Genomic DNA, 115,343 nt, shown 5'->3' on the forward strand with positions numbered 1-115,343 from the left:
AGAATTGAAAGGAAGCGGAGATATTTTTAGTAAGCCTAGTTTCAGTGAAGGACGATTTACGTCGTTTACCAGATAAAGGATTTGGGTATGGCGTATTAAAGTACTTTGGAGGCGGTTTTTCTTCTCGTGTTTTCCCCATCGATTACTTTTAATTATTTAGGTGATTTTGGGTCTTCGGTATCGAGTATGAGTCGTTCAAAGGATAGTGTTGTTTTTGAATATGGATCAGGATATACAGGGAATGATAATTCGGAATTAAATTCAAATTCATCGACCCCTTTAGGTGTTTCTGGTATGATTGTAAAGAACGTATTACAGTTGAGTATTTCATATGATAGGTCTCAATATAAAGAGGGTACTATTAATGCTTTATCAGAGAGTTATCAAAATCATTTAGAATTGTTGATAGAAGGCTTGTCTAAAGAAGATCAGCATTATTTAACCTCTAGTGATTTAACTTTTAAAGGGCTTTCTTCTTTAGAGTTATCGGTTTTGAATAAAGAGGATGATCTTGAGGATGTTTACCGATTGTCACCTTTACAGGAAGGTATTTATTATCACTGGTTATCTGGGGGTATTAATTCATCTGTTTATTTTGAACAGATGTCATATCGATTGGAGGGAGAGCATTTAGATATAGAATCACTTCGATTGAGTTATGATCTTTTAGTTTCTCGTCATGCGATACTTCGCACGAGTTTTAGTAATGATTATGCGGGAGAGAGTTTGCAGATAGTACGGAAGTCTGTATCGAGTAATTTTGTGTATGAAAAGGCAGATGCGTTTAAGAGTAGAGAAGATCAGGAGTCTTATTTACAAGAGTACCGCAAGTTAGATCGAGATCGCGGGTTTGATTTGGGAGCAGGTTCTCAGATGCGTTTAACTATAGTTCAGTTAAGCCCGAGCTCTTATGAATTTATATGGAGTCATCATCATATTTTGATTGATGGTTGGTGTATGAGTATTTTGATCAATGATTTTTATAAGTTATTGTATGGAGTTCAGAACAAACGACCAGTTACTTTATCACCAGTATCATTATATTCAAGTTATATTAGTTGGTTGGAAGGATTAGATAAGGATTCTAGTTTGTCTTATTGGTCAAATTATTTATCAGGCTATGATAGTAAATCAAGTTTACCATTTGTAAATAATAGATTGGAAGGTGATTATTCACAGAAGAAGGAGCATTTATTGCTAGAAGGAGATTTATTGAGATCGATGCAGTTATTATGTCGAGAATTATCGATAACCGAGAATAGTTTTATCCAAGGAGTTTGGGGTATTTATTATCGCGATATAACAATACACGCGATGTAGTTTTTGGAGCTGTAGTCTCTGGACGACCTGATGCTATACCAGGTATAGAGGATATGGTAGGATTATTTATCAATACGATCCCTGTTCGAATACAATACACAGAAGTAAGTACAGCTAAAGATTTACTAGAAGAGATACAACAAGGCTCGATCGCTAGTTTACCACATCATTATTTAAATTTATCGGAGGTTCAGTCTCAGAGTCCATTAGGAATGGACTTATTGGATCATATTATGGTTTTTGAGAATTATGCGGTCAAGGAGTTGGATGTTCTTCCTAGTGAGGAAGAAGACCATTCGTCTTTTGAGGATTCATCTGTTGTTTCAAGAGAGGTTTATGAGCAAACGAATTATAATTTTACAATTCTGGTAGTTCCTTTTAAAGATCAGCAGTTGCGAGTTGAGTTTGTATATGACCAAGGATGTTTTGAACAAGAGGAAATATTGCGAATGAAGGCTCATTTTATGAACGTATTGAGAAGCTTTGTGAGTGCTCCTGACAGTATATTAGATAGTATTGACTATTTAGATGATAAGGAGCGTGAAGAGTTGTTAGATGTATTTAATGCTACAGAAGTGGCTTATCCAAAGGGTAAGACGGTTGTAGATTTATTTGAGTCTCAGGTCTTAAAGAGACCAGAGGCCATAGCAGTAGTTTATGAAGATGAGCGTCTTAGTTATGGGGAGCTCAATAGACGTAGTAATCAATTGGGGCATTACTTAAAAGAGCGTTATAAGGTAAAAAGTGGAGACTATATAGGAGTTATGTTGAATCGATCTATTAATAGCGTTGTAGCAATGTTATCTGTAATGAAACTCAATTGTTGTTATGTACCATTAGATACGGATTATCCATCAAGTCGTCTCACGTATATTTTAAAAGACTCTAATACTCATCTTCTTATAACAGAAACGAATTTAGTAGAGTCAGGATTAGATTTAGTTAACACTATTTCAGTGAATATATCTTCTATAGATTTATCAGAATATTCGTCAATAGATTTAGATTTAAAAGAGGAAAGGATAGATGACGCGTTTGTTATTTATACCAGTGGTTCTACAGGTTTACCTAAGGGAGTTATTCAGACACATTTAATGTTAAGTAATTTAATTCAGTGGGATCTTAATAATTCAGGAATAGAGAGAGGCTTATGTCATTTACAGTATTCCTCATTTAGTTTTGATTCTTCGCTGCATGATATTTATTTTGCTTTGAGTGGAGGAGGAAAGGTTTGTATAGTTCATAAAGAAGCTTTATTAGATTATGACTTACTTAGTTCTTATATTTTAACCCATGAGATAGAGGTTTTGTCTTTTCCATTTGCAGGGTTGAATAATTTTTACAATGAACTAAATGTTAATAGTTTATTAGGACATCATATCAAACATATAGTATCGACAGGAGAACAATTATATGTTTCAGGGGCTTTGCAATCGTTTTTAAGCTCTAACCCTGAAGTAGAATTACATAATCATTATGGTCCATCGGAGACCCATGTAGCTACTAGTCATACTATGAGTTTTCAATCTGAAGATTTAGAGCATCGTTCTTCTATCGGCGTTCCAATTTCCAACACAGAGATTTACATATTAAATAGGGAGGGCTTATTACAGCCAGTAGGTGTAACGGGAGAGCTTTATATAGCAGGATCTGGCTTGGCTCGCGGTTATTTAAACAATGAGTTACTTACTAAAGAGCGATTTGTCTCAAATCCCTTTAAAGAAGGTACTCGTATGTACAAGACGGGAGATTTGGGCAGATGGAATAGTGATGGCACGATTACGTTTTTAGGGAGAGAGGATGCTCAGGTTAAGATCCGAGGGTATCGCATAGAGTTAGGCGAGATCGAGAGTGTATTATTGGGGCATGCAGATATAGATGAGGCTGTAGTTTTGGCCAATGATAATGATGGAGTTAAGGAGTTGGTTGCATATTTTGTAAGCAGCTTGGATCATGACAGCGCATCACTGCGCAGTTATTTAAAGGGCTTTTTACCCGATTATATGCTACCAAGTTACTATGTAGCGATGGATGTCTTCCCCTTAACACCCAATGGCAAGATAGATAGGCGCTCGTTACCCTCACCAGAGGGGTTAGAGATTAGTCATGGAGTAGAATATGTAGCCCCAGAGACAGATACAGAGAAGCAGTTAGTAGTTATATGGGAAGATATTTTAGGCAAAGAGAATATAGGTGTGAAGGATGATTTCTTTGAGTTAGGAGGTCATAGTTTAAAGGCTACACGTCTTTTATCAAAGCTTCATAAAACCTTTGAGGTAAAGTTAGCTTTGAAAGACTTGTTTGTTCACACAGTATTGGAGACACAGGTTTCTTTATTAGAGGAAGCTACAAAGTCTGCGTATGTATCCATCGAAAAGCTAGAAGCATCGTCAGATTATGCTATATCAGATTCACAGCGACGTTTATGGGTTTTGAGTCAATTTGAGGGCGACTCTTCGGTTTATAATTTACCATCTCGTTTAGTTTTAAATGGCAGTTATGATATAGAGTTATTTAAACGTGCCATTTATTCGGTAGTAGACCGTCATGAGATCTTACGTACTGTTTTTAAGGAGAACTCCCAAGGAGAGATTCGTCAGTGGATATTAGAACGAGATGCTTTAGGTTTTGAGATCGGTGAATTGGATCTACAAGGCGAAGCAGATATCGAGTCCTCGGTATTGAATTATCTGGATAACGACCGTATGGTGGAGTTTGATTTAGCCAAAGGTCCACTATTACGCGCTATATTACTACAGGTATCAGAAGACCGTTATGTTTTTTATTACAATATGCATCATATTATTAGTGATGGATGGAGTATGGATGTATTGTCAAGAGATGTATTTAAGTATTATGAGTTTTATAAGAGTGGAGGCGAATTAGACTTACCAGCGTTACGGATTCAATATAAGGATTATGCGAGTTGGCAATTGTCTCAATTGAGTACATCTATTTATCAGGGCCATCGAGATTATTGGACGGGCTTACTGGGAGGAGATCTTCCCGTTTTAGACTTACCAAGTTCAAAGGTACGTCCCGTGATACAGAGTCATCAAGGTCAATTACTTCGCACTTACATATCAAAGGAATCTACTCAGGGGTTAAAGCGATTTAGCCATCAAGAGGGAGGTACCTTGTTTATGGGCTTACTGTCTAGTTTGAAAGCATTGTTGTACCGTTATACGGGTCAAGAGGATTTGGTAGTAGGGACACCCGTTGCAGGGCGAGAGCATTCAGATTTAGAGGACCAGATAGGATTTTATATCAATACGTTAGCATTACGTAATGAAGTTCGTTCAGAGGATAGTTTTGAAGATTTATTTAGACGGGTTCGTCAAAGGACTTTAGATGCTTATGAGCATCAGGGATATCCTTTTGATCGTCTTGTTGAGGATTTAGAACTTCGTAGGGATACGAGTCGAAGTGCTGTATTTGATATGATGTTGGTATTACAAAACACAGGAGATGCTCATCAGGGAATAGGTATAAGTGATTCAGATGTAGAATTGATAACCGATCAGGGGTTTAATTTAAGCAAGTTTGATTTGAGTTTCACTTTTGAGGAACGTGGTGATTATTTGGCATTGCTACTAGAATACAACACAGATGTTTATGAGCAGGAGATGCTAGAAGGCTTTATAGTTCATTATAAAGAGTTTCTAGAGAAGTTACTTAGTAATCCAGAGGCCTTAATAGGGAGTATAGATTATTTGGCAGAAGAAGAGCGAGTGGAGTTACTAGATGTTTTTAATGCGACCGCGTTTGATTACCCGAGAGATAAGACCGTTGTAGAATTGTTTGAGGAGCAGGTAAGTAAAACCCCAGAGGCCATAGCCGTTGTTTATGAAGAGGAGCGTCTTAGTTATGAGGAGCTTAATAGGCGCAGTAATCAATTAGCACATTATCTACAAGCACATTATACCATCGAGCCAGATGATTTGGTAGGGATTATGCTACCGCGAAGTTCTTGGATGATTGTGGGGATCCTGGGGATCTTAAAGAGTGGAGGGGCTTATGTACCAATCGATCCTGATTACCCAGAGGATCGAATAGCTTATATGTTAGAGGATAGTAAGTGTAAAGTGCTTTTGGACGAAGAATTTCTAGATAAATTTAATAATAATAATAAGTCAGACTATTCGACAGATAATTTATCGATAAGTTTATTGCCTTCTAATTTGTTATATGTTATTTACACGAGTGGCTCTACAGGGAAACCTAAAGGGGTTATGATTGAGCATAGCGGAGTTATTAATCGAATAGATTGGATGTGGAAAACATTTAATTTTAAAGAAGGCGAAGTAGTTTTACAGAAGACCACATTTACATTCGATGTATCCGTTTGGGAGATTTTCTTGCCTTTATGTTGGGGAAATAGAATGATTATTTGTACAAAAGAAGAGACGTATTCTCCTATAGCCCTTATGTCTTTGATAGAAAAGCATGGTGTGAATTCTTTACATTTTGTACCTAGTATGTTTAATTCCTTTTTGTTGGAAGTTTTAGCTATAGAAGGCGCCAAAAAATCCTTACAAAGTGTCAAACGATTGATAGCAAGTGGAGAATCGTTATCAATAGAAAGTGTACGAAGTTGGTATGGGCATTTAAAGGCACCTATTTATAATCTTTATGGCCCAACAGAAGCATCTATAGATGTTACTTACCATAAAACGAGTATTACAGATGAAAAAATTTCAATCGGTGTTCCAATTTCCAACACAGAGATTTACATATTAAATAGGGAGGGCTTATTACAGCCAATAGGCGTTACAGGAGAGATTTCTATAGCAGGATCTGGCTTGGCCCGCGGTTATTTAAACAATGAATCACTTACTAAAGAGCGATTTGTATCAAATCCTTTTATAGAAGGCACTCGTATGTACAAGACGGGAGATTTGGGAATATGGAATAGTGATGGTACGATTACGTTTTTAGGGAGAGAGGATGCTCAGGTAAAGATCCGAGGGTATCGTATCGAATTAGGCGAGATCGAGAGTGTATTATTGGGGCATGCAGATATAGATGAGGCTGTAGTTTTGGCCAATGATAATGATGGAGTTAAGGAGTTGGTTGCATATTTTGTAAGCAGCTTGGATCATGACAGCGCATCACTGCGCAGTTATTTAAAGGGCTTTTTACCCGATTATATGCTACCAAGTTACTATGTATCGATGGAAGGTTTACCCTTAACACCTAATGGCAAGATAGATAGGCGCTCGTTACCCTCACCAGAGGGGTTAGAGATTAGTCATGGAGTAGAATATGTAGCCCCAGAGACAGATACAGAGAAGCAGTTAGTAGTTATATGGGAAGATATTTTAGGCAAAGAGAATATAGGTGTGAAGGATGATTTCTTTGAACTAGGAGGCCATAGTTTAAAGGCTACACGTCTTTTATCGAAACTTCATAAGACCTTTGATGTAAAGTTAGCATTAAAGGATTTGTTTGTTCACACAGTATTGGAGACTCAGGTATCTTTAATAGAGGAAGCTACAAAGTCTGCGTATGTATCCATCGAAAAGTTAGAAGCATCGTCAGATTATGCTATATCAGATTCACAGCGACGTTTATGGGTTTTGAGTCAATTTGAGGGCGGCTCTTCGGCCTATAATATGCCTTCACGTTTAGTTTTAAATGGCAGTTATGATGTAGATTTATTTAAACGTGCCATTTATTCGGTAGTAGACCGTCATGAGATCTTACGTACTGTTTTTAAGGAGAACTCCCAAGGAGAGATTCGTCAGTGGATATTAGAACGAGATGCTTTAGGTTTTGAGATCGGTGAATTGGATCTACAAGGCGAAGCAGATATCGAGTCCTCGGTATTGCGTTATCTGGATAACGACCGTATGGTGGAGTTTGATTTAGCCAAAGGTCCACTATTACGCGCTATATTACTACAGGTATCAGAAGACCGTTATGTTTTTTATTACAATATGCATCATATTATTAGTGATGGATGGAGTATGGATGTATTGTCAAGAGATGTATTTAAGTATTATGAGTTTTATAAGAGTGGAGGCGAATTAGACTTACCAGCGTTACGGATTCAATATAAGGATTATGCGAGTTGGCAATTGTCTCAATTGAGTACATCTATTTATCAGGGCCATCGAGATTATTGGACGGGCTTACTGGGAGGAGATCTTCCCGTTTTAGACTTACCAAGTTCAAAGGTACGTCCCGTGATACAGAGTCATCAAGGTCAATTACTTCGCACTTACATATCAAAGGAATCTACTCAGGGGTTAAAGCGATTTAGCCATCAAGAGGGAGGTACCTTGTTTATGGGCTTACTGTCTAGTTTGAAAGCATTGTTGTACCGTTATACGGGTCAAGAGGATTTGGTAGTAGGGACACCCGTTGCAGGGCGAGAGCATTCAGATTTAGAGGACCAGATAGGATTTTATATCAATACGTTAGCATTACGTAATGAAGTTCGTTCAGAGGATAGTTTTGAAGATTTATTTAGACGGGTTCGTCAAAGGACTTTAGATGCTTATGAGCATCAGGGATATCCTTTTGATCGTCTTGTTGAGGATTTAGAACTTCGTAGGGATACGAGTCGAAGTGCTGTATTTGATATGATGTTGGTATTACAAAACACAGGAGATGCTCATCAGGGAATAGGTATAAGTGATTCAGATGTAGAATTGATAACCGATCAGGGGTTTAATTTAAGCAAGTTTGATTTGAGTTTCACTTTTGAGGAACGTGGTGATTATTTGGCATTGCTACTAGAATACAACACAGATGTTTATGAGCAGGAGATGCTAGAAGGCTTTATAGTTCATTATAAAGAGTTTCTAGAGAAGTTACTTAGTAATCCAGAGGCCTTAATAGGGAGTATAGATTATTTGGCAGAAGAAGAGCGAGTGGAGTTACTAGATGTTTTTAATGCGACCGCGTTTGATTACCCGAGAGATAAGACCGTTGTAGAATTGTTTGAGGAGCAGGTAAGTAAAACCCCAGAGGCCATAGCCGTTGTTTATGAAGAGGAGCGTCTTAGTTATGAGGAGCTTAATAGGCGCAGTAATCAATTAGCACATTATCTACAAGCACATTATACCATCGAGCCAGATGATTTGGTAGGGATTATGCTACCGCGAAGTTCTTGGATGATTGTGGGGATCCTGGGGATCTTAAAGAGTGGAGGGGCTTATGTACCAATCGATCCTGATTACCCAGAGGATCGAATAGCTTATATGTTAGAGGATAGTAAGTGTAAAGTGCTTTTGGACGAAGAATTTCTAGATAAATTTAATAATAATAATAAGTCAGACTATTCGACAGATAATTTATCGATAAGTTTATTGCCTTCTAATTTGTTATATGTTATTTACACGAGTGGCTCTACAGGGAAACCTAAAGGGGTTATGATTGAACACAGCAATTTAAATTCATTTCTTCAATGGAGTATAAAGGAATTTAAAAATTCTTCATTTGATTCAATGCTTTTTACAACTTCAATATGTTTTGATCTATCTATTTTTGAAATATTTTATACTCTAATAAGCGGCAAGGTTTTGGAGGTGTTAGAGAATGGCCTTTCAATTTCAAAGCATTTGAGTTTATCAAATAAACTAATGGTAAATACAGTACCTAGTGTGGTTGGTAATTTATTATTAGAAGATTTTGATTTTTCATCTATATCAATATTGAATATGGCAGGAGAGCCTATTCCAGAAGGTTATTTATCTAAATTAGAAAGACAAATAAGCGAAATAAGAAACCTTTATGGTCCTTCAGAATCAACTACATACAGTACTGTTTATAGAATTGTTGATGGACAAAAAATTTCAATCGGTGTTCCAATTTCCAACACAGAGATTTACATATTAAATAGGGAGGGCTTATTACAGCCAGTAGGCGTTACAGGAGAGATTTATATAGCAGGATCTGGCTTGGCTCGCGGTTATTTAAACAATGAGTTACTTACTAAAGAGCGATTTGTCTCAAATCCCTTTAAAGAAGGTACTCGTATGTACAAGACGGGAGATTTGGGCAGATGGAATAGTGATGGCACGATTACGTTTTTAGGGAGAGAGGATGCTCAGGTTAAGATCCGAGGGTATCGCATAGAGTTAGGCGAGATCGAGAGTGTATTATTGGGGCATGCAGATATAGATGAGGCTGTAGTTTTGGCCAATGATAATGATGGAGTTAAGGAGTTGGTTGCATATTTTGTAAGCAGCTTGGATCATGACAGCGCATCACTGCGCAGTTATTTAAAGGGCTTTTTACCCGATTATATGCTACCAAGTTACTATGTATCGATGGAAGGTTTACCCTTAACACCTAATGGCAAGATAGATAGGCGCTCGTTACCCTCACCAGAGGGGTTAGAGATTAGTCATGGAGTAGAATATGTAGCCCCAGAGACAGATACAGAGAAGCAGTTAGTAGTTATATGGGAAGATATTTTAGGCAAAGAGAATATAGGTGTGAAGGATGATTTCTTTGAGTTAGGAGGTCATAGTTTAAAAATAATCAAGGTTGCTTTTAGAGTTCAACAAGACTTTGGAATAAAATTGGATCTTAATAAATTGTTTGTAGAACCAAATATAAAATCTCTGGCTAAATTTTTAGAAACTATAAAATGGATGGAGGATAGAAGTCAAGACAATAATTTAGAAGATAATAAATTAATTCTTTAATAAAAGATTAAGATGGATGAGATTATAGAAATATTAACAAAATATAAAGATAAAAATATAGCAATATCCTTAGATAAAGAAGGAGTAAACCTAAAAATCACAGGAAATATTAATGAATTAACTGAAGCAGATAAGAATGATTTAATTCATTCAAAACCATTTTTAATCAAGTTTTTCAAAGAGCAAGAACAAGCAAAATTGCAAATAAAAGCTTTAGCAGAACAAGCAAATTATAGTTTATCTTCTTCACAGCAACGTTTATGGGTTTTGAGTCAATTTGAGGGCGGCTCTTCGGCATACAATATGCCTTCACGTATATTTTTAGATGGCAGTTATGATGTAGATTTATTTAAACGTGCTATTTATTCGGTAGTAGACCGTCATGAGATCTTACGTACTGTTTTTAAGGAGAACTCCCAAGGAGAGATTCGTCAGTGGATATTAGAACGAGATGCTTTAGGTTTTGAGATCGGTGAATTGGATCTACAAGGCGAAGCAGATATCGAGTCCTCGGTATTGAATTATCTGGATAACGACCGTATGGTGGAGTTTGATTTAGCCAAAGGTCCACTATTACGCGCTATATTACTACAGGTATCAGAAGACCGTTATGTTTTTTATTACAATATGCATCATATTATTAGTGATGGATGGAGTATGGATGTATTGTCAAGAGATGTATTTAAGTATTATGAGTTTTATAAGAGTGGAGGCGAATTAGACTTACCAGCGTTACGGATTCAATATAAGGATTATGCGAGTTGGCAATTGTCTCAATTGAGTACATCTATTTATCAGGGCCATCGAGATTATTGGACGGGCTTACTGGGAGGAGATCTTCCCGTTTTAGACTTACCAAGTTCAAAGGTACGTCCCGTGATACAGAGTCATCAAGGTCAATTACTTCGCACTTACATATCAAAGGAATCTACTCAGGGGTTAAAGCGATTTAGCCATCAAGAGGGAGGTACCTTGTTTATGGGCTTACTGTCTAGTTTGAAAGCATTGTTGTACCGTTATACGGGTCAAGAGGATTTGGTAGTAGGGACACCCGTTGCAGGGCGAGAGCATTCAGATTTAGAGGACCAGATAGGATTTTATATCAATACGTTAGCATTACGTAATGAAGTTCGTTCAGAGGATAGTTTTGAAGATTTATTTAGACGGGTTCGTCAAAGGACTTTAGATGCTTATGAGCATCAGGGATATCCTTTTGATCGTCTTGTTGAGGATTTAGAACTTCGTAGGGATACGAGTCGTAATGTGATTTATGATATTTCAGTTGTGCTTCAAAACTTCGAGGAAGAATCTACTGTTTTAGAACCTACAGAAGAAATGGTGAATACCGTCTATGATGATGGAATAAGTGTGAGTAAGAATGATGTAGAGTTTACCTTTGGGGAACAAGGGGATTATCTATATTTAAATGTTGGATACAACACAGATGTTTATGAGCAGGAGATGCTAGAAGGCTTTATAGTTCATTATAAAGAGTTTCTAGAGAAGTTACTTAGTAATCCAGAGGCCTTAATAGGGAGTATAGATTATTTGGCAGAAGAAGAGCGAGTGGAGTTACTAGATGTTTTTAATGCGACCGCGTTTGATTACCCGAGAGATAAGACCGTTGTAGAATTGTTTGAGGAGCAGGTAAGTAAAACCCCAGAGGCTATAGCCGTTGTTTATGAAGAGGAGCGTCTTAGTTATGAGGAGCTTAATAGGCGCAGTAATCAATTAGCACATTATCTACAAGCACATTATACCATCGAGCCAGATGATTTGGTAGGGATTATGCTACCGCGAAGTTCTTGGATGATTGTGGGGATCCTGGGGATCTTAAAGAGTGGAGGGGCTTATGTACCAATCGATCCTGATTACCCAGAGGATCGTAAGTCATATATAATATCAGAGACAAATTTAAAGGTGCTGATTATTAATTCAGAAAGTATGTTTGATGTTTTAGACTTAGAAACAAGCATACTAGCGATAGATATAGAACTTGAGAACTACAAAGGAGATTCTGAGAGTGGTATAAACCCACCGCATATTGCAAACTCAAAGGATTTGGCCTATGTTATTTACACGAGTGGCTCTACAGGGAAACCTAAAGGGGTTATGGTAGAGCATAAATCAATTGTTCGTTTAGTAAAGGGCACTAATTATTTTGAAATAAGAGAAGGAGATAAGGTTTTAAGTTTTTCAAACTATGCTTTTGATGGTTCTATATTTGATATTTTTATGCCTCTTCTAAATGGAGGTATTTTAGTATTGTCTTCAAAGCATATTTTTTTAAATATTGAAAAGCTAAATGAGTTAATAAAGCAGGCTAGTATAGATAGTTTTTTTATAACTACAGTGTTATTTAATTCGTTGGTAGACTCAGAATTAGATTCGTTAAAGGGGCTTAAATATGTTTTATTTGGAGGCGAAAGAGTCTCTGTTAAACACGTTAGGAGATTTAGAGAGTTATATCCTAAAGTGAATCTTCATCATGTATATGGACCTACAGAGAACACAACATTTTCTTCGTGGTATAAGGTAGAAAAAATCCCAAAATTAGCGCAAACGATCCCAATAGGCTCAGGAATATCTAATAGTACATGTTATATTTTGGATGAACAGCATCATTTAGTACCCAAAGGAGTTATAGGGGAGATTTATCTGGGAGGAGAAGGTTTGGCTCGAGGTTATTTAAAAGAGTCAGATTTTAGATCAAGAAAATTTATAAGGTCCCCATTTAAAGAAGGGCAACGCCTTTATAAGACGGGTGATTTAGGTAGGTGGACGTTTGATGGAGCTATAGAATTTATCGAGCGAAAGGATAATCAGGTAAAGATACGAGGATATCGTATAGAGTTAGGGGATGTAGAGAGTGAGTTATTGAAGAATGAAGAGATAGATGAAGTTATGGTTCTATTACTTGAGGTAGATAATGGCGACAAGAGGTTGGTGGCATATTTTGTTTCCAAAGAAGAACAAACGATTAATGGGTTGCGAAAAAAGTTACGAACAACACTTCCGGAATATATGATTCCTCATCACTTTGTTCAAATAGATCGTTTTGTTTTAAATTCTAATGGTAAGGTAGATCAGCAAAGGTTACCAGATCCTCGAGAAATAGTTGCATCAACAGGCATGGAATTTATTGCTCCACGAAATGGGACGGAGAAACAAATAGCAGAAATATGGGAAAACCTTTTGAAACATAAAGGGATAAGTATTCAAGACAATTTTTTTAGTCTAGGAGGTGATTCTATTGTTATAATTCAGGTTGTAAATAAGTTAAAACAGATATTTAATAGAGAGATAGATATTCAACGTTTTTATCAGTCTCCAACGATAGAGGAGTTAGCATTGTATCTTAATGAGGAGGGTAATGATAATGAGATTTTAGGTGATTTAAGGAGTGAGGTTAATCAAGAGTTGGAGGAGCTTAAATTGGAGGTGTTAGAAGAGTTAGAGGATACTCAAAATATAGAAGATCTTTTCCCCATGAGCGATATTCAAAAAGGGATGATATTTTCTTCATTACAGGATCCGAGTTTAAGCATTTATCATATGCAAATGACTTTTCATATACCTCATATAGATTCTAATATTTTTGAAAAGGGCTTCTCACTTTTAATCGATAAGCATAGTATATTACGTACGAGTTTTAATTTAAATGATTATCGAGAACCTGTTCAATTAGTCCATAAAGAGATTTCATTTAATATAGATACTATTGATTTACAGGGAATGCCTCGTGCAAAACAGATTGAATATATTGAGCAATATTTAGAAGATGAGCGTAAAAAACCATTTGAAGAATCGATAGCACCATTATGGAGATGGAGTGTTTTTAAAATAAGCAATGATTCTAGTTTTTATGTATTTCAATTTCACCATGCATTATTAGATGGATGGAGTGATGCTTCATTATTGACAGAGCTTTATAATGTTTGTTTAAGTTTACGTATTACACCAGGTTTTAAGCCAGCTCTTCTAAAATCTAATTATAAAGCAAGTGTTGTAGAGAGTTTGGTTCATAAAAGGAATAAGGGTCTTACCGAGTATTGGAAGGATCAAATGACAGATTACAAGCGATTAGATATTTTCACTAATGAAAATAAATTAGAATCTTATAGAAAGAGATATGATAGTACCTATTTAAATAAGTTAAAATCATTTGCAGAAAAGAACAATATCACATTAAGAAATTTATTTCTTGGGTCTTATCTTTTCTCTTTGTATTCCTATACATATGATAATGATTTAACTATAGGTGTAGTCTCAAATTTAAGGCCTTTGGAGGAAGATGGGGATTTAATTTTAGGGTGTTTTTTAAATACACTTCCTTATAGATTTAAACACTCAGAAGACTCTAGAATAAGTTGGTTGTCTTATTTTAAAAGTATAGAGACTAAATATTGGGAAGTTAGAGGGCATGATAAGTTGACTCTTTTTAATATATCAAATATTGTAGAGGAAAGGATATTAAATGGGAATCCATTTTTTGATGTTTTGTTTAATTATGTTGATTTTCATGTATATGAAGGGTTGAAACAGGAACAGGTTGAAAGTGAAGAAGAGAGAATGGCAATTGGAGGTCATGGTCCAACAAATACATATCTGAATTTTTCAGTAGATAATACAGGCAATAATCTGGAAGTTAGTTATGCATTACGTAAAAAGTTAAAGGCAGGTATTTCTTTAAATGATATAGCTTTTACAGCAGAAGCAGTCTTAAATCAATTAATAACGGCTCCAGAATCATTAATTTCAAAGACAGGTATTCTTCCAAAAGAGATGGAAGATACATTATTGCATGTTTTTAATGCGACCGCGTTTGATTACCCGAGAGATAAGACCGTTGTAGAATTGTTTGAGGAGCAGGTAAGTAAAACCCCAGAGGCCATAGCCGTTGTTTATGAAGAGGAGCGTCTTAGTTATGAGGAGCTTAATAGGCGCAGTAATCAATTAGCACATTATCTACAAGCACATTATACCATCGAGCCAGATGATTTGGTAGGGATTATGCTACCGCGAAGTTCTTGGATGATTGTGGGGATCCTGGGGATCTTAAAGAGTGGAGGGGCTTATGTACCAATCGATCCTGATTACCCAGAGGATCGAATAGCTTATATGTTAGAGGATAGTAAGTGTAAAGTGCTTTTGGACGAAGAATTTCTAGATAAATTTAATAATAATAATAAGTCAGACTATTCGACAGATAATTTATCGATAAGTTTATTGCCTTCTAACCTGGCCTATGTTATCTACACGAGTGGCTCTACAGGGAAACCTAAGGGAGTTATGGTAGAGCATAATTCTTTAATTAATTTATGTTATTGGCATATTAAGAACTATGATTTAACAGAGTCAAGTAGAGCCACTTTATTTTCAGGAGTTGGCTTTGATGCTTTAGTTTGGGAGATTTTCCCTTATCTTTTATCAGGAGGGAGCCTTTATCCGATAGAAAATAGTATTCGATCTAATATAGAAGTCTTGATAGATTTCTTGAATACTAATTCAATAACTCACTCATATATTGCAACTTCGCTATATAACATTTTTTCGGAGTATTCATCTTCTTTAGATCATTCAATAAAGGTATATGTTGGAGGCGAAGCTTTATTGGTAACCAGCGAGAGTGAGAATATAGAGTTATATAATAATTATGGTCCAACAGAGAACACGGTAGTTACTAGCTTTTATAAAGTGATAGAATATGGTAATTATCTGGCTCCCATTGGCGTTCCAATTTCCAACACAGAGATTTACATATTAAATAGGGAGGGCTTATTACAGCCAATAGGCGTTACAGGAGAGCTTTATATAGGAGGAGCTGGCTTGGCTCGCGGTTATTTAAACAATGAGTTACTTACTAAAGAGCGATTTGTCTCAAATCCCTTTAAAGAAGGTACTCGTATGTACAAGACGGGAGATTTGGGCAGATGGAATAGTGATGGCACGATTACGTTTTTAGGGAGAGAGGATGCTCAGGTTAAGATCCGAGGGTATCGCATAGAGTTAGGCGAGATCGAGAGTGTATTATTGGGGCATGCAGATATAGATGAGGCTGTAGTTTTGGCCAATGATAATGATGGAGTTAAGGAGTTGGTTGCATATTTTGTAAGCAGCTTGGATCATGACAGCGCATCACTGCGCAGTTATTTAAAGGGCTTTTTACCCGATTATATGCTACCAAGTTACTATGTAGCGATGGAAGGTTTACCCTTAACACCTAATGGGAAGATAGATAGGCGCTCGTTGCCCTCACCAGAGGGACTAGAGATTAGTCATGGGGTAGTGTATGTAGCCCCAGAGACAGAGACTCAAAAGAAGTTAGTAGCCATTTGGGAAGCGGTCTTAGGTAAGGATAAGATTGGTATCAAGGATGATTTCTTTGAGTTAGGAGGGCATAGTTTAAATATATTTAGGGTTATATCAAAAATCGAAAAAGAATTTCAGATTAAAACCCCATTTAAACTAATTTTTGATAATCCTAATATTGATAATTTATCTAAAGCCATTTCTACTTATTATTTAGATCATAAATATGAAACTCAATCTATAAACTCTAAGATTAATAATAAGGTGAATTTATTTTTAGTACCACCAATTATGGGTATATCTTCAATTTTCTTTGATCTAACTAAAGAATTAGAATCAAATTTTAATTGTTATGGGTTAGATTATAATGATTTAGAACAGAATTTAAATTCTTCCATTGAAGTTCTTTCAAAAACCTTTATTGATAATATTTTTAATGTTCAAAAAGAAGGAGAATTTTTCATTTTAGGATATTCAATGGGAGGCTATATCGCATTTGAAATAGTCAAGCAAATGCAATTTTTAGGGTATAATGCTAATTTAATCATAATCGATAGTTATACTGATGTTGATAGAACTTTTTATTTTAAGCAAACAGAAGTTGACTATAAAGAAATATTGATAAAGATTCTGGGAAAAAACATAGTTGATAAAATGGATAATTCAGAACTTAAAAATATGAAAGATCTATATACAGTAAATTTCAAAATTTTAGCCAATTATGTTATAGAAGGAAATATTAGAGGAGATATGTTAGTTTTTGAAGCATTAAATAATAATGTTGCATACGAAATGAATAATTGGAGCAAATTTATTGATGGAAAGTTGAATATAGTAGACTTAAAAGGAAATCATTATACAATTTTAAATGAAACAAATTACCAAAAAATTAAGAAAGAATTAATGCTTTTAATAGATTAGAAATGAAAATTAATAAAGATCAAATCAAACAGTATTTTAAAGAGGGGTATTTAGTAATCAATAAACTATTTTCAAAAGAAGAAATTCTTAATTATAAAGAAGAAATTTCATTTTATGATAATAAAATTCATTGGGATAATATTATTTCTGAAGATAATGAAATCAGATCAATTTTTGCTCCTCATAAAAGCTCCGATTTATTTTCTAAATTATATAAGGATAAAAGACTAATTGATACTTCTGCTGCATTGATAAAGGATAGTATTTACTTATATCAATTTAAATTAAATCTAAAAGCTCCATTTGTTGGTAATTATTGGGAGTGGCATCAAGATTACCCATATTGGCATTTAGACGATAATACGCAGAATCCAGATATGATTTCTGCATTAGTTTATTTAGATGATACTAAATCCTATCAAGGTCCTCTTATGATACTTCCGGGTTCTCATAAAAATGGAATCGCTAAGTTTAGAGATAAAAAAAAATTAGAAACAGATAATTTATTAAGTTCATTGGGATCTAATTTAAAATATACGATTGACTTTGAAACAGTAAAAAAGTATGCAGATAAAAAAGAAATTTTAATCATGGAATATAATGCAGGAACAGTCGTTTTTTTTCATCCTAATTTATTTCATGCGTCTGTAGGAAATTTATCTCCATATAAAAGAGATTCCGCAATAATTACTTATAATAGTATAAATAATATACCAAAGGGAGAAAATAAAAGACCTACTTTTATATGTTCTAGAGATTATGAAGCTTTAAACTAGATGATATTGAATGTAAACAATTTAAAATATAGTTTTGTATTCAAATACCATAAAAGAAATGATAAATATCTGGTTTTTTGATTTAAGAAAATTTGAAAGTAAAGATTTTTATAAATCACTAGAATTATTCCCTTTAATTCTTCAAAATGATATTAAAAAATATCAATTTGAAAAAGACAGGAACTCTAGTTTGATTGCTCGCTTATTACTGAGAAAAGCAATCATAGATACAGGACATTCAATTAGCTTACTCGATAATTGGAAAAGAGGACCTTTTAACAAACCTTTTATTGAAGGTTGGGATTATTTTAACATAAGCCATTCAGGTGATTTTGTTGTGTTATGTTTCTGTACAACATTAGATATTGGTATTGATATTGAAAGGATAGACACTAAGATTGATGTAGTTTCTTTGTTAACTTATTTTAATGAAAATGAAAAAGATTTTATTTTGAATTCGAATGATAAAACTGTTGATTTTTTTCATTTATGGACAAGAAAAGAAGCTGTTTTAAAAGGTATTTCACATGGGTTTTATAATGGGTTAAAAGAAAATGATTGTAGTCAAAACGTTGTAAGAAATGGAAATGAATACTGGTTTTTAAAGGAAGTTAAAATTGTAGAGAATTATATTTGTTATTTAGCTTATACTACCGTGCGTGAAATTGGTGTGAAAGTCAGGGAAATTAAATTTTAATTTTACTACTTCAACTTTAAATTGTATGTTTGATAGTCGAAAATTAAATACTCATGTAATTTTTAAATACTCATGTAATTTTTAAAAATGATAAAATTTAATAATTTTTATTTTACTTACCCTAATGATATATCAATATATAAAGATTTAAATTTAGAACTAAACTCAGGAAAAATTTATGGATTATTTGGAAAGAATGGAGCTGGGAAATCTACACTTTTAAAAAATATCCTAGGACTTAATCGACCAACACAAGGTGAAGTGCTTGTTTATAATAATATTCCAATAAAAAGAACTCCTGCATTTTTAAGTGACATTTTTTTTATTCCTGAAGAAGTATATCTCCCTCCTATAAAGCAAGTCAGTTTCATAAAAATTTATGGCTCATTTTATCCGAATTTCTCATTTGATCAATTGTGTGATAATTTAAATCGGTTAAAAGTACCAGCGACTAGAAAATTGAATAAACTTTCATTTGGACAACGTAAAAATTTTATAATAGGATTTGCATTAGCTTGTAATACTAAAATTGTTATAATGGATGAACCAACTAATAGTCTTGACATACCATCAAAAAGTCTTTTTAGGGAGTTAATTCGTTCGAAAATTAACAAAGACAAGCTTTTTATAATATCTACACATCAAGTAAAAGATTTAGAAAATATTTTAGATCATATACTTATAATTAATGAGGGAGAATTAACATTAAATGCAAATATTAATGAAATATCAGAAAAAATTGCATTTAAATTTTATAATTCTAGATCAAATTCTAAAAATATAATTCTAGAAGAAGAAGTTACAGGAGGATATGCCGTAATGGAAACTAATACAAAGAATGAAAAGACAAATATAAATTTAGAGCAGCTTTTTACTGCTAGTATTTTAAAACATGAACAGATAGCTTCAATTTTTAGTAAAACTTAAGGTTTATAAAAAATGAAAGAACAGGTTAATATGCGTAGATTGATATATGCAATTTGGCGTTTAATTTCAGAAAGAGGAATTAAAATTATAGGTAGCATACTTGTAATCACCGCTATATGTGGATTTTTTATGGTTATTTCTGGTTTAAATCAATCTGGTTATGTGGAGGTTCGATCAGTTTTTGTTATATTTGGATTAGTTTTTGGACCTATTATATACATATGGATCTTAGCTAATGAATTTACGAATAATTCTCAAGGGATTTCATACCTTTTACTACCCAGTTCTATTTTTGAAAAATGGATAATTAACAATTTATTGGGGATAGGTTTTTATTTTTTGAGTTTTGCTAGTATCTTTAGATTTCTTGATATAAAGATAGTTGCAAAAATTAACAGTAGATTATCAAATATCGATGCATATTCTGAAAACTTATCTAGGATAAATATTTTGAGATTTGATCAAGAATTATTTTACATTCCTATGACATTAGGAATAATTGTTAGTTTAGGAATTCTTATAGGAGCACTTCATTTTAAAAAAAATGCATTATTCTACTCTTTGGGTATAATTTTAATTATATCAGTTATGCTACTAGTGATTAACTATGTAATTGCTAAAATTGTTTTTGGCAAAATTTTAATTTTTGATTTTAAATCAATAATTCCCTTTAATACAATTTTGGTTAAACCCGAGGGTAGTATAAAAAATTTTTTGTTGTATTCTCCTTTTGATGGAAAACTTTTATTTTTTATGATTGCTATTCCAATAATTGGAATTTGTTCTTGGATTTATTATTATAAAATAAGAGAAAAAGATCTATAATTTTCATATCGAAATTGTATTTAATAAAAAGAAAGAATTAAAGCATGTTTTAATGTAAATAAAATGAAGAAAAGTACCTTTTTATTATTAAGTTTAATTGTTCTTTTGTGTGCGGGATTTCTTTTATTTAGTTTAATTTTAAAGAAACAATATGGCGTGATAGATAAGACAGATGAGTTTTGGGAATTTAAATTAAAGAAAGATTTAAATTTTTCAAATATAAACGTCGATGGTGGAAATAGTATTTATTTTTCTATTGTTAATAAGCCAGAAAATGAAGGTATAATGTATAAGGAAGAATTTAATGACTATATAGACTATAATATTAAAAATGATACATTGTTTATAAAGATCAATAAAAAATCAAAAAAAATCAAATTAAAAAGTATTAGAAAAAAAGATGCAAGTTTGATAATATTTTATGACACATTAAAATCGTTGATTATTAAAAATTCTTTTTCAGATATTAGTTTGAAAAATCAAAAAAAGATTAATATAATACTAAATGGAAAATCTGATATAGAGGTTAAAAGTATTGGAGAAAACATTGATAGTTTATCTATTAATACTTACGATAGTTCTATTTTAATGTTTAACTCTAAGTGTCGATCTTTTAACATTGACCATCTTAGTTTAATAGTTTCTGATAGTAGTTATGTTAGTTTAATTAATATTGTACCAGATAAAACTTTTCTAAAGTTAAATGATAATGCTAGAGCTATTTTGAACTCTAACATAGTTAACTCTTTATCTATAGAAAGTAAGTAGAGATCAACAAAGTATTATGGGTTTTTCTATAGATTAAATACTTTTACCTTTTCAAAAACTGATACGCCTGAAAAAAATCTTACAAAAGAGGGGGTACTGTTTCATTATAATTAATTAGGTACATTCATTAGTTGTTTAAATAGATTGTATATTTAAAGAAACAAAACCTCGACTATGAGTCTTTAAATGCCTAATTATAATTTAATTTAGCATTCTAATTACTTGTAAATTAACTATATACTGAGGTTGTATAGACCTTTGAGATACTTCTTAAATCCTCGAATGAGTATTATAAAGCTCATAGTATTTACCTTTCTCATTGATCAGTGAATAATGATTCCCCACTTCGACGATTTTTCCATTATCCATAACTATTATTTGATTGGCTCGCTTTATAGTACTTAGTCTGTGAGCAATAACAAAAGTCGTCCTGCCTTGCATTATTTTATCTAAACTTTGTTGAATCAATAACTCACTCTTAACATCTAGATTAGATGTAGCTTCATCTAAAACCATAATTTTTGGATTGCCAATTATAGCTCTTGCGATAGCTATTCTTTGACGTTGTCCTCCAGATAATTTTACACCACGCTCCCCAATCAAAGTATCTAAACCATTCACAAATCTATCAGTGAATTCATTAACATTAGCTAATTGAATAGCCTTTTGTAGTTGCTCTTTAGTGCAATTATTTAGGGATACACAGATATTATCTTTTATTGTTCCGTCAAAGAGAAAATCATCTTGTAAAACTACTCCTAAATGATTTCTATAACTTTTAAGAACAACTTTTGACAAATCTACGTCATCGATGGTAATTGAACCCGAAGTTGCATTATAGAAAGAGGAAATAAGACCTGCTATAGTAGATTTTCCCGAACCAGATATTCCTACAAAAGCTGTAACGGAATTTGGCCCAGCATTAAAGGTTACATCATCTAAAATATTATTATCGCCATCATAAGAAAAACATACATTTTGAAACCTTAAGTTTCCAACTATTTCTTTTAAATGTATACTTTTTTTAGTTATATTTTCTTCAGCTTCTAATTCCGTAATTTCTTTAATTCGATCTAAACTGGCCAAAGATTCTGTAAACCTACTTCCAATTGAACTTATTTGCGAAATAGGCGAAACCATATATCCAAGATAAAGTGAAAAAGCCAAAAAATCTCCGAAACTTAGAGTGTCATTTATAATATAATACCCTCCTATACTTAATACTCCTAGAGATGATAGACCAATAAGAATAGTTGCGATGCTTACTAATAAAATATAAAACAAAACGCCCTTTTTAGTGTTTTGAAAAAGAGTATTAACTCCCTTTATAAAGATCTCATTCTCGTTATTTTCTAAATTATAACTTTTAACTACCCGTATTCCATTAATAGTTTCTGTAAGTCTCCCTGTGATTTTGGCTTTAATTCTTTTTTGCTCTTTGTATATAGGTCTTAAATGACTAAAGAATTTAATTGCAAGAAAAGAAAGTATCCCGACTGGAATGAGTACGATTAATGTCATAAATAAATTAATCCTCATTAATAATATTAAAGATGTAATTATTGTAATAATACCTCCGATAAATTGAATAATTTCAGGGCCAAAGAGATTCTTGACACTTTCTACATCATACATGATTCTTGAAATGAGAACTCCCGTCTTGTTCTTGTCAAAAAAATTGATAGGTAATGTTAATACCTTTTTTTGAATATCCACTTTGAGTTTGATCATCAATTGTTCTGATTCTATTATTAATAATCGACTTAAGAAATACATTGATAATGATTGGATAACAATTGCTACAAAGACAATTAGAATAATCTTTTTTAAGCCTTGAAAATCTTTCTCGACAATTATATCATCTATTAAATATCTACTAGCTTCAGGAAGAACTAAACCAGATAGTTTGCTTATTAATACCAAAATTAAACTTAAAAAAATTATTTTTCTTCTTGGCCAAAGGAATCTTTTGAAAATATATTTATGGGAAATATCAACTTTCATGTTACTTTTCTATATAAGTTTAGATTTTTTATGTTTAGTTTAAACTAACGAAGGGCAATATATTTTATTTATTTAAGCAAAAGGTAAAATTTTTAGAAATAAACTTTGTATTTATTGAAAACGGGGGTAATTTTGCGCTTAATACTATTCTCCGTATATCTGATATTCATAATATTTCTTTTGAAGAACTTTTTAAAGATGTAGATTGAGTTATTTGTAAAATCTCGTCCTAACAATTATGGAGTGATCCTAAAAATTGATTCTATTATCTTTTCAAGAGAGAAGAGTTATTTATATAATATTTGCACTAGGATAAACTCGTAAAACACTTCCATCAAAAGACTACGGCATAAAGCGAACGCCCTTTCTTTTGCTTATATCTTCCGTTTCCTTTTGAGCCAATATTTTATGTTCAATTTGGTTTTTCTCAAATATTGTTTAATCTAAAAATTTCTCATTATGAATATTTTTAAAGTAATTCAGCTCGATTTTGGTTTTGAAGCCAAACCAGAATTGAAAAAAGAAAAAAGTAGTGAAACCAACTAAAAACGATAAGAGAGATTTCGTATTCGATTTTATGAATTGTCTTACGATTCCAATCATTGTTTTTAAATCGGCATGGCAAGATACCATACCAAAAGATATTCTTGATATAATAAAACTGTCACGAATAATTTGCTCAATGACAATAGATAAAATGGCGTAGCTTACAAAGACTTGAGCTTATATGATGCCAAGAATTTATGAAGCACCCATGCTAACAGAATAGGCAAATATTTACACATTGCTAGGGCTTCAATATGCAATAAAGACCAAAAGTAAAAACCAATTAGATGCTATGATTGAAATAGCACCAAAAGAATTTTAGGAGTATGAAAAAGGAAACTTGAAAAATCTGAGATTATGGATTTATGATAAGAGAAGAAATGGTCCGACTTTAAGTAATAAAGAGCACTGTCTCATAAAGTGTGTAAATAGAAAAATAGCAGGGGTCGCGACCCCTGTTATTTTTTTGTCTAATTTTAAATTTTACACCTTATGAAAAAAGAAGATTTATTTAACGATGAATTTTTGAAGCAGTTCAAAAGTGGCGATGAGCTCAATGACTTTTTAAAACAACTTCAGAAACGTGGCATTGAGAAAATGCTCGAAGGAGAACTCGATGGCCATTTAGGCTATGAAAAAAGCCAGAAATCTGAGAACCCAAATACCCGTAATGGTTTTGGTCAGAAAAAGGTACATACTTCTTTTGGAGAATCCCAGATCCAGGTTCCCAGAGACCGTAATGCTTCCTTTAATCCAATGATTGTTCCTAACTGTCTTTAAATTTTGTCCATTAACTATTAAAGTACAACAAAAAACAAGAAACAAGAAAAATTAAAATTTTTGATTTCATACTCAATTAATCTAAGTTATTAGAAATTATTCTACTCCCTCTAAAATCTTTTCCATTTCTTTTAACAACTCCATACATATCTAAAGTAACGTCATTATAAGATGTAGCAGTTACTTCAAATTTTGTTTTTACACCAGAGTTATATGTTATTCCGTTTTCCCCCATAGAGTAACTTCCACCAGTTAAATTAAGTTTAAACCCTATTAAAATATTAAAATCAAGTATTTTTGTTCCGTTTTTTACAACAAAAAAAGAGGGGAGTGGGATAGGACTAAGTTTATCGAAACAGATTATGACACTGCATGAAGGAAAGATTCAGATTTCTGAGAATGAGACAGGAGGGACTACGATTAATTTAATTTTTTAGGGTAGGTTTCGAAAAATGGATGTTTCTGCATCACAACAATCCGCTTTTTTTTAGCTTCTTTTAGACTGTGAGTTTTATCTATCTTAATAGCCTCGGAAACCAGTAATTCTATGATGGCTTCACTCTTTGTCTCTTCCGGCAATCCTTCTAGGATACCGTAAATCTTTCCTACTCTTTGTGAATAATCGTAAAGCAATTCTTCCACCTCTTCGGAAGAATATCGAAAATGATGTCAATCTGCCGGTTGCCAATTATATTTCATGAGCCGATTACATATCTTATTCGGCTCAAATACACATAATAAATGATTTGATTATGAAAATTATTCGGCTTAAAAGTTTTAGCACTTAGTTTAATTTTATTGTTTTTGGAATTGATAAAGAGAATATTTTCTTAATAAAAAGAAGGATAAAAAGTGGAAACTATGAATAACTACTCTCAAATTTGTTTAAAAAAAGGGATTTCAGTAAAATTTCTCCGGGGCAAGCCCACGGAGAATTTTAGTGGAACACGTTTTCAAACTTTACAACATTTACTATCGAGGCAAGCCTCGGGTTATTTACCTTATAGAGAATAAAAAACCCACCATTTTGGCGGGTTTCTTTGTTAATTATAATTTCTAAATTAATCTTTAACCTCTTCTGTTTTAAGATTAATTGGTTTTTTAATTTCATTTCCTTGCTTATCTAGCACTTTAACTTCATCGAAGCCCATTTCTTTAAATTGCTCTAATTGGGTCTCAGCATCTCCTACTACAAGATATGCCATTTTTGATTCGTCTAAATATTCTTGTGCCAATTCTTTATGTTGCTCCAGAGTCATAGCTCCAATTATCTTTTCTTCCTTTTCAATATATTTAGGATCAAAATCGTAAGCACTCATTTCTTGTAGCATTCCTAGTAAGGATCCCTGAGTTTCAAAACGTAGCGCATTAGATTTTATTAATGCATTTTTGGTGAATTCCAAATCTTCAGGAGTTATCCCTTCTTTATACTTATCAATTTCCATCTTTAAAAATCCCTACAGATTCTCCTGTAGTATTTGTACGAACGCTTGAGGAAGCAGTAAAAGTTCCTGGAATCTTGGATCCACTAAAACCAGATCGTGCGCCATAGGTATATCCTTTCTCTTCACGTAATTAAGGTTCATATTTCCTGAGAAGGATCCGCCAAGCTTATAATTCATCACTTCAGCAGGGAAAAAATCTTCGCTTGTTCTAGGTAAAGCGATGTAACCTATATTTATAACAGATTGCTTCGCATCAGGAACATCTACAAAATATAAAGATGCCTTTTCACGATCATTTTTAACGTCGAATTCCGGTATCGTTACCTTTTTTGGCTCCCACTTTGCCGCCAAACTTTTTGCAGCTTTTAATGCTTCAGTTTTAGAGATATCACCAACAATATGCATACGACTTACCGTTGGAGAAAAGTTTTTATTATAAAACTCTTTAAGATCCTCAATTTTAATAAACTCCACAGATTCTACTGTTCCTGAAGTTGGATAGGCAAATGGATGATCTTCGCCATATAAAATCTTGTTGTAAACCTGGTTTGCAATCACGTTAGGATTAGCTTCATTCCTTTTTATTCCATTAATAGTACTGGTTTTTATACGTGCAAATTCCTTCTCGTCCCAACGAGGCTCAAGTAAGATTTCCTTAACTAAAGCTATTGTTTTGTCAAAATTACGTGCAAGGCTATTTCCACGAATTACAATAGATTCGTTAGTGGTGTACATATTTATGCTGGCCCCAAGCATGTCTATTTCTTCCTCTAATTCGGCTGGAGTTTTATTGGCAGTACCTTCCATCATGATATCTGTCATTAAATTTGCTACACCATTTTTACTTAGATCGTCTAATAAGTGTCCGCCTTCAATCACAATACTGAAATTCACCAATGGTAATTCAGTTTGTTCTATTCCATAAACTTCAAGTTTGTTGTCTAGTGTTTCTTTCCAGGAATCAGGAACGTTTAATTTAGGTGTACTACCTATTTCAGGTTGAACGGAGCGATCAAAATTAGAAGGTGTTTTTTCAATTTCCTGCTTTACTTCAGCTACTTCAGACTCCACATTTTCTGTTATTTTCACTTCAACTATTTCCGCTTTTTCTGAATTTTCAGCAATTAAATCTAAATTTCCCTTAGGGACAAAGCTTGTAAGTATGAAAGGTTTGTTCTTGATATATTTGTTGTAAACACGATGAACATCTTCTTTTGTAACCGCTCGAATATTTTGGACATCCTTTTCTATGTACCCTGGATCTCCTGTAAATACATCGTAATTTACTAATTGGAAAGATTTACCAAGAACACTGCTTATTCCATTATAAAAGTCAGTTTCTTGACCTGCTTTAATTCGTTCAATATCTCTTTCAGTAATACCTTCTTTTTCAAATAAAGCAAAAGCTTCCTGAATACCTGCTTCTAAACTATCAAGATCTACACCTGCATTTGCAGTTACAGAAATCTGAAATTTCCCAGCAATTTGGCTAGGATTGTTGTAGGCGTAAGGTTGGGAAGTAAGTTCTTTTTGCTCTACAAGCACTTTATATAAAGGTGCATCTTTTCCGTCTGAAAGTGTTTCTCCAAGAAAATCTAAGGCGTAGGCATCTTTGCTAAATTGTTCTACTACCGGCCAAACCATATTAAGTTGAGGTGCAGTTGCAAAATTATCCTCATGATAAAGACGCTTGGTTTTTGGAAGTGTAACCGTCTGTATTTTTAATGGTTCAACTTCTTCTCTTTTTTTAATTTCACCAAAATATTTTTCTATCAATTTTTTAGTTTCTGCCTTGTCAAAATCTCCGGCAACAACCAAAGTTGCATTGTTTGGACCATAAAATTTATCGTAGAATTCTTTTACATCGGCTACTGTAGCATTTTGAAGATCTTCAAGTTCTCCAATTACCTGCTAGCTATAAGGATGTCCATCTGGATATAGATTTTTGTCTATCACCCAGCCAGTGTGTCCATAAGGGTTATTATCTACTCGCTGACGCTTTTCGTTTTGTACTACTTCTTGCTGGTTTGCAAAGGCAGCCTCAGTTACCGTGTTTATAAGAAAACCCATTCTATCAGACTCTAACCACATCACTGTTTCAAGAGCATTCTTTGGCACCACTTAATAATACACAGTTCCATCTTGCCATGTTCCACCATTTAAAGTACCTCCAGCATCTTGTATCTTTTTGAAAAATTGATCTTGAGGAACATTTTCAGATTCTTGGAAGAGCATGTGTTCAAAAAGGTGAGCAAATCCAGTGCGGCCTTTTTTCTCACGGTTAGAGCCAACACCATATTGTATGGCTAGTGAAACTATTGGATCGGACTTGTCCTGATGAAGAATAATGTTTAGCCCATTATCCAATTCATATTTTTCAAATTCGATTGATAATTCAGAATTTTGATTGGCTTTTTCTTGTCCTAGGGACTCATCACAATAAATTAGTGATACGACGCTTAGTGAAAGCATAACTACCAACATTTTAAACTTTGGTTTTGTCATTTTTTAGAAGGTTTTGATTTTATGAGGTTTAAATATAAAGAATTGGGTTTGAGTAAATTGAATATTTATAACAGAAAAAGTAAATAAATTGATTTTTCTCTATCTATTGAATAAAATTGGAGTAAAATATTCCCTTATCATGAAGTTTAATTATAAAATTTAGCAATGAAAATTATAATGTTAAGGTTGTAATTGTAGAAATGGTTTTAGCGAAGAAAGGTTTGAAAGCATTAAATATTTATAACTAGTTAGTATCTAAAAAATAATTTTCATCTGAAATAAAGCGAAAATTTTATTTGTATAGAAGAAATAAGAAATTGTATATTTGCCAGCCCTCTTTGAAACTTAGGTTGACATTGGGTTTGTTCTTTGTAAAATAGAATCCGAAAAGCATCATTTGCATTTAATTGTTACTATTTGAGTATTCACTCATCTAGATATTGTTAAACTATGTTAAAAGGTGTCTAATTCGGTGCCATCGAAATATAGGGCTCTGAAGAAGCCTATAAATAAAGAGATTATGCGGTTGGTTCGAGTCTCGTCCAGACCGCAAGTTTGCAACAAAAAAAGCTTCAAGAAATTGAAGCTTTTTTTATGCGCTATAATGGAATCTGATTGGTGTGAGAAAAAGATAAAAACAGGCACTCTTATTTTATAAGGATGCCTGTTATAAAAAAGATGGTTAATTTCTATCTGCTGCTTGAATTTCTCCAGAAAGTCCGCTTAGCTTGGGTTGAAATATCCATAGTTCTGTACTGCCGCCTTCGGTTATTTCTCCCCACTCTTTTAGGAAATTTTTAAAGCTTCCATCACCGTAAAGTTTGTTATAAGAATCTACAAATTTTGGATCTTCGCTCATAAAAGAATATTTGTCAAAGAAATATACAGCTACCATATCTTTGCCATCTTTGGTAGAAGGCATTTCATTCATATAAATTCCATAGGCCATATCTTTATAAGCATCGCCCATTACTTTTTTTACTTTTTCCATGGCGCTATTTACTTTATCTCCTTGAAAACGCTTTATATCATAGAAGTCTAAAAGTAGTTTGTCTAGTGTAAAATCTACAGGAAAGCTAGATAGTCCATTTTCAAATTTCCAATAGGTGGTTGCCGTTTTATTACTAATGTAAGGCTGCACATTACTATTCCAATCATTGGTGTGTGCTTCAGATTCATCTCGAGAATCCATGGCGCTCCAAGGTAATGGTCCCATGACCCACATATAACTTCCCGCATTTTCTCCACTAGCTATGTAATAAACCCTGGCACCAAAAGGTCCTTCAGCATGAAACTGTTTATTATGAGAGGCTATATTGGTTTCAAATTTTTTAACATCGGCAGAATTTGGAGTGAGCAAGGTATTCTCCATTATTGCATATTCTGCATTATTTTGAGACATTGCTAAAAACGGGATCAATAAGATCAAAAAAAATACTTTCTTCATGATTATATATTTAGGTGGTTAATATTAAATCTGAAGTTCTGAGTAGAAGGTATAGGGCTTAATTAAATGGGAGGAGAATTATCGATTACAATTTAACACATTTAATTCATTAAATCTCTATAAAGGCGGTAATTAATATTATTTAAATGATTAAATATCAGTAGATTATATGCTTATTTTATCTTTTTAAAGAAGGAAGTTGCTGCCAATTTCGTTTGTGTTATTTCAATTCTTAATTTTAGAACATTAAAAAAATAATTCTGTGGGTATGATCTTAAGGCGAAGTAAGGAGTGGCTAACATTATTGAGGTCTCTTTTATATATTTTTATGTTTCTAGCCTTGGGAGAAATTATAGTTTATTTCCTGTTTCCATATATTCCCGGAAATATTGTTGGAATGTTCCTCATCTTCTTTGCATTAAAATTCAGAATTATAAATTTACAAGATGTAAAACCTGCTTCAGATAAGTTGATGAAATATCTGGTGCTTTTCTTTATTCCGTATGGGGTTGGTTTAATGTCTTATTTTCATCTTATAGAAGATTATTGGATATCTATCACCTTTGCTGCTGTTTTAAGCAGTTTACTTACGTTATATATAACTGCACTCGTGCTTCAAAAAATGGAAAAATGACAATTAGGATCATTCTACTTTCATTTTTTGGAGTATTAATTACTATAGGGATTTATAATATCTTTTTATGGGTACGGAAGAAATGGAATTTCGCTTTATTGAATCCCGTTTTGCTTACTATTGTTGCTATAATGCTGATATTAAGTATTGCCGAAATCGATTTTCAGGATTACAATAGGGGAGGAAGTTTACTTAGTTTTTTTCTAGGGCCTTCCATAGTTGCATTAGGAATTTACTTTTTTGAAAAATACGAAGAGATCAAACAAAACCTATTACCTTTCTTTACTGCAATTTTAGTTGGAGGAGTAACCGGAATCTTAAGTGTGATTTTTATCTTATTACTATTTAATGTACCACCGGTAATTATAAATTCTTTGGTCGCAAAATCTGTTACCACCCCAATTGCTATAGAAATAACAAAAACATTGGGCGGTGTACCAGAAATTACAGCCGGGGTAGTAATAGCTGTAGGGGTTTTTGGTAATGCTATAGGACCTGTGGTTTTGAGATTTTTGGGCATAACAAGCACTAGAGCTTTAGGTACCGCTTTAGGAACTGCGGCACATGGTATTGGTACAGCTAAAGCTATGGAAATTGATAAGTTGGCTGGAATATATAGCGGATTGGCCATGTGTGTTAATGGCGTTTTTACGGCTATCTTGGCACCTATCTTTTTGGAAATATTAAAGACATGGTAATTATGATAAGTTTGTGGTGTTCATTCATAATTTGTTAATAAACAGTTAGATATATGATGAGGTAAGGTTAAAAATTATATTTTATCGTGCTATTTGCCTTTAATCATTTACTTTTGTACCGCCCTATTTTTCACTTAAAGCTTAATTAGAACTTATGCCTCAATTACCAGAAGAAGTAGCCCTAGAGTTCAACAGAGTTAAGAGTTTAAATCAATTCAAGCTTGAATATGACAAGCTGCAAGATGAGTTTGAAAACTTAACCAAATTAGCGGCAACAATAGCAGAAACAGATATGGCTATGATCAATCTGGTAGATAACTTTACGCTATGGACAATTTCTTGTTACGGTATTTATAATTCTCAAATGCCTAGAGAAGAATCTATATGTCAATACACTCTTAAAGAAGATGAGTATCTAGAAATATCGGCTATTAAAAAAGATTCTAGAACTAATACGAAAGCTGTTGGTGATAATAACTATTATATAGGTTTTCCATTGATAACTCCTACCGGGGAAAAAATAGGAGCTCTTTGTATAGTTGGTAAATCTGAAAAAAAACTACCAGCTACAAAGATCGAGCAATTAAAATTAGTCGCTCATGAAATAGTTGAAAAACTAGCTTTAAAACGTGATCTAGAAAGTGCTAGAAATTTGGTTACGGATGCTCTTCATACACAGAAAAAATTAGCTCACGATTTCAGAGGACCTGTAAATGGGATATTAGGTATAACCAATCTCGCATCTTACGAAGAAGAACTTACGGTAGATGAGGCCAAGACTTATTTAAATATGATTGGCCAAAGTAGTACAGCACTTTTAGGACTTGCTTCAGAGATCTTAAAATCTGGTAATAGAAATAATGATGATGAAATTTCATTAATCAGTTTTGAAGAGCTGGGAGATAGGTTAAAAGATCTTTACTTACCACAAGCAGTAATCAAGGATATAAGTTTAGACGTAAATTTTAGCCTTGAAGATTCAACTACAATGGTGGTAAGAGACAATTTATTACAAATAGCTGGAAATTTAATTTCTAATGCAATTAAATTCTCACCTAGGAGTGAGCGTGTAATTCTAGAACTAAAATTTAATGAAGATTCTAATATCTTAACTTTAAAGGTAATTGATTCTGGTAACGGTTTTTCTATAGAAAAGATTCAAAATATAATAGATGGTAAAGCTATACCATCTGCAGGTTCCAATGGTGAGATTGGGTATGGATTAGGATTAAAAGTGGTGCGGCATCTGGTAGATGAGCGTCATGGAAATTTAAAGATTTACTCCGTTCCAGGTAGGGGAAGTGAATTTGTGGTAGAATTACCCCAGATCTTGTAAAATTTTATAAGAATTAAATGTTGTTAAAAGATTACTTCCTTGAATTCCCATACCTTATAAATGTACAGGATTAGAAAAGCAAGGCTAACTAGAAACTCCATAACACTAGATGCGACTAATCCAAGAAAAGATCCATACGCAGCTCTTAATGCAGATTTTGAATTACTCTTATTCACAATCTCTCCTACGAATGCCCCGATAAAAGGTCCAATAAGTATTCCAAATGGAATTGGAGCTATAAGTCCAACGACCAAACCAATTGTGGCGCCGATCATTCCAGATCTGCTGCCTCCATATTTCTTAGTTCCCATGGCTGGAACAGCCAAATTGAGTATAAATATTACAATGGCAATAATTAATGTGATTCCTAAAAACCAATAGTTCATCTCAATAGAAGGAGCTAAAAAGAAAACTATTAACCCAAGCCAACTCACAGGAACTCCCGGTAATACTGGTAAAAAACTACCTAAAATTCCCACTATCAATAAAACTCCGGCTAGTAATACTAAAAATATATCCATATAAATTTTTCTTTTTTTCAGCTAAAATATCAATTTAAAAACAATCTTTTAACTAAATAGTTAGTTCTAACTAATTATTTAGTTTATATTAGCTTCTTAGTTTAGATATAAAATCCCAATTTATAAAGTACTTATGAAGCAGTTAACGAAAGCCGAAGAAGAGATTATGCAAATTCTCTGGCAGCTAGAGGAGGCAAATGTTGCCTCTATAATAGATAGTATGCCCGAGCCAAAACCTGCCTATAATACTGTTTCTACCATAGTACGCATCTTGGAAAGCAAGAAATTTGTAGATCATAAAAAAGTAGGGAAGGGCTATAATTATTTTGCGCTGGTAGATAGAGAGACTTATTCCAATCAAAGTATGAATAAGTTGATGGATAATTATTTTAATGGTTCTTTTAAAAGTATGGTGTCATTTTTTATGAAAAAGAATGATCTGGATACTAAAGAGCTGGAAGCTATTTTAAAGGAGATCAATAAAAAAGATTCGTAAGATGTTAGCTATTATTTTAAAAATCATATTCTTTCAATTACTGTTCTTACTAGTGTATGAGCTCTTATTGAAAAAAGAAACCTTCTTTAATTACAATAGATGGTATCTTCTACTTACTCCAATTATAGCTTTAACGCTACCATTTTTGAATATAACTGCGTTGAATGAATTGATGCCGCAAGAATCTGCAGCAGTAATAAATAGTTTTTGGCTACCAGAGATAATTATAGGTGGAAATTTACAAGCAATAGAAACATTGCCTGAAGTAAATCTGTCATCACAATCTACGTCTATAAATTGGTGGATGTTGGCTTATGTCTTTGGAGCTATGCTTAGTTTAGGAATTGTTTTTAAAAAATTTTTGAATCTTAGAAAGTTGTTCAATTTCAACTTGATCTTTAAAGCTGATACTTATAAAATTATTGAAGTTCCATCATCCAACTTGGCATGTACTTTCTACAAAACTATATTTTTAGGCGATCAATTATCTGAAGCTGAAAGAACCCAAATCTTAGCTCATGAGATAGTACACGTGCAGGGCAAGCACAGTTTAGATCTTGTTTTCTTTGAAATCTTTAAGATCGTATTCTGGTTTAATCCACTTATCTATATCTATCAGAATAGAATTGCCACTTTGCATGAATTTATAGCAGATGCAAATGTGGTAAAGACAACTAATAAAGGCAATTATTACGAACAGTTATTGAATAGCGCTTTTAACACTCAAAATATTTCATTCATCAATCAATTTTTCAATCATTCATTAATCAAAAAACGAATAGTTATGTTACAAAAATCAAAATCTAAAGCCATCGCAAAATTTAAGTATTTAATGGTTGTGCCATTAATGTTTGTTATGCTTACCTATGTTTCGTGTTCTACAAAAGACGAAAATTCTTCAGAAATTAAGGATGTTTCAATTTCAACACAATTGGAGAACTTAACCCAGTCGGTTAAAGCAAAAGGAGAACTTTCAGAAGAAGAAATGGTAAGATTTAAAGAATTATTAGCGATTACCTTGGAAGGAAATATATTGAATAAATCAGCATCGGATGGCCCAGATGTTCCTTTTGCTCTTATAGATCAGGTTCCTTTATTTCCTGGTTGTGAAGACTTATCCTCCAATGAAGAACAAAAGAAATGTATGTCCCAAAAAATTCAAGATCATGTGATGAAAAACTTTAATGCGGAAGTTGGTAAAGGTCTAACCGGAGTAAACAGAGTTATTGTTCAGTTCAAGATAAATAACGAAGGAAAAATTGCAGATGTAAAAGCAAGAGCTGCATCTCCAGAATTAGAAAAGGAAGGTATTCGCGTAGTAGAAAGTTTACCTCAGATGACTCCGGGTAAACAAAATGGAAGAGATGTAAATGTTATGTATTCACTTCCAATAGTATTTGAAACTAAATGAGAATAATTTTTATCATTTTAATAGTGTTAGTTGGTAAAGCCGAAGCTCAAACTTCGGCTTTAGCTATTAGCGATAGTTTATATGCTCTTGGAAATTACGAGGAGGCCATCTTAGAATTAAAATCCTTCGAACCAAAAACAGAGGCTGTATTCGTGAGATTAGCTAAAGCAAACGAAGCATCTGGAGATTGGGATACTGCGCTGGAATATTATCATAAAATACTTGTTCAAAATCCTAACCGAGTACTTACTGCTATAAATTATGGCGAACTTTTGCAAAAGGTTGGAGATATAAAGGCTGCAGACTCATTATTTACAAATTTATCTATTGCATATCCAAAAAATGCAAGTTTTCAATATAGACTAGGAGAGATCAAAGAGTCTAAAGGTGATTCCATTTCCATAGAATTTTTCAGAAAAGCTATTACTTTGGATACTACACATCAGCAAGCCTTATTTAAAGTTGCTAAACATGAGCTGGCACATTCCAATTATCCACTTGCAAAGAAATTTGCAAAAATGGGTCTAGAAAAAAATCCAAAGAACGTTTCTTTATTATCTATCCTAGCACAAACCTATTACAATCAACAATACTACAGAGCTGCGATGGAACAATTTGAAAAGATCGTTGCACTAGGTAAGGGAAATGAATTTGTCTATAACAAACTTGGGATGTGTTATTATAGATCTTTTCAATACGAAGAGGCGATAGAAAATTTTAAGGAATGTTTGAAATTTGAAGATCGAAACTCTGAAACTCATTACAATCTTGGAAAACTATATGCAATTATTGGCGATTTTCAGAAATCTGAAATAGAACTTCTAATGGCTATTCTCATTAAAAAACAACCTGTAGATGCAGAGTTTTTAAGCTTAGCATTGGCCTATAAAGGTATGGAAGATTATAAGAATATGTTGAAATATACCGAAGCTGCTTTAGAGGAAAATCCCGACAATGAGCGTGCTCTATATGAAAAAGCAATAGCCGCAGATAATTATTTTAAGGATATCACATCAAAGATCCAATATTATAAAAACTACGTTAATAGCTATAGCCAAAATGGTAATCCTAGTTTAATAGAACTGGCTCAAAGTAGAATTTCAGATCTAAAGAAAGAACAACATCTGCAAGTAGAAAACCAATAACAATAATTAGATAATCTATTTAAATAGATATAATTCAGGCTTTAAAAGCCATAACGCAAATAGCTTATAGATTGTTGGGATTTCCTTATTTTTGAATATTCTAAGAAAGAAAATCTACCGAATGAAAAAAACATTACTCCTAATCTTTTTAGTAGTACTGGCTAGCTGTAATAATTTTGAGACTAAAAAGATCTCATCTAAACAAGTGCTCGATCAGGAAACCAAAAGTTTGAACTGGAAAGAGGTAGATGAGTATCCGGCTTTTGAGAATTGTAAGGAAATTACAGAATTAGCCGCTGCAAAGAGATGTTTTGAAACTACCGTAGCCAATTCCATTTATGCATATTTAGAGAAGCAACAACCTATAGTTACAGAAGCCATAGATGATACGCTAGTTCTTTATTTAGAAATATCTAAAAATGGGAAACCTACCATAGACTCTGTCTCTGTAGATACTACCGTAACCAATCAGCTTCCAAATATTAAACTATGGTTAACTCAAAGTGTAGATTCACTTCCTAAGATCTATCCAGCAAGTAAGCGAGGTATACCTGTTTCTAGCATCTTTAAAATGCCTATCTTAATAAAAGCAGAGTAGTTCTGAAATTCAGCATAGATTATTATTAATTATGTTTTTGGATCGTATTCAATTTAGCTCGTTTTAGTTCCCAGGCTTAAAACCATGCAAAATTTATTTTATAAATTTCCTTCCTTTCCATTCATAACCTGAAAATAAAGATAAGATGGCAATATAACTGGTAAAAAATGGATATAGGAGACTGCACCACAGGTAGTGCTTTAGAATATTTAATTTTCCAAAATTGAAGTTCCATTTAATCAATAGAATTAGGTCTATATAAAACTTCATCAGAAAACTTATAATTACTAGCTTATAAGAGATGTTGCTTAGAAAGCATAATACTACTGTAATGCATAGAAATAAATTCATTAAAAGGACTATAAGCCCTGTTAATTTGGAAAAATTGCTTGTGTAGGCAGAAGATTTAGCGGCCCATCGAATTCTCTGTGATATTAAAGATGAAAAATTTTGCTGGTAATTGGTGAGAATTTCAGCTTCAGGAGATCTAAGATACGCTACCGCAAAATTTCGCTCCTGTAATTTTTGCAGTAAAAAAACATCATCTCCGCTAGAAATATGGTCATTCCCAGTAAAACCTTCTACCTCTATAAATGCTGTTTTCTCGTAACAAAGATTTGCAGCGTTGCACATAAATGCCTTTTTATTACCAAATGCAGCAGCTCCGGCAGCTTGCAAACTCATAAAATCGATCTCCTCAAAAATTGCTACTATAGATGTTGGGATTGTTCCCGGAAATCCTACCGGTCCTGCAATCAAACTCGCCTTGGTGGTAATTAATTTTTCATTAAAAGCCTGTAGCCAGTTTATTGGCACTTCACAATCTGCATCTGTGGTAATAATATGATCATAACTAGAGAGGTTGATGGCTGTGAGTATCGCATCTTTTTTAGGAGAATTGGATCTTCTTTTATTGGTTAATATATCTATTTGAAGTTCCGGATTTTTACGTTGAAATTCCAAGCAAATGTCTTTTGAGCGATCTTCTGAAGCATCATCTATAAGCAATATTTCAAATAATGAGTTAGGATAATTCAATTTTGAAAGAGAATATAAGAGCTCATTTATATTTTTCTCTTCATTCCTGAACGGGATGATCACAGAAAACTGAATTTGTGGAGGAAGGTATTGTAATTTGAAAATTGGAAGCCTGTTCCAACCGTAAATAAAGTACCCAATCAATATCAGATAAACTATTGATATGAGCATTAGGATCGTCGTCATTTAGGGATGTTTAAAGCCGCAATTAGGACTCTGTTACCTGAACTGAATTATGTAGCTTTGTAAGGCACCGCGAATTTAATGAAAAATACGTTTTTGGGGTATAAAATCTTATAATTAAGGCTATTGAAATCTGAAAGAATTATTTTGGGGATAGATCCAGGAACCACTATCATGGGCTTTGGACTGATAAAAGTGGAAAATAAAAAGATGACATTCTTGCAGTTGAATGAATTGTTACTTCAAAAATACAACGATCCCTATGTGAAGTTAAAGTTGATATTTGAGCGTACCATAGAACTTATAGATACGTATCATCCAGACGAGATCGCTATTGAAGCGCCCTTCTTTGGTAAGAACGTACAATCTATGTTGAAATTAGGAAGAGCACAAGGGGTTGCCATGGCTGCTGGACTTTCTAGAGAAATTCCTATCACCGAATATCTTCCAAAAAAGATTAAAATGGCTATTACCGGAAATGGGAATGCAAGTAAAGAACAAGTGGCTAGAATGCTTCAAAGTCTATTAGGATTGAAAGAACTGCCTAAAAATCTAGATTCTACAGATGGATTGGCTGCTGCAGTCTGTCATTTCTATAATTCAGATAGGGTAGAAATAGGAAAAAGCTACACAGGTTGGGATGCGTATGTAAAGCAAAATCCTAAAAAAGTTAAATAGCCATTGTCAATAATAATCTAGATCTATGTTAGATATCAAAAGCTTTAATGAAACCTTGATAACCAATCCAGCTGGAGATAAGGTTAAAGAATTTGGTATATATATTCACATTCCTTTTTGTAAACAGGCATGTCATTATTGCGATTTTCATTTTTCTACTTCAGTAAAAAAGAAGGAAGAACTAATACAAATGATCTGTAAAGAGATCTTGCTGAGAAAAGATGAGATTACGCAAGAATTAGTTCAAACTATCTATTTTGGTGGGGGTACACCTTCATTACTATCAGAACTAGAATTAAAACAATTATTAACTACCATAGAAGATAATTTTGAGGTTTCTAGCACTGTAGAGATTACCCTAGAAGCCAATCCTGATGATCTTACAGCAGATAAGATTAAGGAATTGAAATTAGCGGGTGTAAATAGATTGAGTATAGGAGTACAATCTTTTTTTGAGGAAGATCTTCAACTTATGAATCGTGCGCACAATGCTAACGAAGCCTTGACATCTATTAAGCTTGCAAAGCAATATTTTGATAATATTTCTATAGATCTAATATATGGAATGCCAGAGATGAGTGTAGAAAGATGGGAGGAAAATATAGATATTGCCTTATCGTTAGATCTGCCTCATTTTTCTTGTTACGCGTTAACGGTGGAACCAAATACTGCTTTAAAGAAATTTATTGATAAGGGGAAAATAGAACCTGTAGATGATGAGGTTGCAAGTATTCATTTTGATCTTCTTACCAATAAATTAAAATCAGCAGGCTTTGTGCAGTATGAATTTTCCAACTATGGTAAGCCAGGTTACTTCTCTCAAAACAATACTGCGTATTGGATGGGTAAAACTTATATGGGAGTTGGACCTTCTGCCCATTCCTTTAATGGAAATCAGCGCAAATGGAATATAAATAATAATTCATTATATATTAATGCCATAGAAAATGATAAGATCCCAGCGCAGAAAGAAGAGCTTTCTCTTACAGATAGGTATAATGAATATGTAATGACTCGCTTAAGAACTATGTGGGGTATTTCTTTGGAGGAGGTGAAAAAAGATTTTGGAACCAATTACAAGAAGTATCTCTTAGAGCAATCTGTTAATCTAATAAAAGAGGGCTTGTTGATCTTAAAAAATGAATCTTTAAAAGTTTCTGATAAGGGAAAGTTTTTAAGTGATGGCATATCTAGTGAATTGTTTTATTTAGATGAGAATTAATTAACCAATCCTTCATCTTGAACTGGTTTAAAGTTCTAATTATATATCATAATAACCGTAGGTAAAAGTAATGAAAACAAGCATACAGCATAAGAACAAAAGTTTTCTGGTAGATCTGTCTCAGCCTTTAGATATCTCTCTAAGTGTTCGTGGAGATGATAAGAATCCTATAGCGTGGTACTTGGAACATCCAAGAATAAAACCAGTAGTAGATGGAGATTTTGTTGGGAAGGTTACAGAAGGGGCTTCCACAAATTTTAATAACATCTATTTCAATCCGCACGGGCATGGTACCCATACAGAGTGCGTTGGCCATATCACCAAAGAGTTTTATAGTATTAATGATAGCCTGAAGACTTTTTTCTTTACAGCAAAATTAGTTTCTATAGAACCTCTTAAAATAGAGGGAGATCAGGTAATTATTCTAGAGCAGATAGAAAAGTATTTAGAGAGGGGAGATGCAGAAGCCTTAATCATTAGAACACTGCCCAATTATATAGAAAAGCGAACCAGGAAATACTCTCATACTAATTGGCCATATCTCTCAGAGAATGCTGCAAAGTATATTAGAGACTGCGGAGTGAAGCATTTGCTCATAGACCTCCCTTCTGTAGATAAGGAAAGGGATGAGGGTAAATTATTAGCGCATAAAGCTTTTTGGGACTATCCCAAAAACACGCGATTTGATGCAAGTATTACGGAGTTGATATATGTTTCTAATAAAATTGAAGACGGTAATTATTTATTGAATTTACAAATTGCTTCTTTTGAAAATGATGCAGCTCCCAGTAAGCCTATTTTGTATAGGTTGGAGTAAACTAAAGCTGAAAAGTGTTATGCTATTGCTCTTTTTAGGTTACGCTAAATATGTTGAAATGCTTAATTAAGCTCGGCCAGACGTGGGTAAGAATTGAAATTGGCTTTAAATATACTAGGTAGCCGAATTATAAAAATAAAAAAGCCGTTTCAATTAAGAAACGGCTTTTCACTATGATTAAAGATCACTTTAGAAGCGAAAATTATCCTAAAGCAACTCTTTCAAAAGCAACAATAGTAAGATCGCTATCTACAGACTTTACGTATGCAGAAACGCTTAACTTGTTGTCTTTAATGTAGTCTTGATTTACAAGAGTGTTGTCCTTAAAGAAACGTTTAATTTTACCTTTTGCGATATTATCTAACATCTCTTCAGGTTTTCCTTCTTCTCTAAGTTGATCTTTTGCAATTTCAATTTCTTTATCAATTACAGTTTGATCTACACCATCTTCATTTAAAGCAACAGGGTTCATAGCAGCAGCTTGCATAGAAACGTTCTTTGCAGCTTCTTCAGCCCCATCTACATTTTTAGAAAGTCCTGTAAGAACAGCAATTTTATTACCAGCATGGATGTAAGAACCAACAAAAGGAGCTTCCATAGTACGGTAATCTCCAATTTCAATTTTCTCTCCAATTACACCAGTTTGCTCAGTTAATTTATCCTGAACTGAGATACCTTTGTAATCTGCAGCTAATAACTCTTCTTTAGAGGAAGTGTTGATAGCAATTTCAGCAAGATCTGTAGCTAATTGAACGAAAGAATCATTCTTAGCAACGAAATCTGTTTCACAGTTAAGAGAAACAATAACTCCTCTTGTAGAATCTTCATTAACTTTTGCAATTACAGCTCCTTCAGAAGAATCTCTGTCGGCTCTATTTGCAGCAACTTTTTGACCTTTCTTACGAAGGATCTCAACAGCTGAGTCAAAATTTCCATCAGCTTCTACTAATGCTTTTTTACAATCCATCATACCGGCACCGGTAGATTGTCTTAATTTATTTACTTCTGCGGCGGTTATCTTTGCCATGATGTTTAGAATTTTTGGTTTTTAATGAACAAGTCGTTTAGCTATTTTCAAAAGAAAGAACTAAACGACTCATAAAACTTATTAAAAAATTATGTTATTCTTCTTCGTCGTTAGACTTAGCTTTTTCTAAAGTCTCATGTTTAGACTCTAGTTTAACATCTTTTTTAGCCTCTTTCATTGCTTTTTTGTCTTCAGCATCTTTAGAAGGAACTTCTACATCTGCATCTGATTTTTTAGCTTTTGGGGCCTTAGGAGCTTTAGATTCTTTGCTATCGTCCTTATCATCTTTAGTAGACTTTCTTTCAGAAAGACCTTCTACTATAGCGTCAGACATATAAGAGATCACTTTGTCTATAGATTTAGATGCATCATCGTTAGATGGGATCACGTATTCTACTTCACGAGGATCAGAGTTAGTATCAACCATTGCAAAAATTGGAATGTTTAATTTCTGAGCTTCTTTAATAGCAATGTGTTCACGAGTTGTATCTACTACAAATAATGCAGCCGGAAGACGGCTCATATCTGAAATAGAACCTAAGTTCTTTTCTAACTTAGCTCTTAAACGGTCTACTTGTAAACGTTCTTTCTTAGAAAGAGTGTTGAAAGTACCGTCTTTTTTCATTCTATCAATAGAAGCCATTTTTTTAACGGCTTTACGAATGGTGATAAAGTTAGTTAGCATTCCACCAGGCCATCTTTCTGTAATATATGGCATGTTGGCTCTTAACGCTTGTTCTGAAACGATCTCTTTAGCTTGTTTCTTGGTAGCTACAAAAAGTATTTTTCTACCACTAGCTGCAATCTTTTTAAGAGCCTCTGCGGCTTCTTGCATTTTTGCAGCACTTTTATATAGGTTGATGATGTGAATCCCGTTGCGCTCCATATAAATATATGGGGCCATGTTTGGGTTCCATCTTCTTGTTAGGTGACCAAAGTGGACACCTGCATCAAGTAATTCTTTTACTTCTACTTTGTTTGCCATTTTTGTAATAGTTTACGTTCTGTTGAGATAGCAACAATCGAGTGGCGATATTTTTAATCTGGCCTCGACCGTTTAGATGCTAAACTAACCTCCGAAGGCGTATCGGAGTAACAACAAAAATCTTATTAAATATTAAATGAACTTTCTGGGCAATGCCCAATATATTAACGTTTCGAGAACTGAAATTTCTTACGGGCTTTCTTCTGACCGAATTTCTTACGTTCTACCATTCTTGGATCTCTGGTCATTAAACCTTCTGGCTTTAATACCGCACGGTTCTCTGCATCCAATTCTACCATAGCTCTAGAAAGTGCAAGACGAATTGCTTCCGCTTGTCCTGTAATTCCACCACCGTAAACGTTCACTTTTACATCAAAGTTCTCTTCGTTTCCAGTCATGTTTAGAGGTTGCATTACTTTAAAAAGTAATGGTCCGGTAGTAAAGTAATCTTTAAGATCCTTTTTGTTAACAGTAATGTTACCGCTTCCTTGCCCAACATATACTCTTGCAACAGCCGTTTTTCTACGACCAATTTTGTGAATAACCTCCATTACTTAATTTCGTTTAAGTTAATAGTTTTAGGTTTTTGAGCTGATTGATCATGTTCTGACCCAACGTAAACCTTTAAATTACGGAAGATAGCTGCACCTAATTTGTTCTTAGGTAACATTCCTTTTACCGCATTTTCAATAAGTCTTTCCGGAGCTTTATTGAATAATTCTGTTGCAGTTAAACTGCGTTGTCCCCCAGGGTAGCCTGTGTGGCGAATGTATTCCTTAGAATCCCATTTCTTTCCTGTTAAGTTGATCTTCTCGGCATTTGTAATAATTACATTGTCACCGCAATCAACGTGTGGGGTAAAGTTAGGTTTGTATTTTCCTCTAAGTAGTTTTGCAACTATTGAAGAAAGACGACCTAAAGTCTGACCATCAGCATCTACGTGTACCCAATCTTTGGTCACGGTAGCCTTGTTGGCCGATACTGTTTTGTAGCTTAATGTGTCCACACTAATTAATTTTACTTGTTATTAAACATTCCATTCCCCGTTCCCGATATTTCTATCGTGAAAACAGGGGTGCAAATGTACAATTATAAATTCATATTGCAAATAGGAGGTTCATTAATTTATTTGCTGTGAATAGTTTAAAGTTCAATCAGTTCTCAGGAGCGACTATGAGCTTCAATTTTTAACATTACTACTTCATAAGCTACCATAAGACACTAATTCTTAATTTTATAAGTAAATTTCTTACGTTAGATAGGGCTTAAAAAGCTGAAGTGTGTTAAAAAACCGTTTAACGGCACTTTTTGTGTTAATAAAGTCATAAATTAAACTTTAATGTGCTTATGTTTGTAGTGTTATAATGTTATAAAATTTTAGCTATGAACAAATTTTTTACTAGATCCCTATTATTAGTAGTTATAGTTTCATTGTTTTCCTGCGCTGCAGAAGATAGAGATGATGTACAATCTGCTGCTTTTAATGGAACAGACCTTTCAACTACCTTAGCACCATCAGATCTTGTTGGAACTTGGAATTTATCTGTTATGCAGGCAGATACTCCAGTAGATCTTAACAGTGACGGTACAAGTAATAATAACATTTTAAATGAGACCAATTGTTTTGATCAAATGGGCGTGGTGTTTAGAGAAGATATGACCTTTACTGCTACCAATGCAAAACTAGGTTTTAGTGGAGGTATAGATAATGATGAAATTACTTGTGAAAGTGGAAGAGCAGATTCCGGAACTTGGGATGTAGATGGAGATGTTCTTATTCTTGACATTAATGTAGGTGGAATTATATATACTGAAAGAAAACAGCTTACTATTACCCCAACAACTTTTGCATTCGCAGTTACTAAGTTTGAATCAGACAAGTATGTGAGTGACCCTGGAGACAGTTCTGCTTCCCCAATCAGAATCCTGTCTTTAGAATATGCTAAGAACTAGCAAATTATTTACAGCAAGTGTTAATTTGAAAGAGGCTATTATTTAATATAATAGCCTCTTTTGCCTTTTAGTGTGCTTGCAGCCAGTTCTCTCCGACTCCAATTTCTACATCTAGAGGAACACTTATTTTAAAGGCTTGTTCCATTTCATCTTTAATCAATATTTTCATTTCTTCAAGCTCTTCATTAAATACATCAAAGACCAATTCATCATGTACCTGAAGTAACATTTTAGTCTTGTATTTACCTGCTTTTAGTTTTTTGTGAATATTGATCATTGCAATTTTTATAATATCTGCAGCACTTCCTTGAATTGGAGCATTAACGGCATTTCTCTCTGCCGCTCCTCTTACAACAGCGTTCTGAGAATTGATATCTTTTAAGTAACGTCTTCTGCCAAGTACGGTTTGCACGTACCCATGTTCTCTAGCAAATTCCACTTGAGATTGTATATAATCTCTAAGTTTAGGATACGTTGCATAATAGGTGTCTATTAATTCTTTAGATTCTGCTCTGGAAAGATCTGTTTGATTGCTCAACCCAAAGGCAGAAACTCCATACACAATTCCAAAATTCACCGTTTTAGCATTGCTACGTTGTTCTCTAGTAACCTCTTCCAAAGGCACATTGAAAACTTTTGCTGCGGTGGAGGAATGAATATCTTCACCATTTTTAAAAGCTTCCATCATATTTTCCTCTTCGCTTAAGGCTGCAATTATTCTCAATTCAATCTGAGAATAATCGGCAGCAAGCAGGGTGTAATTTTCATCTCTAGCAATAAATGCTTTTCTAACTTGTCTTCCACGTTCTGTTCTAATTGGAATATTTTGAAGGTTTGGATTGTTAGAACTCAATCTTCCCGTGGCAGCCACAGTTTGCATATAATCTGTATGCACTCTCCCTGTAGTTTTTTCTATCTGATTTGGAAGTGCATCTATATAGGTGTTCTTTAACTTTACCAAACCTCTATAATCCAACACACTTTGAATTATTTTATGTTCACTTGCCAGATAAGATAAAACATCCTCACTTGTAGAGTATTGTCCAGTTTTGGTCTTCTTCGGTTTTTTAACTAGTTCTAATTTTTCAAATAATATAATACCCAACTGTTTGGGAGATGCGATATTAAACTCTTCTCCAGCTTCAGTATAAATATGAGCTTCTAATTTTGAAATATCATTTTCAAGTTCTTCAGATAAAGATTTTAAAAAATCTTCATCCAGTTTAATCCCCTCCAATTCCATATCTGCCAATACGCGCACTAACGGAATTTCAATATCATTAAAAAGTTTATCTGTCTTTGCTTCTTTTAGTTCAGGATCAAATTGTTGTTTTAGCTGAAGGGTAATATCTGCATCTTCTACAGCATATTCGGTTTGTTTCTCTAGCGAAACATCTCTCATATTTCCCTGATTCTTGCCTTTTTTACCAATAAGATCTGTTATTGGTTGGGGAGTATAATTAAGATAGGTCTCAGCTAAGACATCCATATTATGCCTCATATCTGGGTTAATCAAATAATGAGCTATCATAGTGTCGAAAAGTGCACCTTTTATATCGATGTTATATTTAGCAAGAACTTTGATGTCATATTTTAAATTCTGACCGATCTTTTCAATAGCTTCATCTTCAAAGAACGGACGTAAAATCTCAATTAATTCTTGAGCTTCGGAATCATCTTCCGGGAAAGGCAGATAAAAACCTTTTCCAGCTTCCCAAGAAAAAGCGATTCCTACCAATTTAGCTTCCAACGGATTCAAACTGGTAGTTTCGGTATCAAAACAAACGCTCTTCTGCTTGCTAAGATTCTTTAGGAATAAATTTATAGCCATTTCTGAAGAAAGACTTTGATACACATGAGATGTATCTTTTAGATTTTGCCTGCTAGAGGTCGCTTCAATTTTTTCGGTATCTCCACCAAATAAAGAGAACTGCCCTGCACCAGCGGTTTGGTTTGGAGCTGTATTAGATTTTGATCCTGAAATAGGAGTAGGGTTTGATTGATCTTCTCCTGAAAATAATTTTATGAACTGATCTTTTAATCTTCTAAATTCTAATTCTTCAAATAACTGCTGAACTTTATCTGAATCTGGATGAGAAAGTTCGTAATCTTTTGCATCAAATTTCACATCGATATCGGTCATGATCGTTGCTAGTCTCTTGGAAAGAATTCCAAGTTCAGCATTTTCCTCGATCTTCTCCTTCATCTTTCCTTTCAGCTTATGGGTATTTGCTAAAAGCTCTTCCATGCTTCCAAATTCTTTCAGGAATTTTTTGGCAGTTTTTTCTCCAACTCCCGGAAGTCCCGGAATATTGTCGGATGCATCTCCCATCATCCCCAAGAAGTCTATAACCTGCTCCGGTCTCTCAACTCCAAATTTTTCCTGAACTTCCGGAATACCAAGAATCTCGATTCCATTACCCATTCTTGCAGGGCGGTACATAAAGATATTTTCTGAAACTAATTGAGCAAAATCCTTATCTGGAGTTACCATAAAAGTTTGGTAACCTTCTTTTTCAGCTTGTTTTGCCAAAGTACCAATAACATCATCTGCTTCGCATCCCGGTAAAACTACCACGGGAATATGCATGGCGCGTAAAATATCTTGAATATAAGGTATTGCAATTTTTATAGGTTCTGGGGTGGCATCTCTATTCGCCTTATAGTCGGCATATAATTCTGTTCTCTCTGCGCTTCCATCTTTATCAAAACAAACCGCTAAATGATCTGGTTTTTCTCTTCTAATCACATCGAATAAAGAGTTTGTAAAACCCATTATTGCGGAAGTATCTAGACCTTTGGAATTGATTCTGGGATTTTTGATAAAGGCATAATATCCTCTAAATATTAATGCATAAGCATCTAAAAGAAATAAACGTTTTTGTTGTGACATATAGGAAAATTATAAGTCTATAAAACTACAAAAGTTATAGCTACATGTAAAACACATGTTGTAATTTTAAATAAATGAATTCGGAAGCTTAAAATAACCCGAGTGATTTGAAAATAACTAAACAACTACTATTGATGCAGAAAATAGCCATAGCCATACATGGTGGTGCAGGAACCTTGATAAAAGGAAAAATGACTCCTGAAAAGGAGAAGGAATATAAAAAAGTATTGCGAGAGGCTATGGAAACCGGCTATCAAATTCTAGAAGAAGGTAAAGATGCAGTGGAGGCGGTAGAGAAAACTATTATGGTTTTAGAGAATTCTCATTTATTTAATGCGGGGAAAGGGAGCGTTTTTACTGCAAGTGAAACTCATGAAATGGATGCTGCAATTATGAATGGGAAAACTTTAAATGCAGGCGCCGTAACTTTAATTACGGGTATTAAAAACCCGATTTCACTGGCTAGAGATGTAATGGATACTAGCGAACATGTTTTTATGGCCGGGGAAGGAGCAATGGAATTCGCGAAATCTTTGAATTATACATTGGAAGAGCCTTCCTATTTCTACGATGAATTTAGACATGAGCAATGGTTGGAGATCAAAGATTCAGATTCTTTTCAATTAGATCATTCTACTAAAAAAGATTCCAAATTTGGAACTGTTGGAGCAGTTGCTTGCGATAAAAACGGAAACATAGCTGCAGGAACTTCAACTGGAGGAATGACGAATAAAAAGTTTGGGCGCATAGGAGATAGTCCTATAATAGGAGCAGGAAATTATGCCAATAATAGCACTTGTGCGGTTTCATGTACCGGAAGCGGTGAGTTTTTTATAAAAGGAGTTGTGGCTTACGATGTTTCTTGCTTAATGGAATACAAAGGCTTGTCTCTTAAAGATGCTGCAGATGAAGTTATTTTAAACCGCATCTTAAAAATTGGAGGCGATGGCGGATTGATTGCCGTTGATGCCAAAGGCAATATCGCCATGCCTTTTAATACAGAAGGAATGTATAGAGGTTGTAAAAATTCTGAAGGTTTGGATGAAATTCTGATATATGATGTTTAAACCCAAAGAATCCTATAACATATGATCTGGATTGGTTAAAACCTTAATGGTTCTTTTATCTATGTCAAACCTATCACCCGCAGAAAGAACGTGGGTAATTAAATGCGTCATAGTTAAAGGAGTGCCTTTCTTTAAAATGTCATAATTATTATGAGTAAGTTTTCCGGGATCAAAAATAATAACCATTCCTGAACCAATAATTTCACAATCATTTCCGTTTTTTATTACGAGTCCGGTGTCTTCTGCTAATCCGAAGCCAATTCGGTCATAATATCTTGCAACAGCTTCAGATAAACGTCCAAAACGACCTCGTTGAATAAAATGGGTATCTATAATAAGCTCAGGAATCAAGGACATTCCTTCTTGAAATTTGGTGGCTGCTTTTATAAAAGATTCTTTACTGCTTCCGCCTGTGATCATTTCCATAGACATACACATGGCACCAGCACTGGTTCCGGCAACAACTATATTTTCATTTTTATAACGCTCCATCAAGATCTTATGGAACTGGGTATTTTTAATTCTCGAAGTAATTTTAGATTGATTTCCGCCAGAAAACAAGATGCAATCTGCATTTTTCAATAGGTCTAAATTTTCAGGAAGATCTGCTTCTTCTTTAGATGCTATAAATAAAGTAACTACATGTTTACATTCTAATAGACTAAATGCATCAATATAGTTTTTTCCAACTACCTCTGGAATTCCTGAAGCCGTTGTAATTACTAATATTCTTGAATTTTTACCTCCGCTTTCTTCAACAACTCTGAACAAAATTCCTTGGCTTATGTAATCTAATCGAAATCTGTCTGCTTTATGAAACCCTTTATCTTCATTTCCGCCAATAGGAATTAAAGTTCCTTTTATCATAATTAAAAATTAAATTATGGGGTAAAAATAGTTTAATATTTCACCAAGACATAAATTAACATCATAATTCCAGCTTTTCTTATACAAGGAAAAATTTATAAATAGAAAATTATGAAAATCAGAGAAATACATGCCCTTAGAGGCCCTAATTATTGGTCTATAAAAAGGCATAAATTAATAGTCATGGTTTTGGATTTGGAAGAGATGGAAAAGCGACCATCTGACAAAATTGATGGTTTTTCTGAAAGAATAGAAAACATGTTTCCGGGCATGTATGAACATAGATGTTCTGAAGGTGTAGCTGGCGGATTTTTCTCAAGGGTGAAAGCAGGAACTTGGATGGGGCATATTATCGAACATATTGCTTTAGAAATTCAAACTTTGGCCGGAATGGATGTTGGGTTTGGTAGAACCAGAGGTTACGGGGAAGATGGAGTATATAATGTGGTGTTCGATTATATGGAAGAAGAGGTGGGTATATATGCAGCTAATGCTTCTGTAAAGATTTGTATGGCTTTGGTAAACAGCGAAACTTACGATCTTGCTGTTGATATCCAAGAAATGAAGGAAATTAGGGAGAGTGTAAGACTAGGCCCAAGCACTGGGGCTATTGTTGCAGAAGCAGAGAGTAGAGGGATTCCTTGGATTCGATTAAATAAGCACTCCTTAGTCCAACTTGGATACGGCTCGAATCAAAAAAGAATACAAGCTACAGTAACTTGCCATACCAGTAATATAGGTGTGGAGATTGCTTGTGATAAAGTTGAAACCAAATATTTATTAGAACAAGCAGAGATTCCTGTTTCAAAAGGTAAAATTTTGAGAGACGAAATTAACCTGCAAGAAGTGGTGAGTGAACTTGAATTTCCTTTGGTTACGAAGCCAGTAAATGGGAACCACGGTCGCGGGGTGACCATAAACATCAATACTTTTAAAGAGGCGTTGTTAGGATTTAATATTGCCAAAAAAATATCATCTTCGGTTTTAATAGAAAAGCAGATCATAGGTGATGATTATCGTCTATTGGTTATTAATCATAAATTGGTAGCAGCTTCCAGGCGTACTCCTGCTCATGTGGTTGGAAATGGAAAAAGTACGATTAGGGAGTTAATCAAAGAAGTAAATAAAGACCCAAGGCGGGGTTATGGTCATGAAAAAATGTTGACCTTGATCACTATAGATAATGTAACCAAAGGAATTATTGCTACAGAGGGTTACACACTGAAATCTGTTTTGAAAAAAGGTGAAAAATTAATTCTGAAAGATACTGCCAATTTGAGTACCGGTGGTACTGCAGAAGATGTTACCGATGTGGTACATCCGGCCAATCTCTTTATGGCAGAACGCATTTCAAAAATAATCGATCTTGATATTTGCGGAATTGATGTTATTACTACAGATATTAGTAAGCCACTATCTGAAACCGGAGGAGCTGTAATTGAAGTAAATGCTGCTCCTGGTTTTCGAATGCACTTGGCGCCTACCAAAGGTTTGCCTCGCAACGTTGCAGCTCCAGTGATAGATGAACTTTTCCCTCATGGAGCCACTGGTAAAGTGCCTATAATTGCCATTACTGGTACCAATGGTAAAACAACCACTACAAGGTTGATAGCACATTTGGCTAAACAAAATGGGTATAAAGTTGGATATACTACAAGTGATGGAGTTTATATTCAGAATAGATTATTAATGAAGGGTGATTGTACAGGGCCTAACAGTGCAGAATTTGTATTGAAAGATCCTACCATCGATTTTGCTGTTTTGGAATGTGCTAGAGGAGGAATTTTACGTTCCGGGTTAGGATTTCATAATTGCGATATTGGTATAGTTACTAATGTTTCTGAAGATCATTTAGGCCTTAAAGGAATTCACACTATTCAGCAATTAGCAGAAGTAAAAGGAATTATTCCTGAAAGTGTTGTTCCAAATGGATATGCAATTCTTAATGCAGATGATGATTTAGTATATAAAATGCGTAAAAAAGCGATCTCTAACATTGCTCTCTTTTCTATGGATGAGAATAGCACTAGGATAAAAGCTATGCAAAAGAAAAATGGCCTTTCTGCCATTTATGAAAATGGATACATTACCATTTGTAAAGGAGAATGGAAATTGCGAATTATGAAAGCGGTTAATATTCCATTAACTTTTGGTGGCAAGGCAGAATTTATGATCCAGAATATACTTCCTGCAGTTTTAGCGGCCTACTTAAGAGGCGTTACTATAGAAGATATTAAAATTGGACTTCAAACCTTCAATCCTTCACCTGCACAGACACCGGGTAGGCTGAACTTATTTCAATTTAAAAATTTCCAAGTTTTGTTAGATTATGCACACAATCCGGCAGGAATGAAAGCTTTACAGAATTTTATAGGAAAAATTGATTGTACGGTTAAAGTTGGAATTATAGCGGGAGTGGGAGATAGAAAAGAAGAAGATACCAAACTATTGGGAAGTATTGCTGCAGAAATGTTTGATGAAATTATTATTCGTCAGGATAAAAATCTAAGAGGAAGAAGTGAGAAGGAATTAATTGATATGCTTACTGCAGGGATCAATCAAACAAACCCAGATAAAAAAACTACCGTCATTCCTAATGAAAAGGAAGCAGTTACTTATGCTATTAAACATGCCAGAAAAGGTTCGCTCATTATAATTTGTAGCGATGTGATAACAGAAGTTTTAGCACTTATTCAGACAATGCAAGAACAAGAGGCAAATGGAACGTTAGATTTATAACCTATCCTATTCTTTTAATATCTTAAAAATTATAGCTGCTAAGAATGTTCTCATTCTTATCAGCTTGATATTTTACGTAACTAAAGCCTTTCTGAATGCAGTGAGAGCCAATTTCACCTTTTTTATTGATGGCTATAAAAGCTGCCTGAAATTCTTTATAAGTATTCGGGTTTGCTTTTATGATCCTATTAATTGCTTCCTCACAGGCTTCTTGAGGCGATTTTCCTTGTCGCATCAATTCCACTATCAAAAAGCTTCCAACACTTTTCATAATAGCTTCACCCATCCCGGTAGCTACTGCTCCACCAATTTCATTATCTAAAAATAATCCGGAACCAATAATAGGTGAATCTCCAACGCGTCCATTTATTTTATAAGAAAGTCCGCTACTGGTGCAGGCTCCTGCTAGATCCCCATTTTTATCGATGCATAACATTCCAATGGTATCGTGATTTTCAATATTGATTATCGGTTTGTATTCTTTCTTTTTTAACCATTCCTGATAATCGGCTTTAGAACCCTCTGTAAATAATTCTTCTTTTTCAAAACCTTGCTGTATGGCAAAAAGATCTGCACCTTCTCCTGCTAGCATTACATGCGGAGTTTCCTCCATTACTTTTCGTGCTACAGAGGCAGCTTTAGAGGTATGTTTTAAATAAACAACAGCACCGGCATTTCCCGAAGGAGACATAATGCATGCATCTAAAGTTACATTTCCATCTCTGTCTGGCGCTCCCCCTTTCCCCACGGTGGTGTTTCTAATATCTGCTTCTTCAACCATGACTCCTTGCTCCACAGCATCTAGCGCATTTGCGCCTTGACTCAACAATTCACCGGCTCTTTTACTGGCGTTAGGGAAATTCCATGTAGCAATGGTTATAGGAAATTTGTTCATTTGTATTTGGTTATAATTTGGCAATGGAGAAGCATTAATAACGGTTGATGAAAATACAATTCCTATTCCGGTAAGTGTAGATCTTTCAATAAACTTTCTTCTTTTCATCTTGGATAAGATATGAAATTTAATTAAATCATATTTAAGTCTTAGTTGTAGTTATTCAATCTATATTTAGATCTTTTAAGCTTTTAGATGAAATTGTTTTTAAGTCGCACTCTATAATTAAACAATTAATTCAACTAAAATAAGTATAAGTTTTAACTTCACTTTTCAAACTCAATTAATATATGTTCGCAAGTGAAACCTGGTCTTTATATGTAACACTTTTACTCGTATTTTATTCATTAGTTATCATATTTTTTGTAGTTCGCGGAATGCGAAAGACTAAGAATATAGATGATTTTGCCATTGGTAGTAACGGTTTCCCAGCTTGGGCAGTAGGACTATCTTTAGCCGCTTCTATGACGAGTGCGGCGACGTTTATAATCAATCCGGGGTTTATAGCACTTTATGGTTTTGCAGGAATTATCTCTTTTGGAGTAGTTATGCCAATTGCCATTTTTGCATCGCTTATATTTTTTACCAAGGCATTCCAAAAACATGGGTCTACAGTAAAAGCGCTTACTATGGCGCAATGGATCGGGAAGCGATATGATAGTAAAGGACTCACCATTTTCTTTGCATTTCTTTCTCTTTTGCTGATCACTTTTATAGTGCTAATTTGTGTGGGACTTACGCAGATTATTTCAAAATCTTTGAATTTGGAACCCTTCTATGTCTTGCTGGGATTGGTGATTTTCGTGTTTGGATATATGATGTTTGGTGGCGCAAATTCTATGGTATATACCAATACTATTCAGGCCGTATTAATGTTTATTGTGGCGCTTATTTTGATTTTATCTGGAGTAGAATATTTTAATCATGGAATTGAAGGCTTTATAAATACTTTAAAAGATATTGATCCACAATTGGTAAAAACCACCAACGAAAAGAGTTTTCTTTTTAGAGATTACTTTGAAATTATAGCTTGCCAGATAGTAATTGGAATTGCAATTGTTTGTCAGCCTCATATTATTACAAAATCACTGTTTTTAAAAGATGCAAAGTCTGTAAATAAATACCTCTTTGTGGCAATTAGCTGTATGACGGTTTTCTTTCTGGTAGTATTTGTTGGGCTTTATGCTCGTATCACTTTTCCAGATCTCGCAATAGAAGGAGTTCCGCTTAAGATGGATGAGTTGGTTTCGGCCTATGTGGTCAAGACTTTTTCTGCCGGGGTGGGTGTTTTAATTGTTGCCGGGTTGATTTCTGCAGGACTTTCTACTTTGGAAGGTTTAATTCAGTCGCTTTCTACTACTATAAGTACCGATTTGATTACACCGTTATTTCCTTCTGTGAAAAAGATAAGTTCTGTTGCGCTTAATAAAATCGTGATCATCTTATTAGCAATTGTGAGTTTTTGGTTGAGTTATGATCAGATCATAAACCCAAACGTAAGTGTGGCTATTTTTGCCCAAAATGGGGTTTATGCCTATTTCGCTGCTGCCTTTGTGCCTGTGTTATTCGGAATTTATTTTAAAAAGGTAAGCAAGAATGCTGTGTTTATTGCAAGTTTTTCTGCCGTAGCGCTTCACTTTATAATTTACTACGGAAGGATCACTTCATATATGCAGGAACCTGTTAATAATCCTGGAGTTTCTGCAGCTATAGCTATAGTTGCATCTTTTATTATTGGTAATTTGCTATATTTATTCAGTAAAAAGAAAGTATGAACTATCTGGATTGGATATCAAAATGGTCATCTTACACTCCCGATAAAAAGGCGGTAAGATCTTTAGATACCGGTCGCATTTATACTTATAAGCAGTTAGACGATACTTCCAGAAAAATTGGAAACTTCTTGCTGAATAGGTTTCAGCTAAAAAAAGGAGATAGAATAGCTGTTGTTGCTAAACATTCTCCTGAATATTTGATGCTATTTATAGCCGCTCAAAGGTTGGGAATTATCTTAGTGCCTTTAAATTTTAGAGCTACAAGTTACGAGTTAAAACATTGTATTACTGATGTGATCCCAACTTTGGTATTGGCAGAAGGTTCCAGTTTTGAATTATTAGAAGAAGAATTAAAAAGCTATAGCAGTGCAAGCTTAACGTTATTTTTATCATTTTTTACTGAAGCAGAAAAATTAGACTTGCCAGAAGTTCTTAATAAGTTTACTATTGAAGTAGATCAGCCAATATTTATTTTTTATACTTCGGGAACCACTGGAAAACCTAAAGGAGTAATTTATACCAATAGAATGATGTTCTGGAATAGTTTGAACACTTCGGTACAATTGGAGATTACTTCTGCAGATCACACCTTAAATGTATTGCCGCCTTTTCATACTTCGGGATGGAATGTGCTTTTATTACCCATGTTACATCGCGGTGCTCGAGTAGATTTCTTAAAAAGATTCAAGCCTAAAAGAGTACTCAATTATATTGAAGAAGAACCTATTTCTCTATTTTTAGCGGTACCAACCATGTTGCGTATGATGGTTAAGAATAAAGCGTTTTCCACCTTTAAGGCAGATGTTTTAAAATATATAGTAGTAGGTGGAGAGCCACTTTCTATTAAACTGATTGATGCTTGGGCAGAAAAGGGAATTTTTTTAAGTCAGGGTTATGGATTAACAGAAGCTGGCCCGTGCATTACTTCTTTGCATCATCACGATGCCTTATGGAAAAAGGGTTCTATTGGAAAACCTAATTTTTATGTAGATATGAAAATCGTTAATACTAGCGGGGAAGAAGTCGCAAACTATGAATATGGCGAGATCTGTTTAAAAGGAAATATAGTTACTCCCGGGTATTGGAACAACTCCTCTTATTCCTTTAATAAGATCAAAGAAGAATGGTTATACACTGGTGATATTGCAAAGATTGATGAAGACGGATTTATCTACATCGTTGGGAGAAAAAATCAGTTATTCATTTCCGGAGGAGAAAATATTCATCCTTCAGAAATTGAACAAGTGCTTTATAAAAACAATCTGGTAAAAGAAGCTGCTGTAATAGGAATTGAAGATGAGAATTGGGGAGAAATTGGCGTTGCTTTTATTGTTTTAAACGACGATGATGATCTAAAAGCAGACGATATTTTGAACCACCTAAAAAAGTATTTGGCGAGTTATAAAATCCCGAAAGACATTATTTGCTTAGATTCTCTGCCGAAATCCGGAATCGGTAAAATTGATAGAGTAAAATTAAAAGACTTATATAAAATTATAAATCATGAGAAAAGGAACGTTGTTTAGCTTAATGCTTCTATTTTTTATAAATGCAGTTGCCCAAAACACAATTAGTGAGACCCTAACCTATACCAACCCAGTGGATTCAGTTTTAATAAATAACGAGAAGATCGCTTTTCAGGACACGGGTTCTGGAGCTACAACTTTACTTTTTATTCATGGACTTTCCAGTTATATGGAGGCTTGGAATAAGAATATTTCTTCTTTAAAAGAAGATTATAGATGTATTGCTATAGATCTTCCAGGCTATGGAAAATCTTCAAAGAACAGGTTGGATTATACGCTTGCTGAATATGCAGATTTTATCAATCAATTTATAAAGGAAAAAGAATTGAAGAATGTGGTCTTGGTAGGTCATTCTATGGGTGGCCAAATTGCTATGACGAGTGTTTTAAAAGCTCCTGAAAATTTTCAGAAATTAATTTTAATAGCTCCGGCGGGGATAGAAACTTTTGCTGAAGAAGAAGGCAAGATCATGAAGATGTCTTATACAGCATCAATGGTAGAGAATGCTTCAGAAGAGCAAATAAGAAACAATTTCAAACTTAATTTTTACGAATTTCCGGAAGATGCAGAATTTATGGTAGAAGACAGAATTGCAATGAAAAACGCTTCAGATTTTCCAGATTATTCGAAGATGATCGTAAATAATATTCATGCCATGTTAGAGGAGCCGGTGATTGATAAATTGCCTGAAATTAAAATTCCGGTGCTTATGATCTACGGAGCCAACGATGCTTTAATTCCTAATAAATATTTTCATCCAACTCAAGATTTAGAATTTTTGGCTACTAAAGCCAAGGAAAAAATGCCTCAGTTACAAGTTAAGATCATAGATAAAGCAGGTCATTTTGTAAATTTTGAAAAATCGAATTTGGTGAATAATGAAATAGAATCATTTTTAAAACATTAATGAAATCTAAACTTAAAATATTCAATGATTTTTCTGAAGGAATTCTTCCTCATGAAGCTTCATTTTTATTGAAAGAAAATAAAATTAGAGACCTAGAAAAGGAGTCGATCTTAAAGAAGGTTTGCATTAATGCCGAGAAATTTTATACTTCGGAAGAATTTGATGAAGCTATAGACAAAAGAAAATACGCCTATATAAAAAAATGGATCTGTAATAAGCTGGAACAAGCAGATGTAGATGCGCATTTGGAATACCTTTCTCAAACAGAAAAGCAGATCTTTACAGATACCATTTCTCCTCAGCAAGAGCAGGAATTATTGAGTTTGATCTCCAATTATAATAATACCTCTTTTTACTTTCAGAAGTTTTATGAGCTAGTAAAAGAATTTCAGGATTATCTGCTTATTAGATTTAGATATCAGGATTGCGAGCAAACAGATCTATTTTTGAAAGAGAATAAAGAATACTATTTAAATGCGGTGGCTGTAAAGGAGCAACTTTTCTACGCAACCAAAGATCTTACTCATGAATATACCAGCGGAACCTTAATTACCAAACATTGGGAAGAGAAGCTACTAAGTTATTTATATAGCGATGTTCTAGATGGTAAGAATAAGTATAATGCTTTTATAAGGTTGGTGTTTCTGTATTTTAACTATAAAGAATATGAAAAGGCAACCAAGGTCTTCGATTATATGGACAGTTGCTTTGCAGAAGGGAAAATGTACGCCAAACGAGTGCTCTTTAATTATTATGCCAACCGAGTGATCCTTCACTCTAATTTAGACGATCTGGACAAAGCAGAATATTATGCACACCTTTCTTTAAAACAAGAAAATTCTGACAAGCTATTCTATTTAAATAATCTTATTGCTATCCTTCTTAAAAAGGAAAAGAATAAACAGGCATTAGATGTAATGACTTCCAATTACGAGCTGTTTAAAAGATCTAACAATCATCATCAAAAATTAGGTTTTGCTACTCATTATGTGCGAACTTTAATTAGAAACAAACGAGTAAAGATCGCTCAATCTTTTGCTGAAAATTTTCTTTTCAATAATAAACAATTTGTGTTTGAACATAGGTGGAGACATTTCTTTTCTAATTATTTAATGCTGCTTACCACTTTAGAAAAACATGAAGAGGTGCTTAAAACGGTAAAGAAATACAATCTGTTGGAACGCGAAGAGGAAGCGATGATGAGGGAAGATTTTATACCTAAGATTCACTGGTATTTCCATCTAGCTATGTATATGAATGGTTTTATTTCTGAAGATAAACTGAAATTAGAATTACTAAATTCTGCGGGTAGTTCAAATGGTTTCAATAAAAAGGGAATGGCAGATCTAAATTTATTTATTGAAAGACTTTCATTTACACTTCCAGAATTGTTTCTGCAGGTTAAGTCACAACTTAATGCTACTGTAGGTAAAGCACGCTAATAGTGATTTTAGGTAATTATTTGAATCTTATTTGCTTTAGGTCACACTTTTATAATATCTCAACTTCCTGTTAAAGGCATATCAACTTGTTAAATTGGTCTTAAATAACTAAACAATCAATTTATGAAGATCAAAATCTTGATGCTTGTAAGCATCTTTTTCAGCATTGCTTCATTCGCCCAAAAGGGGAGTATAAGCGGAACTGTGGTGGACGCTACATCACAAGAACCACTAATGGGAACCAATATCGTTGTTAGAGGAACTAACACCGGAGTTTCTGCAGATGAGAACGGAAATTTTAAATTAGATAACCTAGACCCAAAAACATACACTATAGATGTATTTTTTATGGGCTATGAAAGTATAACCAAAGAAGTAAGCGTTACCGCAGGGCAAGATGTAAAGCTAGATATAAGTTTGAATCTATCTTCTTCTGTAATGGATGAGGTAGTACTTTCTGCTTCTCGTAGACCTCAAAAAGTAACGAGAGCTCCTGCTACCATTGCAATTATTGGTTCTAAAGAAATTGCAAGCTATGCCGGTAATCCAGGGGAATTGGCTGCAAGACAAAAAGGAGTAGACTTTGTAAGAAGTGGAGTTCAGGGAACCGGGATCAATATTCGTGGTTTTAACTCTGCTTTTAACTCTAAGAATTTACAAGTTGAAGATGGAAGAATTTCAACTCTGGTAGCAACAGGGTTACCATTAGGTACTTTTACTACGATCACCAAAGATGATATTGAAAGAGTTGAAATTATATTAGGACCAAATGCTGCCTTATATGGGCCTAATGCTCATAATGGGTTGGTTGCTACAATTACGAAAGATCCTCGAACTTCAGAAGGTACAGATATTGCCGTAGCTGCAGGAAATCAAGAGGTTTTTAGTGCAAGATTGCGTCATGCCATGAAATTGTCTGATAAATTTGCTTTTAAAGTTTGGGGAGAACACACTCAGGGTAAAGAGTTTGACTATGTAGATTCTGTATATGTAGGAACTACAGCTTATCCAGAATTAGAATTAGATAGAAAATTCTCTACCACAAAATATGGAGGAGCTGCATATTATTCTCTTTCGCCTAAAACAGATATCATAGCATCTTACGGGCATAGTAACAACAGTAACTTAGGTGTAACTAATGCAGGAAGAAATCAGATCACAGACTGGGCTATAGATTATGCTCAGGCAAAACTTATCTCTCCACATTTCTACGCTAACATTTATCATACATGGAGTAAGACCGAAGATACATATGCTATCAACCAGCGCACTCAAAACTATGTGTCTTTTATAAATAATGGTTTTACAGAGCAAGAAGCTTTAGCTCGCTCTTACACAGAACAATGGTTTCCGATAGAAGGTCTTCCAGATGGTGGAATTAGTTTGCCTAGAGGAAGTGTTTTTAAAGATAACTCTAGAAGATTTAATGCGGAAGCTCAATATAACAATGAAATTGGTGACTTTAAATATGTATTAGGAGCACAATTTCAAGAAGATCGTGCAGATTCTAAGAATACTTATCTATTAGATTCAGATGGACCAATAGTTATAGACCAGACCGGAGTTTATGGGCAGGTTGAATATACCTTTGAAGAAGCAGCTGTAGATTTATTATTTGTAGGAAGATATGACGATCATGAGTTATACGGAGGAAACTTTATTCCGAAAGCCGCAATTGTAAAGAATTTTGATTTTGGTAGTTTTAGATTGACTTATGGAAAAGGGATCGCTGCCCCTTCAATTCTTAACTTAAGCGGTAATCTTTTTGGTGGATTGGTACTTGGAAATGGAGAAGGATTTACGCTTCAAGATGGAACTATAATAGATCCATTAAAGGTAGAGACCATCAAATCTTATGAAATTGGGTATAAAGGGAAAATAGCTGGAGATAAGTTGTTCTTAGATGTAAATGCTTATTATAATATGTCTGAAGATTTCTTGAGTCCATTAATAAATATTACAGCAACATCACCAGTAACGCAAAGAGGGAATACGCCAATAGGAGAAGTAATTCCTGGTTCTACAGGAGCTGTAGTTCTTACCTATATAAATTTTGGATCTGTTGATACTTACGGGGCAGACTTTGGATTGAACTATTACCTAAATGATAAGAATAGATTTTCTTTCAATTATTCATTCTTCGATTTTAGTTTAGATACAGATGATCTTGCCAATGATGCTAATAAAGATGGAGTAGTAACTACCACAGATCTACCAATAAATACACCTAAGAATAAATTTGGTCTAGGATACTATTATACTTCTCCAAAGTTCTATGGTTCTATATATGCTAGATATGTACAGGAATATGACTTTTTCTCTGGAATAAACATCGCCGCTAAAACACAAGATCTTAATGGAGATGGAACTAATGATGTAATTGAAAATGCTAGAAATGGTAGAACCTGGAACTATGGTCCTTTAGGTGGATTTGTAAATTTTGACCTAAATGTTGGATATAACATTACAGAAAACTTAGCTATAGGAGCAAGTATTACCAACGTACTTAATTCTGAAGTTAGAGAATTTGTAGCATCTCCAGAAATAGGTAGATTATTTCAGGTAGAATTAAAGTATCATTTACCTATTGAAGCTTTAAGAAAATAAAGCAAAAGGATAGTAGATGATCCATCAAAGAAAATTAAACAATAATGTTAATATAGAATATCTAGATCAGGGAGAAGGAGAAGTTGTGCTTCTTCTCCATGGCTTAGGTTCTACCAAAGCAGACTGGGATCTTCAGATCGAGACGCTTACTAATAACTTTAGAGTTATAGCGCCAGATTTTAGAGGTCATGGTAATTCATCAAAACCCTTATTAAAAGCGGAGTATGGAGTGAAGCTTTGTGCAGAAGATATGATGTTATTGTTAGATGAGATAAATGTTACTCGTTGCTCTGTAATTGGATTTTCCATGGGAGGCGCCGTAGCATTTGAAATGGCTGTTAGATATCCATCACTATTTAAGAAGATGGTAATTGTAAACACGGCACCAGATTTTAATAATCTTGGAGCGTTTGGAGATCAAATGATTCAGGAAAGAACTCAACTTTTAAGAACCAAAGGCATGGAAGCTATGGCTAAAAAGGTTTCTGTAGGAATGTTTCCCGATAAGGGGCAAGAACAACTTCAGCAGGCATTTTTTGATAGAGCCAGTAAGAATCAATTAGAACCCTATTTTAATTCTTTTACAAGTTTAATGAATTGGGGATTGGGAGCTAAAATAGAACAAATAGCAATACCTAGTTTGGTAATTGCATCAGAATTTGATTATACCCCAATTGCCTCCAAAGAAAATTACGTGGCTAAAATGCAGAATTCTAAGTTGCATGTAATAAAAGCATCCAGACATGGAGTTACCATGGATCAACCAGATGAATTTAATAGAGTGATATTAAAATTTCTTAAAAGTGAATAGAACAGCATTAATTACAGGAAGTACCAGTGGTATAGGCCATGCAATAGCTCTAGGATTTGCAGAGGCGGGCTATAATATTATGTTTCATGGTTTAGAAAAAGATGGAGCTAAAATAGCTGCTGAGGTAGGAGAGAAGTTTGGTGTTAATACAGCCTTTTCTAATGCCAATTTCACCAAGCCTGAAGAAATTGAAGCACTCGTAAATAAAGCGGAGGAGCTTTTTAAAAGTATAGATGTTTTAATTAACAATGCAGGGATTCAATATGTGGCACCTGTAGAACAATTTCCATTAGATAAATGGAATGCTATTATAGCTATAAATCTTACTTCAGCTTTTATTGCCTCTAAGGCGGTTTGGAAGATCATGAAAAAGCAAGATTTTGGAAGAATTATAAATATCTCATCGGTTCATGGTTTAAGGGCTTCAGAATATAAAGCTGCTTATGTTTCAGCAAAACATGGGGTTATAGGACTTACCAAAGTATTAGGTTTAGAAGGGGCAGGACATAATATTACCTGTAATGCTATCTGCCCAGGCTATGTGAAAACACCTTTGGTAGAAGGACAGATTAAAGATCAGGCTAAAGCCCATAAACTTTCTGAAGATGAGGTAGTATCCCAGATCATGTTAAAGAAGCAGGCAGTTAAAGAATTTATACCAATAGAAAAGATTTCTGAATTAGCCCTTTATCTAGCTATGGATAATTCTTCAGCAATAACAGGATCTGCCTTTACACTAGATGGAGGATGGTCTGCACAATAATTATTTGTTAAGTGTTTATTAGAAAGAAGCAGGCTTTTGTAAGCCTGCTTTTTATTTGGAGACAACTATATAGAATAATGGCTAATTAGAACATTAGTTAAAGAAACTAAAAATTAAAGATTTAAGTTTTGATTACCAGTATATTCGTGAAAAATTTGAGAATTCATGCGTTGGATTATATTTATTATTTTTTACATTCTTGTAGATCTTTATGCTTATCAGGCAATAAGAGCCATTACTAAAAATAACATAGTTAGTCTGGCTTATATTATAATTTCTCTGTTGGTTCTAGGGAATTTTATCTATCAGTTTGTACAGCCAAATCCTAGTGGTGGTTTTACCGGGGGTAGGGGTTACGCCTTGGGGGTAGTTCTTGCGTTTATGGCAGGAAAACTTATTCTTACCATCTTTATGTTTGGGGAAGATCTAGTGAGGATCTTTATGGCATCATACAGTAAACTTTCAGGATCATCTTCTTCCTCTTTTGAATTGCCGGAAAGACGCAAGTTCTTAGGTCAGATAGCCCTTGGTATAGCTGCAATACCTTTCTTGTCTTTGCTCTACGGAATGTACTGGGGTAAGTACAATTATAAAGTACTTAAATATGTGCTTTACTTTGATGATCTGCCTAGTGCTTTTGATGGTTATCGAATAACACAAATTAGCGATGTTCACAGTGGTAGTTTTGATAATCATGAGAAGATCAAATATGGAGTAGATCTTATAAATGAGCAAGAAAGTGATATCGTTCTTTTTACAGGAGACCTAGTGAATAATAAGGCAGAGGAAATGGATACGTGGAAATCTACTTTTGCTCAGATCTCTGCTAAAGATGGCGTATTCTCTGTTTTAGGGAACCATGATTATGGAGATTATGTTCAATGGGAGTCTGATGCTGCCAGAATAGCTAATATTGAGGATCTTAAGGCGGTCCATGCAGACATGGGATGGGACCTTTTACTTAACGAGCATAGATTTTTAGAGAGAAATGGAGAGCGAATAGCTTTAGTAGGTGTAGAAAATTGGGGCGCAGGAGGATTTAAGAAAAAAGGAGATCTCGATCTTGCTGGTAAAGATGTGGCAAAAGAAGATTTTAAAGTATTAATGAGCCATGATCCATCTTATTGGCAAGAGAAAATAAAATCAGACCCTAATCATTATCATCTAACTCTTAGTGGCCATACTCATGGGATGCAATTTGGTATAGAAATACCGGGATGGTTTAAATGGAGTCCTGTATCTTACAGATATGAGAATTGGGCCGGTATTTACGAGGAGTTTGGTAGATATATTAACGTGAACAGAGGGTTTGGTTACCTGGCTTATCCAGGGCGTGTAGGAATTTGGCCGGAAGTAAGTGTTATTGAACTTCGCAAAGGCTCAAAACCCGCATAATTCAAAGAAATTAGTATATTTGATATTATTTTGAATAGTGATATCAAAAATCAACAAACTCAGTTTTTAGTGTATGTCAAAATTTGGTGAATTAATAGATTTAAACATTCCGGTGCTTTTAGATTTTTATACCGAATGGAATGAAGCTTCCAATCTTATGCACCCTGTGCTTAGAGATGTAGCTGCGGCTTTGGGTGATAAAGCCAAGATCATTAAAATTGATGTAGATAAAAATAGTCAATTAGCAGAAGCACTTCGCGTTCAAGGTTTACCAACACTCATGATCTATAAGAATGGTGAGATGAAATGGCGCCAAAGTGGAGAGCAAGATGCCAATACGCTTATAAGTATTTTAAAAGAACACCTTTAGATCTTTTTAAAAGTATAGCCTTTATAATTATAATATTCTAACACCTTTGGTAACGTATGCTTTAGGTGTTTTTTTGCTTTTTCACTATCGTGAAATACCACAATGCTCCCGGACGTGCAATTCTCAACAACATTTTTAAAGCATTGTTTTGACGAGATAGACTGGTCAAAATCTCCACTTATAGTCTCCCACATTACGATCTTATAATTAAGCCTTTTAAGCTTTTTAAGCTGAGATATGCTGGCTTTGCCATAAGGAGGTCTAAATAGTTTTTTGTCTGCCTGGAGTGCTGTTTGTTTAGTAACAGCCTCATTTGCTAAGGCTACATCTGCTAGATAGGATGCTGTTGAGGTTTTCCAGCCATTTAGATGATGGTAAGTGTGGTTACCAATACTATGGCCTTCAGAAATGATCTGCTTAAAGATCTCTGGGAATTTATAGATGTTATCTCCAACGCAAAAGAAGGTTGCTTTAGCTTTATATTGAGCTAGAAGTTCCAAAACCCAGGGAGTGATGGTGGGATGTGGGCCATCATCAAAGGTGAGATAGAGATCTTTTTCTTTTCTAGAAAAATTCCACATTAGAGAAGGATAAATCAACTTCCCTAATGTGGATATTTTTTTTAAATAAGCCATATTCTTAGACTATTGCGGTACGCTATCTAAAGAGTCTAACTGTTGGGTTCTTTTGAATTCATTTATAAGATCTTGCTCTGTAGGAGAATCTTGTGTTTGTTCTGGCTCCGGAGAATTATCATAAAATTGTGGAAATAATTTTAAGTAATTATTGAACTCCTCTGCTTTCTCTCGTGCAAATTCTCTTTCTCCGCTTAGCACTATCACATCTACCAAAGATCTATATCTTTCCATAGAAGTGATAATGTCATCTGCATAGCGATATTGTCTCTCGTGATCCCATCCGCTATAATACTTTAAGTCTTCTTGATATTTACTCGATACTTTTTCAAAAAGTTGCTTTGCTTTCTCGGTCTCTCCAACTTCAAAATAACCTCTTATATAAGGTTCTAATAAAGTATAATATCCATAGTAATCTACCGGCATATTTTCCATGGCCAGGTCTAAAATATTCTTGGCACGTTCTTTATCTCCTTCTCTTAATAGCGCTTCTACCAATCTTGCAAGGTTACTTCTATAAGTAATAGAGTTCTTTCTAGTTTCAGGATCTTGATAAATGTTTGGATCTCCCATATTACCCCAATCCCAATTCTTAACAAGATCGTACATCTTATCTGTATTAATTCTACCCATATTATATGGATTTCTTGGATCTAATGGGGTTTGAATTGGTACTAGTTTATAAGCTACACCGTCTAATTGTAGAAAATCTTTCATCCATAGATAATCATCATCTCCAAAGCTACCACCGGTAAAATAAATAGGGCGCTCCCAGTTGTTATTGGCTATGATATCTAACATTAGTAAGCGATTCTTATAAACCACATTTCCATCTAACTTTATAAAGATATTGTCTACAATCTCATCTGCGCTCTTAGCCTCTACGATCTTATTTTTTAGAACAGAGGATTTGTCTACTCCAATTCGAATAGATTTAGTAGGGAATGTATTTACAGTTTGCCCACTTTGTAACTCTCCTTTGGTTCCTGGGTTATCGCTAGCAATCCAGTTCATCCAGTTCTTTATGTCCATAGTATCTTGAGTTACCGGCTGGAAGATCACAAAATCATTTGTTCCGGCACGGTACTGACTATGTTCTAGCTGAGATGGAATAGGTTCACTCTCCCAAGCCTTTCTCTTCATTTGGTCTATGTACCAGTCTGTAGCAAATAGACTGGTATTTACAATACGAACATCTGTTCTGTACCCTTCAATTTGTTGTACATACCAAAGTGCAAACGTATCATTATCTCCAATGGTAAATAGAATGGCATTCTCGTCTAACGAGTCTAGATACATTTTGGCCATTGCTAAAGCGGTATACCTGTCTGACCTGTCATGATCATTCCAGTTTTGAGAAGCCATAATAGTAGGAACGGCTAATAATGTTGCCGCTATAACTATGGGAGCAGCAAGCTTCGGCTTTAAATAATCTTTAAGGAGATCGAACAGCGCGTAAACTCCAATTCCTATCCACATAGCGAAAACGTAAAATGAACCTACCAGAGCGTAATCTCTTTCACGAGGTTCAAAAGGTCTTTCATTTAAGTAGATCTTTAAGGCTATTCCTGTAAATAAAAAGAACACCATTAAAACCCAAAATCCTTTTTTATCCTTTTTGAAGTGAAAGAATAAACCTATTAATCCTAATATTAGTGGTAAAAAGTAGTACGTATTTCTAGCTTTATTATTCTTCACATCTGAAGGAAGATTGTCTTGTGAGCCTAAATGCCACTCATCTATAAAATCGATTCCGCTTAACCAATTTCCATTTAGATCTGTATACTGGCCTTGAATATCATTTTGTCTGCCAACAAAATTCCACATAAAGTATCTCCAGTACATATACCCCATCTGAAATTCAAAGAGGTAACTCATATTAGATCCAAAAGATGGTTTTTCTACATTTAGATATTGTCCGAATTGCGATAAAAAACTATTATAATCATCGTTATCTAGTTTTCCAATAGCATAACTCTGCTTGAACTCTGCAACAGCCGTTTGTAGTTGTTGCTGATCTTGATATTCAGGCTTAATAGTAAAATCTATAGGTCCTGTAAACTGCATATAATTAACAGCATGTTCAGAGCTCCACATTCTAGGTAATACGGTCTTATGGTTATCGTCTAGATTTTGCTTAGCATTCTTATAATCATTTACTATTATGTATTTTCCAGCCTTTTCATCGCGTTCGTAATTTGGCTTTTCATCTGAATATGGATTTTCTGGATCCAGCCCGCTATACATTTCTGTAAATTGAGGTCCGTAGAAAAGATGAGTTTCTCCGTATTGTTCTCTGTTATAATAAGCAAGTAATTCACGAGCATTATTTGGGCTGTTCTCGTTAATGACAGTATTAGAATTAGATCTAATAGGTAACATGGTCCAACTTGAAAAACCTATTAATATGAAAAGAATGCAAAGGAAAAGGGTGTTTAACTGAAAATATTGTTTTTTTCGAGTATAATTAATTCCGAAATAGAATGCTGCAACAATTATCAGAAAAGCGATCACTGTACCAGTATTAAATGGTAAACCTATACTATTGGTAAAAAAGATTTCTGAAGAAGCAAAGAACGTTAGCGTATAAGGTAAAAGCAGTTTAAAGATGAACATCAAAACAGCAACAACTGCGATGTTTGCGATAATAAAATTTTTGATAGTTACCTTAGAATAATTTTTAAAGAAATATAAAAATCCAATTGCCGGAATTGTAAGTAGTCCTAAGAAGTGAACTCCAAATGAAAGTCCAACAACAAAGGAGATTAATATTAGCCATCTATTTCCACGGGGTTTAAACATATCTCGTTCCCAAAGAAGCCCTAGATAGAATAGCAAAGCCATAATTCCTGCTGCCATGGCATAAACTTCTGCTTCTACCGCATTAAACCAAAAACTATCGGTAAAGGTGAAGGCTAATGAACCTACAAGCGCACTTCCTAGAATGGCTATTTTACTGCCTGAAGTCTGAATTTTAAGAGGTCCAGCAACTTTGAAAAGGATTAGTACTATAGACCAGAACATGAACATGATGGCAAAAGCACTGGCCAGACCAGACATACAGTTAACCATTAAGGCTACATTTTTACTATCTGAAGCGAAAACGGAAGCTACAGCACCCATCATTTGATATAGAGGTGCTCCCGGTGGGTGGCCAACTTCTAAATGTGCGGATGTTGCAATGTACTCTCCTGCATCCCAAAAACTTGCGGTAGGTTCTACCGTAGACCAGTAGGTAATAAGTGCAATTACAAATACTAACCATCCTAGTATCTTGTTCCACTTACTAAAGTTGAATTCTGTCATTTGTTATTCTAATTGTATCTTAAGTGGCGAATTTAAGAATAATTACACGAATGATTTTATAACGAAGTTGAAATCAATAAATTTTTTAGAGCCTGATAATTAGGGGTTAAAAAAATAGTCGAAAAAAAAATTCAAAAAAGTTTAAAAAATGTTTGTGTAAAATAAGATTTGTTCTAAATTTGCATCGGCAATAAAACGCTGGCCCATGGTGTAACTGGCAACACGTCTGTTTTTGGTACAGAAGAGTCTAGGTTCGAGCCCTAGTGGGCCAACAAAATGTCAAGACCCAAACAGAAATGTTTGGGTCTTTTTTTATGCTTTATTTTCACTTTAAAATTGATGGTAATCTACACGTTGTTAGGCGTTAATCATCCTTTAAATTTCAAAGTTGATGTGAAGACAATGCTACACAGGATGGGAATTATCTAAGTTTACCCTACCTTTAGATTTCATTTATAATAGGATTGTTGATCTAGTTTATGGAATTGATATCAAAAAAGATATATAAATGCATTAATTTCTATCTTCGGTAATATCGTCTAAGCCAATTCAATAGTTACTTAATTTAAACAGAAGATTTGTGATAAAGAGTCAATTCTTTCAAAATAAGAATGTTTTTAATATTCTGTTTGAGGCTGCTTCCGAAGGAATTATAGTGGTAGATTCTTCTCAAACCATTACGGCAGCGAATACTGCGGCAGGTGTAATGTTTGGTTATGAAGCTCAGGAGTTAATAGGTGAATCTCTAAATATCTTAATTCCCACTAATTATCATTCTAAGCATTCACACCATTTTAGCAATTTTTTAGAGCATAGTGAGAAAAGGCAGATGGGTCATGGAAGAGATTTATACGGTCAAAGAAAAGATGGGTCAACATTTCCTGTAGAAGCAGGTTTAAACCCGTTTAAAATAGATGGAAAAGATTTTGTGATGTCTTTAATTATAGATATTACGGTTAGAAAAGAGACGCAAAGACAAATAACAGATCTTAATGCTCATCTAGAAGATAAAATTGCTCTTAGAACAACAGAATTGCAAGAGACCATCCTTCAATTAGAAAAGTCTAACCTTAATTTAGAATCCGAGATCAGTAAGAGGAAAAGAGCAGAGAAGAAAATAAAATCTGCTTTGCAGAAACAGAAAGAACTCAATGATCTTAAAACCAAATTTCTTTCTTTGGTGTCTCATGAATTTAAAACACCACTTAGCGGAATTCTAACTTCTGCAACTTTGGCGGAGAAATACAAAGAAGCTACGCAGCAAGATAAGAGAGAAAAGCATCTTGGTACTATTAAAAGCAAAGTACATTACTTAAATAATATTCTAAATGATTTTTTATCTATAGAACGTTTAGAATCTGGCGCAGGTCAATATAAATATACCTCTTTCAGCTTAAAGAGATTGATCAACGAAGTTGTTTACAATGCAAATATCACTTTGAAGAACGGTCAGGAAATCATTTATCCACAGGAGATTAGTGATGTTTTACTTTATCAAGATGAAAAGATACTAGAGCTTATTCTTACCAATTTATTAAGTAACTCTATTAAATATTCTCCGGAAGATACCAATATAACCTTAGAAGTAAAAACATCAAAAGATACCGTTTATTTTAAGGTTAGAGATGAAGGTATTGGAATTCCAGAGCAAGATAAAAAACATATTTTTGAACGATATTTTAGAGCAGAAAATGCTGTTTTAAATCAAGGTACCGGTATTGGTTTAAATATAGCTAAAACCCATTTGGAGAATTTGGGAGGGCATATTTACTTTACTAGTAAGGAGAATGCAGGAACTGAATTTTTTGTTGAAATACCAATTTTAAATCCATGAAGAAAATATTATTAATAGAAGACGATGTCACTGTTAGAGAAAACACGGCAGAGCTTTTAGAGCTTTCGCACTATCAAGTAATTACTGCAAGTAATGGATTACAAGGTGTAGAAAAAGCTAAAGAGCACATGCCAGATATTATTGTTTGTGATATTATGATGCCTGAGTTGGATGGATATGGGGTTTTAAGTTCTCTTTCTGAAAATAACAGAACTTCACATATTCCATTTATTTTTCTTTCAGCAAAAACAGAACATAAGGATATTAGAAAAGGGATGGATCTTGGGGCAGATGATTACCTTACAAAGCCCTTTGAGGAAGAAGATCTGCTAAGTGCTATAGAAAGCAGAATGGCAAAAGTAGCTATCTTAAACTCTTTTAAAAATGAAAATGATACTATTCTAGAGCAGAAGAGTATTAATAATCTTGAGGAGTTGAGAGCCTATATGAGTTCACAAGATGTGTTACAATTTAGTAGTGGGGCTTCTATTTATGAGCCAGGAACTAAATCTCATTTCTTTTATTATGTAAAAAAAGGAGTGGTTAAAGCTCATGGAATGGATAGCCATGGTAAAGAGCTAATAACTGAACTTTATAAGGAAGATGATTTTTTTGGTAATGCGAGCGTCAACCAATCTCTGTATGAAGAATATGCCACTGCTATGGAAGATACCACCTTGGCAATAATTACCAAAGATGAGCTTCATAAGATCTTAGCAAATAATGGGAAAATGACATTAGAGCTGGTAGAGATATTAAGTAATAATCTTATTGGAATTAAGCAACAACTTATGGAAATGGCTTATGGTTCTGTAAGAAAGAAAACGGCCAATACCATTCTACTGTTTGCTGAAAAGATCAAGAAACATCCTTTAAAAAGTATTCGCATCTCTAGAGCAGATCTCGCGGGTGTTGCGGGAATGGCTCCGGAAAGTCTAATTAGAACTCTTTCAGATTTTAAAAAAGAGAATTTGATAGAAATTGAAGGCAGAAATATTAAAATTATAGATGCAACCGGCTTAAAGAATATCTCATAAAAGTAAAATCTTTGTTTACTGATTTTAGTCATTTTTAGAATTTTATTGTGGCTGTAACTTCGTTGCTCATACAACTAGTTGCAGTTAATGAATACTCTTATTTTAACCGATTTTTCTGATACCGCTACGCATGCGGGGAAGTATGCTATTGATCTATTTCAGGATGCTACTGTAAATTTTTATTTGCTAAATATTCAAAATTTAAATAGTACCGAAGCCTTAGTGCCAAGTCCAATATTGGGGCTAAATCAGAATCCCAAAGACCAAATACAAAAACAATACGGTGAGTTAAAACAGTATGCTAAGCAACCAGGGCATAGTTTCTATACTATTCTTTCTAATGAAAATTTAGTAAATGCTACTAGGAAATATATGCTTGAAAAGAAAATAGATCTAATTGTTATGGGAACTTCTAGTGCCGATTTTTCTAATACATCTATCTTAGGGAATCGTACTAGAGAGATCATCCAGAAGATAAAGTGTAGTGTTTTGATGGTTTCAGAAAGAAGTAAATTCAAAATGCCTAAGAAATTCGTGCTTCCTGTTGATACTACCATAAATACAGAAAACAGTATTCCAGATTTTTTGAGAAGTAAGATTTTTAATGCTCAAACAAATATTACTATTGTAGAAATAGGAATGCCATTAGACAGGATTAGGAAAAGTTTGAGCATAAAAAAGAAATTTGGTTTTTCTGAGAGCTCATCCCAATGTAATTTTTTAGAATTTAAACAAACTATAAATCTTAGTGATGGTCTGCTTAAGGAGATTCAAGAAAACTATAATATGGTAATAATTCTAGGGAAGAATTTGAGTATATGTAAAAAGCTAGTGGAGTCTTACGATGGAAAATGGAGTGCGAAAAATAATAATTTACCGGTATTAGTATTACACTAAAATTTTAAGAATTGGAAACTCTATTTTTAAAGATTCCCATATAAAAATGAGTAGACATTTTTCTGGCATTATGTTTAGCTCGTTCTGCTAAGTCACCTTCAAAAAGCTTATCTATAGTTTGAAACCAATGCATAAGCCAGATCCCAAAATGTTTATTTTCTATGCAATAATTGTGTGCAGTATCTAGATCTATATGGGCTCTTTTTGGGTTCCCATGATAGACAGATTTAAAAAATAAGTTACTCTCCCAAAAATCTGTGATCTTATTAATGTGCTCATCCCAGTTAGTTATGCTTTTGTTGAAAAAGTAACCTATTTCATCATCTGCCTTAACGTGATTATAGAATTCGGTAACTAGGAGGTGAATATCTTCTCTAGAGCTAAGGTCTGATTTCATAACTTTTAAATAAGATTGATAATAATAAAGAGTAAACTGGTAAGTATGCTTACTATTAGTGAGTTAAAAACGAATTTATGAGATAATTGAGCAAGCACAGTTGCGTTAAAGCCCATACAAACTGTAACAACTAGAAAGAGTTGAAACATGTTTATAAAAGTGTGCCCTTGCATTAGAATAAGCATAGCAGCTACAGAACCTATACAGCTGGAAGCAATTATTCCTAAAGAGGCATATCCTAAGAATAATTCATCGAAATCTGCTAATAATTTTTGGTAGACCTTCATGATAATTTTGTTTTGAATTACTCTGTAAAATTATCTCTTGAAGCCATTTTATAATATGACAAAGATCAGCTAAATCATAATTTGTATTATTGTCTAGCTGATCTTTAAATTATGTATGTAAATCTATTTAGCTGTGCGATTTAATGATCTTTATAATTTCATCTTTTTGCAAAACTCCAGATTGTCGCCAAAGTTGTTTCCCATTTTTAAATAAGATCATCGTTGGTACACCTCTTACCTGGTACTTGCTGGCAAGTTCTTGATTCTTATCTACATCAATCTTAACAATCTTTACATTATCTCCTAGAGTTGCTTTCGCATCTTTTAAAATTGGGCCTAACATTTTGCAGGGCCCGCACCAGTCTGCATAAAAGTCTATTAGTACCGGTTTATCATCCTGAATTATATCGTGGAAATTACTTTTCATATCAATGGTTTTAATTCAAACTTATCTAAATTATAAGAATGATCTATTATGCTTAATAGGTCGATTAATCTCTCTTAAAATTACTGAATATAATTTATATGTTTTCTCTTTATATTGTTCATCGAAGTCCAAAAATTTACGAGAAAGATTGAATAAAAAATCGGCATTAGGCTAACGGTTAAGGAACATAATTGCGGCTAAGATTTTATAGTTTCATTAGGTTTAAATGATTTGTTTCAGTTTAACTTGTAAAAAAAAGAGAACCCTTAAAGAACAATAAGTAAATCAACTTAACAAAAGTAGATACAAAAAAAGAGGACCATGATAATTCAAGGTCCTCTTCATTTTATATATATAATATATTAAGCTGCTACTACAGTATCATATTCGGTCATTAGTGTTTCATAATAAACTAAACTATCACTGTCACATTTAATACATGATTGTAAAAATCCAATTAGATCTAGGCATTCAAACGTAAGGTTAGTATACTTTTCATTAGACATAAATAGCTGTAAATCTATTGTCTGATCTAAATAATTAATTTGTACATTTTTTGCTACAAAATATTTTTCCACTATCTCTTGATGAAAATGTTTAAATTTTGATTCAGAAGCATCCATATTATTAACACTAAAATTGATCAAATTTTTTACATCTTCGATAAGAGAATTCTGGTTTAAGGTATTGGTTTTCATAGGTGTTGTACTTATTAAGACTGCTAAGATACTATAGATGTTGTTAATAAAATGCTAACAAACAGGAGATTAATATTTTATTAACGTAGTAACATGCAATTTAAGACAAGGTTATGAATTTAGCTGATGAACTACTAAAGGGGCATTTATCTGGCGATATTTACCATCTACAGAAGAAGCATTAATAAACACAGAATGCTTTGTTCTTACTATACCATAATCATCGTGTACGTGACCAAAGATGTGATGTGGGATTTTCAATTCGTTTATCCTTCTAAAGAGTCTTTCACATCCAATATGTCTTTTGTTGTCTAACTCATCTAACACGGTATACGGCGGACTATGAGTGATCAAAAAATCTATATTCTTCGGAATTTTGTTCCAGTGTTTTAAAATGTCACTACCTCGATTTCTATTAAAGGCCCAGTTCCCATTGCCAGGAGTGTAAGGCGATCCCCAAAAATTCACATTATTTATACTAATTCCAGAGTCATGAAGATATGTAATATTATCTGGAATAATATTATCTAATTTATCCCGATGTTTTTCAAAGTAGAAATCGTGATTTCCGGCAACTAATATTTTGTGCTCGTGTTCTAAACTAGAATACCATTTTAAAAAATCCAGAGTTTCTTTTTTGGATCCAGAATCTGTAAAGTCTCCAGCGTGAATTATAACATCTCCGGCAGGGATATCCATTTCATGATGTAAATTATGAGTGTCGGAAATGCAAATAATTTTCATAATATATATTTAAAAGAAATCCGATGAAAATTTCATCGGATTTCTCAATAGTAGTCCATCATCAGCATTAGTCAAACTTCATAGCAGACTATCTTTCTATTCTATTTATTTAATGGAAATGTCTTCGTAATCTATTTCCTCAGATACATAATCTTTATCTGCGGGTAAAAGCACATTAGTGATCTTTGTGACCGCAAATGCAACTATTATCGCAGAAAATGTAAAAAACAAGAATTTAACCATTAGGCTATCTGTCAAGATAAAACTATAAAATGCCAACGCAATTTCTATAGCTATAATTCCAATTTTTAATCCAAGTTTAAATATCATTTTTTCTCTACGTGTAATTTTCAGTAAATATAATATGATAGGACGTTTCTTTTTTAATTTAATTACAATTTGACTTAAATTTAACTTAGCTAGTTTCAAAGACTTAAAGTTTTTAAGTTAAAAAAATCTAAAGCTTTATATAGGTGATAGCCATAATTGTAAATTCGTTTAAATTCTTGGTAAATTGAATAAAACATTAAAAATATTATTGTGGATTTTTGGAAGTATTGCAGTGTTGTTTACGCTCTTAATTATTCTAAATAATTATCTTGAAAAAAAGATAAAATCTACCATTCAAAAAGAGCTAGATAGCTCCTATATTCAATATTCTGAAATTGATGTAGATATTATCAATAGAAATGCTTCAGTTTCAGATCTAAAATTTAAAAGAGGGAAATTCAACGTTACGGCAAAAGAAATAGAATTAGCTGCCTTTAATTATTCCGATTATTTTTTAAATAATAAAATTACCATCGGCGAAATTGTTTTGAATGTTCCAACTATTATTTTAGAACCTTCAGATTCTCTACCCAAAAACAGAAAGAAAGCAGATCAAAAATTTAAAGAGAATATTACCATAAAGAAGTTTCGTGTTTCTAACGGAATTATGAAAATAAAAGATAGTAGTAGCGTGCAGGGTAGTCTCTATATAGATATTAAGAATTTAGATCTTAATGGAATAATGGTAAACTCTAAAACTCTGGAAGGCGTGTTACCATTTAAATATGATAGTTATTCCTTAAAGAGCGATTCTATTTTTTATGGTTTAGATGCAGATCATGATCTTAGCGTAGGTAAGCTTGGAATTGCCAATAGCGATGTTATTATGAGCGACATTAAGATCTTTCCTAAATTCTCTAAATCTGATTTTGATAAAAGACAAAAGGTTGAAAAAGATAGAATGAACTTGGAGATCAAGAAAGTGAATATTCAAAATTTTGGATGGAATTTTGAAAAAGATACTTTAGAACTAGCAAGTCCTAAGATAAACATAGATGCTGCTATTTGGGAGATTTATAGGAATAAGCTTATACCAGATCCTACAACAATAAAACCATTATATAGTAAGTTACTAAGGGAAATGGGAGTAAAACTTAAATTTGATAGTGTAGTTATCTATAATTCTCATATAACCTATGAAGAGCGAGTTAAAGAGGATAGGGCTAGTGCAATATTTAAATTTGGACAAATAAACGCAACTATTTCAAATTTGACTAATGTGGGAATGGATAGAAAAGATTTTCCCGAAACCAAATTGAGTGCGAAGGCCAAATTTATGGAGGAGGCAAATATTAGTATGGATCTTGTGTTTAAAGTCTCAGATTTGAATGATAATTTTCATGTTTCTGGAAATCTTTATAACCTTTCAGGTTCAGATATGAATGGGATATTAAAACCAGAAATGAATATTTTAGCTGAGGGACAAATTCAGTCTGTGTATTATAATTTTTATGGTAATGACAACGCTGCAGAAGGAGCAACGCAGTTAAAATATGAAGATTTCAAAATAGAAGTTCTAAGAAAAGACGGACAAAAGAAGAATAAGATCTTATCTGGCTTAGTAAATCTGGTGGTGAATAATAATGCTAAAAATAAAAATTTAACACAATCAGATCTTAAGATTCAAAGGGTGAAGACTAAATCTTTTTGGAATTACTTTTGGCTGTGTATAAGAGCTGGAGCTTTAAAAAGTTTTATTTAGATCTTAAAGGTAATTACCGGCAGGTTAGCGTGGTTTACAAGATCTTCGCTAATGCTGCCATTAAAAAAATGCGCTAATCCTTTTCTTCCATGGGTGCTAATTCCAATTAAACCGGCATTGATGCTGAGGGTGAAATTTAGAATGCCTTTTTCTACAGTTACATCGTTATAAATATTAAGCGAATAGTCAATTAATTCTGCACCTTCAATAAAATCATGTAAGCAATTGTGTGCTTCATCACTAGTCATAAAATTATTTGCAGTGTTAATGTATACAATATGCAATTTAGCATCAATTTGCTCTGCGAAACGTTTAGCCTTACTTAACGTATGTTTATTTTTAATATTGCAATCTGTGGCAAATACAAAATTATTTATGTTAAAATCATCATGTTCATTTTTGATGACTAAAACTGGAATTGTAGAATTTCTTACAACTTTTTCTGTATTAGATCCAATAAACATTTCTTTAAAACCAGTTGCGCCGTGAGAACCCATAATGATCAAATCACAATTATGTTCTTCGCTTACTTCCATAATTCCATCAAAAGCTTGATGAAATTCTACAGTTTCATGAACTTTTATTCCTTGCAAAAAAGGTTCTTCTAAGATCTCACTAAATCTTTTTTTAGCCAGTTTCATAAAAAATAAAGCCTCAGGTAAATTTTGCGATCCCGACGCCACAGCACTACCAGACGCTGTAGATTGTACTAATTGCAACGGTAATTCTAGCATGTGTAAAAGATAGATTTCTCCATTAAATTTTTTTGCCAGTTGAGCGGCAACTTTCAAAGCTCTCTCGGCTAAGGGTGAAAAATCGGTAGGTACTAGAATTCTTTTCATGATAATTGCTTAAAAATGATTGTCTTATTAAATTTACAAAGAATATTTCATTTGATCTCAAGTTTTATTTTTTCGAATATTTTGTTATCTTTGCAGCGTTGAAACGAAAAAAATACAGCGAGGGGACGAGAAGTCCCCTCTTTTTATAACATATATGTTGCAGGAGCGAGTACAAAAATTATTGGAGGAAGCGTTTGAAGAGAATAATTCCTTATTTTTAATCTCCTTGAATATCAGTGATCAAAATCACATTCTTATTGTGATAGACGGTGATAACGGGGTGTCGGTTAATGACTGTATTGCGGTAAGCCGTAAGATAGAGCATGATTTGGACGAAGATGAGTTGGACTTTTCTTTAGAGGTCACTTCGGCTGGAGTATCAGAACCATTAAAATTTTCTAGACAATACAAGAAAAATATTGGAAGAACGCTGGAAGTCCAGACAAATTCTAATAAATTTGAGGGAGAATTGAAAGAGGTAGATGAAGCAGGTATTCTATTGGCCTGGAAAGCGCGAGAGCCTAAGCCGGTTGGTAAAGGTAAAGTAACAGTAGATAAAGAAGCGAATATAGCTTTTGATGAAATTGTCAAAGCTAAAGTAGTTATAACATTTTAATAGCAAATAGATATGGAGAATATCGCCTTGATAGAATCTTTTTCAGAGTTTAAAGATGATAAATTAATAGATCGTGTAACCTTAATGGCGATCTTAGAGGATGTGTTTAGGAGTGCTTTAAAGAAGAAGTATGGAGAAGATGATAATTTTGATATCATTGTAAATCCAGATAAAGGAGATTTAGAGATTTGGAGAAATAGGGTAGTTGTTGCAGATGGTGAAGTTGAAGACCCTAATCAAGAGATCTCGCTTTCTGAGGCTCACAAGATAGAACCAGATTTTGAAGTTGGAGAAGATGTTTCAGAAGAAGTGAAATTAATGCATTTGGGTAGAAGATCTATTTTGGCACTTCGCCAAAATTTGATCGCTAAGATCCATGAGCATGATAATACAAATATTTACAAGCACTTTAAAGAGCTTGAAGGTGAGATTTACACTGCAGAAGTTCATCATATTAGACATAGAGCAATCATTTTGTTAGATGATGAAGGTAATGAGATCGTTCTTCCTAAAGACAGACAAATTCCTTCAGATTTCTTCAGAAAAGGAGAAAACGTAAGAGGAATTATTGAGAGTGTAGAATTAAAAGGAAGCAAGCCACAGATTTTAATGTCTAGAACTTCTCCAATATTTCTAGAGAAGCTTTTTGAACAAGAGATCCCAGAGGTTTTTGATGGATTAATTACAGTTAAAAAAGTAGTTAGAATTCCTGGAGAAAAAGCTAAAGTAGCGGTAGATTCTTATGATGATAGAATAGATCCTGTTGGAGCTTGTGTGGGTATGAAAGGGTCAAGAATCCATAGTATTGTGAGAGAATTGGGTAATGAGAACATTGATGTGATCAATTACACAACTAATGATCAACTATTTATTACTCGTGCTTTAAGTCCTGCTAAGATCACTTCTATCAAATTAGATGAAGAGAATAAGCGTGCAGAAGTTATGTTAAAGCCTGAAGAGGTTTCTAAAGCAATTGGACGTGGAGGTCACAACATTAGACTTGCAGGACAATTAACAGGATATGAAATAGACGTATTTAGAGATGGTGGAGAAGAAGATGTAGAATTACGTGAATTTGCTGATGAGATTGAAGATTGGGTGATTGCAGAATTCGCAAAAATTGGTTTAGACACCGCCAAGAGTATTTTGGAACAAGATGTGGAAGATTTAGTAAGAAGAACAGATCTTGAAGAAGAAACAGTGCGTGAAGTTATTAAGGTGTTAAGAGAAGAATTTGAAGAATAAAACATCTATTTTTTTTTTGAAATAGATAATAATAATATAAGAGGTTAATTTAGAGGGCAATTTATGGCTGAAGCAAAAACAATGCGATTAAACAAGGTACTACGCGAATTCAATATATCGCTAGATCGTGCTGTGGAATTTTTGAATTCCAAGGGTCACGAGATAGAGGCGCGTCCTACCACAAAAATTTCCGAAGGCATCTACCAAGTCTTATCAGATCAATTCCAGACAGATAAGAGTAAGAAGGTGCAGTCTAAGGAAGTTGGCGAGGAAAAACGCAAAGAAAAGGAGGAGTTGCGTTTGGCTAGAGAGAAGGAGAGCGACGATAAGAAGAAAGCCGAACAAAGACAGCAAGAAGTTGTAAGTGCCAGAACTAAACTTGAAGGCCCTAAACAGGTTGGAAAGATAGATCTAGATAAAAAACCTGCTGCTGCCTCTAAAGAGGAAGTAAAACCGGAAACTCCTAAAAAAGAAGCTCCTAAAGAGGAAGCTCCTAAAGAAGAGACTCCAAAAGCTAAAGAGGAAACTCCAAAAGCTGAAGCTCCAAAGGCTGAAAAAGCCAGTGAGGTTAAGCCGGAGGTTGCTAAAGAGAAGCCGGTAGAAGCTAAGGATGATGTTAAGAAGGTTGAAGCTTCGAAGGAAGTTACTCCAAAAGAGGCACCGTCTGAAACTCCTGTAGCTAAAAAAGAAGAAGCTCCTAAAGCTTCTGATAAAAAGGAGGAATCTAAATCAGAAACTGCTTCAGAGAATACTGAAGAGGTGAAGGAGAAAGATCCAGAGTCTGATACGATCAAAACTAACTATACTAAGCTTAACGGTCCAAATTTTACAGGGGAGAAGATAGATCTATCTCAATTTAAAAAGCCTGTTAAAAAGAAAGACGATAAGAAATCTGCTGCAGACGATAAGAATAAGAATAAAAAGCGTCGTAGAAGAATTAGTAAAGATGTTAAAGGTGCTACTCCAGCTACTGGAGGAAATCCTAACTATAAAGGTAATAAAGGCGGTAAGAAGCCTAACAGACCTGCTATTACTAAAGAAGAACCTAGTGAGGAGGAAGTACAAAAACAAGTACGTGAAACTCTAGAAAAACTTCAGGGTAAATCTAGTAAAGGTAAAGGAGCTAAATATCGTAGAGGTAAAAGAGATCAACACCGTCAACGTACAGAAGATGATGCAGCTCAACAAGAAATTGATAACAAGATCTTAAAAGTTACAGAATTTGTAACGGTAAGTGAGATCGCAACCATGATGGATGTTCCGGTAACCAAGATTATATCGGCATGTATGTCTTTAGGTATGATGGTTACTATGAACCAGCGTCTGGATGCAGAAACACTTTCTATTGTTGCAGATGAGTTTGATTATGAAGTTGAATTTGTTTCTGCAGATCTTGAAGAAAATACAGAAGTAGAAGAAGAAAACCCAGAAGATCTTGTAGAAAGAGCTCCTATTGTAACAGTAATGGGGCACGTAGATCACGGTAAAACATCTTTACTGGATTATATTCGTGAAGAAAATGTAATTGCTGGAGAGAGTGGTGGAATAACTCAGCACATTGGTGCATACGGGGTAGAGCTGGAAAATGGTCAAAAAATAGCCTTCTTGGATACACCTGGTCACGAAGCTTTTACGGCGATGCGTGCTCGTGGTGCACAGGTTACAGATATTGCAATTATTGTAATTGCAGCAGATGATGATGTGATGCCGCAAACTAAAGAAGCTATTTCTCACGCACAAGCAGCGGGAGTACCAATGGTATTTGCTATAAATAAATCTGATTTGCCTACAGCAAATCCAGAGAAAATTAAAGAGAAATTAGCTCAAATGAACCTTCTCGTTGAAGATTGGGGTGGTAAAATTCAATCCCACGATATTTCAGCGAAAACGGGTCTAGGAGTTAAAGAATTACTTGAAAAAGTGTTGCTTGAAGCAGAGATCTTAGAATTAAAAGCTAATCCAGATAAGCCGGCAAAAGGAACGGTTGTAGAAGCTTTCTTAGATAAAGGTAGAGGATATGTTTCTACTATACTTGTTCAAGAGGGGACTCTTAAAATTGGAGATTACGTATTAGCTGGAAGACATAGTGGTAAGATTAAAGCTATGCAGGATGAGCGTGGTAACGATGTTAGAATTGCAGGTCCATCAACTCCTGTATCTATTTTGGGACTAGATGGTGCGCCGCAAGCAGGTGATAAGATTAGAGTGATGCTAGATGAGCGTGAAGCTAAAGATATAGCTGTAAAACGTACTCAGCTTCAAAGAGAGCAATCTGTAAGAACGCAACGTCACATTACGCTTGATGAAATTGGAAGACGTATTGCTTTAGGAGACTTTAAAGAGATCAATATTATTCTTAAAGGGGATGTGGATGGATCTGTTGAAGCATTAACAGACAGTTTCCAAAAACTATCTACAGAAGAGATTCAGGTTAATATAATTCATAAAGGTGTAGGGCCAATTACAGAAAGTGATGTATTGTTAGCATCAGCTTCTGATGCGGTAATCATCGGATTTAATGTTCGTCCGGCAGGTAATGCTAGACAAGTAGCAGATAAGGAAGAAATAGATATCAGAACTTACTCTATTATCTATGATGCTATTAATGATCTTAGAGATGCTATGGAAGGAATGTTATCTCCTGAAATGAAAGAAGAGATCACAGGTACTGCAGAGATTAGAGAGTTGTTCAAAATATCTAAAATTGGTACCATTGCAGGTTGTATGGTAACATCTGGTAAGATCTTCAGAAATGAAGGAATTAGATTGATACGTGATGGAGTAGTAGTTCACACAGGTGAGTTAATTGCCCTACGTAGATTTAAGGATGATGTTAAGGAAGTATCTAAAGGTTATGACTGTGGTATGCAGATCAAAAACTACAATGATATTAAAGAAGGTGATGTAATTGAAGGGTACCAAGAGGTTGCTATCAAGAAAAAAATGAAGAAGTAATTCTGAATTTTAAATAATAAAAAAGGCTGTACAAATTGTACAGCCTTTTTTTATGAATTAATGCGAAGTATTAACCTCTTCTAGGTTTTGGTATGAATGCAGCTGGGTAATCTGCCTTTATCTTCATTAGAGCTCTGTCTGCCTCTAATCTATTTCTAAAGTTCCCAATCCACACTTTATAATTAGGGGTCTCATAGATCACTTGTGGAGGCCATGTATCGTATTTTGCACGAAAGTCTTTAAGCGTTTCACTGGCGGTGTTATTATCTCCATAATATAACTGGATCTTATAGCGCTCACCTAATTTACCATCTTTAGTCATTTCGGTTTTAAGATCTAATAATTTTGGTAAAAGATCACTCTGCTCAATGTTAGTCTGTCCAGACTGTGCAAAAGTATTTATTTGCAATCCTAAAGCAAAAATGCTAAATAAAATGCAGTGTTTTAATGTTAATTTCTTCATATAGTTGCTATTTGATGTAAAAGTAAAATTTAATAACTAATTGTTGGTCGGTTTTATTATTTAGAACTAATATAAATTATCGATTAACAATCCTGTAACATTTATAAAATGGACTTTAAGTGTTACTTTTGTGCCTGAATTTTTAGGGTGCTATTTGTATATATTTGTGTTTAAAATAGTTACAAATTATCGTGCCAAACATAAGACGTTAATTCAACTTACAGTATGAAAAAGGTGAAATTCCGCCATTCAACCTCGTGGCTGCTTCTATTATCGCTAGTATTGTTGCTATCATTTAGCTCGTACTCATTTGCACAAGATCAGCCTGCTGATCCCGCAACTGAGCAAGCTGCTGAAGGAGCTGCAGATTCTGGATCTGATTTAGGTGATCCTGCCGCAGGTAAATCATTGTTCAACACATTATGTGCTGCTTGTCACAAACCATATTCGAAGGCTATTGGGCCAGCGCTAAATGGAATTACAGACAGACAAAGTCGCGAGTGGATCGAGACTTGGGTGCGTAATTCAGCTGCTATGATCGCTTCAGGTGATGCAGATGCAGTTGCAATCTATGAAGAGTATAACAAAACCAACATGCCTGCATTTCCGCAATTGTCTTCAGATGATATTGGAAATATATTGGCTTACGTAGAACAACCAAAGCCAACGGCTCCTACAGCAGCTGCTGGAGCTTCTGCGGAAGGTGATCAATCTGCAAATGTTGGAGGTGTTTCTAATAATATTATTCTGGCAGTGCTTGCATTTGTCTTGTTAATGTTGTTAGTGATCTTGTTTCTTGTAAATAAGACCCTGAGAAAATTTGCAGTAGCTTCTGGTGTACAATTGCCAGTTGCTGAAAAAAGAACTCCAATTTGGAAGGCTTTTGCTGAAAATCAATTCTTGGTACTGGTTTCTGCTATCGTAGTATTATTGGCTAGTGGATATTTTGTTTACGGTTTCTTAATGCAAGTTGGAATAGATCAAGGATACGAACCAATTCAGCCTATACACTATTCTCACAGAATTCATGCGGGAGACAACCAGATTGAGTGTAAGTATTGTCATTCATCTGTTAGAACTTCTAAGCATTCTGGTATTCCTTCATTGAATGTTTGTATGAACTGTCATAAGTCAATTGCTGAAGTTGCTCCAGAAACAGCTACAGAAGATTATTCAAAAGAGTTTTATGATATGGAGATCTCTAAGCTTTACGATGCTGTTGGTTGGGATCCGGCCACACAATCATATTCTGGAGAAACAAAGCCTGTAAAGTGGGTTAGAATTCATAACCTTCCAGATTTTGTTTACTTTAACCACTCTCAACACGTAACTGTTGCAGGGATAGAGTGTCAGAAATGTCACGGGCCTATTCAGGAGATGGAAGTGGTTTCTCAATATGCTCCATTAACAATGGGGTGGTGTATCAATTGCCACAGAGAAACTAAGGTTAGAATGGAAGGAAATGAATATTATGAAAAAGTTCATGAAGAGCTTTCTAAGAAATATGGTGTAGAAGAACTTACGATCGCTCAAATGGGTGGATTGGAATGTGGTAAGTGTCACTACTAATAAGAAAAAGTTTCCTGATATTTCAGGGTTATAATTACGAAGTTAATATTTAGATATATATGTCATCAAACAAGAAATACTGGAAAAGTGTTGAGGAGCTAAAAGAAAATAGCTCTATTGTTGAGACGCTCCAACAAAAAGAATTTGCAGAAGAAATTCCAACAGATGAATTTTTAGGGGATAAAGAATCCTTAAGTAATTCTTCTACTACAAGACGTGATTTCTTGAAATATGTTGGGTTTAGTACAGCTGCAGCTTCTTTAGCTGCTTGCGAGGGGCCGGTTATTAAATCTATCCCTTATGTAGTACAACCGGAGCGAATTGTGCCTGGAATTGCAAATTATTATGCATCAACAATTGCTGATGGATTTGATTTTGCAAGTGTATTGGTTAAGACTAGAGAAGGTAGACCAATTAAGATTGAGAATAATACGCTGTCAACAGTTAAGGCTGGAGCTGGAGCAAGAGTTAATGCTTCTGTGCTTTCTTTATATGATAGTAAGCGTGTGAAAAGGCCTATGATAGATGGTCAGAATGTTTCATGGGAAGACTTTGATAGTAAGGTTTCTAAAGGTTTAGAAAATGTTACCGGTGAAGTAGTTCTGTTGACGCAAACATTTGCTAGTCCATCTACCTCAAAGGTCATTAAAGAGTTTTCTGGGAAATTCGGAAATTCAAGACACGTAGTTTATGATACTATATCGGAAGATGCAGTTTTAGATGCATTCGAAGCTAAATACGGACAAAGAGCGTTACCTAATTACGATTTTTCTAAAGCTGAAATGATCGTATCTATTGGTGCAGATATTCTTGGAGATTGGCAAGGTGGAGGTTATGATGTTGGATATGCTAAAAGTCGTGTTCCTAAGAACGGGAAGATGTCAAGACATATTCAATTCGAATCTAACTTAACTAACTCTGGAGCTAAAGCAGATAAGAGATTACCTGTAAAGCCTTCTGAACAAAAAGCGGTTCTTTCTGCTTTGTATAGTTATATTGTAGGTGGTTCTTCAAGCAGTAAGTTATCTTCTAAAGTGGATGATGCAGTTGTGAAGGCTGCTAGTCAATTGCGTAAATCTGGAAGTGGAGCTGTAGTTGTATCTGGAATTCCAGATGTAGATGCTCAAACATTAGTACTTAGTATTAATGAAGCTCTTGGAAGTAAAGTAATGGATAGTGCTAACCCAAGAATGATCCGTCAAGGTAATAACAAAGCGGTTCAGCAATTGGTAGCAGATATGAACTCTGGCAAAATTGGTGCTTTATTGGTAGCTGGTGTAAACCCTGCTTATAGCTTGCCAAATGCAGTTGAGTTTGTAGAAGGAATGAAAAAAGTAGATTTCACCTTGGCTTTCTCAATGAAAGAAGATGAAACTGCAAAACTATGTAAATATTTAGCTGCAACTCCACATTACCTTGAGGCTTGGGGAGATGTTCAGTTTACAAAAGAAGAATTCGCGTTGGTACAGCCAACAATTCGCCCTCTTTTTGATACAAGACAAGTTCAGGATTCTTTATTGAAATGGTCAGGAAATGATACTTCTTATTATAATTATTTAAAAGAAACCTGGTCTTCTATATCTTGGAATGACGCTTTACATGATGGTGTGTTTAAGGCAACAAGTCCTGTAACAATTGGAGCAGATGCTGCAGTTTCAGGATCAGCTGCTACTTCATCTTCTGTAGATGCTAACGCTTCTGCCGGTAGATTAGCTAATGGAGAAGATTCTAAGGGGACTATGGAGCTTGTTCTATATACTAAAGTTTCTTTAGGGGATGGTCAGCAAGCTAACAACCCATGGTTGCAAGAAATGCCAGACCCAATTACAAGAACTACTTGGGATAACTACTTAACAGTTTCTAGAGTAGATGCAGAAGAGTTAGGTCTTGAAAATACTACGGTTTCAGACGGTGCCTTAAATGGTAGCTATGTAAATCTTAAAGTTGGTAACAAGGTAGTTAAAAATGTACCTGTTATCATTCAGCCTGGTCAGGCTCGTGGAGCTGTTGGACTTGCCTTAGGTTATGGTAAGAAAGAAGGAATGCAAGATGAAATGAAGGTTGGAGTAAATGCCTTCCCTCTTTATCAAGATTTCAAATCTTTCCAGAACGTAACTATAGAGAAAGCTGGAGGAATGCACGAATTTGCATGTGTGCAATTGCAGAACACATTAGCAGGTCGTGATGATATTATTAAAGAAACTACACTTCACGAATTTAATACGGAAGAAAAAGAGCATTGGAATAAAATGCCAGAGGTGAGCTACAATCACGAAGAGGTTCCTACCGATTCTGATAAAGCTGATATCTGGACTTCTTTTGACAGAACTTTAGGGCATCACTTTAATCTTTCTATAGATTTAAATGCTTGTACCGGTTGTGGTGCTTGTGTTATTGCTTGTCATTCTGAAAATAACGTTCCTGTAGTAGGTAAAGAAGAAGTAAGAAAGTTTAGAGATATGCACTGGTTGCGTATCGATAGATATTACTCTGCTGAAGATACCTTTAAAGAAGAACAAGAAGCTTTAGAAAACCTTGCAGCATTTGATACTTATTCTGCAGTAGAGACAGCCTCAGATGAAAATCCGGAAGTTGCATTCCAACCTGTAATGTGTCAGCACTGTAATCACGCTCCATGTGAAACAGTATGTCCGGTTGCCGCAACATCTCACGGTCGTCAAGGTCAGAACCAAATGATTTATAACCGTTGTGTAGGTACAAGATATTGTGCTAACAACTGTCCTTATAAAGTGCGTCGTTTTAACTGGTTTAACTATGCTAAGAACGATGAGTTTGATTACCATATGAATAATGATCTTGGTAGAATGGTACTTAACCCAGATGTGGTGGTTCGTTCTAGGGGGGTTATGGAAAAATGTTCTATGTGTATTCAGAAAACACAAAAAACTATACTAGATGCTAAGAGAGATGGTAGAGAAGTTGAAGATGGTGAATTCCATACAGCTTGTTCTGCAGCTTGTGATAAAGGAGCTATGGTTTTTGGAGACATCAATAACAAAGAGTCAGAGATCATGAAGATGAAAAAAGATGAGAGAATGTATCATCTTTTAGAAAGCTTGGGAACTCAACCTAATGTGATGTATCAAGTGAAAGTTAAAAATACAAACGAGGTTTAGAAAATTTGTGTAAGAATCAATTATTAAGAATCAATTTTTAAGAGTATGTCGTCACATTACGAAGCACCTATAAGAGAGCCTTTAGTTATTGGAGATAAAACCTATCATGACATTAGTGTTGAGATAGCTGCTCCTGTATTAGGTAAGGCCAATAAATCTTGGTGGATAGTATTCTCGATTGCCTTAGTGGCATTTTTATGGGGATAGGTTGTATTGTTTATACCGTTTCTACCGGAATCGGGGTTTGGGGATTGAACAAGACCATTGGATGGGCTTGGGATATTACCAACTTTGTTTGGTGGGTTGGTATTGGTCACGCCGGGACCTTAATATCGGCAGTATTGTTATTGTTCCGTCAAAAATGGAGAATGGCAGTTAACAGATCTGCAGAAGCAATGACAATCTTTGCGGTATTCCAGGCAGGTTTGTTCCCAATTATACACATGGGACGTCCATGGTTAGCTTATTGGGTATTACCTATACCTAACCAATTTGGGTCATTATGGGTTAACTTCAATTCGCCATTACTTTGGGATGTATTTGCAATATCTACTTACTTATCTGTATCACTAGTTTTCTGGTGGACAGGTTTGTTACCAGATTTTGCAATGATACGTGATAAGACTACTAGTCCTTTTCAAAAGAAAATGTATGGTATTCTTAGTTTTGGATGGAGCGGACGTGTAAAAGACTGGCAACGTTTTGAAGAAGTATCTTTGGTATTAGCAGGTTTAGCTACACCGCTTGTACTTTCTGTACACACAATTGTATCTTTTGACTTTGCTACCTCAGTAGTTCCTGGTTGGCACTCAACAATTTTTCCTCCATACTTCGTGGCAGGAGCTATTTTCTCTGGATTCGCCATGGTGCAAACCTTGTTGATCATTATGAGAAAAGTATCTAATCTTGAAGATTACATTACCGTTCTTCATATTGAATATATGAACAAGGTGATACTTTTAACAGGAGGTATTGTGTCTGTAGCTTATATCACCGAGTATTTCATTGGATGGTATTCTGGTAGTAGTTATGAAAATTATACATATCTATCTTTTGGTGCTGCAACAGGGCCATACTGGTGGGCATTCTGGGCACTTATTACATGTAACTTTATTGTGCCACTTACTTTATGGGTTAAGAGCTTAAGAAGAAATATTGTTTGGACCTTCTTTGTAGCCTTGATCATTAACATTGGAATGTGGTTTGAACGTTTTGATATTATCGTTATAGATTTAAGTAAAGGTAGAACTCCATCTTCTTGGGCAATGTTCTCCCCAACCTTTGTTGATATAGGAGTATTTATTGGAACCATTGGATTCTTCTTTGTATTGTTCCTGCTTTATGCACGTACGTTCCCAGTGATCGCACAAGCAGAAGTTAAAACAATCTTGAAATCTTCAGGTGAAATGTATAAGAGATTGCGTGCAGAACATGGTGATGATTTTAATCATGCACATGGTCATATTCACGTAGATAATGATCCTAGTGCAGGTGAACCAGCGGCTAATGAGCCAAATAGAGATCTTCTTAGTGGGGAGTCAAGAGATGGTGTAGATCAAAGTAGCCTTAATGCTCTGGTAGATACAGATATTAAGCGAGATAGGGTTGATGCTATGTTAGCTAGAATTGGAACTTTTGATCCTGCGGTACAAAGTCAGGATGATCTTCAAAAGCTTACCGACGTTGGACCTTTGATGGAGCAGAATTTACATCAATTAGGTATCTATACTTTTAACCAAATTAGTAATATGTCTCTTCAGGATTACGAAGTGCTAAATACAATTATCGATTCATTTGGCGATAGAGCTAAACGTGATGATTGGGCAACTCAGGCAGCTAATTTAAAAAATAACTAATATGTCAGGGAAAGTCATACATGCTTTATATACAGACGATGACTTGCTTATGCAAGCCGTTAAGCAGACTAGAAAAGCTAATTATCATATAAATGATGTTTTTACTCCATTCCCCGTTCACGGATTGGATAAAGCGCTGGGTTTAGCGCCAACAAGGTTAGCGATATGTGCATTCTTATATGGTATTACCGGTTTAACGGTAGCTACTTTAATGATGAACTTTATCATGATTGAAGACTGGCCTCAAGACATTGGTGGAAAGCCAAGTTTCAGTTATATTCAAAACATGCCGGCATTTGTGCCTATCATGTTTGAATTAACCGTTTTCTTTGCGGCTCACTTAATGGTAATTACTTTTTATATGAGAAGTAAGATCTGGCCATTTAAAGTTGCAGAAAATCCAGACGTTAGAACAACAGATGATCATTTTCTTGTGGAAATTGATGCGGCAAATCACGATGTGGATAGCCTTACTAAGTTCTTATACGATACAGGCGCTTCAGAAATTAAATTAATTGAATAATAAATAAACAGAATGAAAAGTTTATTTCATAGATCTATAGTACTACTGCTTGTTGCGGTAACGGCAACGTCCTGCTTTAACAAAGAACGTCCAAACTATCAGTACTTCCCAGACATGTACGAGCCAGTTGGATATGAAGCTTATGGAGAGTATGATGTTTTTGAAGACCAACAAGAGGCTAAATCTCCTGTAGAAGGAACTATACCTCGTGGTTGGACTCCTTATGAGTATGAAAACTCAAATGAAGGTAGTGCAAAGGCAAAAGCAGAACTAACAAACCCAATCCCTTATACACAGGAGAATCTTGCTGCTGGGCAGCAATTATACACTGTTTACTGTGCAGTATGTCACGGTGATAAAGGTAATGGAAAAGGAATTTTGGTAGAACGTGAGAAGATCCTTGGGGTACCTTCTTATGATGATCAGGGTAGAGCAATTACAGAAGGTAGTGTATATCACGCTATGTATTATGGATTGAATGCTATGGGATCTTATGCATCTCAAACTACTATCAACGAGCGTTGGCAAATAGATCACTATGTAATGAAATTAAAAGGTGCACTTGAAGGTAAGCCTGAAAGAAGTTTTGATACACCAGAAAATGCTGCCAAAACAGAATTGATACCTGCAGTTAATGCAGAGCCATCAACTTCTATGGAGCAAGCATCTACTGCCGATCAAGCCAAAGAAAGTACCAACTAAAAGTAACTGTATTTAGATATATTCATATGTACACGATATCCAGTAAATTAAAAATAACCGCTATCATTTTTATGATCGTGGGTGCATTAGGCCTGGTATACGGGTTTTTAACCACACCTTCTAACGTTGAGGAATTAAAAGAAATGATGGCTTCAGAAGAGCATCATGGAGATTCTGAAGCTCATGCAATGAATTCTGAAGAAGAAGATCATCATGAAGCAATTAGTGAGCATGAAGTTGTGAATGAAGAACATGGTGCTGCGGCAGTTTCACATGAAACTAATGCACACGAATCTGCATCTCATGATGATGCACATTATGAGCATGTATTACATCAATATCAAACCAAGCCTTGGTCTGCAACCTTTGTGAATGCATTCTTTTTCTTTATGATAGCATTAGGAGCATTGGTTTTTTATGCTATTCAATATGCTGCTTCTGCAGGGTGGTCTCCGGTTCTATTCAGAGTTATAGAAGGAATTACCGCTTACTTGCTTCCGGGATCTATTATAGTATTTTTAATAGTTGTATTTGCTGGAACACACTTCTACCCATGGCAGAATGAAGAATTGGTTGCGCATGATCCTATACTTCAAGCAAAATCGGGATATTTAAATTTTCCATTCTTTCTAATTAGAGGAATTATCTATATTATAGGTTGGAACTTATACCGTCACTTCTCTAGAAAAAATTCATTAGCTCAAGAAACTGCGTTAGATCTAGCTCCTTATAAAAGGAACTTTAAATTAGCTGTTTTCTTTTTGATGTTCTTTATTGTAACAGAATCTACTATGGCTTGGGACTGGTTCATGTCTATGACGCCTCACTGGTATAGTACTTTGTTTGCATGGTACATTTTTGCTACTATGTTCGTATCTGCTATAACAGTTATAGCATTGGTAACTATAATGTTGAAGAAATTGAACTTAGTTCCTTTCATTAACGATAGTCATTTACATGATCTTGCAAAATTCATGTTTGCTTTTAGTGTATTCTGGACTTACTTATGGTTTAGCCAATTTATGCTTATATGGTATGCGAATATTCCTGAAGAAGTAACTTATTTTATTATTAGAATTCAAGAGTATAATCTATTGTTTTTTGGAATGCTAGTGCTTAATTTTGTATTCCCAATTTTAATATTAATAAATAGTGATTACAAACGTATTCCATGGTTCGTAATTATGGCAGGAGTTTTGTTATTAGCTGGTCACTATATTGATGTTTTCTTACTAGTTATGCCTTCTACGGTTGGTCCATACTGGTTCTTTGGAATTACTGAAATTGGAGGATTATTGTTCTTTCTTGGTCTGTTCATCTTAGTTGTAGGTGCTGGTCTTGGGAAAGTAGCGTTAAGACCAAAAGGTAACCCATTCATTGTAGAAAGTGAAAATTACCATTATTAACAATTAGTATTAAAAGTAGATATTATAAAAATGACTGTATTTTTAGTAATCATAGTATTAGCACTTTTTGCCGTAACCATGTGGCAAATATCCAAGATATTCCAGTTATCCAAAAGCAGTGATGTAGATTCATCACAGGTTGCCAATGATAAGGATAACAAAAGCCAGGCTTATATCATGGTTGGTTTTGTTGTGTTCTTTTATGCCTTGATGATCTGGTGTTTCTGGCATTACAGTAAATTCTATCTTCCGGAAGCTGCTTCAGAACATGGTGGAGCGGTAGATAACTTAATGTTCCTTTCAATAGGTATCATTATGTTCGTACAGGTTCTTACTCAAGCTTTATTGCATTTCTTCGCTATAAAGTATACAGGTAAGAAAGGGCAGAAGGCTTTGTTCTTTGCAGATAATGATAAGTTAGAATTCATCTGGACCATTATACCTGTAATTGTATTAGCCGGACTTATAATCTACGGGTTGTTCACTTGGTCTGATATTATGAACATTAATGAAGACGAAGATCCAATGGTTGTAGAGCTTTATGCATATCAATTTGCATGGAGAGCTAGATATTCTGGTGATGATAATACTTTAGGTAAAGCCAATGTTAGGTTTATTGAGGGTGTAAATCAATTAGGGGTAGATGAAAGCGATCCTTATGCTATGGATGACAAGGTTACAACAGAATTACACTTACCAGTTGGGAAGCCAGTAGTTTTTAAACTTAGATCTCAAGATGTTTTACACTCCGCTTATTTTCCTCACTTTAGAGCTCAAATGAACGTAGTTCCTGGAATGATCACTCAGTTTGGTTTTACTCCTTCTATCACTACGGAAGAGATGAGAGCCTCTGAATATATGGTAGAAAAGGTTGATAACATTAACGAAATTAGAAAAGACAATTCTAAAAAGTTAATGGCTGAAGGTGAAGCTCCTTTAGATTCTTACGAATTTGATTACTATCTTTTATGTAATAAGATTTGTGGACAAGGTCACTATAATATGCAAATGAAGATTGTTGTTGAGTCTCAAGAAGATTATGATGCTTGGATAAAAGAACAGCAAACATTTAAGGATGCTATGGCACCACAAGATACTGAAGATTCTGTTGGAGATGCTCCAAAAGAGAACTTAGAAGTGGCATCAGCAGTAGAAGAAAAAGAAGAAAACTAAAAGTTAAAGATTTAAAGTTATGTCAGCAGCAGGACACGCAACGCTAGATCACGCACATGATGATCATGGGCATCATCATAAGCAAACCTTTATTACAAAGTACATTTTTAGTACAGACCATAAGATGATCTCTAAACAATACCTTATAACAGGTTTGTTAATGGGTGTTATCGGTATATTAATGTCGATTCTTTTTAGAATGCAACTGGCATGGCCAGAGCAATCTTTCTGGATCTTTAAGGCACTTTTAGGAAAATGGGCACCAGATGGTGTTATGTCTCCGGAGATCTACCTAGCGCTTGTAACTATACATGGTACTATCATGGTATTTTTTGTATTAACCGCAGGTTTAAGTGGAACATTTAGTAACCTTTTAATACCACTTCAAATTGGTGCAAGAGATATGGCGTCAGGATTTCTGAACATGGTATCTTACTGGTTATTCTTTGTTTCTTGTGTAATTATGCTTAGTTCTCTTTTCGTGGAGGCAGGACCCGCTTCAGCAGGTTGGACCATTTATCCGCCGCTTAGTGCATTGCCACAGGCTATTGGAGGTTCTGGTCTTGGTATGACTCTTTGGTTAAGTGCTATGGCTGTATTTATTGCTTCCTCTTTATTAGGATCTTTAAACTATATAGTTACCGTTATCAATATGAGAACTATTGGAATGTCTATGACTAGACTTCCTCTTACAATTTGGGCATTCTTTGTAACAGCTATTATTGGGGTTGTTTCTTTCCCTGTATTATTATCTGCAGCATTGTTACTTATAATGGATAGAAGTTTTGGTACCTCGTTCTTCTTAAGTGATATTTTTATACAAGGAGAAGTGTTGAGTCATCAAGGTGGTTCTCCAGTATTATTTGAGCACTTATTTTGGTTCTTAGGGCACCCTGAAGTATATATCGTTATACTTCCGGCAATGGGGCTTGTATCAGAAATTATGGCAACCAACGCACGTAAACCAATATTTGGTTATAGAGCCATGGTAGCATCTATATTGGCAATTGCATTTCTATCTACAATTGTATGGGGACACCACATGTTCGTGTCTGGTATGAATCCTTTCTTAGGATCTGTTTTTACCTTTACAACTTTGTTAATTGCAATTCCATCTGCTGTAAAAGCTTTTAACTGGATCACAACTTTATGGAAGGGAAATCTGCAAATGAACCCTGCTATGTTATTTTCTATAGGTTTCGTTTCTACCTTCATTACTGGAGGTCTAACAGGAATTATTTTGGGAGATAGTACTTTAGATATCAACGTTCATGATACTTATTTCGTAATTGCTCACTTCCACCTTGTAATGGGGATATCTGCACTTTACGGTTTGTTAGCTGGTGTATACCACTGGTTTCCAAAAATGTTTGGTAGAATGATGAATAAGAACTTAGGATATATTCATTTCTGGGTAACTGCTGTTGGAGCGTATGGGGTATTCTTCCCAATGCACTTTATTGGAATGGCAGGTCTTCCAAGAAGATATTATACGAATACAGCATTTCCATACTTTGATGATTTGGCAGATGTAAATGTTATCATAACTGTTTTTGCTATTATAACTGCAATCGTTCAATTAGTATTCTTATATAATTTCTTTAGTTCTATGTTCTTCGGAAAGAAGGCTACTCAGAATCCTTGGAATGCAACCACATTAGAATGGACTACTCCGGTAGAGCATATTCACGGTAACTGGCCTGGAGCTATACCATCAGTATACAGATGGCCTTACGATTATTCTAAGGTCAACGAAGATGGAGAATATGTAATTGCTGGTCAGGATTTCGTCCCGCAGGACGTACCACTTCAAGAGAATGAAGAAGAGATGAATCATTAGAAAATTCTCTACTTATAATATAAAAAGCCTTTTCATTTTGAAGAGGCTTTTTTCTTTTATCTTTGTTAGCATCTCATTTTAGATATTAAAATATACCACATTGTATGAACGAGAATCTGGACGCATCAGGAGATAATTTTTCTTCAGAAGAGTTTGATATTGAAAGAGCTTTAAGGCCTTTAAGTTTTGATGATTTTGCTGGTCAGGATCAAGTATTGGAGAATCTTAAGATCTTTGTTGAAGCTGCAAATCAGCGTGGAGAAGCTTTAGATCATACCTTATTTCATGGTCCTCCGGGACTTGGTAAGACCACTCTAGCCCATATTTTAGCCAATGAATTGCAAGTTGGGATAAAAGTTACCTCAGGTCCTGTTATAGACAAACCAGGAGATCTTGCAGGGTTACTTACCAATCTTGAAGAAAGAGATGTTCTATTTATAGATGAGATCCATAGATTAAGTCCTATAGTAGAAGAATATCTATACTCTGCGATGGAAGATTATAAGATAGACATCATGATCGAAAGTGGGCCTAACGCAAGGACAGTTCAGATAAACCTGAATCCATTTACCTTAATTGGAGCTACCACAAGATCTGGCTTGCTTACTGCTCCTATGAGAGCAAGATTTGGTATTTCTAGTAGACTTCAGTATTACACTACAGAATTGCTTTCTACCATTTTAGAACGTAGCGCAGAGATCTTAAGAGTGCCAATAACTATGGACGCAGCCATAGAGATTGCGGGTAGAAGTAGGGGTACACCAAGAATTGCCAATGCACTACTGAGGAGAGTTCGTGATTTTGCTCAGATTAAAGGCAATGGAAAGATTGATATGGAGATCTCTAAATTCAGCTTAAAAGCATTGAATGTAGATGCTCATGGATTAGATGAAATGGATAATAAAATATTAACCACCATTATAGATAAATTTAAAGGAGGGCCGGTGGGTATTACTACTCTTGCAACTGCGGTTAGTGAGAATGCTGAAACTATTGAGGAAGTTTATGAGCCTTTTCTAATTCAGCAAGGATTTATCTTTAGAACACCACGCGGTAGGGAAGTAACAGAAGCTGCTTATAGACATTTAGGCAGGATAAAAGGAGCTACTCAAGGTGGCTTGTTTTAATGGTTGTATAGAACCTGTACATCTTTATTATATAAATGATAAACCTTCTATGTTTAACTTCAATTGAAATTTGGCATTATATTAATAGTTAGTTGATTTTAAATGGTTATTCTTAGGAAAAGATTGTAAATCTATCAACAAGAAATTAATGATGAAGACGAAATACATAATAAATATAGCGAACGTTCAGACTGTAGATGAGATTCGAGAATATTGGAGTAGTGAAGATTATATTTCTTTACTAGATAAATTTAATTATCCAGACGCCCAAGATTCGAAACCTGAAAATTTGAGAGAATTGCTCTTCATGGCAATTACAGATTTTGAACCATCTGAAGCTGCAAAGGTAGTTTTAGAGTATAAATTGGGTGATCAATTATCTGATGGTCAGATCGAGCAGATTTCAAATGACATGTTAATGGATACGGTTTGTGAAGAGTATCCAGATATGGACCTACAGGCTCCATTGTTTCATATTACACAATTATTATTTAAAGCATATAACGGTAAGTTTCCAAGTTCTAGTGCTACAATTATAAACTGCTCCATAATATCAGCAGATACTAAAGATTCGAGCCTTACTAAGGAGGAGATCTTAAGATTGTTTAATGATGGTTTGTCTGATAGAAATATTGTTAAGAGATTGTTTGCAGATCAAATGGAAGGGAAGGTTGCGTTTCCGGAAGCAGAAGATATCATTTGGGAACTCAAGAACTCAGGAAAAGATCAATATCAACTTACTACTTCAGGGAATCTGATAAAGAAAGAAGAAATTATTGCTTCAAATTGGGAGAGTGCTATAGAAGAAGTGGAAGAAAATTAATATTTAGCAGATTCTTACTCGAAATATCAATTAGTTGAACCAGCTCATAGCTTTAAATTAACTGTTAAATATAGTATTGTAATGGATAAAAGGAACATCCCCAAGGTTTCATTTTTAGAGTTCTTAAAACATGCTTCCAATATTCTTAAGAATCCGTTGCCTTTTCATCACAGTAATTTTGAGAAGCATGGAGATACATTTAGATTGATTATAGGTCCCGGAAAATCTGTAATTTTTTCTAGAGATGCCTATCTGGCGGAATATGTACTTCAAAAAAATCAAAAAAATTATACAAAGTCTCCTATTCAAACCAAAGATCTGGTAAAATATGTAGGGAGAGGATTGCTTACTGCAGAGGGAGATCATTGGAAAAAGCAACGAAAATTGATACAGCCTGCCTTTCATAAAAAGCAGCTTACTTTACTGTTGGAGAGTATTCACAAAGCGATACTTACAGAACTGGATAAGATCCAAACCGATAGGGATGTTGATATATTTCCAGTTTTTAATGATCTTGCTTTTCAGACAGTTGTCAAATCTTTGTTTAGCAGTGCAGTTGGAGATAAAGACATTGCTAGGCTACAATTTATCACAGAAGCAGCCCAGAAAATGTTAGTGAGAGAACTGCGTCAACCTTTCTTGAGTTTATGGTTTAAGTATGGAGGTGAAATTAAAAAGCACACAGATCTTACAGATGAGGCAAGAGTAATCCTTAAAAAGCTGGTAAAAGCCAGAAAAGAAAGCGATATAAGAGAGAACGATCTTTTAGATATGCTGTTAGATGCACGCTATGAGGATGGTAATGAAATGGATGAAGAACAATTAATAGATGAGATCTTGATATTGTTTACTGCTGGTCATGAAACTACTTCTAATGCGCTCACTTTTGCTGCAGAGTTGTTAGCTAGAAATCCAGAATCTCAACAGAAGATCTATGAGGAGAGTTTGAAGGCTAAGCAAGAAACTCATACATTAATGGAATTTATTCAGGCTTGTAGTTATACCAAGAAGGTTATCGAGGAGACTATGCGATTATATCCTCCGGCTTATTTTATAGATAGGATAAATTTAGAAGATGATTCTTTTGAAGGCTTGGAAATTCCTAAAGGTTCCAATTTGCTATTCTCTTTTCACGAGATCCATAAGCACAAAGATCATTGGGAAAATCCGGAGAAATTTGATCCTGAAAGATTTTCAGATTCAGATCCATATTTGCACACACCGTATTACGCACCTTTTGGAGCAGGTCCAAGGAAATGTATTGGAAACAACTTTGCTATGTTTGAAATGATACTTGCAGTCTCAAAGGTGGTAAGCAATTACAAAATAGAACCAAAAACAACACCTATAGAAATTTTACCTCTCATAACTTTAAAACCTAAAAATGCTATTTTGAAGTTTCAAAAGCGATAGCTAAATGTTGCAAAAATCTAAATATTCAGAATTGATAAAAACCGAAGCGAAACGCCTCGGTTTTATGTCTTGTGGTATTTCCAAAGCAGAATTTTTAGAAGAAGAGGCTCCAAGATTGGAAACTTGGCTTCAAAAGAATATGCATGGTGAAATGAGTTACATGGAAAATCATTTTGATAAGCGGTTAGATCCAACAAAACTGGTAGAAGGATCAAAAAGTGTGATTTCTTTATTGCTTAATTATTATCCTTCAGAATTTCAGCGAGAGGATACTTATAAGATCAGTAAATACGCCTTTGGTACAGATTATCATTTTGTAATAAAAGATAAGCTCAAAAATCTACTCAAGTACATTCAGGATGAAATTGGAGAGGTAGATGGAAGAGCTTTTGTTGATTCAGCTCCGGTATTAGATAAAGCATGGGCAGCAAGAAGCGGGTTAGGCTGGATAGGAAAGAATGCTAATCTATTAACAAAGCAAGTAGGTTCTTATTATTTTATAGCTGAACTTATTGTAGATCTCGAGCTGGAATATGACACTCCGGTTACAGACCACTGTGGAAGTTGTACTGCTTGTATAGATGCATGCCCAACGCAGGCCATAGTAGAACCCTATAAAGTAGATGGCAGTAAATGTATTTCCTACTTTACCATAGAATTGAAAAATGAATTACCAAATTCCTATAAAGATCAATTTAACGATTGGATGTTTGGATGTGATGTTTGCCAGGATGTTTGTCCGTGGAATAAATTTTCACAACCTCATAACGAACCATTATTCAATCCGAATCTACGGTTATTAGATAATTCTAAGAAAGACTGGGAAGAACTTACCAAAGAAACTTTCAATGAAATTTTTAAAAAGTCTGCCGTAAAAAGAACCAAGTTTGAAGGTCTTAGAAGGAATATTGATTTCTTGAAAAAGTAAGATTTTAATTTTTATGTACACAACTGTAATAAACTCAACTTTTCATAACTAATCTATTAAAAGAAGGTTTGAGTAAAGATTTCTATACACAGTTCATTTTGCCTTATGCCGGAATAATCATTAAGATATGTCGTGCATATACGGATACTGAAGAAGATTTTCAGGATTACTACCAAGAAGTTTGTCTTCAGCTATGGAAAAGTCGGGAGAATTTTAAGGGTGATTCCAAATGGTCTACTTGGGTTTACCGAATTTCTTTAAATGTTTCACTTTCCCTGCTTAAGAAGGATAAGAAAGTAAATAAGAAAAGTGTGGAACTAAAAGATCTTGCTACTGTTACACCTAATGATCTGAATCCCTTCAATGACGAATCTCTTAAACTTCTTTACATAGCTATAAAAAAGCTTTCAGAACTAGACAGAGCGATCATACTGCTTTACTTAGAAGAAAATTCATACCAAGAAATAGCAGAAATAATAGGTTTATCGCCCAATAACATCGGAGTTAAAATCACTAGAATTAAGAAAAAATTAAAGACATTACTTGATGGAAAGATCTATTGAAAATATATGGAAAGAAGGTTTTGAATCTGATAAAAGTTTAAAATCACCTTTAGTTAAGGATCTCTATACGAAAAAATCCAAGCTGATAATTGATAAGATCAAGTCCGAATCTAAATGGGATAACCTTAGTCTTATTCCAATGGCTCTAGTTCTATTTGGATTATTTGTTTTTTTAGGTAAGATGCTACTAGGGTTTTATTTAGGAGCTTTACTGATTTTATTATTCTTTCTGAATAAAAAAATGTTGAAGAAAGTGGACGGATTTAATTCAAGCGCGAACACCTATTTGTATTTAATAAATTATGATACACAGTTAAAAGCTATTCAGAGGTTTTATACCAAATTATTAGCAATAGGGCTGCCTATACTTATTATTCCGGCTTATTGGTTGTATTTTCAAGGTACACCTTTAATGTCTAGTTTTATGGGCGCAGATATGTCTTTTCAAATTCTTATAGTAGTAGCTATTGCGCTTCTATTGTCTGGTTTAGGAGTGCTCAGTTATAAATTAAGTACTCATGTAGTCTATGGTAAATTAATTAAACGAATTGAGGCAATTATTCATGATATGGAGGAGCTAGAGAAATTGGATATTTAAGAGTTGACCTAATTTCTTGATAAATATTAGGTGTAAAGTATTTGATATTTATATACCTGAAAAAAGTAAAGCTTGTTACCTTTGTTTCTCAGCCACAAAATTAGATTATGAGTAAGGATAGTAAAAGACGAGAGGCACTGGTTTATCACGCCAAACCAAAACCGGGAAAAATTGAAGTAGTTCCCACCAAAAAATATGCAACCCAACGAGATCTTTCTTTGGCTTATTCTCCAGGTGTTGCAGTACCATGTTTGGAGATAGAAAAAGATAAAGAAAATGCTTATAAATATACCGCTAAAGGAAATTTAGTAGCTGTTATTTCAAACGGAACAGCAGTTCTTGGATTAGGAGATATTGGTCCATTAGCATCTAAACCTGTAATGGAAGGAAAGGGACTTTTGTTCAAGATCTTTGCAGATATAGATGTTTTTGATATTGAGGTAGATACTAAAGATGTAGAATCTTTTATAGCAACTGTTAAGAATATTGCTCCAACCTTTGGAGGCATCAATTTAGAAGATATTAAAGCTCCGGAAGCTTTTGAGATAGAAAGAAGATTAAAAGAAGAATTGGATATTCCGGTGATGCATGATGATCAGCACGGTACTGCTATCATTTCTGCCGCAGCTCTTATAAATGCCTTAGAACTTGCTAAGAAAAAAATAGAAAAGGTTAAAATAGTAATTAGTGGAGCCGGAGCAGCTGCTGTTTCCTGTACTAAACTGTACAAAGCCTTTGGTGCGAAGTCTGAGAATATCGTAATGTTAGATAGTAAAGGTGTAATTCGTGCAGATAGAACTAATCTTTCTGTTGAAAAATTAGAATTTGCAACTAAAAGAAAAATAGATACGCTAACAGAGGCTATGAAAGATGCCGATGTTTTTGTAGGGCTTTCGGTTAAAGATATTGTAACTCCAGCTATGCTAAAGACCATGGCTAAAAGGCCCATTGTTTTTGCAATGGCAAATCCAGATCCAGAGATTGAATATAATCTTGCTGTTGCTACACGTAAAGATCTTATAATGGCAACAGGAAGAAGTGATCATCCTAATCAGGTAAATAATGTTCTTGGATTTCCATATATCTTTAGGGGAGCTTTAGATGTTAGAGCCACAAAGATCAATGAAGCTATGAAAATGGCGGCAGTAAAAGCATTGGCAGCTATGGCGAAGGAGCCTGTGCCGGAGCAAGTGAACATTGCTTATAACGAAACCAAACTTAATTTTGGTCCGGAATATATCATTCCGAAACCTTTTGATCCTCGATTGATAGCTAAAGTTCCTCCTGCAGTAGCAAGAGCAGCAATGGAAAGTGGAGTGGCGAAAAGTCCTATTCTAGATTGGGAGCGTTATGAAGACGAGCTACTGGAAAGAATGGGGAATGATAATAAGGTTTCCAGGTTGTTGATGAACCGAGCAAAATCTCAACCTAAAATGGTGGTTTTTGCAGAAGCAGATCACTTGGATGTACTTAAAGCAGCCCAAATTGTTCATGAGGAGGGAATTGCGGTACCTATACTTTTAGGTAGCAAAGAGGTTATTATAGAATTGATGAATGAAATAGATTTTGATCATGACAATATTTTAATTGTAGATCCAAAATCAGATGAAGAAAAAGAGAGACGAAATTCTTATGCAGATGTATACTGGAAAGCACGATATAGAAATGGCGTTACCAAATATGATGCTCAGAAGTTAATGCGCCAACGGGATTATTTCGCAGCAATGATGGTGAATGTAGGAGATGCAGATGCGCTCCTTTCTGGGTATTCTAGAGCTTATCCAACAGTGGTAAAACCTATGTTAGAGCTTATTGGGATGGCTAAAGGTATAGATAGAGTTGCAGCAACCAACCTTATGAATACTTCTAGGGGGCCTTTATTTATAAGTGATACTTCTATAAACATAGATCCTTCTGCCAAAGATCTAGCTAAGATCGCTCAGATGACCGCTAAAACGGTAAAATTATTTGGTATGGAGCCGGTTATAGGAATGATCTCTTATGCCAATTTTGGGTCTTCCAAACATGAGAGAGCTCAAAAAGTGAAGACCGCTGTAAAGTATTTACATAGAGCTTTTCCAGATCTAAAAGTAGATGGTGAGATACAGGTAGACTTTGCACTTAATAGAGAAATGCTAGAAAGTAAGTTTCCATTCTCTAAATTGGTGGGTAAAAAAGTAAATACTTTGATCTTTCCAAACTTAGAATCTGCAAATGGAACTTACAAGCTTATTAAAGAGTTGAATAAAACAGACTCTATAGGACCTATTATGATGGGGATGAACAAGCCGGTTCACATCCTTCAATTAGGTGCTAGTGTTGAAGAAATTGTAAATATGGCTGCCATTGCAGTTATTGATGCTCAGGAAAAGCAAAAGCGCAGTAAATAAGCTATTTAAGCTTTTTTCTGAATTTTGATATTTTCTTGGAGCTCCGTATTATTTTAGTACATTTGGATACTAACATTTTATCCATACATGATTCATCATTTAAAGGGGCAATTGATAGAAAAAAATCCCACCCATGTTGTAATAGACTGCAACGGGGTGGGATATTTTGTACATATATCCTTGCATACATTTTCACTTCTAAATAGCGCTTCAGAAGCTATTAGCATATATACTCATTTACAAGTAAAAGAAGATTCACAGACTCTATTTGGGTTTATGGAAAAATCTGAACGAGAATTGTTTAGATTATTGATCTCTGTATCTGGTATTGGTGCTAGTATAGCAAGAACTATGTTATCTTCTTTGGAGCCTAAAAATATTATTGACGCTATTGCATCTGGGGATGCAGCAACCATACAAAGTATAAAAGGAATAGGTGCAAAAACTGCTCAACGAGTTATTTTAGATCTAAAAGACAAGGTGTTAAAAGTGTTTGGAGAAGGAGAAGTTTTCATTTCTCAGAGCAATACCAACAAAGAAGAAGCGTTATCTGCTTTAGAAACTTTAGGTTTTGCTCGAAAACCAGCCGAGAAAGTTGTAGACAAAATAATGAAAGAAACCACAGACCCTACCGTGGAGACGATCATCAAATTAGCCTTAAAGAATTTATAATTTCATTTTGATTAAAATTGAGGAATAATTACCTGAACTTGCATCATTTTTATCTGCTTGGCGCCTTCTTGTTTCTTGCGTTTCCTCTTCATTTATATGCTCAGGAGCCAGAAGTTGCACAAGATTCTACCAGAACCGGTTATGTTCGTGGTACTTTAAATCTGCCTAATCCTGCCAATATTTCTTCCGGGTATGAATATGATCCTGTGCTGGATAGATATATCTATACAGAAAAATTAGGGGCTTATAATCTTTCCATTCCATTAGTGCTAACTCCAGAGGAGTATCAGCAATTAGTAATTCAGGAAGAGATACGAGACTATTTTAAGCAGAAGAACAATGCTATTGCCCAAAATAGAGATGCAGATCCAGATGCGCAACGAGATGCGTTACCAAGTTATTATGTAAACTCAGGTTTTTTTGAAAGTATTTTTGGAGGAAGAGAGATAGAAGTAGTGCCTCAGGGTAGTGTAGCCATGGATCTTGGTTTACTGTACACCAAGCAAGATAATCCTGCTTTCTCACCAAGAAACAGAAGCAATCTTACCTTCGATTTTGATCAAAGAATTCAGTTGAGTTTATTGGGTAAGGTTGGTACCAGGCTACAGGTTCTTGCAAATTATGATACTGAGTCTACCTTCGATTTTCAAAATCAGCTGAAATTGGAATACACTCCAAATGAAGATGATATCATTCAAAAGATAGAAGTAGGAAACGTAAATATGCCTTTAAACAGCGCGCTAATTCAAGGTGCTCAAAGTCTGTTTGGTTTCAAAACTGAATTGCAATTTGGAAAGACCAGGATTACCGGAGTTTTTTCTGAACAAAAATCAGAAAGAAGAACAGTGAATGTTGAAGGTGGAGCTACTATTGAAGAGTTCGAGAAATTTGCTATAGATTACGATCAGGACAGGCACTTTTTTTTAGCTCATTATTTTAGAGATAACTATGATAGATCTTTGGAGAATTATCCATTTATAAACAACAATATTCAAATTCAGAGAATACAGGTGTGGGTAACAAACCGAACCAATAATGTTCAGAATTTAAATGACACCAGAAATATTGTAGGTATTCAGGATCTTGGGGAAACAAACATTCCCGGGAATATTGGATTGGAAAATCTTCCGGGAGGGTTCTTTAATAAACCTGCTGGAGCATTTCCAAATAACTCTAACAACGATCTTAACCCTTTTGGAATTAATGGGGCTGCAGAATCTATTTTAAATTCGGCGATTAGAGAGATCTCAACTGTGCAAAGTGGTTTTGGTAGCTTAATAGTTTCAGAAGGTACAGATTATGCCAAATTGGAAAATGCCAGACAACTTCAACCAAATGAATATACTATTGATAAACGTCTGGGGTATATCTCTCTTAATCAGAGATTAAGCAATGATGAGGTTTTAGCAGTTGCTTATCAATACACTGTAAATGGCCAGGTCTATCAGGTTGGAGAATTTGCAAATGATGGAGTAGATGCTAATACGCAGGCAGATGCCAATGGTGCAAGGATAAATCAAAATCTGGTAGTAAAGCTTTTAAAGAGTACGGTTACCAATGTAAAGGAACCAATATGGGATTTGATGATGAAGAACATCTATAGTCTTGGGGCTTTTAATCTTGAGAATGACGATTTCAGATTAAATATTCTTTACACAGATCCACAACCGCAAAACTATATTTCTCCGGTAAATGGAGCGCCGTTGCCAGAAGATGTAGATCAAACAACCTTATTAAGAGTATTCAATTTAGATAATTTAAATACTAATAATGATCCTGTAAATGGAGGAGATGGTTTCTTTGATTATGTGCCAGGGATTACAATTAATCCTAGAAATGGATTGGCAATATTTACCACGGTAGAACCTTTTGGAGAGTACCTTTTTAATAAATTAGATAATACGCCTAACAGTGGTGGAGAAGATTATAACCTTCCGGAGACATACAATCCCAACCAGGCAGAGTATGTGTTTAGATCATTATATAGAACAACTAAGATCCAGGCAGAGCAAGAAGGAGCAGACAAGAATAAGTTTCAGTTAAAAGGACGTTATAAGTCTTCTGAGGTTGAAGGAATTCCTATTGGTTTTAATTTGCCACAAGGTTCTGTAACGGTAACGGCTGGAGGTAGGATATTACAAGAAGGTGTAGATTATGTAGTGAATTATCAGTTGGGTAGAGTTCAGATCCTAGATGATGCGTTGTTAGCTTCTAATATTCCTATTCAGGTTTCTACAGAGAATAACGCATTATTCGGTCAGCAATCCAAAAGATTTACAGGAATTAATGTAGAGCATCAATTCAATGAAAATTTATTGGTAGGAGGAACGTTCTTAAATTTAAGAGAACGGCCTCTAACACAAAAAGCCAATTACAGTTATGAGCCAGTTAATAATAGTATTTATGGACTAAATGCTGCGTATAGTACAGAGGTACCATTCTTAACAAGATTGGTAAATAAGTTACCTAATATAGATACCGATGTTCCTTCTAATTTCTCTATTCGTGGAGAGTTTGCATACTTGCAACCGGGAGCACCAAATGTTAATGATTTTGATCAAAAAGCTACTACTTATATAGACGATTTTGAGGCATCTCAAACCTCAATTTCTATCAACAACCCATTAAGTTGGGAGCTTTCTAGTGTGCCATTAGAATTTGGAGGTAATCTTGCTAATGGAGATCTGGCTTCGGGATATAAGAGAGCGAAAATGTCTTGGTACACCATAGATCCTGTTTTTTACAGCAGTCGAAGACCAGATGGAATAACAGATGTAGACCTTTCAAGCTATGCTTCCAGAAGAGTTTTCTTAAATGAGATCTTTCCAAATACCGATGTTATTCAGGGTCAACCGCAAGTTATCTATACGATGGATCTTGCCTATTTCCCAACGGAGCGTGGGCCTTATAACTTTAGACCAGCAGCAGCAAATAGCAATACCCTAGATAACCCAAAAGGGAACTTTGGAGGTATTTCTAAAGCCTTGAATTCTACCAATTTTGAACAATCTAACGTTGAGTTTATAGAATTCTGGATGATGGATCCATTTATATATTCTGAAAATGCTACCAATTCTGGAGGTACTATCACTTTTAACTTAGGTAATATTTCTGAAGATGTTTTAAAAGACGGAAGAAAGCAATATGAAAATGGATTACCAGCAAATGGCGGAGATCAGGATGTGGTTACTACAGATTTTGGTAGAGTTCCTGCAGACCAATCTTTAATATATGCTTTTGATACGCAAGGGCAAGAAAGAACTAATCAAGATGTAGGTTTTGATGGTTTGGATGATACCGGAGAGGCCTTGAGATTTCCAAATTTCTCCAGTTTACCAGATCCAGCTGCAGATAATTATCAGTATTTCTTAAATAGTACGGGAAGTATTATAGATAGATATAGAAATTACAACGGAACAGATGGGAATTCACCACCAAATTTAGGAGACACAGATCGTGGTAATACTACACTGCCTACTACAGAAGATTTGAATAGAGATAACACGATGAATACCATCAACAGTTATTTCAAATATGATGTTCGCGTATTTCCTGGAATGAATATAGACAACAGCCCTTATATTACAGATGTTAAAGAAGTGACTGCACCTTTACCAAATGGGCAGGATCTTCCGGTGAGATGGGTTCAGTTTAAGGTGCCAATCTTTAAACCTACAGATGCTGTAGGAGGAATTGCAGATTTTAGATCTATCAGATTTATGAGATTGTTACTTTCAGATTTCAATCAAAAGACCATCTTGCGTTTTGGTACTATGGATTTAGTGCGAGGAGATTATAGAAGATATAATCAGAGCTTAGATGAAGAAAATCTTAATCAACCTGTAAATGATGAGGGTACTCTTTTTGAAGTTTCCTCTGTAAATATCGAAGAAAATGAAAATAGAGAGCCTGTTCCTTATGTATTGCCTCCGGGAGTGCAAAGAGAAGAGCTTTTTAGTAACAATACCAATATAAGACAGAACGAGCAATCGCTATCGCTAAGAACATGTGGGCTTGAGGCCCAGGATGCTAGAGCGGTGTATAAGAATTTTCAAATAGACATGCGTCAATACAAAAATTTGGAAATGTTTCTGCATGCAGAATCTTTGGTGAATGAAATTGCTTTAAAAGACGGGCAATTAGTTGCATTTATTAGGATGGGAACAGATTTTACCGATAACTATTATCAAATTGAAATTCCTTTAGCTGCAACTCGATTTGGAGCTACTCAAGATTCTGAGATCTGGCCTGAAGACAATAGATTAGAACTTTCTTTAGAATTATTACAACAAGTAAAAACCACCGTTTTAGGAAATCCTATTTATAGACCTACAGAAGTAAATTACTTTAATGAAGACCTAAGTTCTGTAGAAGCAAATGATCCTTATCAAATGGGAGAACTTAGAATTGGTATAAAGGGAAACCCAAGCTTTGGAAATGTAAGACTATTAATGTTAGGAGTTAAAAATGGTTCTCCAAATACAAGTGCAACAGACCTTTGTGGTGAAGTATGGTTCAATGAGCTTAGACTTTCTGAGTTAGATAACAAAGGTGGATGGGCAGGTATCATTAATATGGATGCTAATATTGCAGATTTTGCAACTATTTCTGCTACCGGAAAAAGAAGTACTATAGGTTTTGGGACTTTAGATCAAGGTCCAAATCAGCGTAGTAGAGAAGATCTCCAGCAATATGATGTTGTTACCAATATTAACGTTGGGCAGGTATTGCCTCAACAGTGGGGAGTAAGAATTCCTTTTAACTATAGTCGAGGAGAAGAATTGATTACTCCAAAGTACGATCAGGAATTTCTTGATCTGGAACTAGATGCAAGACTGGATGGTATTACAGATGCAGATGAAAGAAAAAAGGTAAAAGAACAATCTCAATATTACACAAAACGAGAAAGTGTAAATGTGATTGGTCTTCGAAAAGATCGTGTAGGTGAAAAAAAGCCTATGCCTTATGATATTGAGAATTTTACAGTTTCAACTTCTTATAATCAGGTAGATCATAGAGATTTTGAAGTAGAAGAATCTTTGAGTCAGAATGTGAGAGCGGGTGCAACTTACGATTACAGCTTTGCTCCATGGCAATTAGAACCTTTAAAAAATGTAAAAGCTTTAGATAGCAGCGATTATTATGCAGTTTTTAGAGATTTCAATATCAATCCGCTGCCAAGTAATATTTCCTTTGGTTCTAATATCATAAGACAATATAACGAGCAGAAGTTTAGAGAACTCAGTTTAGATAACAATGATATAGGTATCCCAACTTTATATCAAAGAAATTATATGTTCGATTGGCAATATCGTGTAAATTACAACCTAACAAGATCTTTACAATTCAGTTTTAATGCTACCAATAACAGGATCATTAGAAATTATATAGATGAAGATAACAATGTAGATAACAGTGTAGACGTTTGGGATGGCTTTTTTAATATAGGAACCCCTAACCAGCATTTCCAGACTTTACAGGTTAATTACGAGCTGCCTTTTGCTAAGATCCCTGTGCTAAGATTTGTAAAAGCTACCTATTCTTATACAGCAGATTTTCAATGGCAACGTGGATCTCAGATCTTTGATGATCTAGAAGGCATTCCAGATCTTGGAAATTCTGTTCAGAATTCTAACGTACATCAAATTAATGCTAGTTTGAATATGCCAGATCTTTATAAATATTTTGATCTTACGCCTAGAACCTCTAAAACTGCTAGTATAAAAGATAGAAACTCTGGAGTTCCAACCTTAGATGGTAAAAAATCTAATGTTAAGAAAGAGCCGGAGACAAGAAAGAGTGATAGATCTTATAATACTTTTATAGGATTGGTTACGGCCATTAAAAGATTGCAGGTTAATTATAGAAAGAATGAAGGTATTTATATACCAGGATATACGCCAAGTGTTGGTTTTATGGGAACGCTTATGCCAACTACTGGTTTTACGCTGGGTTCTCAGGCAGATGTTAGATACTTGGCAGCACGAAAAGGTTGGCTTACTATGTACCAGGAGTTCAATCAACAATATACTGCTGTTAAGAATACTCAATTAGACCTTCAAAGTTCCATCAGCTTTATACCAGATCTTACAATAGATCTTAGTGCTAATAGAATTTATTCAGAAAGTTATTCTGAAAATTATCAGGTAGACCCTGTAAGTTTTCAGTATAGATCTTTGAATCCTTACACCTATGGGAATTTTAATATTTCAACTATCCTTATAGGTTCTGCTTTTGATAGTAATACTGAAGATTTTTCTGAAACCTTTCAAACCTTTAGAGACAACAGAATATCAGTAGCAAAAAGACTTGCAGCGCAGAATGGAGCAAATCCTAATGATGTAGATGAAGAGGGGTATCCTATAGGTTATGGTAAGACCAATCAGGCAGTACTACTACCTGCATTTATTGCTGCATATTCCGGTCAAAATGCATCGAGTGTTAAATTGGGTGCTTTTAGAAGTTTTCCATTACCAAACTGGGATATAAAATATACCGGACTAATGCGAGTAGATTGGTTTAAAAAGAATTTCAAAAGATTCTCATTAAATCATGGCTATAAGGCGGGTTATACTATCAATCAATTTCAAACTAATTTAGATTATAACAATTCCAACCCTTTAGAACTAAATCAAGCTGGAGATTATAAGAATAAAATCCTATTCGCCAATGTAAACCTTACAGAAATGTTTAGTCCCCTAGTTAAATTAGATATGGAAACTACCAATGCTATTCGAATTTTGGCAGAGGTTAGGAAAGACAGAGCATTATCCTTAAGTTTTGATAATAACCTGCTCACAGAGATTAAGGGAAATGAATATATTTTAGGTTTAGGGTATAGAATAAAAGATCTAAAGATCTCTACTAAAATAGGAGGTAAGAATAGGTTATTGAGCAGTGACCTTAATTTTAAAGCAGATGTATCTTACAGAAAGAACATTAATATAATTAGATATTTAGATCTGGATAATAATCAAGTTGTTGCAGGACAAGACATTTGGGCAGTGAACTTTAAGACAGATTATGCACTTTCCAAGAACCTAACAGCGCTATTTTATTACGAACATACCTTTTCTGAATACGCAGTATCTACAGCTTTTCCTCAAACCACTATTAGGTCTGGGATCACCCTTAGATATAATTTCGGAAATTAATTAAATGCTCTTTGAACAGACATAATAAAAAATTAACTTTGTCATCTTATAAAACAAATTTTATGAATATTCCGCAAGAATTAAAGTATACCAAAGATCACGAATGGGTGAAAATTGAAGGTAATGTTGCAACTATTGGAGTTACAGATTTTGCTCAAGGAGAATTGGGTGATATAGTATACGTAGAAGTTGAAACAGTTGGTGATAGTTTAGAGAAAGAAGAGGTTTTTGGAACTGTGGAAGCAGTTAAGACCGTATCAGACCTTTTTTTACCACTTACAGGTGAGATCATAGAATTCAACGAAAGCCTTGAAGATGCTCCTGAAAAGGTGAATACAGATCCTTACGGAGACGGATGGATGGTTAAAATGAACTTTACTGATGAAAGCGAAGTAGATTCTTTGTTGAGTGCAGCAGATTATAAAGAATTAATTGGCGGATAAAATATTTTTAATAATTGCGATGGTGTATACCGGTGTGGTAACTACCCTCTCACTTATTAAACTCGGAAAGATCTCTGTGGGAGACTTTAATCCTACAGATAAAATGATGCATACCTCTGCCTATCTAGTCTTAGGTTGCGTTTGGTTCTTTTATTACGTAATGAAAAATTCACAACAACGTAATTATAAAGCCGATCTTTTAAAAATTGCGGTGCTAGTAATCCTCTTTGGTATGTTAATTGAGGTTTTACAAGGAACTCTAACTAGTTATAGAACACCAGATTGGTATGATATGCTAGCAAATAGCTTGGGAGTTCTAATAGCATTTTTGATCTTTATATTTTTTAAAAAATCTTTTAATCACTTAAAACAGAAGATTAATTTATTTTTATGAAAAAAAATTTTACTTTAGCAACCCTTATTAATTATTAACGAATTATGGAACCCAAGAAAAATCCAAAAGCCGATTTAACCAAACGAAGTGTCCTCTTTCTACAATTGGGTCTTATCCTGGTGCTAGCAATAACTTATGTTTCTATTGAATGGAAAACATATGATAAAAGTGATATAGATGCAGGACAGCTCGATTTAGGAGATCTAGATGATGAAGTAATACCAATTACAGAATTGTTGAATACTCCACCACCTCCACCGCCACCACCACCGGCGCCGGAAATCATTGAGGTTGTAGAAGATGAAAAAGAAGTTGAAGAAACTGAAATTCAATCTACAGAAACCAGTCAGGAAGAAATTGTTGAGGTAGTAGATGTAGTAGAAGCTCCTGTAGAAGAAGAAATTGCAGATGTTCCTTTTGCAGTTATTGAAGATGTGCCGATTTTCCCAGGTTGTGAAAATTTGAGCAACAACGATCAGCGTAAGAAATGTATGAGCGAAAAAGTTCAGGATTTCGTTAATAAGAAATTTAATACAGATCTTGGTAGTCAGTTAGGTCTTAGCGGAGTTAATAGAATTATCGTTCAGTTCAAAATAGATAAGAACGGTAATATTACAGAAGTTCGTTCTAGAGCTCCACACCCAAGATTAGAACAAGAAGCAGCTAGAGTAATAAATGCATTGCCTAAGATGAAACCAGGTAAGCAACGTGGTAAGCCGGTAGGAGTAATGTACTCTTTACCTATTGTATTCCAAGTACAAGACTAAGTAAAAATTACTTTTAAATATATAAATTCCCGGATCTGTTAGATTCGGGAATTTTTCGTTTTATACCAATTAATGCTTCATTAAAAATTTTGTTATCTTTCGCCTGTTACTACCCCATTAACTGCCGTTTTAATTATGAAATATATTGGAAGTCTGCTCCTTCTCCTAATTTGTATCTCTGCTTACTCACAGGAAGACCTTTCTAATTTTGAAACCTATCCAGAATTCACATCATGTGAAAATTCTAGTTTTGAACTTCAAGAATCATGTTTTAAAAATTCTTTACGAGCTAAGATCCTTTCAGAATTTGTGCTTCCTGAAATAGTTTCTGAAGAGAATTACAATGGGGAGATCATGGTGTTATTTGAAGTAACTCAAGAGGGGGAGTTTAAAGTGTTGTATACTGAAGCGGTATATTCAGAATTAAAAGAGGAGATAAAAAGAGTTTTTGCTGAATTACCTACAATAAAGCCAGCTACTTATAACAGTGAACCTACGTATGTGCAGTTTAGAATGCCATTAAGAATACCGTTAGATCAAAATCTAAGGACTTCTTCGGTGTCTAGCAGCGTGGTTGCTACATCTCTAGAAAATAGTAAGGAGGAAAAGTCTCTAGACACTTACTCAAAAATTAAATCTAAGCCTTTTAAAAGTGAGGTTTCCAGCAGCAATCTCTTTGTTCCACTTTCTCATGAGCGCTACAATAGATTTGATGCTGCCATGAATGCAGTTGGGAATAATGCTCATACAGCTTCTAAACCTTTTTTATATAGTGAAGTAGCAGTAAATTATGATATTGATGCTGAAACAGAAGTAATGTTAAAAGACAAAAAATCTTGGTTTGGTAGGAAATTATGGAATGAGCACCTAGTAACTTTTCAAGGGGATAATTATTGGTTTACAGGAGATGTAGTTTTGGATCTTCAAATAGGAAAAGATTTTCAAAGTGATCTAGATTATACTTATAACAATACTCGCGGTGCAATTTTTCAAGGTGGGCTAGGGAAGAACTTTAATTTTTACACGGTAGTGTATGAAAGTCAAGGTAGGTTCGCAGATTATTTTAACAGGTATGCAGAGAGTATAGCTCCTTATAGTGGCGGTCCTGCAACAATTCCCGGGAGAGGAGTAGCAAAAGAATTTATGGATGATGGATATGATTATCCCGTAGCAGAAGGTTATATCTCTTATAAGCCATCAGAATTCTTCTCAATTCAGTTTGGGCAGGGAGATAATTTTATAGGAGATGGGTATAGATCTTTACTAATGAGCGATGGAGCTAGTCCGTATCCGTATCTAAAATTAAATACATCGTTTTGGAAGCTTAAATATTCAAATACATGGATGGCATTGAGGGATGTTCGGGAAGAGGTTTCCGGAGAAGGTTCTTATAGAGTAAAATATATGGCCAACCATTACCTGAGTTTAAATCTTACCAAAAGATTGAATATTGGTTTGTTTGAATCTGTTATATGGCAAAATGATAATGGAAGAGGTTTTGATGTGGCTTACCTAAATCCTGTCATTTTTTATAGGTCTATAGAGTTCTCTACAGGGCAAAATGGAGGGAATGCTATTATCGGACTTACGGGGAAATATAAATTTTCAAATAATATAAATGCTTATGGGCAGTGGGTTATAGATGAATTTTCTACTTCAGAGATCTTTGGCGGACAGCAAAGCTGGAAGAATAAGTTAGGATATCAATTAGGTATTAAATATTTTGATGCATTTAATGTGCCGAACCTTTATTTGCAGGCAGAATACAATCAGGTAAGGCCTTATACCTATTCTCATAATTCTATAGTTTTGAATTATGGACATAATAATCAATCTTTGGCTCATCAATGGGGATCTAATTTTAGAGAATTTATAGCCATTGCCAGGTATAGAAAAGATAGAATCTATGGAAGTGCGAAGGTTATTATAGGTAAGCGCGGGTTCGACTTCAATAATACTTTCGAGCCGGTTGCATATGGAGGAGATATTTATACCAGTGAAAAGCAACGTCCTTATGAATATGGGGTGAAAATTGGTCAGGGAAATACTACTACTTCTCTCTACTCTGAATTGGAAGGAGGTTATATAATTAATCCGGTAACAAATTTAAAGATATTTGGAAGTGTTATCTATAGAGATTTTGATCCTTCTCAGAATACTTCAACCACCTTTAATAACTATACCGTATGGCTTAATTTTGGGGTGAGAACAGATATTTTTAATTGGTATTTTGACTACTAAGAACTAGTTTTTAAATTTAACGTTTGTACCTCCTTGAAAAAACATAAAGAAGGAGTATCTTTGCGCCAATATTTAAATCGCTTTTTTGAGTAATACCAGCGTACATACTCCTTCAGTATCAATCCTTTCAGATTTTAAAGAAATCACTAAAATGCGTTTGGCAATAAGTGTGGTTTTTTCTTCTGTGGCAGGATATTTTCTAGGAGCTGAAGTTATCGATTTTGTTACCGTTCTACTACTAGCTATTGGAGGGTATTTTATGGTTGGAGCATCTAATGCTTACAACCAGATCATCGAGAGAGATCTTGATGCTTTGATGGATAGAACTAAAAATCGTCCTATTCCCTCTGGGAGAATGACAACCACAACAGCTTTTATTATTGCCAGCACATTTACCGTTCTAGGTTTGGTAGTGCTTTATATTATTAACCCGAAGACTGCAATGTTTGGTGCTATAAGTATCTTTCTTTATGTAAG

79 protein-coding genes, 1 tRNA gene and 6 pseudogenes (1 of these 86 running past the window's edge) are annotated in these 115,343 nt (G+C 34.5%); 62 read left to right on the forward strand and 24 right to left on the reverse strand.

Annotation, left to right across the window (positions count from 1 at the left end):
* Window positions 1–294: 294 nt before the first annotated feature.
* The 8 genes and pseudogenes from P163_RS18795 to P163_RS05160 all read left to right on the forward strand — a co-directional run.
* Window positions 295–1,814, forward strand: a pseudogene (locus tag P163_RS18795) (condensation domain-containing protein); the annotation flags it as partial.
* An 81-nt stretch (window positions 1,815–1,895) separates the two neighbouring features.
* Window positions 1,896–9,980: an amino acid adenylation domain-containing protein gene (locus P163_RS17790; protein ID WP_410503401.1), complete on the forward strand. Its 8,085-nt coding sequence runs from the start codon at window positions 1,896–1,898 to the stop codon at window positions 9,978–9,980.
* Between the two features lie 12 nt (window positions 9,981–9,992).
* Window positions 9,993–17,213, forward strand: coding sequence for a non-ribosomal peptide synthetase (locus tag P163_RS05135; protein WP_034888377.1), 7,221 nt, complete (start codon window positions 9,993–9,995; stop codon window positions 17,211–17,213).
* Between the two features lie 2 nt (window positions 17,214–17,215).
* Window positions 17,216–17,989, forward strand: a complete 774-nt coding sequence (locus tag P163_RS05140; protein WP_034888379.1) for a phytanoyl-CoA dioxygenase family protein — start codon at window positions 17,216–17,218, stop codon at window positions 17,987–17,989.
* Between the two features lie 34 nt (window positions 17,990–18,023).
* Complete coding sequence (locus P163_RS05145) at window positions 18,024–18,686, forward strand: 4'-phosphopantetheinyl transferase family protein (RefSeq protein ID WP_156100660.1); 663 nt, start codon at window positions 18,024–18,026, stop codon at window positions 18,684–18,686.
* Window positions 18,687–18,773: 87 nt separating this feature from the next.
* On the forward strand, window positions 18,774–19,613 hold the full coding sequence (locus P163_RS05150) for an ATP-binding cassette domain-containing protein (protein ID WP_034888381.1): 840 nt from the start codon (window positions 18,774–18,776) through the stop codon (window positions 19,611–19,613).
* 12 nt (window positions 19,614–19,625) lie between these two features.
* The gene (locus P163_RS05155) at window positions 19,626–20,438 is read left to right on the forward strand and encodes a hypothetical protein (RefSeq protein WP_034888382.1); all 813 of its coding nucleotides are present in this window, start codon (window positions 19,626–19,628) and stop codon (window positions 20,436–20,438) included.
* Window positions 20,439–20,501: 63 nt separating this feature from the next.
* Window positions 20,502–21,206 carry a hypothetical protein gene (locus P163_RS05160; protein ID WP_034888384.1) on the forward strand — a complete coding sequence of 235 codons (705 nt, stop codon included), beginning with the start codon at window positions 20,502–20,504 and terminating at the stop codon, window positions 21,204–21,206.
* A gap of 270 nt (window positions 21,207–21,476) precedes the next feature.
* Here the strand turns inward: P163_RS05160 and P163_RS05165 are convergent, their stop codons facing one another.
* Window positions 21,477–23,210: an ABC transporter ATP-binding protein gene (locus tag P163_RS05165; protein ID WP_034888385.1), complete on the reverse strand. Its 1,734-nt coding sequence runs from the start codon at window positions 23,208–23,210 to the stop codon at window positions 21,477–21,479.
* 1,038 nt (window positions 23,211–24,248) lie between these two features.
* On the opposite strand from P163_RS05165, the pseudogene P163_RS05170 reads away from it, so the two are divergent.
* Window positions 24,249–24,524 (forward strand): annotated as a pseudogene (locus tag P163_RS05170) (transposase); the annotation flags it as partial.
* A gap of 88 nt (window positions 24,525–24,612) precedes the next feature.
* Here the strand turns inward: P163_RS05170 and P163_RS18275 are convergent.
* Complete coding sequence (locus P163_RS18275; protein WP_156100661.1) at window positions 24,613–24,771, reverse strand: hypothetical protein; 159 nt, start codon at window positions 24,769–24,771, stop codon at window positions 24,613–24,615.
* A 55-nt stretch (window positions 24,772–24,826) separates the two neighbouring features.
* Here P163_RS18275 and P163_RS18070 point away from each other — a divergent pair.
* Window positions 24,827–24,973: pseudogene (locus P163_RS18070) on the forward strand (ATP-binding protein); the annotation flags it as partial.
* Here P163_RS18070 and P163_RS05175 read toward each other — a convergent pair.
* The 3 genes and pseudogenes from P163_RS05175 to P163_RS05185 form a co-directional block, all read right to left on the reverse strand.
* Window positions 24,957–25,190, reverse strand: a pseudogene (locus P163_RS05175) (hypothetical protein); the annotation flags it as partial. The pseudogenes P163_RS18070 and P163_RS05175 overlap by 17 nt on opposite strands.
* A gap of 407 nt (window positions 25,191–25,597) precedes the next feature.
* Window positions 25,598–28,486, reverse strand: a pseudogene (locus P163_RS05180) (M16 family metallopeptidase).
* A 682-nt stretch (window positions 28,487–29,168) separates the two neighbouring features.
* Window positions 29,169–29,933: a hypothetical protein gene (locus P163_RS05185; RefSeq protein ID WP_034888388.1), complete on the reverse strand. Its 765-nt coding sequence runs from the start codon at window positions 29,931–29,933 to the stop codon at window positions 29,169–29,171.
* A gap of 268 nt (window positions 29,934–30,201) precedes the next feature.
* Between P163_RS05185 and P163_RS05190 the strand changes: the two genes are divergently transcribed.
* The 3 genes from P163_RS05190 to P163_RS05200 all read left to right on the forward strand — a co-directional run bounded on the left by P163_RS05190 (window position 30,202) and on the right by P163_RS05200 (window position 32,601).
* Window positions 30,202–30,567, forward strand: a complete 366-nt coding sequence (locus P163_RS05190) for a CidA/LrgA family protein (protein WP_081891296.1) — start codon at window positions 30,202–30,204, stop codon at window positions 30,565–30,567.
* Window positions 30,564–31,265 carry an LrgB family protein gene (locus tag P163_RS05195; RefSeq protein WP_034888392.1) on the forward strand — a complete coding sequence of 234 codons (702 nt, stop codon included), beginning with the start codon at window positions 30,564–30,566 and terminating at the stop codon, window positions 31,263–31,265. The genes P163_RS05190 and P163_RS05195 overlap by 4 nt, the downstream gene beginning before the upstream one ends.
* A 154-nt stretch (window positions 31,266–31,419) precedes the next feature.
* Window positions 31,420–32,601, forward strand: coding sequence for a sensor histidine kinase (locus tag P163_RS05200; RefSeq protein WP_034888395.1), 1,182 nt, complete (start codon window positions 31,420–31,422; stop codon window positions 32,599–32,601).
* 23 nt (window positions 32,602–32,624) lie between these two features.
* Here P163_RS05200 and P163_RS05205 read toward each other — a convergent pair whose 3' ends face one another.
* On the reverse strand, window positions 32,625–33,122 hold the full coding sequence (locus P163_RS05205) for a DUF456 domain-containing protein (RefSeq protein WP_034888397.1): 498 nt from the start codon (window positions 33,120–33,122) through the stop codon (window positions 32,625–32,627).
* 133 nt (window positions 33,123–33,255) lie between these two features.
* Here P163_RS05205 and P163_RS05210 point away from each other — a divergent pair, with 133 nt between their 5' ends.
* From P163_RS05210 to P163_RS05225, 4 genes are all read left to right on the forward strand, one after another.
* Window positions 33,256–33,618: a BlaI/MecI/CopY family transcriptional regulator gene (locus P163_RS05210; RefSeq protein ID WP_034888399.1), complete on the forward strand. Its 363-nt coding sequence runs from the start codon at window positions 33,256–33,258 to the stop codon at window positions 33,616–33,618.
* A gap of 1 nt (window position 33,619) precedes the next feature.
* A complete protein-coding gene (locus P163_RS05215) occupies window positions 33,620–35,029 on the forward strand; it encodes a M56 family metallopeptidase (RefSeq protein ID WP_034888401.1) in 1,410 nt (469 codons plus the stop codon).
* Window positions 35,026–36,174 carry a tetratricopeptide repeat protein gene (locus P163_RS05220; protein WP_034888403.1) on the forward strand — a complete coding sequence of 383 codons (1,149 nt, stop codon included), beginning with the start codon at window positions 35,026–35,028 and terminating at the stop codon, window positions 36,172–36,174. The genes P163_RS05215 and P163_RS05220 overlap by 4 nt, the downstream gene beginning before the upstream one ends.
* Window positions 36,175–36,295: 121 nt before the next feature.
* Window positions 36,296–36,772: a hypothetical protein gene (locus P163_RS05225; RefSeq protein WP_034888405.1), complete on the forward strand. Its 477-nt coding sequence runs from the start codon at window positions 36,296–36,298 to the stop codon at window positions 36,770–36,772.
* Window positions 36,773–36,865: 93 nt separating this feature from the next.
* On the opposite strand, the gene P163_RS05230 is transcribed toward P163_RS05225, so the two are convergent.
* Window positions 36,866–37,996, reverse strand: coding sequence for a glycosyltransferase family 2 protein (locus tag P163_RS05230; protein WP_034888407.1), 1,131 nt, complete (start codon window positions 37,994–37,996; stop codon window positions 36,866–36,868).
* A 123-nt stretch (window positions 37,997–38,119) separates the two neighbouring features.
* On the opposite strand from P163_RS05230, the gene ruvC reads away from it, so the two are divergent.
* The 3 genes from ruvC (at window position 38,120) to P163_RS05245 (ending at window position 40,710) form a co-directional block, all read left to right on the forward strand.
* Complete coding sequence (gene ruvC, locus P163_RS05235; protein ID WP_034888409.1) at window positions 38,120–38,671, forward strand: crossover junction endodeoxyribonuclease RuvC; 552 nt, start codon at window positions 38,120–38,122, stop codon at window positions 38,669–38,671.
* 25 nt (window positions 38,672–38,696) lie between these two features.
* The gene (gene hemW, locus P163_RS05240; RefSeq protein ID WP_081891297.1) at window positions 38,697–39,893 is read left to right on the forward strand and encodes a radical SAM family heme chaperone HemW; all 1,197 of its coding nucleotides are present in this window, start codon (window positions 38,697–38,699) and stop codon (window positions 39,891–39,893) included.
* A gap of 70 nt (window positions 39,894–39,963) precedes the next feature.
* The gene (locus tag P163_RS05245; protein WP_034888411.1) at window positions 39,964–40,710 is read left to right on the forward strand and encodes a cyclase family protein; all 747 of its coding nucleotides are present in this window, start codon (window positions 39,964–39,966) and stop codon (window positions 40,708–40,710) included.
* A 202-nt stretch (window positions 40,711–40,912) separates the two neighbouring features.
* Here P163_RS05245 and tsf read toward each other — a convergent pair whose 3' ends face one another.
* The 4 genes from tsf to rplM form a co-directional block, all read right to left on the reverse strand.
* Window positions 40,913–41,737 carry a translation elongation factor Ts gene (tsf, locus tag P163_RS05250; RefSeq protein ID WP_034888413.1) on the reverse strand — a complete coding sequence of 275 codons (825 nt, stop codon included), beginning with the start codon at window positions 41,735–41,737 and terminating at the stop codon, window positions 40,913–40,915.
* A gap of 94 nt (window positions 41,738–41,831) precedes the next feature.
* Window positions 41,832–42,722 (reverse strand): 30S ribosomal protein S2, encoded by an 891-nt coding sequence (gene rpsB / locus P163_RS05255; protein ID WP_034888416.1) that lies wholly within the window; start codon window positions 42,720–42,722, stop codon window positions 41,832–41,834.
* A 164-nt stretch (window positions 42,723–42,886) separates the two neighbouring features.
* A complete protein-coding gene (gene rpsI, locus P163_RS05260; protein ID WP_034888418.1) occupies window positions 42,887–43,273 on the reverse strand; it encodes a 30S ribosomal protein S9 in 387 nt (128 codons plus the stop codon).
* Entirely contained in the window at window positions 43,273–43,728 is a 456-nt protein-coding gene (rplM, locus tag P163_RS05265) for a 50S ribosomal protein L13 (RefSeq protein WP_034888419.1), read from the reverse strand. Before rplM ends, rpsI begins: the two co-directional genes overlap by 1 nt.
* Window positions 43,729–44,105: 377 nt before the next feature.
* Here rplM and P163_RS05270 point away from each other — a divergent pair, with 377 nt between their 5' ends.
* Window positions 44,106–44,675, forward strand: coding sequence for a lipocalin family protein (locus tag P163_RS05270; protein WP_034888420.1), 570 nt, complete (start codon window positions 44,106–44,108; stop codon window positions 44,673–44,675).
* Between the two features lie 67 nt (window positions 44,676–44,742).
* Here the strand turns inward: P163_RS05270 and polA are convergent, their stop codons facing one another.
* Window positions 44,743–47,568 carry a DNA polymerase I gene (gene polA, locus P163_RS05275; protein ID WP_034888421.1) on the reverse strand — a complete coding sequence of 942 codons (2,826 nt, stop codon included), beginning with the start codon at window positions 47,566–47,568 and terminating at the stop codon, window positions 44,743–44,745.
* 134 nt (window positions 47,569–47,702) lie between these two features.
* Here polA and P163_RS05280 point away from each other — a divergent pair, with 134 nt between their 5' ends.
* Window positions 47,703–48,635, forward strand: coding sequence for an isoaspartyl peptidase/L-asparaginase family protein (locus tag P163_RS05280; protein ID WP_034888423.1), 933 nt, complete (start codon window positions 47,703–47,705; stop codon window positions 48,633–48,635).
* A gap of 12 nt (window positions 48,636–48,647) precedes the next feature.
* Here the strand turns inward: P163_RS05280 and P163_RS05285 are convergent, their stop codons facing one another.
* Window positions 48,648–49,502, reverse strand: coding sequence for a cyanophycinase (locus tag P163_RS05285; protein ID WP_034888425.1), 855 nt, complete (start codon window positions 49,500–49,502; stop codon window positions 48,648–48,650).
* 111 nt (window positions 49,503–49,613) lie between these two features.
* On the opposite strand from P163_RS05285, the gene cphA reads away from it, so the two are divergent.
* The gene (gene cphA / locus P163_RS05290) at window positions 49,614–52,241 is read left to right on the forward strand and encodes a cyanophycin synthetase (RefSeq protein WP_034888427.1); all 2,628 of its coding nucleotides are present in this window, start codon (window positions 49,614–49,616) and stop codon (window positions 52,239–52,241) included.
* Between the two features lie 22 nt (window positions 52,242–52,263).
* Here the strand turns inward: cphA and P163_RS05295 are convergent, their stop codons facing one another.
* Window positions 52,264–53,244: an isoaspartyl peptidase/L-asparaginase family protein gene (locus P163_RS05295; RefSeq protein WP_034888429.1), complete on the reverse strand. Its 981-nt coding sequence runs from the start codon at window positions 53,242–53,244 to the stop codon at window positions 52,264–52,266.
* A 182-nt stretch (window positions 53,245–53,426) separates the two neighbouring features.
* On the opposite strand from P163_RS05295, the gene P163_RS05300 reads away from it, so the two are divergent.
* From P163_RS05300 to P163_RS05340, 9 genes are all read left to right on the forward strand, one after another.
* Window positions 53,427–54,911 (forward strand): sodium/pantothenate symporter, encoded by a 1,485-nt coding sequence (locus tag P163_RS05300; RefSeq protein ID WP_034888431.1) that lies wholly within the window; start codon window positions 53,427–53,429, stop codon window positions 54,909–54,911.
* The gene (locus P163_RS05305; protein ID WP_034888433.1) at window positions 54,908–56,437 is read left to right on the forward strand and encodes a class I adenylate-forming enzyme family protein; all 1,530 of its coding nucleotides are present in this window, start codon (window positions 54,908–54,910) and stop codon (window positions 56,435–56,437) included. Before P163_RS05300 ends, P163_RS05305 begins: the two co-directional genes overlap by 4 nt.
* A complete protein-coding gene (locus tag P163_RS05310) occupies window positions 56,415–57,344 on the forward strand; it encodes an alpha/beta fold hydrolase (protein WP_051931155.1) in 930 nt (309 codons plus the stop codon). Before P163_RS05305 ends, P163_RS05310 begins: the two co-directional genes overlap by 23 nt.
* Window positions 57,344–58,786, forward strand: coding sequence for a hypothetical protein (locus tag P163_RS05315; RefSeq protein WP_034888435.1), 1,443 nt, complete (start codon window positions 57,344–57,346; stop codon window positions 58,784–58,786). The genes P163_RS05310 and P163_RS05315 overlap by 1 nt, the downstream gene beginning before the upstream one ends.
* Before the next feature lie 123 nt (window positions 58,787–58,909).
* On the forward strand, window positions 58,910–61,393 hold the full coding sequence (locus tag P163_RS05320) for a TonB-dependent receptor (protein WP_034888437.1): 2,484 nt from the start codon (window positions 58,910–58,912) through the stop codon (window positions 61,391–61,393).
* Between the two features lie 16 nt (window positions 61,394–61,409).
* Window positions 61,410–62,204 carry an alpha/beta fold hydrolase gene (locus P163_RS05325; protein ID WP_034888439.1) on the forward strand — a complete coding sequence of 265 codons (795 nt, stop codon included), beginning with the start codon at window positions 61,410–61,412 and terminating at the stop codon, window positions 62,202–62,204.
* Window positions 62,197–62,967, forward strand: a complete 771-nt coding sequence (locus tag P163_RS05330; protein WP_034888441.1) for a 3-hydroxybutyrate dehydrogenase — start codon at window positions 62,197–62,199, stop codon at window positions 62,965–62,967. Before P163_RS05325 ends, P163_RS05330 begins: the two co-directional genes overlap by 8 nt.
* A gap of 165 nt (window positions 62,968–63,132) precedes the next feature.
* Window positions 63,133–64,362, forward strand: coding sequence for a metallophosphoesterase (locus P163_RS05335; RefSeq protein WP_034888443.1), 1,230 nt, complete (start codon window positions 63,133–63,135; stop codon window positions 64,360–64,362).
* A 73-nt stretch (window positions 64,363–64,435) separates the two neighbouring features.
* Window positions 64,436–64,732 (forward strand): thioredoxin family protein, encoded by a 297-nt coding sequence (locus P163_RS05340; RefSeq protein ID WP_034888445.1) that lies wholly within the window; start codon window positions 64,436–64,438, stop codon window positions 64,730–64,732.
* Here P163_RS05340 and P163_RS05345 read toward each other — a convergent pair.
* Both P163_RS05345 and P163_RS05350 read right to left on the reverse strand, forming a co-directional pair.
* The gene (locus P163_RS05345; RefSeq protein ID WP_034888453.1) at window positions 64,729–65,367 is read right to left on the reverse strand and encodes a polysaccharide deacetylase family protein; all 639 of its coding nucleotides are present in this window, start codon (window positions 65,365–65,367) and stop codon (window positions 64,729–64,731) included. The two genes, P163_RS05340 and P163_RS05345, sit on opposite strands and share 4 nt — an antisense overlap.
* A 9-nt stretch (window positions 65,368–65,376) precedes the next feature.
* Complete coding sequence (locus P163_RS05350; RefSeq protein WP_034888455.1) at window positions 65,377–68,673, reverse strand: protein O-mannosyl-transferase family; 3,297 nt, start codon at window positions 68,671–68,673, stop codon at window positions 65,377–65,379.
* A 199-nt stretch (window positions 68,674–68,872) separates the two neighbouring features.
* Here P163_RS05350 and P163_RS05355 point away from each other — a divergent pair.
* The 4 genes from P163_RS05355 (at window position 68,873) to P163_RS05370 (ending at window position 72,441) form a co-directional block, all read left to right on the forward strand.
* A tRNA-Gln gene (locus P163_RS05355) sits at window positions 68,873–68,945 on the forward strand.
* 311 nt (window positions 68,946–69,256) lie between these two features.
* Window positions 69,257–70,507 carry a PAS domain-containing sensor histidine kinase gene (locus tag P163_RS05360; protein WP_034893939.1) on the forward strand — a complete coding sequence of 417 codons (1,251 nt, stop codon included), beginning with the start codon at window positions 69,257–69,259 and terminating at the stop codon, window positions 70,505–70,507.
* Complete coding sequence (locus P163_RS05365) at window positions 70,504–71,544, forward strand: response regulator (RefSeq protein WP_034888457.1); 1,041 nt, start codon at window positions 70,504–70,506, stop codon at window positions 71,542–71,544. Before P163_RS05360 ends, P163_RS05365 begins: the two co-directional genes overlap by 4 nt.
* An 87-nt stretch (window positions 71,545–71,631) precedes the next feature.
* Window positions 71,632–72,441, forward strand: coding sequence for a universal stress protein (locus P163_RS05370; protein WP_034888459.1), 810 nt, complete (start codon window positions 71,632–71,634; stop codon window positions 72,439–72,441).
* A 4-nt stretch (window positions 72,442–72,445) separates the two neighbouring features.
* Here P163_RS05370 and P163_RS05375 read toward each other — a convergent pair whose 3' ends face one another.
* The 6 genes from P163_RS05375 to P163_RS05400 form a co-directional block, all read right to left on the reverse strand.
* Complete coding sequence (locus P163_RS05375) at window positions 72,446–72,838, reverse strand: group III truncated hemoglobin (RefSeq protein WP_034888460.1); 393 nt, start codon at window positions 72,836–72,838, stop codon at window positions 72,446–72,448.
* A gap of 5 nt (window positions 72,839–72,843) precedes the next feature.
* A complete protein-coding gene (locus P163_RS05380; protein ID WP_034888461.1) occupies window positions 72,844–73,125 on the reverse strand; it encodes a hypothetical protein in 282 nt (93 codons plus the stop codon).
* A gap of 127 nt (window positions 73,126–73,252) precedes the next feature.
* Entirely contained in the window at window positions 73,253–73,552 is a 300-nt protein-coding gene (gene trxA / locus P163_RS05385; protein WP_034888462.1) for a thioredoxin, read from the reverse strand.
* A gap of 362 nt (window positions 73,553–73,914) precedes the next feature.
* Complete coding sequence (locus P163_RS05390; protein WP_034888467.1) at window positions 73,915–74,250, reverse strand: hypothetical protein; 336 nt, start codon at window positions 74,248–74,250, stop codon at window positions 73,915–73,917.
* 111 nt (window positions 74,251–74,361) lie between these two features.
* Window positions 74,362–74,994, reverse strand: coding sequence for a metallophosphatase domain-containing protein (locus P163_RS05395; RefSeq protein ID WP_034888468.1), 633 nt, complete (start codon window positions 74,992–74,994; stop codon window positions 74,362–74,364).
* Window positions 74,995–75,099: 105 nt separating this feature from the next.
* A complete protein-coding gene (locus tag P163_RS05400) occupies window positions 75,100–75,423 on the reverse strand; it encodes a hypothetical protein (RefSeq protein WP_231556159.1) in 324 nt (107 codons plus the stop codon).
* Window positions 75,424–75,508: 85 nt separating this feature from the next.
* Here P163_RS05400 and P163_RS05405 point away from each other — a divergent pair, with 85 nt between their 5' ends.
* Window positions 75,509–77,026, forward strand: coding sequence for a hypothetical protein (locus P163_RS05405; RefSeq protein WP_156100662.1), 1,518 nt, complete (start codon window positions 75,509–75,511; stop codon window positions 77,024–77,026).
* On the opposite strand, the gene P163_RS05410 is transcribed toward P163_RS05405, so the two are convergent.
* Window positions 77,023–77,868: a universal stress protein gene (locus tag P163_RS05410; protein ID WP_034888470.1), complete on the reverse strand. Its 846-nt coding sequence runs from the start codon at window positions 77,866–77,868 to the stop codon at window positions 77,023–77,025. The two genes, P163_RS05405 and P163_RS05410, sit on opposite strands and share 4 nt — an antisense overlap.
* Window positions 77,869–78,022: 154 nt before the next feature.
* Here P163_RS05410 and rimP point away from each other — a divergent pair, with 154 nt between their 5' ends.
* The 3 genes from rimP (at window position 78,023) to infB (ending at window position 82,684) form a co-directional block, all read left to right on the forward strand.
* The gene (gene rimP, locus P163_RS05415) at window positions 78,023–78,484 is read left to right on the forward strand and encodes a ribosome assembly cofactor RimP (RefSeq protein WP_034888473.1); all 462 of its coding nucleotides are present in this window, start codon (window positions 78,023–78,025) and stop codon (window positions 78,482–78,484) included.
* A gap of 12 nt (window positions 78,485–78,496) precedes the next feature.
* Window positions 78,497–79,729: a transcription termination factor NusA gene (gene nusA / locus P163_RS05420; protein WP_034888475.1), complete on the forward strand. Its 1,233-nt coding sequence runs from the start codon at window positions 78,497–78,499 to the stop codon at window positions 79,727–79,729.
* A gap of 63 nt (window positions 79,730–79,792) precedes the next feature.
* Entirely contained in the window at window positions 79,793–82,684 is a 2,892-nt protein-coding gene (gene infB / locus P163_RS05425) for a translation initiation factor IF-2 (RefSeq protein WP_034888476.1), read from the forward strand.
* Between the two features lie 70 nt (window positions 82,685–82,754).
* Here the strand turns inward: infB and P163_RS05430 are convergent, their stop codons facing one another.
* Complete coding sequence (locus P163_RS05430) at window positions 82,755–83,147, reverse strand: SPOR domain-containing protein (protein WP_034888478.1); 393 nt, start codon at window positions 83,145–83,147, stop codon at window positions 82,755–82,757.
* A 225-nt stretch (window positions 83,148–83,372) separates the two neighbouring features.
* Here P163_RS05430 and P163_RS05435 point away from each other — a divergent pair, with 225 nt between their 5' ends.
* The 22 genes and pseudogenes from P163_RS05435 to cyoE all read left to right on the forward strand — a co-directional run.
* Window positions 83,373–84,716 carry a c-type cytochrome gene (locus P163_RS05435; protein WP_034888480.1) on the forward strand — a complete coding sequence of 448 codons (1,344 nt, stop codon included), beginning with the start codon at window positions 83,373–83,375 and terminating at the stop codon, window positions 84,714–84,716.
* A 59-nt stretch (window positions 84,717–84,775) separates the two neighbouring features.
* Window positions 84,776–87,853, forward strand: coding sequence for a TAT-variant-translocated molybdopterin oxidoreductase (locus P163_RS05440; RefSeq protein WP_034888482.1), 3,078 nt, complete (start codon window positions 84,776–84,778; stop codon window positions 87,851–87,853).
* Between the two features lie 45 nt (window positions 87,854–87,898).
* Window positions 87,899–89,709 (forward strand): annotated as a pseudogene (nrfD, locus tag P163_RS05445) (NrfD/PsrC family molybdoenzyme membrane anchor subunit).
* Window position 89,710: 1 nt separating this feature from the next.
* Window positions 89,711–90,232: a DUF3341 domain-containing protein gene (locus tag P163_RS05450; protein WP_034888486.1), complete on the forward strand. Its 522-nt coding sequence runs from the start codon at window positions 89,711–89,713 to the stop codon at window positions 90,230–90,232.
* A gap of 12 nt (window positions 90,233–90,244) precedes the next feature.
* A complete protein-coding gene (locus P163_RS05455) occupies window positions 90,245–90,934 on the forward strand; it encodes a c-type cytochrome (RefSeq protein WP_034888488.1) in 690 nt (229 codons plus the stop codon).
* A 26-nt stretch (window positions 90,935–90,960) separates the two neighbouring features.
* Complete coding sequence (locus tag P163_RS05460; protein WP_034888490.1) at window positions 90,961–92,340, forward strand: hypothetical protein; 1,380 nt, start codon at window positions 90,961–90,963, stop codon at window positions 92,338–92,340.
* A gap of 30 nt (window positions 92,341–92,370) precedes the next feature.
* Window positions 92,371–93,513, forward strand: coding sequence for a cytochrome c oxidase subunit II (locus P163_RS05465; protein ID WP_034888492.1), 1,143 nt, complete (start codon window positions 92,371–92,373; stop codon window positions 93,511–93,513).
* A 19-nt stretch (window positions 93,514–93,532) separates the two neighbouring features.
* Window positions 93,533–95,353, forward strand: a complete 1,821-nt coding sequence (locus tag P163_RS05470; protein WP_034888495.1) for a cbb3-type cytochrome c oxidase subunit I — start codon at window positions 93,533–93,535, stop codon at window positions 95,351–95,353.
* A gap of 104 nt (window positions 95,354–95,457) precedes the next feature.
* The gene (ruvB, locus tag P163_RS05475; protein ID WP_034888499.1) at window positions 95,458–96,480 is read left to right on the forward strand and encodes a Holliday junction branch migration DNA helicase RuvB; all 1,023 of its coding nucleotides are present in this window, start codon (window positions 95,458–95,460) and stop codon (window positions 96,478–96,480) included.
* 148 nt (window positions 96,481–96,628) lie between these two features.
* Window positions 96,629–97,303, forward strand: coding sequence for a hypothetical protein (locus P163_RS05480; RefSeq protein ID WP_231556160.1), 675 nt, complete (start codon window positions 96,629–96,631; stop codon window positions 97,301–97,303).
* A gap of 81 nt (window positions 97,304–97,384) precedes the next feature.
* Window positions 97,385–98,716 (forward strand): cytochrome P450, encoded by a 1,332-nt coding sequence (locus tag P163_RS05485; RefSeq protein WP_034888504.1) that lies wholly within the window; start codon window positions 97,385–97,387, stop codon window positions 98,714–98,716.
* Between the two features lie 4 nt (window positions 98,717–98,720).
* Window positions 98,721–99,644 carry a tRNA epoxyqueuosine(34) reductase QueG gene (queG, locus tag P163_RS05490; protein ID WP_034888506.1) on the forward strand — a complete coding sequence of 308 codons (924 nt, stop codon included), beginning with the start codon at window positions 98,721–98,723 and terminating at the stop codon, window positions 99,642–99,644.
* 68 nt (window positions 99,645–99,712) lie between these two features.
* The gene (locus P163_RS05495) at window positions 99,713–100,207 is read left to right on the forward strand and encodes an RNA polymerase sigma factor (RefSeq protein ID WP_034888508.1); all 495 of its coding nucleotides are present in this window, start codon (window positions 99,713–99,715) and stop codon (window positions 100,205–100,207) included.
* Window positions 100,191–100,805, forward strand: coding sequence for a hypothetical protein (locus P163_RS05500; protein ID WP_034888510.1), 615 nt, complete (start codon window positions 100,191–100,193; stop codon window positions 100,803–100,805). The genes P163_RS05495 and P163_RS05500 overlap by 17 nt, the downstream gene beginning before the upstream one ends.
* Window positions 100,806–100,912: 107 nt before the next feature.
* Window positions 100,913–103,195 (forward strand): NADP-dependent malic enzyme, encoded by a 2,283-nt coding sequence (locus P163_RS05505; RefSeq protein ID WP_034888512.1) that lies wholly within the window; start codon window positions 100,913–100,915, stop codon window positions 103,193–103,195.
* 87 nt (window positions 103,196–103,282) lie between these two features.
* On the forward strand, window positions 103,283–103,867 hold the full coding sequence (ruvA, locus tag P163_RS05510) for a Holliday junction branch migration protein RuvA (RefSeq protein ID WP_034888517.1): 585 nt from the start codon (window positions 103,283–103,285) through the stop codon (window positions 103,865–103,867).
* 38 nt (window positions 103,868–103,905) lie between these two features.
* Window positions 103,906–111,021 carry a cell surface protein SprA gene (sprA, locus tag P163_RS05515; protein WP_231556161.1) on the forward strand — a complete coding sequence of 2,372 codons (7,116 nt, stop codon included), beginning with the start codon at window positions 103,906–103,908 and terminating at the stop codon, window positions 111,019–111,021.
* Window positions 111,022–111,083: 62 nt separating this feature from the next.
* Window positions 111,084–111,464, forward strand: coding sequence for a glycine cleavage system protein GcvH (gene gcvH / locus P163_RS05520; RefSeq protein ID WP_034888521.1), 381 nt, complete (start codon window positions 111,084–111,086; stop codon window positions 111,462–111,464).
* A complete protein-coding gene (locus P163_RS05525; protein ID WP_231556162.1) occupies window positions 111,454–111,858 on the forward strand; it encodes a VanZ family protein in 405 nt (134 codons plus the stop codon). The genes gcvH and P163_RS05525 overlap by 11 nt, the downstream gene beginning before the upstream one ends.
* A 44-nt stretch (window positions 111,859–111,902) precedes the next feature.
* Entirely contained in the window at window positions 111,903–112,625 is a 723-nt protein-coding gene (locus tag P163_RS05530; protein WP_034888524.1) for an energy transducer TonB, read from the forward strand.
* A 135-nt stretch (window positions 112,626–112,760) separates the two neighbouring features.
* On the forward strand, window positions 112,761–114,866 hold the full coding sequence (locus tag P163_RS05535) for a hypothetical protein (RefSeq protein ID WP_034888528.1): 2,106 nt from the start codon (window positions 112,761–112,763) through the stop codon (window positions 114,864–114,866).
* Window positions 114,867–114,951: 85 nt separating this feature from the next.
* Window positions 114,952–115,343, forward strand: partial view of a heme o synthase gene (cyoE, locus tag P163_RS05540; RefSeq protein WP_034888530.1) — the 5' portion only. Its footprint extends 511 nt past the window's final position; the window shows 392 of its 903 coding nt (coding positions 1–392); it begins with the start codon at window positions 114,952–114,954; the stop codon falls past the right edge of the window.

Source organism: Gillisia sp. Hel_I_29 (assembly GCF_000744275.1).
In the GTDB taxonomy this organism is placed as follows: Bacteria; Bacteroidota; Bacteroidia; order Flavobacteriales; family Flavobacteriaceae; genus Gillisia.

Bases quoted from the DNA above. Each gene is read 5' to 3' on its own strand.
- P163_RS05135 (WP_034888377.1), top strand. From the start codon at position 9,993: ATGGATGAGATTATAGAAATATTAACAAAATATAAAGATAAAAATATA.
- P163_RS05140 (WP_034888379.1), top strand. From the start codon at position 17,216: ATGAAAATTAATAAAGATCAAATCAAACAGTATTTTAAAGAGGGGTAT.
- P163_RS05150 (WP_034888381.1), top strand. From the start codon at position 18,774: ATGATAAAATTTAATAATTTTTATTTTACTTACCCTAATGATATATCA.
- P163_RS05155 (WP_034888382.1), top strand. From the start codon at position 19,626: ATGAAAGAACAGGTTAATATGCGTAGATTGATATATGCAATTTGGCGT.
- P163_RS05160 (WP_034888384.1), top strand. From the start codon at position 20,502: ATGAAGAAAAGTACCTTTTTATTATTAAGTTTAATTGTTCTTTTGTGT.
- P163_RS05165 (WP_034888385.1), bottom strand. From the start codon at position 23,210: ATGAAAGTTGATATTTCCCATAAATATATTTTCAAAAGATTCCTTTGG.
- P163_RS18275 (WP_156100661.1), bottom strand. From the start codon at position 24,771: ATGGGGGAAAACGGAATAACATATAACTCTGGTGTAAAAACAAAATTT.
- P163_RS05185 (WP_034888388.1), bottom strand. From the start codon at position 29,933: ATGAAGAAAGTATTTTTTTTGATCTTATTGATCCCGTTTTTAGCAATG.
- P163_RS05190 (WP_081891296.1), top strand. From the start codon at position 30,202: ATGATCTTAAGGCGAAGTAAGGAGTGGCTAACATTATTGAGGTCTCTT.
- P163_RS05195 (WP_034888392.1), top strand. From the start codon at position 30,564: ATGACAATTAGGATCATTCTACTTTCATTTTTTGGAGTATTAATTACT.
- P163_RS05200 (WP_034888395.1), top strand. From the start codon at position 31,420: ATGCCTCAATTACCAGAAGAAGTAGCCCTAGAGTTCAACAGAGTTAAG.
- P163_RS05205 (WP_034888397.1), bottom strand. From the start codon at position 33,122: ATGGATATATTTTTAGTATTACTAGCCGGAGTTTTATTGATAGTGGGA.
- P163_RS05210 (WP_034888399.1), top strand. From the start codon at position 33,256: ATGAAGCAGTTAACGAAAGCCGAAGAAGAGATTATGCAAATTCTCTGG.
- P163_RS05215 (WP_034888401.1), top strand. From the start codon at position 33,620: ATGTTAGCTATTATTTTAAAAATCATATTCTTTCAATTACTGTTCTTA.
- P163_RS05220 (WP_034888403.1), top strand. From the start codon at position 35,026: ATGAGAATAATTTTTATCATTTTAATAGTGTTAGTTGGTAAAGCCGAA.
- P163_RS05225 (WP_034888405.1), top strand. From the start codon at position 36,296: ATGAAAAAAACATTACTCCTAATCTTTTTAGTAGTACTGGCTAGCTGT.
- P163_RS05230 (WP_034888407.1), bottom strand. From the start codon at position 37,996: ATGACGACGATCCTAATGCTCATATCAATAGTTTATCTGATATTGATT.
- hemW (WP_081891297.1), top strand. From the start codon at position 38,697: ATGTTAGATATCAAAAGCTTTAATGAAACCTTGATAACCAATCCAGCT.
- P163_RS05245 (WP_034888411.1), top strand. From the start codon at position 39,964: ATGAAAACAAGCATACAGCATAAGAACAAAAGTTTTCTGGTAGATCTG.
- tsf (WP_034888413.1), bottom strand. From the start codon at position 41,737: ATGGCAAAGATAACCGCCGCAGAAGTAAATAAATTAAGACAATCTACC.
- rpsB (WP_034888416.1), bottom strand. From the start codon at position 42,722: ATGGCAAACAAAGTAGAAGTAAAAGAATTACTTGATGCAGGTGTCCAC.
- rpsI (WP_034888418.1), bottom strand. From the start codon at position 43,273: ATGGAGGTTATTCACAAAATTGGTCGTAGAAAAACGGCTGTTGCAAGA.
- P163_RS05270 (WP_034888420.1), top strand. From the start codon at position 44,106: ATGAACAAATTTTTTACTAGATCCCTATTATTAGTAGTTATAGTTTCA.
- polA (WP_034888421.1), bottom strand. From the start codon at position 47,568: ATGTCACAACAAAAACGTTTATTTCTTTTAGATGCTTATGCATTAATA.
- P163_RS05280 (WP_034888423.1), top strand. From the start codon at position 47,703: ATGCAGAAAATAGCCATAGCCATACATGGTGGTGCAGGAACCTTGATA.
- P163_RS05285 (WP_034888425.1), bottom strand. From the start codon at position 49,502: ATGATAAAAGGAACTTTAATTCCTATTGGCGGAAATGAAGATAAAGGG.
- cphA (WP_034888427.1), top strand. From the start codon at position 49,614: ATGAAAATCAGAGAAATACATGCCCTTAGAGGCCCTAATTATTGGTCT.
- P163_RS05295 (WP_034888429.1), bottom strand. From the start codon at position 53,244: ATGAAAAGAAGAAAGTTTATTGAAAGATCTACACTTACCGGAATAGGA.
- P163_RS05300 (WP_034888431.1), top strand. From the start codon at position 53,427: ATGTTCGCAAGTGAAACCTGGTCTTTATATGTAACACTTTTACTCGTA.
- P163_RS05305 (WP_034888433.1), top strand. From the start codon at position 54,908: ATGAACTATCTGGATTGGATATCAAAATGGTCATCTTACACTCCCGAT.
- P163_RS05310 (WP_051931155.1), top strand. From the start codon at position 56,415: ATGAGAAAAGGAACGTTGTTTAGCTTAATGCTTCTATTTTTTATAAAT.
- P163_RS05315 (WP_034888435.1), top strand. From the start codon at position 57,344: ATGAAATCTAAACTTAAAATATTCAATGATTTTTCTGAAGGAATTCTT.
- P163_RS05320 (WP_034888437.1), top strand. From the start codon at position 58,910: ATGAAGATCAAAATCTTGATGCTTGTAAGCATCTTTTTCAGCATTGCT.
- P163_RS05325 (WP_034888439.1), top strand. From the start codon at position 61,410: ATGATCCATCAAAGAAAATTAAACAATAATGTTAATATAGAATATCTA.
- P163_RS05335 (WP_034888443.1), top strand. From the start codon at position 63,133: ATGCGTTGGATTATATTTATTATTTTTTACATTCTTGTAGATCTTTAT.
- P163_RS05340 (WP_034888445.1), top strand. From the start codon at position 64,436: ATGTCAAAATTTGGTGAATTAATAGATTTAAACATTCCGGTGCTTTTA.
- P163_RS05345 (WP_034888453.1), bottom strand. From the start codon at position 65,367: ATGGCTTATTTAAAAAAAATATCCACATTAGGGAAGTTGATTTATCCT.
- P163_RS05350 (WP_034888455.1), bottom strand. From the start codon at position 68,673: ATGACAGAATTCAACTTTAGTAAGTGGAACAAGATACTAGGATGGTTA.
- P163_RS05365 (WP_034888457.1), top strand. From the start codon at position 70,504: ATGAAGAAAATATTATTAATAGAAGACGATGTCACTGTTAGAGAAAAC.
- P163_RS05370 (WP_034888459.1), top strand. From the start codon at position 71,632: ATGAATACTCTTATTTTAACCGATTTTTCTGATACCGCTACGCATGCG.
- P163_RS05375 (WP_034888460.1), bottom strand. From the start codon at position 72,838: ATGAAATCAGACCTTAGCTCTAGAGAAGATATTCACCTCCTAGTTACC.
- P163_RS05380 (WP_034888461.1), bottom strand. From the start codon at position 73,125: ATGAAGGTCTACCAAAAATTATTAGCAGATTTCGATGAATTATTCTTA.
- trxA (WP_034888462.1), bottom strand. From the start codon at position 73,552: ATGAAAAGTAATTTCCACGATATAATTCAGGATGATAAACCGGTACTA.
- P163_RS05390 (WP_034888467.1), bottom strand. From the start codon at position 74,250: ATGAAAACCAATACCTTAAACCAGAATTCTCTTATCGAAGATGTAAAA.
- P163_RS05395 (WP_034888468.1), bottom strand. From the start codon at position 74,994: ATGAAAATTATTTGCATTTCCGACACTCATAATTTACATCATGAAATG.
- P163_RS05410 (WP_034888470.1), bottom strand. From the start codon at position 77,868: ATGAAAAGAATTCTAGTACCTACCGATTTTTCACCCTTAGCCGAGAGA.
- rimP (WP_034888473.1), top strand. From the start codon at position 78,023: ATGTTGCAGGAGCGAGTACAAAAATTATTGGAGGAAGCGTTTGAAGAG.
- nusA (WP_034888475.1), top strand. From the start codon at position 78,497: ATGGAGAATATCGCCTTGATAGAATCTTTTTCAGAGTTTAAAGATGAT.
- infB (WP_034888476.1), top strand. From the start codon at position 79,793: ATGGCTGAAGCAAAAACAATGCGATTAAACAAGGTACTACGCGAATTC.
- P163_RS05430 (WP_034888478.1), bottom strand. From the start codon at position 83,147: ATGAAGAAATTAACATTAAAACACTGCATTTTATTTAGCATTTTTGCT.
- P163_RS05435 (WP_034888480.1), top strand. From the start codon at position 83,373: ATGAAAAAGGTGAAATTCCGCCATTCAACCTCGTGGCTGCTTCTATTA.
- P163_RS05440 (WP_034888482.1), top strand. From the start codon at position 84,776: ATGTCATCAAACAAGAAATACTGGAAAAGTGTTGAGGAGCTAAAAGAA.
- P163_RS05450 (WP_034888486.1), top strand. From the start codon at position 89,711: ATGTCAGGGAAAGTCATACATGCTTTATATACAGACGATGACTTGCTT.
- P163_RS05455 (WP_034888488.1), top strand. From the start codon at position 90,245: ATGAAAAGTTTATTTCATAGATCTATAGTACTACTGCTTGTTGCGGTA.
- P163_RS05460 (WP_034888490.1), top strand. From the start codon at position 90,961: ATGTACACGATATCCAGTAAATTAAAAATAACCGCTATCATTTTTATG.
- P163_RS05465 (WP_034888492.1), top strand. From the start codon at position 92,371: ATGACTGTATTTTTAGTAATCATAGTATTAGCACTTTTTGCCGTAACC.
- P163_RS05470 (WP_034888495.1), top strand. From the start codon at position 93,533: ATGTCAGCAGCAGGACACGCAACGCTAGATCACGCACATGATGATCAT.
- ruvB (WP_034888499.1), top strand. From the start codon at position 95,458: ATGAACGAGAATCTGGACGCATCAGGAGATAATTTTTCTTCAGAAGAG.
- P163_RS05480 (WP_231556160.1), top strand. From the start codon at position 96,629: ATGATGAAGACGAAATACATAATAAATATAGCGAACGTTCAGACTGTA.
- P163_RS05485 (WP_034888504.1), top strand. From the start codon at position 97,385: ATGGATAAAAGGAACATCCCCAAGGTTTCATTTTTAGAGTTCTTAAAA.
- queG (WP_034888506.1), top strand. From the start codon at position 98,721: ATGTTGCAAAAATCTAAATATTCAGAATTGATAAAAACCGAAGCGAAA.
- P163_RS05500 (WP_034888510.1), top strand. From the start codon at position 100,191: ATGGAAAGATCTATTGAAAATATATGGAAAGAAGGTTTTGAATCTGAT.
- P163_RS05505 (WP_034888512.1), top strand. From the start codon at position 100,913: ATGAGTAAGGATAGTAAAAGACGAGAGGCACTGGTTTATCACGCCAAA.
- ruvA (WP_034888517.1), top strand. From the start codon at position 103,283: ATGATTCATCATTTAAAGGGGCAATTGATAGAAAAAAATCCCACCCAT.
- gcvH (WP_034888521.1), top strand. From the start codon at position 111,084: ATGAATATTCCGCAAGAATTAAAGTATACCAAAGATCACGAATGGGTG.
- P163_RS05530 (WP_034888524.1), top strand. From the start codon at position 111,903: ATGGAACCCAAGAAAAATCCAAAAGCCGATTTAACCAAACGAAGTGTC.
- P163_RS05535 (WP_034888528.1), top strand. From the start codon at position 112,761: ATGAAATATATTGGAAGTCTGCTCCTTCTCCTAATTTGTATCTCTGCT.